This window comes from Parasphingorhabdus halotolerans (assembly GCF_012516475.1).
GTDB lineage: Bacteria > Pseudomonadota > Alphaproteobacteria > Sphingomonadales > Sphingomonadaceae > Parasphingorhabdus > Parasphingorhabdus halotolerans.
This window is the reverse complement of sequence record NZ_CP051217.1, coordinates 2,572,310-2,686,790: the sequence shown is the minus strand read 5'-3', so window position 1 is coordinate 2,686,790 and position 114,481 is coordinate 2,572,310. Positions and strand designations below refer to the sequence as shown.

114 protein-coding genes, 1 tRNA gene and 1 pseudogene (1 of these 116 only partly in view) are annotated in these 114,481 nt (G+C 53.4%); 63 read left to right on the top strand and 53 right to left on the bottom strand.

Annotated features, from left to right (window positions below):
• Positions 1-129 precede the first annotated feature (129 nt).
• On the top strand, positions 130-408 hold the full coding sequence (locus HF685_RS13235; protein ID WP_211051191.1) for a CC_3452 family protein: 279 nt from the start codon (positions 130-132) through the stop codon (positions 406-408).
• Between the two features lie 224 nt (positions 409-632).
• Positions 633-2,723: a RelA/SpoT family protein gene (locus HF685_RS13230; protein ID WP_168821524.1), complete on the top strand. Its 2,091-nt coding sequence runs from the start codon at positions 633-635 to the stop codon at positions 2,721-2,723.
• A 12-nt stretch (positions 2,724-2,735) separates the two neighbouring features.
• Here the strand turns inward: HF685_RS13230 and HF685_RS13225 are convergent, their stop codons facing one another.
• From HF685_RS13225 to rpsU, 3 genes are read right to left on the bottom strand one after another with little or no spacing between them, the layout of a single operon-like run.
• The gene (locus tag HF685_RS13225; protein WP_168820396.1) at positions 2,736-3,626 is read right to left on the bottom strand and encodes an FKBP-type peptidyl-prolyl cis-trans isomerase; all 891 of its coding nucleotides are present in this window, start codon (positions 3,624-3,626) and stop codon (positions 2,736-2,738) included.
• A 27-nt stretch (positions 3,627-3,653) separates the two neighbouring features.
• On the bottom strand, positions 3,654-4,256 hold the full coding sequence (locus HF685_RS13220; protein WP_168820395.1) for an FKBP-type peptidyl-prolyl cis-trans isomerase: 603 nt from the start codon (positions 4,254-4,256) through the stop codon (positions 3,654-3,656).
• A 41-nt stretch (positions 4,257-4,297) separates the two neighbouring features.
• On the bottom strand, positions 4,298-4,504 hold the full coding sequence (gene rpsU / locus HF685_RS13215; protein WP_066739729.1) for a 30S ribosomal protein S21: 207 nt from the start codon (positions 4,502-4,504) through the stop codon (positions 4,298-4,300).
• A 284-nt stretch (positions 4,505-4,788) separates the two neighbouring features.
• Here rpsU and HF685_RS13210 point away from each other — a divergent pair, with 284 nt between their 5' ends.
• Both HF685_RS13210 and HF685_RS13205 read left to right on the top strand, forming a co-directional pair.
• Positions 4,789-5,553 carry a class II aldolase/adducin family protein gene (locus tag HF685_RS13210; protein WP_168820394.1) on the top strand — a complete coding sequence of 255 codons (765 nt, stop codon included), beginning with the start codon at positions 4,789-4,791 and terminating at the stop codon, positions 5,551-5,553.
• 102 nt (positions 5,554-5,655) lie between these two features.
• Positions 5,656-6,195: a (2Fe-2S)-binding protein gene (locus HF685_RS13205; RefSeq protein WP_168820393.1), complete on the top strand. Its 540-nt coding sequence runs from the start codon at positions 5,656-5,658 to the stop codon at positions 6,193-6,195.
• A 29-nt stretch (positions 6,196-6,224) separates the two neighbouring features.
• On the opposite strand, the gene HF685_RS13200 is transcribed toward HF685_RS13205, so the two are convergent.
• Entirely contained in the window at positions 6,225-8,411 is a 2,187-nt protein-coding gene (locus HF685_RS13200) for a TonB-dependent receptor (RefSeq protein WP_168820392.1), read from the bottom strand.
• A 155-nt stretch (positions 8,412-8,566) separates the two neighbouring features.
• Between HF685_RS13200 and arsC the strand changes: the two genes are divergently transcribed.
• Complete coding sequence (gene arsC, locus HF685_RS13195; protein WP_168820391.1) at positions 8,567-8,917, top strand: arsenate reductase (glutaredoxin); 351 nt, start codon at positions 8,567-8,569, stop codon at positions 8,915-8,917.
• 52 nt (positions 8,918-8,969) lie between these two features.
• A complete protein-coding gene (locus tag HF685_RS13190) occupies positions 8,970-9,701 on the top strand; it encodes a ParA family protein (RefSeq protein ID WP_168820390.1) in 732 nt (243 codons plus the stop codon).
• A gap of 31 nt (positions 9,702-9,732) precedes the next feature.
• Here the strand turns inward: HF685_RS13190 and HF685_RS13185 are convergent, their stop codons facing one another.
• Both HF685_RS13185 and HF685_RS13180 read right to left on the bottom strand, forming a co-directional pair.
• Positions 9,733-12,099, bottom strand: coding sequence for a putative bifunctional diguanylate cyclase/phosphodiesterase (locus tag HF685_RS13185; protein WP_246218619.1), 2,367 nt, complete (start codon positions 12,097-12,099; stop codon positions 9,733-9,735).
• 86 nt (positions 12,100-12,185) lie between these two features.
• Entirely contained in the window at positions 12,186-13,916 is a 1,731-nt protein-coding gene (locus HF685_RS13180) for a fatty acyl-AMP ligase (protein ID WP_168820389.1), read from the bottom strand.
• Between the two features lie 179 nt (positions 13,917-14,095).
• On the opposite strand from HF685_RS13180, the gene HF685_RS13175 reads away from it, so the two are divergent.
• From HF685_RS13175 to HF685_RS16645, 5 genes and pseudogenes are all read left to right on the top strand, one after another.
• A complete protein-coding gene (locus HF685_RS13175; RefSeq protein ID WP_168820388.1) occupies positions 14,096-14,629 on the top strand; it encodes a regulatory protein RecX in 534 nt (177 codons plus the stop codon).
• A 120-nt stretch (positions 14,630-14,749) separates the two neighbouring features.
• Positions 14,750-15,379 (top strand): cold-shock protein, encoded by a 630-nt coding sequence (locus tag HF685_RS13170; protein WP_168820387.1) that lies wholly within the window; start codon positions 14,750-14,752, stop codon positions 15,377-15,379.
• An 8-nt stretch (positions 15,380-15,387) separates the two neighbouring features.
• Positions 15,388-15,894 (top strand): DUF192 domain-containing protein, encoded by a 507-nt coding sequence (locus HF685_RS13165; RefSeq protein WP_246218618.1) that lies wholly within the window; start codon positions 15,388-15,390, stop codon positions 15,892-15,894.
• A gap of 130 nt (positions 15,895-16,024) precedes the next feature.
• Positions 16,025-16,426 carry an NADH:ubiquinone oxidoreductase subunit NDUFA12 gene (locus HF685_RS13160; RefSeq protein ID WP_168820386.1) on the top strand — a complete coding sequence of 134 codons (402 nt, stop codon included), beginning with the start codon at positions 16,025-16,027 and terminating at the stop codon, positions 16,424-16,426.
• A pseudogene (locus HF685_RS16645) lies at positions 16,395-16,877 on the top strand (DUF2155 domain-containing protein); the annotation flags it as partial. The gene HF685_RS13160 and the pseudogene HF685_RS16645, both read left to right, overlap by 32 nt.
• A gap of 35 nt (positions 16,878-16,912) precedes the next feature.
• Here the strand turns inward: HF685_RS16645 and aat are convergent.
• Complete coding sequence (aat, locus tag HF685_RS13150) at positions 16,913-17,794, bottom strand: leucyl/phenylalanyl-tRNA--protein transferase (RefSeq protein WP_168821521.1); 882 nt, start codon at positions 17,792-17,794, stop codon at positions 16,913-16,915.
• Entirely contained in the window at positions 17,791-18,699 is a 909-nt protein-coding gene (locus tag HF685_RS13145) for a hydrogen peroxide-inducible genes activator (protein WP_168820385.1), read from the bottom strand. The genes aat and HF685_RS13145 overlap by 4 nt, the downstream gene beginning before the upstream one ends.
• 139 nt (positions 18,700-18,838) lie before the next feature.
• Here HF685_RS13145 and HF685_RS13140 point away from each other — a divergent pair, with 139 nt between their 5' ends.
• The 4 genes from HF685_RS13140 to HF685_RS13125 all read left to right on the top strand — a co-directional run bounded on the left by HF685_RS13140 (position 18,839) and on the right by HF685_RS13125 (position 22,015).
• Positions 18,839-19,006 carry a DUF465 domain-containing protein gene (locus tag HF685_RS13140; protein WP_168820384.1) on the top strand — a complete coding sequence of 56 codons (168 nt, stop codon included), beginning with the start codon at positions 18,839-18,841 and terminating at the stop codon, positions 19,004-19,006.
• A gap of 104 nt (positions 19,007-19,110) precedes the next feature.
• Positions 19,111-20,289 (top strand): Na+/H+ antiporter NhaA, encoded by a 1,179-nt coding sequence (nhaA, locus tag HF685_RS13135; protein WP_168820383.1) that lies wholly within the window; start codon positions 19,111-19,113, stop codon positions 20,287-20,289.
• A gap of 45 nt (positions 20,290-20,334) precedes the next feature.
• Complete coding sequence (locus HF685_RS13130) at positions 20,335-20,727, top strand: YbaN family protein (protein WP_168820382.1); 393 nt, start codon at positions 20,335-20,337, stop codon at positions 20,725-20,727.
• Between the two features lie 52 nt (positions 20,728-20,779).
• Positions 20,780-22,015, top strand: a complete 1,236-nt coding sequence (locus HF685_RS13125) for an aromatic ring-hydroxylating oxygenase subunit alpha (RefSeq protein ID WP_168820381.1) — start codon at positions 20,780-20,782, stop codon at positions 22,013-22,015.
• Positions 22,016-22,049: 34 nt separating this feature from the next.
• Here HF685_RS13125 and HF685_RS13120 read toward each other — a convergent pair whose 3' ends face one another.
• Both HF685_RS13120 and HF685_RS13115 read right to left on the bottom strand, forming a co-directional pair.
• The gene (locus HF685_RS13120; RefSeq protein WP_168820380.1) at positions 22,050-22,598 is read right to left on the bottom strand and encodes a cupin domain-containing protein; all 549 of its coding nucleotides are present in this window, start codon (positions 22,596-22,598) and stop codon (positions 22,050-22,052) included.
• 55 nt (positions 22,599-22,653) lie between these two features.
• Positions 22,654-23,031 carry a PilZ domain-containing protein gene (locus HF685_RS13115; RefSeq protein WP_168820379.1) on the bottom strand — a complete coding sequence of 126 codons (378 nt, stop codon included), beginning with the start codon at positions 23,029-23,031 and terminating at the stop codon, positions 22,654-22,656.
• A gap of 268 nt (positions 23,032-23,299) precedes the next feature.
• Here HF685_RS13115 and HF685_RS13110 point away from each other — a divergent pair.
• From HF685_RS13110 to nusG, 4 genes are all read left to right on the top strand, one after another.
• Positions 23,300-23,375 (top strand) — tRNA-Trp (locus HF685_RS13110).
• Positions 23,376-23,486: 111 nt separating this feature from the next.
• Positions 23,487-24,365 carry a phytanoyl-CoA dioxygenase family protein gene (locus HF685_RS13105; RefSeq protein ID WP_168820378.1) on the top strand — a complete coding sequence of 293 codons (879 nt, stop codon included), beginning with the start codon at positions 23,487-23,489 and terminating at the stop codon, positions 24,363-24,365.
• Between the two features lie 141 nt (positions 24,366-24,506).
• Positions 24,507-24,701: a preprotein translocase subunit SecE gene (gene secE, locus HF685_RS13100; RefSeq protein WP_168820377.1), complete on the top strand. Its 195-nt coding sequence runs from the start codon at positions 24,507-24,509 to the stop codon at positions 24,699-24,701.
• 43 nt (positions 24,702-24,744) lie between these two features.
• On the top strand, positions 24,745-25,281 hold the full coding sequence (gene nusG, locus HF685_RS13095) for a transcription termination/antitermination protein NusG (RefSeq protein WP_168820376.1): 537 nt from the start codon (positions 24,745-24,747) through the stop codon (positions 25,279-25,281).
• Between the two features lie 111 nt (positions 25,282-25,392).
• On the opposite strand, the gene HF685_RS13090 is transcribed toward nusG, so the two are convergent.
• Entirely contained in the window at positions 25,393-25,941 is a 549-nt protein-coding gene (locus tag HF685_RS13090; protein ID WP_168820375.1) for a DUF4402 domain-containing protein, read from the bottom strand.
• Positions 25,942-26,188: 247 nt separating this feature from the next.
• Between HF685_RS13090 and rplK the strand changes: the two genes are divergently transcribed.
• The 7 genes from rplK (at position 26,189) to rplL (ending at position 30,874) form a co-directional block, all read left to right on the top strand.
• Positions 26,189-26,620 (top strand): 50S ribosomal protein L11, encoded by a 432-nt coding sequence (rplK, locus tag HF685_RS13085; protein ID WP_168820374.1) that lies wholly within the window; start codon positions 26,189-26,191, stop codon positions 26,618-26,620.
• A 3-nt stretch (positions 26,621-26,623) separates the two neighbouring features.
• Entirely contained in the window at positions 26,624-27,325 is a 702-nt protein-coding gene (gene rplA / locus HF685_RS13080; RefSeq protein WP_168820373.1) for a 50S ribosomal protein L1, read from the top strand.
• Positions 27,326-27,430: 105 nt separating this feature from the next.
• Positions 27,431-27,826 carry a GFA family protein gene (locus HF685_RS13075; RefSeq protein ID WP_168820372.1) on the top strand — a complete coding sequence of 132 codons (396 nt, stop codon included), beginning with the start codon at positions 27,431-27,433 and terminating at the stop codon, positions 27,824-27,826.
• Positions 27,827-27,945: 119 nt separating this feature from the next.
• Positions 27,946-28,422 carry a hypothetical protein gene (locus HF685_RS13070; RefSeq protein ID WP_168820371.1) on the top strand — a complete coding sequence of 159 codons (477 nt, stop codon included), beginning with the start codon at positions 27,946-27,948 and terminating at the stop codon, positions 28,420-28,422.
• Between the two features lie 135 nt (positions 28,423-28,557).
• Positions 28,558-29,378, top strand: a protein-coding gene (locus HF685_RS13065) for an IS5 family transposase (protein ID WP_168819218.1) whose coding sequence is annotated in 2 segments (ribosomal slippage) — positions 28,558-28,918 and positions 28,918-29,378 — 822 coding nt in all. Because the reading frame shifts where the segments join, the coding sequence is not laid out codon by codon here.
• A 566-nt stretch (positions 29,379-29,944) separates the two neighbouring features.
• Entirely contained in the window at positions 29,945-30,457 is a 513-nt protein-coding gene (rplJ, locus tag HF685_RS13060) for a 50S ribosomal protein L10 (RefSeq protein WP_168820370.1), read from the top strand.
• Between the two features lie 42 nt (positions 30,458-30,499).
• Entirely contained in the window at positions 30,500-30,874 is a 375-nt protein-coding gene (gene rplL / locus HF685_RS13055; RefSeq protein ID WP_168820369.1) for a 50S ribosomal protein L7/L12, read from the top strand.
• A 58-nt stretch (positions 30,875-30,932) separates the two neighbouring features.
• Here rplL and HF685_RS13050 read toward each other — a convergent pair whose 3' ends face one another.
• Together HF685_RS13050 and HF685_RS13045 are read right to left on the bottom strand one after the other, a co-directional pair.
• Positions 30,933-31,436, bottom strand: a complete 504-nt coding sequence (locus tag HF685_RS13050) for an acyloxyacyl hydrolase (protein WP_168820368.1) — start codon at positions 31,434-31,436, stop codon at positions 30,933-30,935.
• A 124-nt stretch (positions 31,437-31,560) separates the two neighbouring features.
• The gene (locus HF685_RS13045; protein ID WP_168820367.1) at positions 31,561-32,796 is read right to left on the bottom strand and encodes a cytochrome P450; all 1,236 of its coding nucleotides are present in this window, start codon (positions 32,794-32,796) and stop codon (positions 31,561-31,563) included.
• A 99-nt stretch (positions 32,797-32,895) separates the two neighbouring features.
• Between HF685_RS13045 and HF685_RS13040 the strand changes: the two genes are divergently transcribed.
• The 4 genes from HF685_RS13040 (at position 32,896) to HF685_RS13025 (ending at position 35,263) form a co-directional block, all read left to right on the top strand.
• A complete protein-coding gene (locus HF685_RS13040) occupies positions 32,896-33,435 on the top strand; it encodes an adenine phosphoribosyltransferase (protein ID WP_168820366.1) in 540 nt (179 codons plus the stop codon).
• Complete coding sequence (locus HF685_RS13035) at positions 33,428-34,114, top strand: 5'-methylthioadenosine/S-adenosylhomocysteine nucleosidase family protein (RefSeq protein WP_168820365.1); 687 nt, start codon at positions 33,428-33,430, stop codon at positions 34,112-34,114. The genes HF685_RS13040 and HF685_RS13035 overlap by 8 nt, the downstream gene beginning before the upstream one ends.
• A gap of 70 nt (positions 34,115-34,184) precedes the next feature.
• Positions 34,185-34,400, top strand: a complete 216-nt coding sequence (locus HF685_RS13030; protein ID WP_168817426.1) for a hypothetical protein — start codon at positions 34,185-34,187, stop codon at positions 34,398-34,400.
• A complete protein-coding gene (locus HF685_RS13025) occupies positions 34,397-35,263 on the top strand; it encodes a fatty acid desaturase (RefSeq protein WP_168820364.1) in 867 nt (288 codons plus the stop codon). The genes HF685_RS13030 and HF685_RS13025 overlap by 4 nt, the downstream gene beginning before the upstream one ends.
• A 39-nt stretch (positions 35,264-35,302) precedes the next feature.
• On the opposite strand, the gene HF685_RS13020 is transcribed toward HF685_RS13025, so the two are convergent.
• Both HF685_RS13020 and HF685_RS13015 read right to left on the bottom strand, forming a co-directional pair.
• Positions 35,303-36,745 carry an 8'-apo-carotenoid 13,14-cleaving dioxygenase gene (locus HF685_RS13020; RefSeq protein WP_168820363.1) on the bottom strand — a complete coding sequence of 481 codons (1,443 nt, stop codon included), beginning with the start codon at positions 36,743-36,745 and terminating at the stop codon, positions 35,303-35,305.
• Positions 36,746-36,760: 15 nt separating this feature from the next.
• A complete protein-coding gene (locus tag HF685_RS13015; RefSeq protein WP_168820362.1) occupies positions 36,761-37,129 on the bottom strand; it encodes a hypothetical protein in 369 nt (122 codons plus the stop codon).
• A gap of 50 nt (positions 37,130-37,179) precedes the next feature.
• Between HF685_RS13015 and HF685_RS16575 the strand changes: the two genes are divergently transcribed.
• The gene (locus HF685_RS16575; RefSeq protein ID WP_168820361.1) at positions 37,180-37,806 is read left to right on the top strand and encodes a TetR/AcrR family transcriptional regulator; all 627 of its coding nucleotides are present in this window, start codon (positions 37,180-37,182) and stop codon (positions 37,804-37,806) included.
• Here HF685_RS16575 and HF685_RS13005 read toward each other — a convergent pair.
• From HF685_RS13005 to HF685_RS12985, 5 genes are all read right to left on the bottom strand, one after another.
• A complete protein-coding gene (locus HF685_RS13005; RefSeq protein ID WP_168820360.1) occupies positions 37,798-38,511 on the bottom strand; it encodes a DUF4386 domain-containing protein in 714 nt (237 codons plus the stop codon). The two genes, HF685_RS16575 and HF685_RS13005, sit on opposite strands and share 9 nt — an antisense overlap.
• Before the next feature lie 177 nt (positions 38,512-38,688).
• The gene (locus HF685_RS13000; protein ID WP_168820359.1) at positions 38,689-39,198 is read right to left on the bottom strand and encodes a GNAT family N-acetyltransferase; all 510 of its coding nucleotides are present in this window, start codon (positions 39,196-39,198) and stop codon (positions 38,689-38,691) included.
• Between the two features lie 102 nt (positions 39,199-39,300).
• Positions 39,301-39,717, bottom strand: coding sequence for a hypothetical protein (locus tag HF685_RS12995; RefSeq protein ID WP_168820358.1), 417 nt, complete (start codon positions 39,715-39,717; stop codon positions 39,301-39,303).
• Positions 39,714-39,932 carry a helix-turn-helix domain-containing protein gene (locus tag HF685_RS12990; protein ID WP_168820357.1) on the bottom strand — a complete coding sequence of 73 codons (219 nt, stop codon included), beginning with the start codon at positions 39,930-39,932 and terminating at the stop codon, positions 39,714-39,716. Before HF685_RS12990 ends, HF685_RS12995 begins: the two co-directional genes overlap by 4 nt.
• On the bottom strand, positions 39,932-40,492 hold the full coding sequence (locus tag HF685_RS12985) for a DUF2975 domain-containing protein (RefSeq protein ID WP_168820356.1): 561 nt from the start codon (positions 40,490-40,492) through the stop codon (positions 39,932-39,934). Before HF685_RS12985 ends, HF685_RS12990 begins: the two co-directional genes overlap by 1 nt.
• Before the next feature lie 424 nt (positions 40,493-40,916).
• Here HF685_RS12985 and rpoB point away from each other — a divergent pair, with 424 nt between their 5' ends.
• The 3 genes from rpoB to rpoC are packed head-to-tail and all read left to right on the top strand — an operon-like array spanning position 40,917 to position 50,156.
• Positions 40,917-45,320, top strand: a complete 4,404-nt coding sequence (gene rpoB / locus HF685_RS12980; RefSeq protein ID WP_168820355.1) for a DNA-directed RNA polymerase subunit beta — start codon at positions 40,917-40,919, stop codon at positions 45,318-45,320.
• Positions 45,321-45,324: 4 nt separating this feature from the next.
• Positions 45,325-45,840 carry a hypothetical protein gene (locus tag HF685_RS12975; RefSeq protein ID WP_168820354.1) on the top strand — a complete coding sequence of 172 codons (516 nt, stop codon included), beginning with the start codon at positions 45,325-45,327 and terminating at the stop codon, positions 45,838-45,840.
• A 2-nt stretch (positions 45,841-45,842) separates the two neighbouring features.
• Positions 45,843-50,156 (top strand): DNA-directed RNA polymerase subunit beta', encoded by a 4,314-nt coding sequence (gene rpoC, locus HF685_RS12970; RefSeq protein ID WP_168820353.1) that lies wholly within the window; start codon positions 45,843-45,845, stop codon positions 50,154-50,156.
• 118 nt (positions 50,157-50,274) lie between these two features.
• On the opposite strand, the gene HF685_RS12965 is transcribed toward rpoC, so the two are convergent.
• Positions 50,275-51,435: a GGDEF domain-containing protein gene (locus HF685_RS12965; RefSeq protein ID WP_168820352.1), complete on the bottom strand. Its 1,161-nt coding sequence runs from the start codon at positions 51,433-51,435 to the stop codon at positions 50,275-50,277.
• A gap of 374 nt (positions 51,436-51,809) precedes the next feature.
• On the opposite strand from HF685_RS12965, the gene HF685_RS12960 reads away from it, so the two are divergent.
• Entirely contained in the window at positions 51,810-53,582 is a 1,773-nt protein-coding gene (locus HF685_RS12960) for a lipoxygenase family protein (protein WP_246218617.1), read from the top strand.
• Between the two features lie 67 nt (positions 53,583-53,649).
• Here the strand turns inward: HF685_RS12960 and HF685_RS12955 are convergent, their stop codons facing one another.
• Together HF685_RS12955 and HF685_RS12950 are read right to left on the bottom strand one after the other, a co-directional pair.
• Entirely contained in the window at positions 53,650-54,231 is a 582-nt protein-coding gene (locus HF685_RS12955; RefSeq protein ID WP_168820351.1) for an FMN-dependent NADH-azoreductase, read from the bottom strand.
• Positions 54,232-54,341: 110 nt separating this feature from the next.
• Positions 54,342-55,058, bottom strand: coding sequence for a pirin family protein (locus HF685_RS12950; RefSeq protein ID WP_168820350.1), 717 nt, complete (start codon positions 55,056-55,058; stop codon positions 54,342-54,344).
• Between the two features lie 124 nt (positions 55,059-55,182).
• Between HF685_RS12950 and HF685_RS12945 the strand changes: the two genes are divergently transcribed.
• Genes HF685_RS12945 through HF685_RS12935 form a run of 3 tightly spaced genes read left to right on the top strand, consistent with a single transcriptional unit; the run spans position 55,183 to position 57,782 of the window.
• The gene (locus HF685_RS12945) at positions 55,183-56,073 is read left to right on the top strand and encodes a LysR family transcriptional regulator (protein WP_168820349.1); all 891 of its coding nucleotides are present in this window, start codon (positions 55,183-55,185) and stop codon (positions 56,071-56,073) included.
• On the top strand, positions 56,073-56,753 hold the full coding sequence (locus HF685_RS12940) for a LysE family translocator (RefSeq protein ID WP_168820348.1): 681 nt from the start codon (positions 56,073-56,075) through the stop codon (positions 56,751-56,753). Before HF685_RS12945 ends, HF685_RS12940 begins: the two co-directional genes overlap by 1 nt.
• Entirely contained in the window at positions 56,754-57,782 is a 1,029-nt protein-coding gene (locus HF685_RS12935) for a M48 family metallopeptidase (protein ID WP_168820347.1), read from the top strand.
• 48 nt (positions 57,783-57,830) lie between these two features.
• Here HF685_RS12935 and HF685_RS12930 read toward each other — a convergent pair whose 3' ends face one another.
• The 7 genes from HF685_RS12930 to HF685_RS12900 all read right to left on the bottom strand — a co-directional run bounded on the left by HF685_RS12930 (position 57,831) and on the right by HF685_RS12900 (position 65,754).
• On the bottom strand, positions 57,831-58,103 hold the full coding sequence (locus tag HF685_RS12930) for a DUF6726 family protein (protein WP_168820346.1): 273 nt from the start codon (positions 58,101-58,103) through the stop codon (positions 57,831-57,833).
• A 61-nt stretch (positions 58,104-58,164) separates the two neighbouring features.
• Complete coding sequence (locus tag HF685_RS12925) at positions 58,165-59,034, bottom strand: UTP--glucose-1-phosphate uridylyltransferase (RefSeq protein WP_168820345.1); 870 nt, start codon at positions 59,032-59,034, stop codon at positions 58,165-58,167.
• On the bottom strand, positions 59,031-59,570 hold the full coding sequence (msrA, locus tag HF685_RS12920; RefSeq protein ID WP_168821519.1) for a peptide-methionine (S)-S-oxide reductase MsrA: 540 nt from the start codon (positions 59,568-59,570) through the stop codon (positions 59,031-59,033). The genes HF685_RS12925 and msrA overlap by 4 nt, the downstream gene beginning before the upstream one ends.
• An 18-nt stretch (positions 59,571-59,588) precedes the next feature.
• On the bottom strand, positions 59,589-62,684 hold the full coding sequence (locus HF685_RS12915) for an efflux RND transporter permease subunit (protein ID WP_168820344.1): 3,096 nt from the start codon (positions 62,682-62,684) through the stop codon (positions 59,589-59,591).
• Positions 62,685-62,775: 91 nt separating this feature from the next.
• Entirely contained in the window at positions 62,776-63,828 is a 1,053-nt protein-coding gene (locus HF685_RS12910; protein WP_168820343.1) for an efflux RND transporter periplasmic adaptor subunit, read from the bottom strand.
• A gap of 143 nt (positions 63,829-63,971) precedes the next feature.
• Positions 63,972-64,688 carry an aquaporin Z gene (aqpZ, locus tag HF685_RS12905; RefSeq protein ID WP_168820342.1) on the bottom strand — a complete coding sequence of 239 codons (717 nt, stop codon included), beginning with the start codon at positions 64,686-64,688 and terminating at the stop codon, positions 63,972-63,974.
• A 112-nt stretch (positions 64,689-64,800) separates the two neighbouring features.
• Entirely contained in the window at positions 64,801-65,754 is a 954-nt protein-coding gene (locus HF685_RS12900) for an L-threonylcarbamoyladenylate synthase (RefSeq protein WP_168820341.1), read from the bottom strand.
• 66 nt (positions 65,755-65,820) lie between these two features.
• Between HF685_RS12900 and HF685_RS12895 the strand changes: the two genes are divergently transcribed.
• Together HF685_RS12895 and HF685_RS12890 are read left to right on the top strand one after the other, a co-directional pair.
• The gene (locus HF685_RS12895; RefSeq protein ID WP_168820340.1) at positions 65,821-67,572 is read left to right on the top strand and encodes an acyl-CoA dehydrogenase; all 1,752 of its coding nucleotides are present in this window, start codon (positions 65,821-65,823) and stop codon (positions 67,570-67,572) included.
• Between the two features lie 2 nt (positions 67,573-67,574).
• The gene (locus HF685_RS12890) at positions 67,575-68,405 is read left to right on the top strand and encodes an ATP-binding protein (RefSeq protein ID WP_246218616.1); all 831 of its coding nucleotides are present in this window, start codon (positions 67,575-67,577) and stop codon (positions 68,403-68,405) included.
• Here HF685_RS12890 and HF685_RS12885 read toward each other — a convergent pair whose 3' ends face one another.
• Together HF685_RS12885 and HF685_RS12880 are read right to left on the bottom strand one after the other, a co-directional pair.
• Positions 68,406-69,758, bottom strand: coding sequence for a PQQ-dependent sugar dehydrogenase (locus tag HF685_RS12885; protein WP_425500188.1), 1,353 nt, complete (start codon positions 69,756-69,758; stop codon positions 68,406-68,408). It abuts the gene before it with no gap.
• A gap of 60 nt (positions 69,759-69,818) precedes the next feature.
• On the bottom strand, positions 69,819-70,013 hold the full coding sequence (locus HF685_RS12880; RefSeq protein WP_168817424.1) for a hypothetical protein: 195 nt from the start codon (positions 70,011-70,013) through the stop codon (positions 69,819-69,821).
• Between the two features lie 181 nt (positions 70,014-70,194).
• Here HF685_RS12880 and HF685_RS12875 point away from each other — a divergent pair, with 181 nt between their 5' ends.
• Positions 70,195-70,404 carry a hypothetical protein gene (locus HF685_RS12875; protein WP_211051187.1) on the top strand — a complete coding sequence of 70 codons (210 nt, stop codon included), beginning with the start codon at positions 70,195-70,197 and terminating at the stop codon, positions 70,402-70,404.
• Here HF685_RS12875 and HF685_RS12870 read toward each other — a convergent pair.
• From HF685_RS12870 to HF685_RS12840, 7 genes are all read right to left on the bottom strand, one after another.
• Positions 70,401-71,102 (bottom strand): GIN domain-containing protein, encoded by a 702-nt coding sequence (locus HF685_RS12870; RefSeq protein ID WP_168820338.1) that lies wholly within the window; start codon positions 71,100-71,102, stop codon positions 70,401-70,403. The genes HF685_RS12875 and HF685_RS12870 overlap by 4 nt on opposite strands.
• Positions 71,099-71,722 carry a class I SAM-dependent methyltransferase gene (locus tag HF685_RS12865; protein ID WP_168820337.1) on the bottom strand — a complete coding sequence of 208 codons (624 nt, stop codon included), beginning with the start codon at positions 71,720-71,722 and terminating at the stop codon, positions 71,099-71,101. The genes HF685_RS12870 and HF685_RS12865 overlap by 4 nt, the downstream gene beginning before the upstream one ends.
• A gap of 83 nt (positions 71,723-71,805) precedes the next feature.
• Positions 71,806-72,543, bottom strand: coding sequence for a head GIN domain-containing protein (locus HF685_RS12860; RefSeq protein WP_168820336.1), 738 nt, complete (start codon positions 72,541-72,543; stop codon positions 71,806-71,808).
• 148 nt (positions 72,544-72,691) lie between these two features.
• Entirely contained in the window at positions 72,692-73,222 is a 531-nt protein-coding gene (locus tag HF685_RS12855; protein WP_168820335.1) for a CarD family transcriptional regulator, read from the bottom strand.
• 277 nt (positions 73,223-73,499) lie between these two features.
• On the bottom strand, positions 73,500-73,835 hold the full coding sequence (fdxA, locus tag HF685_RS12850) for a ferredoxin FdxA (RefSeq protein WP_168820334.1): 336 nt from the start codon (positions 73,833-73,835) through the stop codon (positions 73,500-73,502).
• 102 nt (positions 73,836-73,937) lie between these two features.
• Entirely contained in the window at positions 73,938-74,246 is a 309-nt protein-coding gene (locus HF685_RS12845) for an RNA-binding S4 domain-containing protein (RefSeq protein WP_425500161.1), read from the bottom strand.
• 39 nt (positions 74,247-74,285) lie between these two features.
• The gene (locus HF685_RS12840; RefSeq protein ID WP_168820333.1) at positions 74,286-77,105 is read right to left on the bottom strand and encodes a helicase-related protein; all 2,820 of its coding nucleotides are present in this window, start codon (positions 77,103-77,105) and stop codon (positions 74,286-74,288) included.
• A 228-nt stretch (positions 77,106-77,333) separates the two neighbouring features.
• On the opposite strand from HF685_RS12840, the gene HF685_RS12835 reads away from it, so the two are divergent.
• Complete coding sequence (locus HF685_RS12835) at positions 77,334-78,899, top strand: M23 family metallopeptidase (RefSeq protein WP_246218615.1); 1,566 nt, start codon at positions 77,334-77,336, stop codon at positions 78,897-78,899.
• A gap of 16 nt (positions 78,900-78,915) precedes the next feature.
• Here the strand turns inward: HF685_RS12835 and HF685_RS12830 are convergent, their stop codons facing one another.
• Entirely contained in the window at positions 78,916-80,505 is a 1,590-nt protein-coding gene (locus HF685_RS12830; protein WP_168820332.1) for a caspase family protein, read from the bottom strand.
• Between the two features lie 132 nt (positions 80,506-80,637).
• Between HF685_RS12830 and hemB the strand changes: the two genes are divergently transcribed.
• From hemB to HF685_RS12815, 3 genes are read left to right on the top strand one after another with little or no spacing between them, the layout of a single operon-like run.
• Positions 80,638-81,639 (top strand): porphobilinogen synthase, encoded by a 1,002-nt coding sequence (gene hemB / locus HF685_RS12825; RefSeq protein WP_168820331.1) that lies wholly within the window; start codon positions 80,638-80,640, stop codon positions 81,637-81,639.
• Positions 81,632-82,177, top strand: a complete 546-nt coding sequence (locus HF685_RS12820; RefSeq protein ID WP_168820330.1) for a GNAT family N-acetyltransferase — start codon at positions 81,632-81,634, stop codon at positions 82,175-82,177. Before hemB ends, HF685_RS12820 begins: the two co-directional genes overlap by 8 nt.
• Positions 82,174-82,740, top strand: coding sequence for a gamma carbonic anhydrase family protein (locus HF685_RS12815; protein ID WP_168820329.1), 567 nt, complete (start codon positions 82,174-82,176; stop codon positions 82,738-82,740). The genes HF685_RS12820 and HF685_RS12815 overlap by 4 nt, the downstream gene beginning before the upstream one ends.
• Here the strand turns inward: HF685_RS12815 and HF685_RS12810 are convergent.
• Positions 82,719-83,165 (bottom strand): SRPBCC domain-containing protein, encoded by a 447-nt coding sequence (locus HF685_RS12810; protein WP_168820328.1) that lies wholly within the window; start codon positions 83,163-83,165, stop codon positions 82,719-82,721. The two genes, HF685_RS12815 and HF685_RS12810, sit on opposite strands and share 22 nt — an antisense overlap.
• A 4-nt stretch (positions 83,166-83,169) precedes the next feature.
• Complete coding sequence (locus tag HF685_RS12805) at positions 83,170-83,691, bottom strand: hypothetical protein (protein ID WP_168820327.1); 522 nt, start codon at positions 83,689-83,691, stop codon at positions 83,170-83,172.
• A 206-nt stretch (positions 83,692-83,897) separates the two neighbouring features.
• Between HF685_RS12805 and rplU the strand changes: the two genes are divergently transcribed.
• From rplU to HF685_RS12790, 3 genes are all read left to right on the top strand, one after another.
• Complete coding sequence (rplU, locus tag HF685_RS12800; protein WP_168820326.1) at positions 83,898-84,428, top strand: 50S ribosomal protein L21; 531 nt, start codon at positions 83,898-83,900, stop codon at positions 84,426-84,428.
• 3 nt (positions 84,429-84,431) lie between these two features.
• A complete protein-coding gene (gene rpmA, locus HF685_RS12795; protein ID WP_168820325.1) occupies positions 84,432-84,701 on the top strand; it encodes a 50S ribosomal protein L27 in 270 nt (89 codons plus the stop codon).
• A 197-nt stretch (positions 84,702-84,898) separates the two neighbouring features.
• On the top strand, positions 84,899-85,477 hold the full coding sequence (locus HF685_RS12790; protein ID WP_168820324.1) for a GNAT family N-acetyltransferase: 579 nt from the start codon (positions 84,899-84,901) through the stop codon (positions 85,475-85,477).
• A 15-nt stretch (positions 85,478-85,492) separates the two neighbouring features.
• Here the strand turns inward: HF685_RS12790 and HF685_RS12785 are convergent, their stop codons facing one another.
• The 4 genes from HF685_RS12785 to lnt all read right to left on the bottom strand — a co-directional run bounded on the left by HF685_RS12785 (position 85,493) and on the right by lnt (position 90,412).
• Entirely contained in the window at positions 85,493-86,455 is a 963-nt protein-coding gene (locus tag HF685_RS12785) for a metal-dependent hydrolase (RefSeq protein ID WP_168820323.1), read from the bottom strand.
• Positions 86,456-86,632: 177 nt separating this feature from the next.
• Complete coding sequence (trmB, locus tag HF685_RS12780; protein ID WP_168820322.1) at positions 86,633-87,364, bottom strand: tRNA (guanine(46)-N(7))-methyltransferase TrmB; 732 nt, start codon at positions 87,362-87,364, stop codon at positions 86,633-86,635.
• A gap of 56 nt (positions 87,365-87,420) precedes the next feature.
• A complete protein-coding gene (metK, locus tag HF685_RS12775) occupies positions 87,421-88,638 on the bottom strand; it encodes a methionine adenosyltransferase (RefSeq protein ID WP_168820321.1) in 1,218 nt (405 codons plus the stop codon).
• Positions 88,639-88,705: 67 nt separating this feature from the next.
• Entirely contained in the window at positions 88,706-90,412 is a 1,707-nt protein-coding gene (gene lnt / locus HF685_RS12770) for an apolipoprotein N-acyltransferase (RefSeq protein ID WP_246218614.1), read from the bottom strand.
• On the opposite strand from lnt, the gene HF685_RS12765 reads away from it, so the two are divergent.
• Positions 90,399-91,100, top strand: coding sequence for a hypothetical protein (locus HF685_RS12765; RefSeq protein ID WP_168820320.1), 702 nt, complete (start codon positions 90,399-90,401; stop codon positions 91,098-91,100). The two genes, lnt and HF685_RS12765, sit on opposite strands and share 14 nt — an antisense overlap.
• A complete protein-coding gene (locus HF685_RS12760; protein ID WP_168820319.1) occupies positions 91,090-91,518 on the top strand; it encodes a VOC family protein in 429 nt (142 codons plus the stop codon). Before HF685_RS12765 ends, HF685_RS12760 begins: the two co-directional genes overlap by 11 nt.
• 122 nt (positions 91,519-91,640) lie before the next feature.
• On the opposite strand, the gene HF685_RS12755 is transcribed toward HF685_RS12760, so the two are convergent.
• From HF685_RS12755 to HF685_RS12745, 3 genes are all read right to left on the bottom strand, one after another.
• The gene (locus HF685_RS12755; RefSeq protein ID WP_246218613.1) at positions 91,641-92,705 is read right to left on the bottom strand and encodes a sigma-54 interaction domain-containing protein; all 1,065 of its coding nucleotides are present in this window, start codon (positions 92,703-92,705) and stop codon (positions 91,641-91,643) included.
• Between the two features lie 113 nt (positions 92,706-92,818).
• The gene (locus tag HF685_RS12750) at positions 92,819-96,184 is read right to left on the bottom strand and encodes a CHAT domain-containing tetratricopeptide repeat protein (protein ID WP_168820317.1); all 3,366 of its coding nucleotides are present in this window, start codon (positions 96,182-96,184) and stop codon (positions 92,819-92,821) included.
• Positions 96,171-96,770: a TetR family transcriptional regulator gene (locus HF685_RS12745; protein WP_168820316.1), complete on the bottom strand. Its 600-nt coding sequence runs from the start codon at positions 96,768-96,770 to the stop codon at positions 96,171-96,173. The genes HF685_RS12750 and HF685_RS12745 overlap by 14 nt, the downstream gene beginning before the upstream one ends.
• 66 nt (positions 96,771-96,836) lie before the next feature.
• Between HF685_RS12745 and HF685_RS12740 the strand changes: the two genes are divergently transcribed.
• Complete coding sequence (locus HF685_RS12740) at positions 96,837-97,751, top strand: metal-dependent hydrolase (protein ID WP_343040052.1); 915 nt, start codon at positions 96,837-96,839, stop codon at positions 97,749-97,751.
• Between the two features lie 15 nt (positions 97,752-97,766).
• Here HF685_RS12740 and HF685_RS12735 read toward each other — a convergent pair whose 3' ends face one another.
• Complete coding sequence (locus HF685_RS12735; RefSeq protein WP_168820315.1) at positions 97,767-98,318, bottom strand: hypothetical protein; 552 nt, start codon at positions 98,316-98,318, stop codon at positions 97,767-97,769.
• Between the two features lie 170 nt (positions 98,319-98,488).
• Between HF685_RS12735 and HF685_RS12730 the strand changes: the two genes are divergently transcribed.
• Positions 98,489-99,619, top strand: coding sequence for a sensor histidine kinase (locus HF685_RS12730; RefSeq protein WP_168820314.1), 1,131 nt, complete (start codon positions 98,489-98,491; stop codon positions 99,617-99,619).
• On the top strand, positions 99,619-100,365 hold the full coding sequence (locus HF685_RS12725; protein ID WP_168820313.1) for a LytR/AlgR family response regulator transcription factor: 747 nt from the start codon (positions 99,619-99,621) through the stop codon (positions 100,363-100,365). The genes HF685_RS12730 and HF685_RS12725 overlap by 1 nt, the downstream gene beginning before the upstream one ends.
• 154 nt (positions 100,366-100,519) lie before the next feature.
• Here HF685_RS12725 and HF685_RS12720 read toward each other — a convergent pair whose 3' ends face one another.
• Together HF685_RS12720 and thiS are read right to left on the bottom strand one after the other, a co-directional pair.
• The gene (locus HF685_RS12720) at positions 100,520-100,873 is read right to left on the bottom strand and encodes a UrcA family protein (protein WP_168820312.1); all 354 of its coding nucleotides are present in this window, start codon (positions 100,871-100,873) and stop codon (positions 100,520-100,522) included.
• Positions 100,874-101,204: 331 nt separating this feature from the next.
• On the bottom strand, positions 101,205-102,188 hold the full coding sequence (gene thiS, locus HF685_RS12715; RefSeq protein WP_168820311.1) for a sulfur carrier protein ThiS: 984 nt from the start codon (positions 102,186-102,188) through the stop codon (positions 101,205-101,207).
• Between the two features lie 154 nt (positions 102,189-102,342).
• On the opposite strand from thiS, the gene HF685_RS12710 reads away from it, so the two are divergent.
• From HF685_RS12710 to HF685_RS12675, 8 genes are all read left to right on the top strand, one after another.
• Entirely contained in the window at positions 102,343-102,726 is a 384-nt protein-coding gene (locus HF685_RS12710; protein WP_246218834.1) for a type II 3-dehydroquinate dehydratase, read from the top strand.
• Positions 102,727-102,747: 21 nt separating this feature from the next.
• On the top strand, positions 102,748-103,233 hold the full coding sequence (accB, locus tag HF685_RS12705; RefSeq protein WP_168820309.1) for an acetyl-CoA carboxylase biotin carboxyl carrier protein: 486 nt from the start codon (positions 102,748-102,750) through the stop codon (positions 103,231-103,233).
• 10 nt (positions 103,234-103,243) lie between these two features.
• The gene (gene accC / locus HF685_RS12700; protein WP_168820308.1) at positions 103,244-104,596 is read left to right on the top strand and encodes an acetyl-CoA carboxylase biotin carboxylase subunit; all 1,353 of its coding nucleotides are present in this window, start codon (positions 103,244-103,246) and stop codon (positions 104,594-104,596) included.
• 184 nt (positions 104,597-104,780) lie between these two features.
• The gene (locus HF685_RS12695; RefSeq protein ID WP_168820307.1) at positions 104,781-105,749 is read left to right on the top strand and encodes an RcnB family protein; all 969 of its coding nucleotides are present in this window, start codon (positions 104,781-104,783) and stop codon (positions 105,747-105,749) included.
• A gap of 196 nt (positions 105,750-105,945) precedes the next feature.
• Positions 105,946-107,172 (top strand): metal-dependent hydrolase family protein, encoded by a 1,227-nt coding sequence (locus HF685_RS12690; RefSeq protein ID WP_168820306.1) that lies wholly within the window; start codon positions 105,946-105,948, stop codon positions 107,170-107,172.
• Between the two features lie 23 nt (positions 107,173-107,195).
• The gene (locus HF685_RS12685) at positions 107,196-107,903 is read left to right on the top strand and encodes a prolyl hydroxylase family protein (protein WP_168820305.1); all 708 of its coding nucleotides are present in this window, start codon (positions 107,196-107,198) and stop codon (positions 107,901-107,903) included.
• Positions 107,904-108,049: 146 nt separating this feature from the next.
• A complete protein-coding gene (locus tag HF685_RS12680) occupies positions 108,050-109,891 on the top strand; it encodes a DUF885 domain-containing protein (protein ID WP_168820304.1) in 1,842 nt (613 codons plus the stop codon).
• Positions 109,892-110,086: 195 nt separating this feature from the next.
• On the top strand, positions 110,087-111,049 hold the full coding sequence (locus tag HF685_RS12675) for a hypothetical protein (protein ID WP_168820303.1): 963 nt from the start codon (positions 110,087-110,089) through the stop codon (positions 111,047-111,049).
• Between the two features lie 138 nt (positions 111,050-111,187).
• On the opposite strand, the gene HF685_RS12670 is transcribed toward HF685_RS12675, so the two are convergent.
• Complete coding sequence (locus tag HF685_RS12670) at positions 111,188-112,810, bottom strand: DNA methyltransferase (protein ID WP_168820302.1); 1,623 nt, start codon at positions 112,808-112,810, stop codon at positions 111,188-111,190.
• Between the two features lie 386 nt (positions 112,811-113,196).
• Between HF685_RS12670 and argE the strand changes: the two genes are divergently transcribed.
• Together argE and HF685_RS12660 are read left to right on the top strand one after the other, a co-directional pair.
• The gene (gene argE / locus HF685_RS12665; protein ID WP_168820301.1) at positions 113,197-114,363 is read left to right on the top strand and encodes an acetylornithine deacetylase; all 1,167 of its coding nucleotides are present in this window, start codon (positions 113,197-113,199) and stop codon (positions 114,361-114,363) included.
• 73 nt (positions 114,364-114,436) lie between these two features.
• Positions 114,437-114,481 carry the start of a fatty acid desaturase family protein gene (locus HF685_RS12660; protein WP_168820300.1) on the top strand. The gene runs 1,023 nt beyond the window's last position, so only the first 45 of its 1,068 coding nucleotides appear in the window; the start codon lies at positions 114,437-114,439; its stop codon lies beyond the right edge, outside the window.

The window sequence follows — 114,481 nt, the reverse complement described above, 5'->3', positions numbered from 1 at the left end:
CTAAGTACTGATTCGCAACCTAAATTGCAAACGCTAAATCCCCTCCTCCCCAGGGAATGATTAAAAAAGGAAAATACGATGACTCTCTTCCAAAACCCTCTCCGGACCGCCTCTGCGCTTGCTACAGCAATGATGGTAACCACCGTCCTCTTTACTGCCAGTGCAGGGCAAGCCCGTGGCAATCCCGTTGTCTACACCGCTGAACTGATGGCACCCGTCGAAGCTGCTAACCACATAATTCGCGGAACCGTCGTCAAATGCGCCGGAACCGAATGCAGAGCCGGCGCAAGTAGCTCCTCTGTGAAAACGGTTTGTGCCAAGCTCGCAGACGAAGTCGGGCCCCTCGCTTCTTTCTCCTACAAAGGCGAGCCGATTGACGAAGCGGCACTAGCCAAATGCAACGACTGATACGCCCCCTCATCTAACTCTTTCCTGACCGGTCTCTCAATCCCCGTTGGGTCCGGATTTTCTACCCCGGACCACTGCCGGTCAGAACTTCCCAGTAAAATGGGGCGCCGATGCTGTCTGAATCCAGCATTTACTGGATCAACCGACTGGCATCGGCGCTATTTTTTTGTCCCAAATATTGGTTTTTTGTTGCTCCTGCGAACAAAGCGCGACACCTTGGCCCGGTGCTAAGACAATATGAACTTGTAGAGCGGGTGCGTGAATATGACCCGGAGGCGGATGAAGATCTGATCAACCGCGCCTATGTCTATTCGGTTAAAATGCACGGCAGCCAGAAGCGGGCGAGCGGCGATCCCTATTTCAGTCATCCGATTGAAGTGGCAGGCCTGATGACCGACCTGCGGCTGGATCAGGAAACGATTGTCACTGCCCTGCTCCACGACACTGTGGAAGATACACTCACCACGGTTGACGAGATCAAAAAACTCTTCGGTGAGAATATCGCGCGGCTGGTTGACGGCGTAACGAAACTCTCCAAAATTGAAGCGCAGACCGAGGACGAACGTGCGGCGGAGAACCTGCGCAAGTTCTTGCTTGCTCTATCAGATGATATTCGTGTGCTGCTGGTTAAGCTTGCCGATCGGCTGCACAATATGCGTACGTTACATTTTATCAAGAGTGAAGAGAAACGCCAGCGCATTGCCCGCGAAACCATGGATATTTATGCACCACTGGCGGAACGCATCGGCATGTATGAATATATGCGCGAGATGCAATTGCTTGCCTTTCGCCATCTCGAACCGGAAGCTTATGAAACGATCACCGGCAGATTAAAGCAGATTAAGGAAGGCGACGAAGGCCAAGTTGAGAAAATTGCTGGCTCAATCCAGAAAGCACTCGCCAATGCCGGACTAGCCGCCGAGGTCAGCGGTCGCGAAAAGCATCCCTACTCCATCTGGAGGAAAATGCAGGAGCGCCATGTCAGCTTTGAACAGCTGACCGACATTATGGCTTTTCGCGTGATTACTGACAACAGCGCGGAATGTTATCGGGCGCTCGGAATTCTGCACGAGAAATGGAAAATGGTACCCGGGCGGTTCAAGGATTATATCTCCACACCCAAGCGCAATGGTTATCGCTCTATCCACACGACAATCATGCACAGGAATAACATGCGAGTTGAAATCCAGATCCGCTCTAACCGGATGCATGAAGACAATGAATTCGGACTGGCTGCACACTGGGCCTATAAACAGGGCAAGCAGCCGGATGGTCAAGCAGGCTGGATTCGCGATCTTATCGAAATCCTCGATCATGCCGAAGATGCCGAAGAGCTGCTCGAGCATACCAAACTCGCCATGTATCAGGACCGGATTTTCGCGTTTACGCCCAAGGGCACTTTGCTCCAGCTTCCCAAGGGTGCGACCACCGTCGACTTTGCCTATGCCGTGCACACCGATTTGGGAAACCAGGCGGTTGGAGCCAAGGTAAACGGTCGCCATGTGCCGCTGCGCACCCAGCTTCTCAATGGCGATGTCGTCGAGGTGCTGAAATCAGACGGGCAGGAACCGCAGCCCGGTTGGTTGTCCTTTGTTATCACCGGCAAAGCGCGCGCGGCGATCCGGCGGTTTGTCAGGTTCAAGGAACGGGATGAAATTATTGAAATCGGCACCAAGCTCTATGACGAAATCGTCGAGCGATTGCCCGGGAAAATCGGCAGGAAGGCCGAAAAACTGGCGCTAAAGCGGCTGGAGTTGGAAGAAATGGACGATCTGATGATGGCGATCGGCACCCATCACATAAGCAACCGGGACGTGATGGAAGCTTTGATGCCGGGCAGCGTCAACGACAATGATGCTGACCGAAAATGGCCGGAACAGGATCGCGCCATATCTATCGAAGGCTTGACGCCGGGCGTTGCATTTGATCTCGCGGAATGCTGCCACCCGGTGCCAGGAGACCGGATTGTTGGCCTGCGTCGCAGCGGTCAAAATGTCGAAGTACACGCGATTGATTGCCTGCAACTAGCCGACGGCGTGGATGCTGACTGGGTCGATCTAAGCTGGGGCGCAGATAGCGACGGCGCGGCGGCAAGACTGGCTGTTGTCCTTCATGACAAACCGGGGACATTGGCCGAAATGGCCGGTATTTTTGGCTTTCACAACGCCAATATCTTGCGCCTTCGAATGACCAATCGCGACGCGCCGTTTCACACTTTTGAAGTCGATCTGGAAGTACATAATGTGCATCATCTGATGCGAATATTGTCGGCGCTCCGATCATCGGAAGCTATAGCGCAGGCCGAGCGGCTTTAACTTTCGCCCCGCCTAATTGCGCGAACCTGCGCCAGCTTGCAGCTTCTTGAGGTCTTCAGCGCTAATAAAATCAAGCAGCTTTACATCAAAAATCAACCATGCACCGGGAGGCACGGCCTCGCCGGCTCCCCGGTCGCCATATCCGAGTGCGGGCGGTATCCACACCCGGTAGCTGCCGCCTTTTTGCATGAGCTGTAACGCCTCACCAAATCCGGGCACCACGCCAGCGACCGGAAAACTGGCCTGCACATTGGAGTCGAAGACTTTGCCGTTGAGTAAGCGCCCCTCATAGCCAACCAATACTGTAGCGCTTTTGTCTGGCCGGTCACCTTCACCCGCAGCAAGCTGCTTATATTTAAGACCGCTTGGCTGGGTGACAACATCCGGCTGGTTCACCGCATATTTGATCACGTCCGGCGTTACTGCAGGCTCTGCAGTCTGGTCATCTCTTGCAGCGGAACCGATGATCGGTGCCACCTGCTGCTGCCTGAAGTCCAGCAGTTCCACATTGATATCAAGCACGCTATCGATCGGAATATGCGGAAACGGAGAAAATTCGCCGAAAGCCTGATCAGCGGTCAGGGTCACTCGGTAGCGTCCGCCCTTCTGCATTTTGAGAAGCGCGCTGCTGAGGCCTTTAAGTGTCTGATCGGCGGGGAAAGTTTCCCAAACGCCGTTAATCGGCTGATCTTCGCCTTTGATCGTGATCTGATAATTTGCCAGAATAGTATCGGTTGCCAGAGGCGGTGCACCTTGACCCTGCTTGATCGTCTTCAGCTTCGCACCCGCCGGAAGCGCATTGGCGCTTGATGCGGACTTCGCCAAAACAGGGGAAGATAATATTGTGGATGATGCGGAGCCGACCAGTCCAACGGCCGCAGCGAATATCAGAAATTTACGCAAAGTTAAGAAGAGCCTCGATTATCCGTTTCATTGCCCGGGAGGAGGTCCGCCCGGGGCCGCTGGAGAGCCTGGTCCACCCGGAATTTGACCCTGCTGCTGCATCTGCTGAATTTGCTGCATCTGCTCCTGCGTGATAAAATCAAGCAAGCTAACATCAAAGATCAAGAGCGAATTGGCAGGCAGTTCAGGACCGGGAGAGGCCTCACCATAAGCCAGCTCCGATGGAATCCAGATTTTATATTCGCCGCCTTTTTGCATCAACTGCAGTGCTTCGGAAAAGCCGGGGACGACGCCGCCAACCGGCATGGGTGTCTGCTCGTTGGCATCAAACACCGTGCCATCGCGCAACGTGCCTTCATATTTGACCAATGCCGTATCAGTTGCGGTGGGAGATGGCCCCTCACCCGGTTTGATGGTCTTGATTTGCAGACCGGATTTAGTCGTCACGACGCCATCTTCGGTCGCATTATCCGCCAGAAACTGTTCGTTGGTGGCACCGGTTACAACCGCGTTCTGCGTTCCGATATAAGCAAGCCCTGCCGCAATAAGCAAAACGACCGCCAGCCCAATCCAAAGCTTGGTCAGCGATCCTTTTTTGATTGGCTGGATGGGAACGGTTGTAACGGACATATCTAAAAACCAATCTGCTAATGTTAAGGAGCTAGGTTACCCTATATCGTGCCGTCGCGCTCCTGGCGCTTGCGATCCATTTTGCGGGCGCGACGAACAGCGGCGGCTTTTTCACGAGCGCGCTTTTCAGATGGTTTTTCGTAGTGCCGACGGAGTTTCATTTCGCGGTAAACGCCTTCACGCTGCAATTTTTTCTTCAGCGCCCGAAGGGCTTGATCAACATTATTGTCGCGAACCATGATTTGCATAAGACTGAGTAACTCCGTTCAAAACCTGTATATTGCCAGCAGAAACATCGGCTGGCTCAAAATTCAAAGTGCCGTAAAAAAGGGTTTGCGAATGAATCACTCATCGCAATCCCGTGCCGCCTACCAGCATGAAACGACGATTTCAAGCAATTTGGACAAAGAATCAGCATAGATTAAACCAGCGGAGAGCCATATATTTCCGGCAATTGCAAAGCTCTTGGCATTCGCATTTCGCCGATAGTTGCTATACAAGCTGTGATAATTGAGAAATCAGGAGATGAGATATGGCTACGGCAATCAACGTGCAATCGAGCTGCAGTGAAGCGGAATGGAAAGCGCGGCAACGGCTTGCAGCCTGTTACCGGATTTTCGCCTATCTCGGCTGGGACGAGATGATTTTCAACCATATCACCCTGAAAGTACCCGGCGAAGATGATGCATTTTTGATCAACCCATATGGCCTGCATTTCAGCGAAGTCACCGCCTCAACACTGGTCAAGATTGATATCGATGGCAACACGCTTGATGGCTCGACCTATCCGGTGAACAAGGCGGGCTTCACCCAGCACAGCCTGTTCCACCGCGAACTGCCCGATGTTCATGCGATCATCCACACCCACACTACCGCAACCATGGCGGTGTCATCGGTCGAGGGCGGATTACAGCCAATAAACTTTTACGCCGCTGCGATTGTTCCCCGCCTAGCCTATCACAAGTTTGAAGGCATTACGGTGCATGACGACGAAGGCCCGCGCTTCCTTGCCAGCCTCGGCAAAAAACGGATGATGTTGCTGGAAAATCATGGGCCGGTGGTTATGGGGCGGACGCTGGAGCAAGCATTCCTCAACCACTGGGTATTGCAACGCGCCTGTGAGATACAGATGCAAACGCTCGCGATGGGGAAACCGGTGATGATCGGTCAAGAGGTGATCGACAAGCATATGGCTAACCTGTCGCAGGCCTCAATTGATCCTGTCCAGCAAGGCGTGCCTGAATTTGATGCTATGGTTCGACTGGTGGACCGCGAAGACACGAGTTGGCGGGAGTAGATATCCAATTTTCGTCATCCTGAACTTGTTTCAGCATCTCCATAACGATAGGGCATCCCTTGAGAGATCCTGAAACAAGTTCAGGATGACGGATTTGTAGCTATGACGAAATTCACCGTCAATGATCGCCCGGTGCAATATCGGATGGACCCGCAAACGCCACTCCTATGGGCGCTGCGCGATGCGTCCAATCTGACCGGCACCAAATATGGCTGCGGCACAGGCGACTGCGGCGCCTGTGTGGTTGAGGTGGATGGCGAGGCGATCCGTAGTTGTCTGGTAACCATCGGCGAAATGGAAGGGCGGTTTGTAACCACAATCGAAGCCTTATCCCGCGACCGTAGCCATCCGGTGCAACAGGCCTGGGCAGCAGAAAATGTTCCGCAATGCGGCTTCTGTCAGTCCGGTATGATCATGGCAGCAGCGGTATTGCTCAAGAAAAACCCCAGTCCCTCCAACGATGATATTGATGAGGCGATTACCAATATCTGCCGCTGCGGCACCTATCCCCGCATTCGCGAAGCGATTCAGCGCGCGGGCCGGGTCGCGCGGGGCGCAGATGTGCTGAGCGCTGCGCCGCCGCCGGGGATTGATCCTGAAGATGCTGCCAAAGCCGTTCCAGCGCTTACGCCGAAAGAGTAACCGCTCCCCTGCGTTCGCTGGGGAACACGTTAAAAACCGACTTTCACCGTCAAACGCGCATTAATCGGCTCACCGGTCGAGATATTGTCGTTATTGTGCACGGACGGAAAATAAGTATCGTCAAACAGGTTTTCGATGTTGAGCTGTACTTGCACCTTCTCGCTGACATCATAATAGAGCGCGGCATCAACGCGGGTATAGGCCGGGATACGGACGGTATTGTCGTTGGTTGCAAACTGGCTCGACTGGTGGGTCACGCCCAAACCAGCAGCGAATTTCTCTGACACATCATATTTGGTCCAAAGCGACGCCATATGCCGGGGCACTTGAAACAGGCGCAAGTCTTGACCGGCAACGGTTGCTGCATTGCGCTGCTGCCCGTCAAGATAACTGTAGCCTGCATTGATTTGCCATTTGTCGGTCAGCTTGCCGACCAGTTGCACTTCAAAACCTTCGGTACGGGAACCGGACAACGTGGCATTGCCCTGATTATCCAGCAGCGTCGCCTGATTATCGCGATCCAGCCGGAACAATGAGGCGGTCAGGCTTAGCCCGTTAGCAAAATCCCATTTCGCGCCGATTTCATAATTCTCAAAGCTCTCCGGTTCCAGATCAACCGTGCCCAAAGTCGTGCCAACGGTCGGCGTCAATGTCAGAAACTGGTCGCCCGAGCGTGGCAAGAAACTCTTGGAGTAGCTCGCATATATCGAAATATTTTCTTGCGGTTTGTAGATCGCGCCAAAACGCGGAGAGAATTTTTCATCGGTCCGGCCGAGCAACCGACCGTTGCGGATATCATTTACATCCAGATCAAAGCGGTCAAAGCGCACGCCGCCAATAATTTCGAAATGCTCGCCGATGCGGATCTGGTCCTGCAAATAGAGCGACAGAAAATCGAGGTTCGATCTCGTATTCCGATTGATTACGGGAAAACTGGATGCGGTCACGATAACCGGATCAGCAAGCGGAACAGTGATAAGGTTGCTGTTACTGGCTGCGAACAAAATGTTCCTTCTCGCATTATCCGACTGCTGTTTGCCATATTCATAGCCGAGCAGCAATGTGTGCCCGAAAATCCCGGTGTTCCCGGTCCATAGCAAATTGCCCTGGGTGACAAAATTTTCGCGGGTCGTTGTATCGACATAGCCGTCCAGCGTCACCGAATCGGCAGCCGGAGTTAGACGTATGTCTGCAATCCGCGCATCTGTGGGATAGATATTACGGTATAGCTTGTCATAGTTACCATATTGCGTTGTCGAATTGAAACTCAGCTGATCGCTGAATTCATGCTCAAAGCGAAGTTTCAGAACGTGCGCCTGCAAGGTCGTAAGATTGGTTCCATCCTGACCAAATAAAGTATCGCGAAACCCCAATAATGGTCCGCAAGGATCAGCAAAAGAGCAGGGTCTGGCAGCGGTGCGCAGCTCTGCCGGATTGCCGCGATCAACACCGCGATCATCATCGACATATTCGTAGGAAAGCAATAACCGACTCTTCTCGCCAAGCTCCGCGCCGAAAGTCGGATTGATCGCAAAGCGCCGACCGTCAAAAAAATCACGATGGTTGTTAAATTCTTCGTAAAGCCCGTTTATCCGAAATGCAGCGCCCTCACTGACCGGCGCGTTGATGTCTCCACTCAAATAAAATGCGCCGAAACTATCTACGCTGCCGGATACGGACCCGGATAGTTGAGCGGCAATCGGTGATTTGGTCACGCGGTTGATGATCCCACCGCCGCCGCCCCGGCCAAAGATCATCGCATTCGGACCTTTGTGAATTTCTACGCGCTCGATATTATAGAGCGGCCGAAAATATTGCACATCGTCACGGATGCCATCGACGAAGAAATCCGCCGTCGTATTCTGGCCGCGGATCGTGATCTGGTCGCGGTTGCCTTCACCCTGCCCAATCGAAGCACCGGGCGTATACCGCAAAATATCACCAATATCTTGAAGCGCCTGATCGTCCAGCTGTTCGCGTGTAATCACCGACACTGTTTGCGGTGTATCGAGCAGTAGCGTGCCTGTTTTCAGTCCGGCACTGCTGATTGCGACATAACCGTCCTTTTCGCCCGTAACAATGATCTCGTTTTCATCATACGCGCCAGCGTCATCCAGGGTTTCTTCGGCGGCATGGGCCTGCCCAGCTTGCAGGGCGAGAACTGCAGCGCCGGACATTGCCATAACCCGAATTTTACGACCATGGGATAATATCATTTTCAACCTTTTCTGCGAATCGTTCTCAATATCAATAGTCAACTAATGCGAATAGTTCTCATAAGCAAACACATTTTTTGCGATTTCAATTTTTCTTTGAAACATGTCGCTAACTGGTGTTTATGGGCGATATAGGAGCAACGGAGACCCCCCTTATGAAAGCAACGATCTGGCACAATCCAAAATGCGGCACATCCCGTAAAACCCTGGCAATATTGGAGGAAGCACCTGACATTGATGTCACGGTGATAGAGTATCTTAAGAGCCCGCCGACCCGTGCCAAGCTGGAACAGCTCTACCAGGATGCTGGAATCACCCCTCAACAGGGCTTACGCGTAAGGGGTTCGCCCGCAGACGAATTGGGATTGACGAACGATGATGCCACGGCAGACCAGATACTGGATGCGATGGCCGGTGAGCCGAGTTTGATCGAACGCCCGCTGGTAGAGACCGACAAGGGTGTGCGACTTTGCCGTCCGCAAGACACGGTTTACCAAATCATCTGATGTCACCAAATTGTTCGCGACCTTATGATTTTGAAATTGCCGGAAGATTTCTATGGCCGTTATAGCAGTGTACAGCATGAAAGGTGGCGTCGGGAAAAGTTCGACCGCCGTCAATCTTGCCTGGAACAGTGCCACCAAATCCTCCCGTAGAACGTTGCTGTGGGATCTGGATCCACAGGGTGCAGCGTCATTTATTCTGGATGGCGAAAACCATAAAAGTGATCGTGCGCACGCGTTGATTACCGGTGACGTAAAGCCGAAGAAATTGATCAAAGCGACAGAAATGGAAAATCTCGATTTGCTCGCCGCCGATGTATCATTGCGCAGCCTTGACCGCTTGTTATACCAGATCAATAAACTAAAATATCTCGGTAAAATCCTGAAGACATTGGAGAAGGACTATGACCGGATAATTCTGGATTGTCCTCCCGGACTTACCGAAACCAGCGAGCAAATATTACGCAACGCCGACCTGGTAATCACTCCCGTTATCCCTTCACCGCTGTCGGAGCGCGCGCTAAAAGACGTGCAAGATTATCTGGATGCAAAACGCCGCAAGCACGCGCCGATTTTGCCGGTATATACAATGGTAGACAGGCGGCGAACGATCCATCTTCAAACGCTGGCGAGGCACAAGAAATGGCCGGTCATTCCAATGTCCAGTGCAGTCGAACGCATGACGACACTCAAAAAACCGGGAGGTGAATTTGCGCCGCGCGACCCTGCGACCAAAGCCTATGCAAAAATCTGGCGCGGAATTGAGAAGCGACTGGCCAAATCGTAGCAGCCGAATTTCCGCCCGGCCAGAGAGCCGCTTAAGCTGCGTATCCGCCGCGAATCTGGCTCATGTCATAGCCTGCAAATAGTTCCAGCGCATCGCTCGCAATCATCGGGCGCCCAAAATAATAGCCTTGGATTTTGCGGCAGCCCAGCTTCTGGATCATTTTGACCTCGTCTTCGGTTTCCGCACCCTCTGCCGTGGTCGACATGCCTAGGCTGTCGGCCATAGCCACCACAGCGCGTATAATCGCGAGGCTCTCGGGAACCTTCTTGGCCGCACCTTGAACAAAGCTGCGGTCCACCTTGATCGTGGTAAACCGAGTCTTGCGGAGATAGCCCAAGGAAGAATAGCCGGTGCCAAAATCATCGAGCGACAGGTTTATGCCCATCGCAATAATTTGATCGAGCACTTCAGCCGCGCCGGTGCCTTCCCGCATGAAGATACTCTCGGTTACCTCGATTTCGAGACGATGCGCCGGAAGCCCGCTTTCCTGGAGTGCGGATACAACCATATCCAGAAAATCTGGATCGCTGAGTTGATCGGCAGAAGCATTTACGGCTATTTTTATGGTCGATGGCCATTTCATCGCCTCTTTGCACGCCGTCCGCATCACCCATTCGCCAATCGGCACAATCAGCCGCGCGTCTTCGGCCAAGGGTATGAATTTCGCAGGTGAAACAACACCAAATTCCGGATTGGTCCAGCGTAGCAAGGCTTCAAAACCAAGCACCCCACCAGTGTCGGCGCTGACCACCGGCTGATAGTTGAGCGAGAACTCATCATTGTCGAGTGCCTTGCGAAGAGCCATTTCCATGACCCGCCGCTCTTCGGCATGAACATGCAGTTTTGGCTCATATTGGTTATGCGCACCGCCGCCCTGGTCTTTCGAACGGTAGAGTGCCAAGTCGGCGCTACGCATCAGCATTTCGACAGTACGGCCATCACGCGGACCGATCGCCGTTCCGACACTGGCGCCGATATAAAGCGTATGTTGATCGACTTCGTAAGGCTTTGAAAGGGTATCAATGATCTTCTTGCCAAGAGATTCCATGTAATGGCTATCATTGGCATCCTTGATAACGATAGCAAACTCGTCACCGCCAAGCCGACCGCAAAGCTCGTTCTTGCTCATAATCGAACGCAATCGCTCGGAAACGCGCGCTAACAAACGATCACCAACAGGATGCCCCAGGGTATCGTTCACCGCCTTGAACCGATCCAGATCGATCATCATGAAACCGCAACGGCCATTCCATTGATCGGAATTTTGCATGGCCTTGCCGAGTGCTTCCATAAGCTGCAATCGATTGGGCAATCCAGTCAAAGTATCATAGCGCGCCATGTGCGAGATTTTATCGGCGGACTCGCGCTGTTCGGTGACATCCGATCCCACACCGCGAAAACCATGAAAGACATTGCTTTCATCCATCTTGGGTGAAGCAGATAGTTCCCACCAGCGTAGCTCGCCTTGTATCTCAACCGGTACGATCAGATTGCTGAAACTTTCCCGGCGCTTCAATCGCTCTGCTAGGTCATGCAGTTCACTGGAAAACTTGCCCGAATCCCAGGATTGCCCAGCAACCAGTTGCAGGAAAGGCTTGCCATCAATGTCTCCCGGGGAGAGGCCAACGGCATGCGCAAAACGTGGAGAAGCATGGGTAATGCGCCGCGATGTATCGGTTTGCCACAACCAGTCTGCGCCGGTATCTTCAAATTCGCGCAACAACAGGCTGACAGTTTCATTTTTTTCGTGAAGATTGGCCTCGGCTATTTTGCGCTCCACAAAAGCACGGCCAGTCATCAAACAGGATGAGACAAGGAGAACGGTCGTCGCAAAAGCGGTCAAAGTAAGCTGAAGATCACCGATCAGATACCAGCCGAAACAGGAGGCTGTTCCCGAAATCAGAATGAAAATCAGGCTACTGGATGGAATAGCAGAGAGCAGCATGGCTGATCCCACCATCAGGCACAAGACGATGGACCAGAGGCCCAGCATCGCTGGTGGATCCGCAGTCAGACCGAAAACAACAAGAGCAATCGCCCACAAGGAAGCACCGGCAGCCGCACTCACGTGCGTCATAATGGTGTCGCTTCTGGATATAGTCTTGCGCTGCCAGAGATTGTCGCGCCGCACTTTAAAATGGAGGTGGAGATAAAGCCCGCAAAGACTCGCAAACCAGACAAACAGAAATACCGGATTGACGCTGCTCATGCCAAATTGCACAGCCAATAGTCCGCACACAATCGACGCGATTACTTTAGTCCAGCCGTTCTTCTGCATCCCTTCATACTGAAGCGCACGAATGCGTCCCAAATCCAATCCTTCCGGATCGGATAGGCCAATGAGTACACGAAACGGGATTTCCCGAGGCAAACCAGATTGAGACGTTTTTTCTTCCACGTCTCGTCCCTACGCGCAATTCCTTATCGAAAAGTAACGACAAGCAGGGTTTTTTGGCTTTTCTTGGTTAACCAACATTAAGGAAATTATGCAGCGATTGCATAGGGCTGGATATCACCGGACAAATATAGGTTTCTCGCCTTTGCCCGGCTCAACTTACCTGAGCTTGTGCGTGGCAAAGTTCTCGGCGGAACCAGCTCGATGACGCAGTTCATTCCGGTTATCGAGCGCACTTTTTCGCGAATCTCATTCCGGAGCCGCAATCGCTCGATTTCATCGGATGTGCGGCATTGCACCAGCACAGCGGGTGTTTCATCGCCGCCAGGCGTCGTAATTGAGAATGCCGCAATATCACCGGCTTTAAAGCCCGGAATTTGTTCCACTGCCCACTCAATATCCTGAGGCCAATGGTTCTTCCCGTTAATGATGATCATGTCTTTGGCACGGCCAACGATGTAAATATACCCTTCTGACAAATAGCCCATATCTCCGGTATCGAGCCAGCCATCAACCAGACAAGCGTCAGTGGCTTCCTTGTTACCATAGTAGCCTTCCATGACCGCCGGACCGTTCATCCAGACTTTGCCAACTGTCTTTTCTCCCAAAAGGGATCCATCTTCTTCGCGAATTTGGATCACGGTATCACGAACCGGCTTCCCGCAATTTACAATAGCGCGGAAGCGTTTCGGGCGGTTTCCATCAGCGAGCTTTTCGCCGGAGAGTTCGGTTTCTTCAACCAGTTCGACTTCCATACCTTCGCCAGGCGGCATAATCGTTACCGCCAGCGTTGCCTCAGCGAGACCATAGCTTGGGAGGAATGCTTTGGCGTCAAACCCGGCGGGGGCAAAAGCATCGGTGAATCGCTGCATGACATCGGGTCGTATCATATCTGCTCCATTGCCCGCTATCCGCCAGCGCGACAGGTCAAAACGCTCTTTCACATTGGACTGGCTACCGATCCGACGCGCACAGATTTCATAGCCGAAGGTAGGCGAAAAACTGCAAGATGTTCCCGGATTGCGGGAAATCAAGTCAAGCCAGGATAGCGGCCGACGCGCGAAATCTGCGGTTTTCAAGTAATCAGTAGACACCTGATTGGCGACCATCGAAAGGAAGCAACCGACAAGCCCCATATCATGATAAAACGGCAACCAAGATATGCACCGGTCTGACTCACCGACCAGCATCCCATGGGAATGTGAGCCAAGATTATGCAACAGAGCTTTGTGGGTAACTGCAACCCCATGCGGAAAGCGTGTAGAACCGCTCGAATATTGCAAATAAGCCAGATCGCCGCCGGTTGCTTGCGGGAATTCACATGGCGGAGCAGCATTTTCCGCATATTTGTCCCAACCAAATGACGGGATATTTCGGGATTGGCCCGCTGCCGCTGCCATTTCCTCGATTTCATCCGGATACAGCAATATCGCTGGATCACAGCTATCCAGTTGTACGCCTATTTGTTCAATATAGCTTTCCTTGCCGCCAAAGGAAGTTGGCAACGGCAGTGGCACCGGCAGTGCGCCGGCATAGACCGCCCCGAAAAACAGCGCGCAAAATTGCGGTTCTGTATCGGCAATCAGCGCAACGCGCTGGCCCGGCTTTATTCCCGTAGCAATTAACCGCCGGGCGGCTTCTTTCGCATCTGCACAAAGCTCGGAAAATGGATAGACGCGCGATAGCGTCGCGCGCGCATCATAGAAATTGAACCCGCGATCGCCGGCAGCGGCATAGTCCAGTGCCTCGCCAAGAGTTTCAAAATCGGCAAATATGCGGGGATGAGTGTCAGCGGTCGGCGTCGGGATCAACTCGGTCATTCAATATCAACTTTCCAGAAGGTCCAGCCTTCTCAAAATTTTCATTACCACCTAAACGAGGTCAAACCCTTCACAATATTAGCAAAAACCGACCCGATTGCGCTATTGTCGTAACCAATGGTCGCTACTGACGTTTAAATTTCGGCTCGACTGTGGCACAAAAAGGGCAATCATCAAAATTGAAGGTCAAAGCGTTGAAAAATAGCGGTAAAGCGTTGGACCAGAACAGTCTCCAGGAGCTGGCTCTTCGTTATGTAAGCAAATATGCCACGACGCGGTATAAACTGACGGCTTATCTACAGCGTAAACTTCGTGAACGGGAATGGAATGGAGATACGCCCCCGGACATTCAACCTATGGTCGAGCGCTTTGTCGAACTTGGATATATTGATGACGCACTATTTGCCAAAAATAGAGCCGCTTCGCTGGCTAATCGAGGCTATGGCAAACAGCGGGTTTCCCAAGCATTATATCAGGCCGGAATTGACGAAGATGACGGCCGCGATGCCTTGGCACTGAGCGACGAAAACCAATGGGAAGCAGCGCGAATTTTTGCCCGCAAAAAATCGATCGGGCCCTTTGCCCGGGAACAACATGACCGGGAAAAACAACAAAAGCAGCTTCAGGCTTTTCTTCGCGCAGGACACTCCTACGATATTGCCGCCAAATTCGTTTTCGCCTCGCCGGGCGATGAAGTAACAGATACGCATTGATTGCGACAGTCATTTGAACTGCCAAGAATCGCCAGTTTACAATTAATATGATATAGTTGCATCTCTCGAGTCTCTGGCATAAGCATTGCCCGGGTCGAGACTAGTATGCGGAGATGCTTTGTGGCCAGTTTATACGCAGAACCTTCACTCGACCTGGGCGCTTCGCACGATGCGCCGGACGAGGTCAGCACGTCCGAAAATGCCCGAATTCTAGTGGCTAAAGGCCATATAAAATGGTTTGATAGCCATCGCGGATTCGGATTCATCGTACCAAATGAAGATTATGATTCTGGCCGAAACGGCGATATATTAGTCCATTGGTCGATTTTGGAGCCGATAGGCCGTCGGGATTTGCCGGAAAACGCCAAGGTAGAATGCGAGTATGTTGTTGCCGCAAAAGGACTGCAAGCAACCAAAATTGTTTCTTTCGACGTTTCCGGCTGCGAATTGGCAGAGACCAATTCCTCTTCTACCAGAGCGCAGCGGCCTATTCACATTGTCGACGATGCTTCGAGTTTTACGGATGCGGAAGTAAAATGGTTTAACCGCGTTAAAGGCTATGGCTTTCTGATTGTTGACGGCGTGAACGAAGATGTTTTTCTGCATATGGAAACACTACGTGATGCCGGTGTTGCTGAAGTCTTGCCAGGACAGCATTTGCTTGCGCGCACTTCGACCGGCGAGCGCGGGTATATGGCCGTGCAAATATGCCTGCCGCAAGATCGCGACCGACAATCGGCATTCGAATAGGGCAAATTATGAAACTGTTTTTTAGAGCCGCGATGCTCTCTTCGCTGCTGTTGCCTGTTCTGTCCTTACCTGCCTGCTATGCCCAGAGCGGGGAAGCGGTCGGAAATAACAAGGCATCCAGCTCACAGCTTTCAGACGCTGGGTTACAACTGGTTCCGCTTACCATTAGTTCAGCCGGAAAAACGCACAAATTCACGGTAGAAGTTGCCGGGACGGTTGAAGAACAGGCTCAAGGCCTGATGTTCCGGCAGAAGCTTGCGCCCGACGAAGGCATGATCTTCCCGTTTCCCGAGCCCCGCCCGGCAAGTTTCTGGATGAAGAATACCGTCATACCGCTGGACATTATTTTCGTTCGCAGTGACGGAACGGTTGAATCCATCGCTGCCAATACAACGCCTTATTCGCTAGAACCGGTGAGATCAGGAGAGGCTGTCGCAGCTGTGCTTGAATTGGCTGGCGGACGGGCGGCGGAGCTGTCCATTGATGCCGGTGACAAGGTGGAATGGCCCCGCTAGACTAAAGACCGCGGGAACTCTTGGCTGGTCGTGCCATTTCTAGACCCGGCTTTGCTGGAAGCCATCAAACCATCTGTTTTCGGCATTTTTTAATTGCGAACTCCCTGCCCTTGTCGCTAAGCGAAAATATATGGGACTATTAGGCAAAATTTTCACATGGTGGGACGGTGCAACTATTGGCACATCCCTGTTCAGTGCGCTTAACGGCACAAGCGTTGGCGAAGATATTTTCGGCAATAGATATTTCGAAATGAAAAATCCTCGCAAGGGCACCAACCGACGCTGGGTGATTTATGATGGCGCCAATGATGCCAGCCGCGTGCCGCCGGAATGGCATGGCTGGTTGCACAATAGCTATGACGAAGTACCCGAAAGCTATTTACCGCAGCCCCGCATCTGGGAGAAAGAACCAACCGGTAATTTGACTGGAACGGCGGCGGCCTATCGTCCAGCCGGTGCTTTGGAATCAGGTGGCAAGCGCGCAGCGGCCACTGGCGATTATGAACCGTGGAACCCGGCTGAAGCAGAATGACTGGCTCAAAATGACCAGCAAGTCCAAAACATTCAAAACTGCAGCTGTCATTCTGCCTGCCCTGCTGCTCGGCAGTTGCAGTTGGTTCAGCAGCGATGATGTTGAAGAACATGCCACCGGCAAAGCGGCTGAAAAAGCAGCTGCCGCTGCTACCAACGATGAGCTGGTCCAGCCGGTTACCGAACAGATCGGAACTCCAATGGCTGAGCGGGTGGCGACCCTGGGCTTCCTGAACAAACGCAACGGGCTCACTCGCGATCTAGAATTGAAACCGGGTCAATCCATCCGTATCGGGCGGGCAATCGTCCGTCTGCGCGCTTGTGAACGCACCGCGCCGTGGGAATTGACACCGGAACAAGGCGCATTTGTGCAGTTGCTGGTGAATGATCGACCAGCGACCCGTTCCGGGGCTGACAAATGGCGCAGGGTATTTTCCGGTTGGCTTTTTCGCGAGTCTCCATCACTCAACGTGGTTGAGCATCCGATTTATGACGTCTGGGTCAAAAAATGCGAAATGAGCTTCCCCGGCGAAGAAGATGCGCCCGACGATGCCGTCGATCCAACCGCGCCACGCTCGTCCGACTCTAATGCCGCTAACAGATCATCAAGTGCTCCAAACGCGACCGCTCCGGAAGAATCTGAAACCGTCGCCCCTGCGCCTACTGCAGCACCAAGACCAGCAACGCCGCGGTCACGGCCAACACCGGCTCCCTCCGCAGAACCAGAAGATTTGATCGGCAATCTGATTGAGGATAATACCGGCGAATGATGTGTTGAATGGACCTGTGCAGCAAAAAGCGCTTCAACATATTCTTCCTGACTGATTTCAATAGCGCCCAGTGAAGCCAGATGGTCGGTCATAAACTGACAATCGAGTAACGAGAAACCTCCGACCTTGAGCCGTGCTACCAGCCAGGCCAAAGCCACTTTGGACGCATCCCGCTCGCGCGAAAACATGCTTTCGCCGCAAAAAGCTCCCCCTACAACAAGGCCGTAGAGGCCGCCCACCAGCTTTTCTTTTCCGCTGTCATCAGCTAGCCAGCATTCCACGCTATGGGTCATGCCCTGCTCGTGAAGATCACAAAAGGCTTGTTCAATATCGGCGTTAATCCAGGTTTCACGTCGATCATCCGAGGCTTGCGCGCAAATCGTGATGACTTCGCCAAAAGCCTGATCAGCAGTAACCCGAAACTTGTCGCTCCGGATGGTTTTGCGCAAAGAACGCGACATTTTAAACCCATTTAGCGGAATGACCGCACGGGTTTTTGGTTCTACCCAGAAGGTTTCCGGATCATCGCGGCTATCGGCCATCGGGAATATGCCCGAAGCATAGGCTTTGAGGAGTAAGTCGAGATCGATAGACATTATCGCTTGTCGAGCAGCTTTCTCGCTTCGAGCCCAATTTTTTCGGCAACTGCAAGATATTGATCAGCAAAACCTGCACCTTTGCGCCACGCAGCGCCAATGCTGCGGGTTACATCCCAACCTTCGACTTGCAGCAACGCCACATCGCCACCACGCGGAAGTTCTGAACGAACATAGAGGGCCGGCAGGATCGCCAGACCGAGGCCTGATGCCACCATCTGGCGGACGCTATCGAGACTGGTGCCCTCATAATCATGCAGGAGATTCATATCATGTTTCTGGCATTGCAAAGCGACATCCCGGTGTAAATGGTGACGCCGGTCCAGACTCAAAACCGGCGCATCCTTCAAGTCGGATTTTTGCAGGCCGGACTTGTTTGCCAACGGATGATCAGGCGGTGCAACCAATAGTAGCGGCTCGCGAAAGAGCGGCTCAATCTGGAGATTTTCGCCCTCAATCGGAAGCGGGCCGAGCAGCATATCGATGCTGCCTTTGACCAGTTCCATCGCCTGCATATCGGGAATGCCCTCCCGCATATAAAAGCGCAAATCCGGTTCGCTTCTATGAAGATCAGCGATCACTGGTGGCAGCAGATAGGGACCCAATGTCGGCGAGACGCCGAACCGCAAAGTCCCGGCCAGCCGATCACTGGCGCGCTGGGCGAGATCACGAATATCTTTCACCTGCACCAGGACTTTGCGCGCCCGTTCGGCTATTTCTCGCCCTGCAGGAGTCAACTCAGCTCCATGTGTGCGGCGCTCGACCAATGTCACGCCCAACCGGTTTTCCAAGGTCCGCAGCTGGTGACTCAACGTCGGCTGGGACGCTGCTGCAGCCTGCGCTGCCCGTCCGAAATGGCGATGATCCGCCACGGCAACCAGATATTCAAACTGACGTAATGTCGGCATTAGGTCCCCCAAAGTATATAGACAGGTTCTATCGATATTATCATTTTCATTCGATTAGCATTATCGATTGTTTCCTGCAATATCAAGATTAACAGAACACAGCTTCTGAACGAGGACGTATTTAGAAAGGATGATGCAGATGAAAAACTATTTGAATAGCCTTATTCGCAAACATCGGACACTCGACAAGAAAATTGCGACCGCCAAACCGGGCTCCAGCCAGATTGCGGAATTGAAAAAACTGAAATTGCGGCTGAAAGATCGCATACAAAGGATCCAGCGCGGGCCGCAGAGGCAAACCGCCTGATCCTCAACTTCCTTCCCAGGTCCCTACCCTAATCCTCGGGGACGGCAGCACTCCCTCCACAGGCTGCCGTCCCTTTTTTTGATCTTCTCGAGAGACTTTTAACTATGCAATCAGCTCCAAAAACTGCGCTCCAGGAGTTTCTAGCCCGCGAGACCAGCGCTGGAATTGTGCTGTTCATTGCCGCCGTTCTTGCAATGATTGCTGTCAACAGCGCGTTTAGTCCGCTTTATCTGGCCTTTCTGAACATCCCTGTAGCCATTCAATTTGGCGCGCTTGATATCGCCAAACCACTGTCATTGTGGATAAACGACGGGTTGATGGCGATATTCTTTTTTCTCGTTGGCCTGGAGGTGAAACGCGAGATTGTCGAAGGTCAGCTATCGACGATGGAACAGGCTTCGTTACCTGCTGTTGCTGCGGTCGGCGGCATGGCGGTTCCGGCGTTAGTATTTCTTTATTTCAACTGGCAGATGCCGGAGAATGTAAATGGTTGGGCGATCCCTGCTGCCACCGATATTGCCTTCGCTTTGGGCGTATTGGCGCTGCTTGGTAAACATGCGCCGGTTTCGTTGAAAGTTTTGCTACTGGCGATCGCGATCATTGATGATATCGGCGCGATAATTATTATCGCGCTATTTTACACTGCCGAAGTGTCGAATCTTGCACTGCTGCTGGCTGGCGGAGGAACCCTCATTCTCATCGGCATGAACCGCCTTGGTGTGGTCCGCGTCGCGCCTTATATTCTGGTAGGCACCTTCCTCTGGATATGCGTACTAAAGTCGGGCGTCCACGCGACACTGGCCGGTGTTATTGCAGCGCTGGCAATTCCTCTCAATGCAAAGGACGGAAGTTCACCACTCAAGCATCTTGAACATATTCTACACCCGTGGACGGCATTTTTAATTCTACCGATATTCGCCTTTGCCAATGCCGGAGTGTCTCTGGCCGGATTGCAGATTAGCGATTTAATGGCACCATTAGCTTTGGGCATTGCCGCTGGTCTGGTCGTTGGCAAACAGGTTGGGGTATTCTGTTCGATGTGGCTGGCCACGAAAGCCGGGATTGTGAAACGCCCTCCAAATATATCGTGGACACAATTATACGGACTTTCTTGTCTCACCGGTATCGGGTTCACCATGAGCCTGTTTATCGGCAACCTCGCCTTCGATGATGCAGAACAGATCGAAACCGTAAAGCTTGGCGTGATCAGCGGATCATTGATCTCTGGTGTTCTCGGCTTTTGTATTCTGCGTTTCACCAAGTCTGCCGGAATAACGCGATAGAAAATTTGGCTCATGTTATTTGAACAACCATGCTATCTCCGTAGTGTGAAACGACAGCTTTATCTTCTCGCTGGACTGACCGCTCTGGGGCTTGGAGCCATCGGCGTGGTTTTACCGCTCTTGCCGACCGTTCCCTTTGTGATCCTTGCTGCTTTCTGCTTTGCCCGAAGTTCGCCGAGGCTTGAGGCATGGTTGCTGGATCACAAAATATTCGGCCCGCATATCCTGAATTGGCGCAACAACCGGGCTATCACCAAGAAAGGGAAGCGTGCGGCGCTGGTCGCCTTTCTGGCAAGCATAATCATCGCGTTGATTTTCGTGAAAATGCCCTGGAATCTGATACCCATCGCCGCAGCGCTGATCGGTGGCACATGGATCTGGACACGTAATGAACCTGTCTCCATGCGGGAAGCAGAATCGCCTACGCATAAAGAATAGTTTTTTGCGGCCGCCTTTCTGATATTCTCTGCCCAAAATTCAGGAGAGAATAATGTCGCGTCAGAAATTGATGGAAATGACTCAATCACTAATCGATCATGCCGAGGCTGGCACGATGGAGCTCACCGACGATGTCGTGGCCGTTCCAGCATCTGATTATACCGACGAGGCGCGCTTTGCGCTGGAAACGGAAAAAATCTTCAAGCGCCTGCCCTTAATGCTGGCGCCTTCATGCGAACTCCCAGAACCTGGCTGCTATAAGGCGATAGACATGGCCGGCATTCCGGTATTGGTCACACGCCAGAAAGATGGTACCGCGCAAGCGTTTCTCAACAGCTGCACCCATCGCGGCAATCCGGTGGCGCAAGGCAGCGGCAATGCAACCCGCTTCACCTGCGGTTATCATGGCTGGACGTTTAAAAACGATGGTGACTTGCTCGCAATTGCTTCCCCGAAAGATTTCGGCACAGTCGACAAAGCGCAATTCTGCCTCCAGAAATTCCCCACGCTGGAGCGGGCCGGTTTGATCTGGGCCACGCTCGATCCCGAAAGCGCGTTGGATATTGAGACTTATCTTTGCGGCTACGACGAAATGCTGTCTCATTTCGGTTTTGACAACTGGCATTTGTTTGACCAGCGGACGATTCCGGGCCCGAACTGGAAGACCGCTTATGATGGCTATCTGGATTTCTATCATCTGCCCGTGCTTCACAAAGATACTTTCGGAGCCGATTTTTTTAATCAAGCCAACTATTTTGCCTGGGGTCCGCATCAACGATTGTCGGCACCATCGAAATTTGTTCAAAAAACTGGCAGCGACGAACAGATTGATTTGACGGAAATTTCTCCGCAAGACTGGCCGATTGATGCACTGTTGCAGGGTGTCTGGACGATCTTTCCCCATATATCGATTGCCAGCTTTTACGGCGGCGGCGGACGTGGCGCGATGATTTCCCAGCTTTTCCCCGGCAAGACGGTTGGTGAGAGTTTCACCACGCAATTTTACGTGATGGAACATGAACCCACCGACGATGCTGTCCGCCAGGGCGCAAACGACCAGTTTGCCTTTTTGAAAACCGTGGTGGCGGATGAGGATTATACCACCGGCAAACGCCAGCATGAATCGCTGCAATCCGGATTGATCGAAAAAGTCTGGTTCGGCCGCAACGAAGGTGGCGGGCAAGTTTTCCACCAATGGGTTGATCGGTTGATCGATGCCGACGATGCCGAACTGGACCGGATTTTTGCTTCACAAAAGCTTGACGATCAATTGGAAGCAGCGGAGTGATCTAGCTGCGCGACCTGTGTTGCGCGTGCAAACATCAGGCGTTCTGAACATCAGAAGTAGGCGATAAACTGGGCGGTAGAGCGTCCGACCAGCCGGGTCTCTGTGTGCGTAGCTTCTCCAGCATCTGCTCCCAATAGGCTTCGGTTTTGCCCTTGAACTGGATGTTGAAATCTTCCTGCGTACGGAATTCCAGTATTTCCACACCGTTCTCGCCAATGGTATAGGTATAAGGCGTTTCGGCCGGCAGGAAAAAGCCATCGCCTGCTTTCATCTCTTCAGTCCCCATGCGGATATCACCGGCGATTACGTAATATAGACAATCACTATCGTGGCTATGCAGCGGCAGCGGATAGCCGGGTTTGAACCAGAAATGATGAAGCGAAAAACCAAAACCGCTGAACAGGCACTTGCCGGAATAGCCTTCCGCCACCCCGGCTTCGCCCATTTTGGTCAGGCCGTCGAGAATGACCGGCGCATCATCGACATAGGACATATGCCCCGCTTCGTTAAATTCCTGTGCATCCTCAGATCTGAAAATGCGCAGAACTTTTAGCGGTTCCGGCCTTGTGCGGATATCAGACATGTCTTTCTCCAGAATTTACGAAAGGAGCATAAACAAAGAAGTTCGCGAGGTAAAACTAAGTCTGGTTTTTCAAAGTTTCCGGCACGGGATAGAGCGCAATAAACCGGTCTACCACGGCCGGACTCAGCAAGTTTTGGAACGCGCAACCGAGACTGTCGCGGTTGCAGTGCACTGTCTCGGCTTCCAACGCGGCAAGCGTGGGCAATTTGAGCCAGCATCGCGTGCCGGGATGGGTTTGCAAAAGGGCATCACAGGCGAAGCCGGCAAGCGACAAATCTGTCACCTGAACCGCAAAACTGGTCGATCCAGAGAACCGCAATCGCGCGGGGATAAGTAATTTATGGCGCGGAGCGCAGCGATCTACCTCTGAAGCAAAGACATAACGGCTGAGCGGCGGAATCCTTAAAATTTTTCGGGTCGGGGAATCTATCATATCGCATATCCTTGGGTTGGAGTTTGATTTCAGTGCAGATGCCGGATTTCACCGAATTACGCCCGGAAAATAACCAGAAAGCCAGTATCGCAAGGACACACTCTCATAAGCGAGTAAACTGGTTCTTGTCCCGCGCGGTAAACAGTGACTCTCATTATCTTAACCATTTTTTCATATTTGAAATACGCTAATATGGCGCTTGCTCTTACCCGCGCATGGCGCTAATGCGCCGTTCAGTTGATTTCCATTACAACGGATCGGCTGATGTAGGGGTGTAGCTCAGATGGTAGAGCGTCGGTCTCCAAAACCGAAGGCCCACGGTTCGATCCCGTGCGCCCCTGCCATTTTCTCTCGCAATGAACTCGCAATGAGATTGCTGTCAGATATCGGCTTTTCGGCCATGCCGTAGCGTCTTGTGTTGCATTGCCAGAAGCCCCGTTTTCTGCCATATTCATATGATGCTTGAACAGACGATAGATATGGCGCTTGCCGCATTGGAACCCTGGCTCGGCGGTCGGACGTTTGACCAATGCTGGGATGAATATGAAACCAATGGCTATGTAATTTTCCCGGCGATCATGACGTCGGAGGAAGTCGCGCGGCAACGCGCAGCGCTTCAGCCATGGATTGACGCGGACGTAAGAGGCCGCAATGTTTTTGAGGGCACAGAGTCCAACCGCATATACGCCATGCTAAGCAAAGATCCGATCTTCGCAGACCTAATTACCCACCCCCTCCAACTCGCCTTTGCCGAAAAAGAACTAGGCAAATCCTGCCTGCTTTCTGCTTGTCTGGCGATAAACCTGCATCCGGGCGAAACTGTGCAGCCATGGCATATGGATGACGAACACTGCCGCCAGAAAATGCCGCGCAAGGCTTTGGGTGTGAGTACGTTCTGGACGATTGATGCGATGACCGAAGACAATGGCGCAACGGAAATATTGCCGGGCAGTCATGCGTGGGGCGATGAAAAACCCGTCGGAGCAAACGCTCTTTCCGATTTTTTCAATGCTGATGATTACGCCCATAAGGACGACCCCGGCTATCACCCGGACGCTATCAAAGCGGTCATGCCTGCCGGCTCCCTGATGATCGCCAAGGGAAACCTATGGCATCGCGGCGGGGCGAACAAATCAGGCCAATCGCGGCTGATCGTAACCCCGCAATATTGCCCCGGCTGGATGCGACCACTGGAAACCATGTTGCTGGCTGTACCGCCGGAAAAGGCGGCAAAATTACCATCGCGAGTGCAGGAGCTACTCGGCTATTCTATCCATGAACCGTTTATGGGTTACGTCGATGGCATGCATCCGCGGCGGGCACTGCACAGTTAAGCCACACTCTCCCCTTGCGAATCTGTGAATCAGCAGTTAAGGGGCTGGTTCTTTCCGAAATCATGCATATATCCGATCACAGTCCAGCGACTGACACCCGGAGTTTATGTTGAAACCGGGAACTAAAACGGAAACGAAGCAATGGCAAAAGTAAATCCAGGCGAGTTCATGCGGCAGGTCCGCACCGAAACCAGTAAGGTTGTGTGGCCAACATGGCCAGAGACCGTGCGTACGGCGATTTTGGTGCTGATCATGACGACGATCCTCGGACTTTTCTTCCTTGGCGTTGATGCGGTATTTAACGGGACTGTCGGCTGGCTACTCACGCTGGCTTGATCGTCCCACACAGTAATTTGAGAATTTAGGATAAGGTCCACCCATGGCAGCACGCTGGTATATTATTCACGCTTATTCTGGCTTTGAGCATAAGGTCAAAGAAGCGATTGAGGCGGATGCCAAGCGTTTGGGACTCACCCAGCTGGTTGAAGAGATCGAAGTTCCGACCGAAACCATCACCGAGGTTCGCCGCGGCAAGAAGGTACAATCGGAACGGAAATTCTTTCCCGGCTATGTGCTTGCCAAGCTCACAATGACCGATGATGTCTATCACCTGGTCAAAGACCAGCCAAAGGTTACCGGCTTTCTCGGCACCACCAAGCCGCAAGCAATCAGCGAAGCGGAAGCTGCGCGCATTCTCAACACCAAAGAGGAAGCCGCCAACGCACCGAAAACGCGGATCACCGTCAATTACGAAATTGGCGACCAGATCAAGGTTCTCGATGGTCCGTTTGCCAGCTTTAACGGTATTGTAGAGGAACTGGATTTCGAGAAAAACCGCGTGAAAGTGTCTGTGTCGATCTTTGGCCGGGCTACACCGGTTGAACTCGATTTTGAACAGGTTGAAGTCGCGAAGTAGATTGTTCCGCATCGCCCGGCGAGTGCGATGCCTTTAATGACTTGACGTTACTGGACATCGGCCCTTTTCTGAAGCGCGCGTATCAAGTCGAAACGCGCCGAAAAATACCACTTAAAGATAATCAACGTTGAGCGTCATCGAGCCGCTGCAATTGCCGTCGGGCTGGCCCGGGTTAGCATGCAGCACGCCCGCGCAACCGATCGCTGTGCCCGTTGTTACCAGCGGTAGAACATGGCCTTCGGGAACGATAAGCGGCCCACTTGAATTACTGGCCTGGCAGGTCAGGTCTATTCGCATGTCCGGTCCGGCAGATCCGGTGAACGGGATTGAACGCTGGTAGGAAATATTGGCATCCGTCGAACCATAAACGGTAAAACGAGCCGCCGTTGCACTGCCGAAACACACGGTATCGTTGGCGCAAAACCGGTTTCCGGTCCACACATCCATCGCTACCCAAGGATTGGCACCCGGGCCGACAACAACCGAGCCGTAATTCAGGTCCTGTGTCTTAATGATGGAAATCGGCGTTGCGATAGTCGCGGAACTGGTCGCCGTATCTGCCTCTGCATGTGCGGCGCTGGCCGTCGTTGCGGCTAATAAAGCCCCCAATACGCGCGCTGCAGTAGCCACACCAACCTTCTTCATATTTTGTTGCCCCATTTTAATCGATCCCTTGGTTCGTTATGTGCCTTAAAAACTTGAACATCTTTCCAAATTTATTGGTAAATTATTGATTGACGAGTGTTTATCCGGACAGGCTTGCTTTGCCCGCCGATCTCGACTAATGGCTCCGTTCCTGCGGGAGGCGAGTCTCCGGACAAGCCGCCAGTACCGCTTAATTTGACCCACCCTAGACTCGCTCATCCTGAGCTTGTCGAAGGCGGGAATAGAAAGAAAGGACAGCCAAATGGCTAAAAAAATTGATGGCTATATCAATTTGCAAGTACCTGCCGGTATTGCAAATCCATCCCCGCCAATCGGACCAGCACTCGGTCAGCGCGGTGTTAACATCATGGAATTCTGTAAGGCGTTTAATGCCGCCACAGATAAAATGGAAAAAGGCGCGCCGATCCCGACCAAGATCACGGTCTATGCGGATCGCAGCTTCACCTTTGAAACCAAAACACCACCGGCGAGCTTTTTGATCAAAAAAATCGCCAAACTGAAGAAGGGCTCGAGCGAGCCCGGCAAAGTTTCCGGCGGCACAATTAAATCATCACAGATTAAAGAAATCGCGGAAACGAAAATGGTTGACCTCAATGCGAACAGCATCGAGCAAGCCATGAAAATCATCGCCGGCAGCGCCCGTTCGATGGGCATCGACGTGGTGGAGGGATAGGACATGGCTAAACTCTCTAAAAAAATGCAAGCGATCAACGCCAAAGTTGATCGCACGAAAATATACAGCATCGATGAAGCCATCAAAACGCTGAAAGACCTCGCGTCTTCCAGCAAGTTTGACGAAACATTGGATGTTGCAATCAACTTGGGTGTTGACCCGCGCCATGCTGACCAGATGGTCCGCGGCGTTATCAGCCTTCCTGCTGGCACCGGTAAAGAAACCCGTGTTGCTGTATTTGCAAAGGACGCGAAAGCGGACGAAGCGAAAGAAGCTGGCGCGGATGTAGTTGGCGCGGAAGACCTGATGGAAGCCATGCAAAACGGCGACCTCAACTATGACCGCATCATTGCCACTCCGGATATGATGGGCGTTGTTGGCCGTCTCGGTAAGGTTTTGGGTCCAAAAGGCCTTATGCCCAACCCGAAACTCGGCACCGTGACTCCAAATGTCGGACAAGCTGTCAAAGACGCCAAAGGCGGACAGGTTGAATATCGCGTTGAAAAAGCCGGTATCATCCATAACGGCATCGGCAAGATGAGCTTCAAGGAATCGGATCTGCGCAAAAACTTTGATGCGCTGGTAAATGCAGTGGTTCGCGCAAAACCAGCCGGCGCGAAGGGCAAATATGTCCGCAAGGTTGGATTGAGCACGACCATGGGTCCGGGCTTGAAAATCGATCTCAGCGAGATTGAAGGCGCTTAAGAACCGCTTTTTCCCTTATGCTGAAAGAAGTTCAGTACGAGGATATTTTTGATATAAAAGAGGCCGGGCTAACCCCCCGGCCTTTTTCTTTGCAGGAGTCCCCACATGACCGAGACCAACAACCATAAAGGCTCCTGCCTCTGCGGCGCGGTGCAGATTGAAGTCGCCGGCGACCTGCCAGAAGCCGATGCATGCCATTGCACAAATTGCCGCAAACAATCTGGCCATTACTGGGCTTCCACCGACATCCCCGCCGGTGCGCTGACCGTGCGCGGCGAGGAGAATGTCTCGTGGTATCAATCCTCAGAAAAAGTGCGGCGTGGGTTTTGCAAAACCTGCGGTTCCTTCCTGTTCTGGGATGCGAACACCGTGGATAAAACCGCTGTGGCGATGGGCTGTTTTGATACGCCGACAAGGACGAAGCTGTGGAGCCATATCTTTGTCGCAGACAAGGGAGATTATTATCAGATTGACGATGGGGTTTTGCAGCGGGATCAATAAACCCTCGCCCTCAAGGGAGAGGGCAGTCCTATGAACTGCATTGTCATTTCGAACTTGATCCGGAATCCCGATTCACAAAGGTTGACTGCTGCCGCTCTGGATACTGAATCAAGTTCAGCATGACAAAACACCGTTTAGAAAAATTCGAACAATATCGCGGATATTTGTATGATTTATTGAATAATCGCCTTTTGGAATCCAATGCGGGATTTGATGATACCGACAAACATACAGCTTTTTGCGTTGCTCAGGACGCGCTGCAAGATACAAATACTGGAATATTTGCTATTCTTGAACAGGACAATACAGGCAGGAAAGACCTTGCATATGTTGAGTTTTGGGGAGTGCTGCAAACAATTTTCATTCAACAAGATGCACTGAATGAGATGTACTGGTCACTGACCGGTATCGAAATTTCAGAAAAAACGCCATTGACCGGAGTAACTGACCATACGGACTGGACAACAATTCGGAACCAACGGAACAGGTACTGTGGCCATCTTGTGAAATCAGAATTCAAAAAAAAAGGTCCGAACTTCAATTGCAAGACCCGGATTGAGTCCATTGTCGGCACTCGTGACAACCTATTTTGGTGATGGAAGAGAAACCGAAGTAAAGGCCGTTGACCTTAGTGTCTGACCGAAAACTAAGTTGAGTGGTATCAGCGGTTTAGCTTGACGCATTCCCAGGTCATTGATTCAACGCAAGTGACAAAACTTCGCAAAGGACCGATGATGTGGACTGATACCACCCGCATGCAACATGCCCGCAAAGAGCAGCGTTTGCCAAGTGATTTAACCGATGGGGAATGGGCTTTGCTTGAACCGTTTCTGCCCCGCCCTTGTCATGTTGGCCGCCCGCGCAAATGGCCGATGCGGCGGATCGTTGAGGCAATGCTGTATATGCTGCGCGGCGGCCTGCCTTGGCGGATGATGCCACCGGGCTTTCCCCCAGCAACCACGGTGCAGCACTATTTTTACCTCTGGCGCGACGATGGCACATGGGCGCGGATCAACCATTACCTGATCCAGGATGCGCGAATAGCGCAAGGCAGTGAAGCCTCGCCCAGCGCTGGTGTCATCGATAGCCAGCGGTCAAAACGACAGAAAGCGGCGGGATACGCGGCTATGACGCGGGCAAGAAGACCAAAGGCAGAAAGCGCCATATCATTACCGATACCAATGGCTTTCTGGTTCATGCCGTCATCCACAGCGCCGACATACAAGACCGCGATGGCGCGCCGCTTGTGCTCGCCAACATCCGTTCCACCTTCCCGTGGCTGCGTCATGTCTTCGCCGATGGCGGCTATGCAGGCGACAAGCTCAGAAAGGCACTGACAAAAATCGGCGACTGGACCATCGAGATTATCAAACGGTCAGATCGCGCAAAAGGCTTCATCGTTCTCCCCCGCCGATGGGTCGTCGAACGCACTTTCGCATGGTTGAACCGCAACCGCCGCCTTGCCAAGGACTTCGAGCAATCTATCGCTTCGGCAACGGCATGGATCTTCATGGCCTCCGTCCAACTCCTCACGAGACGTATCGCAAGATAATGATATTAAATAGAATAATTATCGGTCAGACTCTAAGAAGTGGTATTGATCGCTACTATCGGGTTGCGGTTGTCTTCATATATTTTATCTTCCGGGCAATGAGAGAACGTTGGGGACCTTTGAAACGATTCAATTCACAAGACTTTTCAGATGCAATCACGCTCGAATTTCCACCAGAGTATCTTAAATGCGTGCATCCTGTCCAATAATATGACTGGGCAACAGTCACCAACCCTTGACATTCCCACCCACCCCGCTAATGCCCATCTCACAAATTGTGACTCCCTAACAGGATCCACAATTTCCGTCCGAGACAGCGGGTGAGGGTAATTTGACCCTCTTAATTTCCAGCCTAGACGGGGATCAGTTTTTTCGTGCTTTGGCTTTGCCAAACGCGGGTCTGGTGAAGCGCTCTATTTATTGAGCGCGTCCAGCGACCAAAACCCCCCTTCGGATTATACAGAAATGGTTTCGACCGTTTCTTTCGCTCGCCACCCCCTCACCGGGATGACGAATTTTGTAATTGGGCATCGCTCTTGGGCGGCGCCCACGTGAAGGAGCAAAATATGGATCGTGGTCAAAAGACCGAAGCCGTTGCGCAACTGAACGCTGTTTTCAAGGAAGCCGGCGTTGTCGTGGTAACACGCAATCTTGGCCTTACCGTTGCTCAGTCTACCGAGCTGCGGACGAAAATGCGGGATGAAGGTGCAAGCTTCAAAGTCTCAAAAAACCGCCTTGCCAAGCTGGCTCTGGAAGGAACCGACTATGCACCGCTAGCAGAAATGCTGACGGGGCCGGTCGCTCTTGCCACATCGGATGATCCGGTGGCGGCTGCGAAAATCGCAGTTGAATTTGCAAAAACCAATGATCGTCTTGAGATTGTTGGCGGCGCAATGGGTGATACCCTTCTCGACGAAGCAGGCATAAAATCCCTGGCTTCCATGCCTTCTCTTGATGAACTGCGCGGAACGATTGTTGGATTGCTTGTTGCACCACAAACGAAAATCGCTCGTGTTCTTGTTGAGCCGGCCAGTAGCCTTGCACGTGTAGTCGGCGCTTATGCCGCTACGGGTGAATAACTTAAACTATTATAATATTTAGAAAAATCGGAGCATATTAAAATGGCTGACATAGCAAAATTAGTTGAAGAACTTTCAAAATTGACCGTGATGGAAGCGGCTGAACTGTCCAAAGCGCTTGAAGAAGAGTGGGGCGTATCTGCCGCTGCTGCTGTAGCAGTTGCTGGACCAGCAGCTGCTGCTGGCGGCGCGGCTGCTGAAGAGCAGAGCGAATTTGACGTCATTCTTACCGGCGACGGCGGCAAGAAAATCCAGGTGATTAAAGAAGTCCGTTCGATCACCCAGCTTGGTTTGACCGAAGCAAAAGCTCTGGTTGAAGGCGCACCGAAAGCGATTAAAGAAGGCGTCAACAAAGCCGAAGCTGAAGAAATCAAAGGCAAGATCGAAGCTGCTGGCGGTACCGTAGAATTGAAATAAGCCCTTCCGGTTTATTGATAAGAACAAAGGCGGTCTCCCCTGCGGAGGCCGCTTTTTTCTATGGGAGTTTTACGACCAGTCGCATGCCGATACTGTCAAGGCCCGGGTTTTGAACGCTGCTGAATATCCGCGCGTGACTGAGATGCACCCAGCTGGCTTCCAGATCAACCCGCTGGGACAGGCGCACACCGAGCGCCAGTTCCGGTGCAAACAAAACGCGGGATCCCAGCTGCGTCTGCGAACCGTCAGGTGCGAATTCGAGTTCTGGGCCGTCGTGGATAGCAATGCCAATAGCGGGACGGGCGTAAATTTTATCGCCGATCTTCCAGCTTAACCCAGCCGCAGCAAAGCTGGTGCTACCGGCACTATTGATCGATCCCAAAATATAAGGCGATGGTTTGCCAATGAAGGACAGACCGTCAATCCGGTTGCCGCGATAGCCAAATTGAAAATCAACACCTTCAGCGCCTGTATCCTGCGCGACTGGCGTAGCAATTTCCTGTGATGCAATCCCATCGAAAATCTCGTTAGCTTTCGTCGGCGAGGCAATTGCCAGGCCCATTAGGTTAGCTACGAAAAATGAGTGCAATCTGATCATATAAGATTGCTATCCGAAAACCCGAAACTGGGGAAGCGGCATTGCCCTCAAGTCTTGATCTGGGTCAGACACGCTAGAATGTCTTAACTTAGCCGATTGGCAGCATTTTCACCGGCATATTGTCAATTTCATGCAGGAAACAGCTGCCCGAATAAGTCAATGGTCCATCCTGCTCTATCCGGACATTGCGGCCCAAAATTTCTTCAAACAGTATCGCCAATTGCATTTCCGCCAGCCGTGCGCCGACACATCGGTGGACGCCGTGGCCAAAGCCGATATGGCGCCGGGCATTGTCGCGGGTGAAATCCACGACGTCAGGATTGGAAAAGACATTCTCATCACGATTGGCCGAGATATACCACATAATCACCTTGTCGCCTTTGGACAGAAGCTGCCCACCAAGTTCGGTATCCTGCGTGCAGGTCCGCCGCATATGGGTGACAGGCGACTGCCAGCGGATAATTTCCTGCGCTGCATTAGGTACCAGTGAGGGGTCTTTGCGTAGCAATTCAAACTGGTCGGGGAAGAGGTTGCACGCATGGACAAATCCGCTCATCGAATTGCGAGTGGTGTCATTTCCTCCGACAATCAAAAGCGCTATATTCGCCAGCCGTTCGAGCTGTGGCATATTGCCCATCGCTTCGCTGTGAATGATCCGGTTGAGGATTTTGTCATTGGGTTCCTGCTGGCGTTCCCGCTCAAAAAGCTCATCGAATTTTTGCAGCATCTGGAACATTTCGGCGTAAAATTTCTGACGCCGCTCCTCGCTAAAATCGGGATTCACATCGCTCGCGGTATCGGACCAGCGTTTCATGTCGCGCCATTGCTCCCAGGGGAAATCGAACAAGGTGCAGAGCATGCCGATGGTCAGTTTGACCGATACTTCTTCCACCCAGTCAAATGTTTCGCCAACTGGCAGCGCATCGAATAGCTCTTTCGTCCGCTGCCGGATTTCCGGTTCGCGGACCAGCATCTCGCTGGGGTTGAAGGATGGCTGCACCACCTTGCGCTGCGCGGTGTGCTTGGGCGCGTCCATGGCGATGAAATTTGGAAATTCATCCTCCACCAGGCCAGTAGTAATTGTTATTCCACCATGGACGTAGGATGACGAATAGGTCTGTGCGTCCAGCTCCACCTGCTGCACCAGATCATGGGTCACGACGGACCAATAGGGACCATAAGGACTATCGGGCAGAAAGCTCACCGGCATATCGCGGCGCAATTGCGCGAACGGTTCCTGCCATCGATTTTCGCTGTACAGCGCGCCTTCACTCACATCAAAAGGGGTGATCGCCCGCTTTTCAAGAACATCAGAATCGGCCATGTCATTCCTCTCTTTTGCCCGCAGCCTATCGTATGGTTGCAGAAAGGCAAGCCGCTGCTTTAGAGTTAAGGTGCATAGCGGCAGGGGATTCGGAAAGCGATGAGAGAAAATGACGACCTGAGAGTCCTGGTCCGGACCATCCGCGATTATCCCAAACCGGGCATCCAGTTTCGCGATGTTTCGACTTTGCTGCTTGATGGCCCCGCCTTTCGCAAAACCATCGACCGGATGATCGCGCTGGTTGATCCGGATAGCTTTGATTTTATCGCGGGTATTGAGGCACGCGGCTTTATTGTTTCTGCGGCTATGTCCTACGCGCTGGAAAAGGGCAAAGTGATGCTCCGCAAACCGGGCAAGCTGCCGGGGCAATCGGTCAGCATCGACTACGCACTGGAATATGGCACCGACCAGATTGAAATGCACACTGATGCGATCCGGCCGGGACAGCGAGTGCTGCTGGTCGATGATCTGCTCGCGACGGGCGGAACGGCGATGGCGGGTGTGGAATTGCTACGTGGGCAAGGGGCAGTGGTGGATACGGCCTTGTTCATCGTCGATCTGCCCGACCTGGGCGGCAGTGCAAAATTGACAGCCGTTCAAGTCGAACCAATGGCGCTGATGGCCTTTGCCGGTGATTGAGCGGATTGCCATCATTGCTGGCGTTCAGGATGAGGCGGAAGCTTTCTTGAAAGATCATGGTGCGCGGATTGATATCAGCCCAATGGGGCAAGTACGCAGGATGGACTTTGCAGACAGGGAAGTGATCATTTCATGTTCCGGTATTGGCAAGGTTCATGCAGGCGCGGCGGCCATGTATTTGCATCAAAACTACCAACCGGATCTTTTTCTGGTCATCGGCACAGCCGGTCAAGTGAGCGATGTAGGGGGCGGCTGCTTCTATCTGCATGAAGCCCTGCAGGCAGATTATGGCACGTTGGAAAAGTTCGGCGATCATGAAGGCTTTACCCATTATGATGCTGGGACCTGGCCAATTGGACCAGCCGACTGGTCACCGTTCGCAGCATTGCCGCAACCGAATGGCCTGAACCTGCCCAACGCGCGCATCGCGACCGCCGATTGCTTTGTGAAATGCCCCGAACGCTCAGGTTATCTGCGTGATGAGCTAAAGGCCGATCTGGTGGATACGGAAACCGCTGCCGTGGCGCAGATTGCGAACCTACTCGGCATTCCATGGGCGAGCATCAAGGCTGTAACTGACGGAGCTAATAGCGACAGTTCCGGAGACTTCCATGCAAATCTCGAACAGGCTGCCAACCGCGCAGCCGATGAGGCGGCTCGCTTTATCGAGTTGCTCTGATTGCAATTGACATCTGTTTGAAAACTTGGTCACAAACATTTGGTCGCTCAGTATTTAGGAGCAAAACCGCGTGCCGGTCATTGAATTTATAGTAAAAAACATCCTGCATTTCATGCCGATCATATTCGGATTTGCGTTTTTCGGACCGCTATTTGCGCAGATCATGGACGGGTTAGGTTGGGTTTCGCCGCTAGGCCTATCCACCCTAACATTGGGCCTGATTATCGGCGGCGCATGGGGCATATTCGCGTTCTTTAGAGGCAGCTGGATATGGGCGCGCCCATGAGCGATACCATGACCGACGCAGAACTGCGAAAACAGGAACGCTTGATTGCCCGCAAATATGCCGACCGCTTCCCTTGGGAAGTGCCGACCTGGGGCCTGGGCAATATGTTGATCTGGGTGTCGCTCTGGCCACTGGTGTTCATGGATATCTTGCCGCTTTGGATCGCTTTTCCGATTGCCTGCGTCAATGTTATGGCCTGTTTCCTGCCGGCGCATGAGGCTGTGCACGGCATGATCGCGCGACCCGGCGAGAAGCTGCGCTGGCTCAACGAACTGGTTGGCCATTTAAGCCTGTTACCCATGGCGATGCCATACCGGCTCCAGAAGGTGACGCACATGGAGCATCACAAGCATGTAAATCATCCCGAAAATGATCCTGACATCACCACCCAATCCAAAGGGCCACTGGATGCGATCTGGCAGAGCTTTGTCCAGCGTCAGCGCGGTAAAGGCGGCGCGATGCGCGGCTATGGCTATATTCTCGAAAAAGTCGGGCGCAATGACGTGCTGGTCGACGGCGCATTGTACCAACTCAGTTTTTTCGGGATATTATTTGCGCTGGCATGGAATGACTATGCGATTGAGGCCGCACTGCTCTGGTGGGCACCGCGTCATATCGGCATTGCCTATATCCAGTTTTTCTTCAGCTGGGCGCCGCATCATCCGGCGCATGAACGGGGACGTTACACAAACGCCAAATTCTGGACCAGCCGCGTCGGTAATATCGCCTCGATGGGGATGCAATATCATCTGATCCATCACTTGCATCCGTTTATTCCGCTGACCGACACGCCCAAGGCTTATCGCGAGTTGAAGCCGATATTAGAGGCAAGGGGGTGCCGGTTTGAGGGGGATTTGCGGTAGCCCACTTCACTCTCGCCCTTCAGGGGAGATGGATTTATGTTATGAAGCCACCCAATTCCCGTGAAACCCTGGCGGAATCCGGTGCGGAACGTGGATAACCGCTTGCGGCTCGCCCAGAAAATCATCGGCTTTCAAAATAGTCAGCTCGCTGGTTTCGTTCTTGGAATCAATCACCAATCCGATCAACCAGCCTTCATCTTCGTCAGCAGCATCGCTGCTCGGAACAAAGACAAATTCCCCCGGATGGCGACTATCACCAAAATCGCGGGTCAGCGTTTCGCCGCTCTCCAGATCATGTTTGTACAGCTCTGTCCCCGCGACATCAAAATCACCATGCTCGCCGCCCAGTGAAACCGCATAAGCATAGCGATAGGGCTGGCTGGTCAGTCGCTCATCGTAGCGCGGGAATTCCTGCGGGCGATCATGTAATATCTTGCGGTCGACCTTCTTTGAAACCGGATCAATCGTCCAGCGCTCGAACCGCGACCAGCTGCCGCCAGGGCCAAATGTGGTCTGCGCATAAGTACTTTCATGCACCACTACATCAACGACAGTCTTGCCATCAGCCGTCTCAAACGCATTGGCGGGGTGATAAACATAACAAGGCTCGTCCAGCTCGCACCAGATAATGTCAGCATTGCTTCCGGTCTTGGGCAGCAACCCAACCCGCGCGCCATGATCGGGGTTCCAGTCGTAGGGGAAGGCATAGCCAGCCAGCATGCGCTTCATCGAGAAGGTTGCGGGCAGATCAAAAACCAGCACATTATTTTTGGTGATCTGGCAATCGTGGATTGACGGACCGTCCTTTACCGCAATCGGTTCTTCGCGGGTCACATTGCCATCGGGACTGACTACCACATGCCAGACTTTATCGCCAATCGGCGCATCATAGCAAATCGCGTGCATTTCACCAGTTTCCGGGTCCTCGTGCGGATGCGCGGAAAAGGCATGGGTCAGCGTGCCGTCGAAGGGATTATGTTTGATTGTATTTAGCTCATCATCAAGCTCGACCGGAAAACCGCCCGCCTCGACAATCGCAAAGGTCCGGCCGTTGATGCCAACTATATTCGTGTTGGCCGTATCGGTTCGCGGCTTGCGGGTTCCGGGTTTGCGTTCTTCGCCAAGCGCATCGCTCACGGCATTACTGCGGATCCAGCGATTGCGATACCAAACCGCCTCGCCGTCCTTGATCCGGATGCCATGCGCCATGCCGTCGCCGACAAACCAGTGATAGCTGCCTGCTTGCGGCGGGGTCACCGGATTGGGACCGATTCGCATGTAACGGCCGTCAAGTCCGGACGGGATGGTGCCGGTCACCTGCATCGCCGAAATGGTTTCCTCGCTCTGCATCGGGGCGTGCACTCCGGTCAAATAAGGATGACCCTCTTCCGGATCGGGAAGTCTCTTGCGGTTATAATTGGCAACGGCACCCATGACAGGCGTGACGGCAGCGCGGATGGTTTTTTCGATAACAGAGGTCATTGAAGAATTTCCTTTTCAGTTAATCCAGATATCGGCGATGGTCGCTATGGCCATGGCCAGTAAAACAAGTCCGCCGGGATGCGGTCGGCGCAGGGCCGCAAGATTGCCAATCCCTGACAGCATAAAAATTATCGCAGCGATGATCGGAAGCAGATCGCTGCCATCCTGCATGCGGTTGAGCATAACCGCGATACCAAGGCCCGCCCAGGCAATAGACGGCATATGAAACACCGCCCGAATGATATCCCGCATCGGTTTGGCGGCCAGCATACCGTCAGTGCGTTCGCGATACAACGGCTCCAGCAAAATCCGCTCGCTGAGCGTGGAATGGGCCACTGCAACTATGACGCCCAAAGTGGCCACAATGATTGCGTAGATTTGCATGAGTTACCTTCTTGCTTGGCATTTCGACTCTGAATGTTTATGCTGTTAACATGGCGAAAAAAGGTAACAGTGTCAACATTAAAGAAAGTGCCAAGGAAACCGGCACATATCACCACGGCGATTTGCGCAGCGCAGCGCTGTCGCTCGGTATGGAGCAAATCGAGAATCTGGATCATCCGGATATAGGGCTACGTGCTCTCGCTCGCGATCTAGGTGTATCGGCTACTGCGCTTTATCGCCATTTTCCGAATAAGGATGCGCTGTTGGATGCTCTGGCGATGGAAGCGCTCAACCGGCTCGGCGCGAATCAGGCCAAAGCGGCGATGGCGGCGGGCGGTGGCCGCGAGGGATTTGTCGAGGTTGGTATTACCTATGTTGAATGGGCGGTGAAAAACCCGGCGCAAATGCGGCTCATCTATTCCCGCGTCGGAGAAGTTGATTTGACCATTGAGGATGCCAGCCAGATGGGAGAAGCGTTTCGCCAGCTCCGCACCGGGATCGCGGCGATGATGCCCAAAAGCATGAATGTCGAAGAGCGCGCTGTAGCCGCACTGCACACCTGGTCACTGGTCCACGGGCTGGCGATGCTTATTTTGGATGGTCAGGTGGAATATGATCCGGCGATGATCCGCAAGGTGGTGACCATGACGGATTTTCGCCTGAAACAATCAGACTGAACGCACGCCCTTGATGGCAAGATATGATCCCATCGCAACCAGGGCAATCAGATTGGATATCATGAACGACGCCGTCACCGTACTGTGACCAATGATCGGAATGAAGTCGCGAGCTACAACAGCCGCAGCCATGAAAGAAAAGGCAAATATACCCCATCCGGCGATCAGCTTCGGGATCATTCCGGACCGCAGGAACAAATAAGCAAAGCCGACCATCGAAATACTCGACAAGATCAGACCGAGATGGAAAGAAGTATAGTCCGATGTTGCCTGTAATCCAGTTAAAAGCAGTCTCAGTTCCTCATCCGCCAATTCGGCATAAGCTATGTCACCCGCCAGTTCGGCGGCGTTGAGATTAAATACAGCACTCATGAGCACGAGCAGCGCCGCACCCAGACTGACGATCAGACTCCACGCGGCAAGCAATTGACCGATTGACCGCAAGAGCATGAATAGACCGGCACTAATCACAACCTGCAGCGCGAAAACCAGCAGTGCGATATAGGCCTTGGCCCGCAATTGGGTTTCCGCCTCCAGCATATTCTGCGCCGTAACAATGACATCGGCGGAGAGATTAATGTCAATGCCCTGCCCCACCGTCAGCGCACCGAGAACGCCGACAAGGATAGTCCCCAGCAACGACCAGCCGACAATATGAGCGATTGTTTCAAGCTTCAGCGGAACTGCAGTCGATACATCTTTCATTCAATGTGTATTATTAGAGCAATACAGTAAAGTCAATCATTGGCGTGTCTTCACGCTAAAGCGGAAAGATGGTGCGACCGCCGTCGATGACAATGCTTTGTCCCGGCATGAAATCGCTTTCTTTTGAAGCCAGAAACACCGCGATAGCTTCGAGTCTGGTCCGGTTTGACCTCCGAGTCATTCTTCAGAGCGCAACATCATATCCCGATGCTCGAGATCCTTGACTTGGGCGAGCGCAAAACGCGATGAACGCCCCGTTTCGACAAAGCCCAGTTTTTCGAGTATCTTGTATGATGCATCATTCCCGATGAAACAGCCGGAGACAATTCTGGAGTCTGGCAAAACCGTCTGCGCCCATTGCAGCACAGCGCGTGCAGCCTCGGTGACATAACCTTTGCCCCAATAGGGTCGACCAATCCAATAGCCAAGCTCCAGCGAGCTGTCGTGATGGCGGACCAGCCCGATAGTGCCGATAAATTTATCATCCAGAATGAGCGCCCATGTCATTTCCTTTTCAACAACTTCGGTGAAAAAGAAATCGGCATCTTCCAAACCATAGGGATGGGGCAAACGGGCAAGATATTTCGCAACCTCCCAGTCATTGGCCAGCAGTATCAATTGCTCGCTGTCGGACAATTGCGGTTTGCGAAGGACCAGCCGGTCGGTTGTTATGGACGATATTTGCATGTTGTGATCTATTCCAGTTTTGATGCTCCTGCATCTAACTGTTGCTTCTAAAAATCCAGCATTTTTGAACACGCCGTTGCCTTGGCAGGGTGAGAATAGTCCTCACAAGTCGTTTCGTGCTGCAACCGGATCACGGCGAACATATCTATTCCACACATAATCCCACGGAATCAGCAGCGCGACGGGAATGACCAACAGACATTCAAACACGGTCATCATGGTGTCCTCGTCCATACGGTCACCCAGCCAAAGCGGCAGAGCCATTCGGAGCAACCATATCGTTTTCCACATAACCTCGAAGATCAGTATTGGCAGCATCATTAATGGTCGCCAGAGACCCAACAAGGCAAGCAGAGACATCGCACCGAGCATCGAAGCCACAACGCCGGATTTAAGCGGCCAGTCCTGCACCGGCTCGATTAATTGCGGCCATAGCGTCAGCGCCAGACCGAAACCTATAATGGCATAAGCAACGCGGAGCAGATTAAGCCGTAGCGGCGAGATAGACGGTGCTGTCACTGGTCAGGTTCCTTATCTTCAAACGCCAGCAAATCCCCCGGCTGGCATTTCAATTCCCGGCAAATCGCTTCCAGCGTCGTAAACCGCATCGCCTTGGCCTTGCCGGTTTTCAGGATCGACAGATTGGCCAGCGTGATGTCGACACGCTCGGCCAATTCGGTCAGGGTCATGCGGTTATCGTGCAGCAGATCGTCGAGTTTGACGGAAATTGCCATTAGACCGTCCCTTCCAACTCTTCCTGCATCTCGGCACCGCGGTCAAATACCCTTGCAAGGATGATCAGAAGCAGGACCAGCAGCACGCCGGACACTGAAATGCTGGCATCTGCTGGCATTTCAAAATCAACGCCGGGTTTCGGGTCGCCGAGCATCGTGACAACACCAATAGCCAGCAGGCTAGCGCAAAATGTAACAATCTGGATTGCAAATGCCGCGATACCGATCCCGCGCAGCCGGGTGCCGTTGATATGTGTAAATGGATTGCCCTCGCCAACCGAGTTCACGATGCGTCGCAGGCGATCGACCGCAAAAAGCGTCAGCAGCAACATGACAATCGCCAGTATCATGATCAATGCGATCATCCCGAACATTTCAGGCTCAGGCGGGTTCACAAAAGCCTTTGACATTTCCGCCAGCAAAAATTGATATGTGAACGGTATGGCCAGTAAGCAAAGCACGACCACGCTTATCCCAACAAGCAAAGCCCACTTGCTAAAAGTCAATATTCCCCGCGCCGATTTCAGCACGATATCATTTGATTCTTTGGTCTGAGTCATTGTTGAATTCCATTCTCGATTCGCGTTGCTTATCGTTTATCAATATCACCATATTGATAAACATCAAGTAATTTATTGTTTATCAATAATTACCGGGGTTTCCAGGCCTGAAACAAGCCTCCATCCATTCCATTGCAAAGCATTCCAGACGAACATCCGCCCCTTGACCCAAATCCAACATCTCCCTATATCGTTCGCTCACCGCAGATTTCGAGACAGGGCGTGCAGTTGCGCAGTGCGCCATAAGAAATGATTTCTGACCGGTTTTCAGGACGCTAAGAAGCTGCAATTTCCAGACCCAGAAAAGGGCATCGGAGATATGCGGCTTTTATTGTTCTGAAGCGCCTCATAAATTTTGAATTTCCACCGGCAGTGCGTTGCAATCGCAGCGCAAATCCGGTGATGGCGAGAAGGCAAAACACATATGGCTACCCAAGCAGCGTCTGTTAAAACGACGGCTCCGACCCCAACCCGCAAGAAGCGTATTCGCAAAATCTTTGGCGACATTCATGAAGTCATCGAAATGCCGAATCTCATCGAGGTGCAGCGCGAGTCGTATGAGCAATTCCTACGCTCTGATCCTTCCGTTGGTTATGTTTCCGGTCTGGAAAAAACACTGCGCAGCGTATTCCCGATCCGCGATTTTGCCGGCACTGCCGAAATGGACTTCGTCAACTATGTGCTCGAAGATCCTAAATATAATGTCGAAGAATGTCGCCAGCGCGGCATCACCTATGCTGCTCCGATGAAAGTAACGCTGCGCCTGATCGTATTTGAAGTTGATCCGGAAACAGAAGCGCGTTCGGTTCTCGATATTAAAGAACAAGACGTTTATATGGGCGACATGCCTTTGATGACCAAGAACGGCACCTTCGTCATCAACGGCACAGAGCGCGTTATTGTCAGCCAGATGCACCGTTCGCCCGGCGTTTTGTTTGACCATGACCGCGGCAAAACCCATTCGTCCGGCAAATTCCTGTTCGCCGCCCGCGTTATTCCTTACCGTGGTAGCTGGCTGGACTTTGAATTTGACGCGAAAGACATCGTCAACGTCCGTATCGACCGGAAACGTAAATTGCCCGTGACCGCATTGCTGCGTTCGCTTGGTGATGCCATTCTTGAAGTCAAAGAAAAGAAGCCGCCGTTCAAGGTTGGCGAAATGGTTCGCGTTGGCGGTATGAAGCAGCCTGCTGAAATCACTGAGGTCGAAGGCAATCGCATCACCATCAAAGAACCTATGGGTGCGATTGAAATCGGTGGCAAGATTGAAGATGAAGGCCGCACCAAATCGGCTGAAATCACTGGCATCCTGAAGCAGGGTTATTCCGAGGAAGACATCCTCAACCTGTTTTATGATCGCATTACTTACAAGCGCGCTTCCAAAAAGAACGGCGGCGGCTGGACTATCCCGTTTGTTTCGGAGCAATGGCGCGGCCAGAAGCCGACCTTTGATATTGTCGATGCAGAAAGTGGCGAAGTCGTTTTTGCGGCAGGCACCAAGATTACACCACGCGGCGCTGCCAAGGCCCAATCTGACGGCATGACAAATGTCGTTATTCCAACAGAAGAAATTTTCGGTCGCTACAGCGCGTTTGATCTGATTAACGAGAAAACCGGCGAAATTTACATCGAAGCTGGTGACGAAGTGACGGTTGAAAATCTCGAGAAGCTGGATGGTGCCGGTATCGATCATCTGGAACTGCTGGATATCGACCATGTCACCACCGGTCCGTGGATCCGCAACACGCTGAAAGTCGACAAAGCGGATGACCGTGATGGTGCGCTGTCCGATATTTATCGCGTCATGCGCCCCGGCGAACCACCAACCCGCGAAACAGCAGAAGCGCTGTTCGAAGGCCTGTTCTTTGACCCTGATCGCTATGACCTCAGCGCAGTGGGCCGTGTAAAATTGAACATGCGTCTCGAACTGGATGCTCCGGATGATTACACAATTTTGCGCAAGGAAGACATTCTTGCCGTTGTCAAAACCCTCGTCGATCTGAAAGATGGCAAGGGCGAAGTCGATGATATTGACAACCTTGGCAACCGCCGTGTTCGTTCTGTTGGTGAACTGCTGGAAAACCAGTATCGGGTTGGCCTCCTGCGCATGGAGCGCGCTGTTAAAGAGCGCATGTCCAGCGTCGATGTATCCACTGTGATGCCAAACGATCTAATCAATGCGAAACCTGCGGTTGCAACCGTTCGCGAATTCTTCGGCTCCTCGCAACTTTCGCAATTTATGGATCAGACCAACCCGCTTTCGGAAGTTACCCATAAACGCCGCGTTTCAGCATTGGGCCCCGGTGGTCTGACGCGTGAACGCGCTGGCTTTGAAGTCCGCGACGTTCACCCTACCCACTATGGCCGTATCTGCCCGATTGAAACGCCGGAAGGCCCGAACATCGGTCTGATCAACTCGCTGGCATCATTTAGCCGCGTGAATAAATACGGCTTTATCGAAACGCCATACCGGAAAGTCGTCGACAATAAAGTGACTGACGATGTGGTCTATCTCTCCGCCATGGAAGAGCAGAAGCATACGGTTGCGCAGGCAAACGCTGACCTTAATGAGGACGGCAGCTTCGTGGAAGAAATCGTCTCTTCACGTCAGGCCGGTGAATTCCTTATGGCGCTGCGCGACACCATTACCCTGATGGACGTTTCGCCGAAACAGCTCGTATCGGTCGCAGCTTCGCTCATTCCTTTCCTGGAAAACGATGACGCCAACCGCGCACTCATGGGATCGAACATGCAACGTCAGGCTGTGCCTTTGGTGAAAGCCGAAGCGCCGTTTGTCGGAACCGGCATGGAAGAAACCGTCGCCCGCGATTCCGGCGCTGCCATCTCGGCGCGCCGCGGCGGTATCGTCGACCAAGTCGATGCAACCCGTATCGTTATCCGCGCGCAAGGCGATGTCGAAGCTGGCAAATCCGGCGTGGATATTTACACGCTGCAAAAATTCCAGCGTTCCAACCAAAACACCTGCATCAACCAGCGACCGCTGGTGAAGGTGGGCGAAATGGTTCAGGAAGGCGACACAATCGCTGATGGTCCTTCGACAGATATGGGTGAACTGGCGCTGGGCAAGAACAGCCTCGTCGCGTTCATGCCCTGGAATGGCTATAACTACGAGGATAGCATCCTCATCAGCGAACGTATCGTGAAAGACGATGTCTTCACTTCGATCCATATCGAGGAATTTGAAGTCATGGCGCGCGATACCAAGCTTGGCCCCGAAGATATCACGCGTGATATTCCCAATGTCGGTGAGGAAGCGCTGCGCAACCTTGATGAAGCCGGCATTGTTTACATTGGCGCTGAGATCGAGCCGGGCGATATTCTCGTCGGCAAAATTACCCCAAAAGGCGAAAGCCCGATGACGCCGGAAGAAAAACTTCTGCGCGCGATCTTTGGTGAAAAAGCATCCGATGTTCGCGATACCTCGTTGCGCCTGCCTCCCGGTGTTGCCGGTACTGTCGTTGAAGTGCGCGTATTTAACCGCCACGGCATCGACAAAGACGAACGCGCTCTGGCGATTGAACGCGAAGAAATTTCGCGCTTCACGAAAGATAGAGATGACGAGCGCGCCATCCTCAACCGTGCAACCTTCAATGCATTGAAAGACATGCTGATCGGTCAAACCGCAACCTCTGCGCCAAAACCGATGAAGAAAGGCGCGACGATTACCGAGGAAAGCCTTGCCGAACTCGAGCAGGTTGATTGGTGGAAAATCGCGGTCAAGGACGACAAGTTCCAGTCCGATTTTGAAGCGACCCGCGGCCAATATGACGAAGCGATCAAAGAGATTAACGAACGCTTTGAAGATCGCCGTGAGAAGCTGGAGCGTGGTGATGAATTGTCGCCAGGCGTATTGAAAATGGTCAAAGTCTTCGTCGCGGTTAAGCGCAAGCTGCAACCGGGCGATAAAATGGCTGGCCGTCACGGAAACAAGGGGGTCATCTCCCGCATTCTTCCGCAGGAAGATATGCCCTTCCTCGAAGATGGTACGCCGGTAGACATCGTGCTCAATCCGTTGGGCGTGCCTTCGCGTATGAATGTCGGGCAGATTTTTGAAACCCACCTTGGCTGGGCCGCACGCGGCTTGGGTGAGCAGGTAACGAAAGCGCTGGAAGAGTGGAAGCTGGCTAACCCGGATCCGCAAGCAGCATCTCCGCCTGACGCAGTGAGAGATCGCCTGAAAGCGATTTACGGTGAGCAATATCATGAAGATATTGACAGCCGCGATACCGATGAGATTGTCGAAATGGTTGGCCATCTGCGGCATGGTATCCCGATGGGAACGCCAGTGTTTGACGGTGCGCATGAAAGCGATGTTTCCGATATGCTCGAGCTGGCAGGTCTGGATCGTAGCGGTCAGGTAAACCTCTATGACGGACGTACCGGCGACAAGTTCGATCGCAAAGTGACAGTGGGCTATATCTATATGCTCAAACTGCATCACTTGGTTGACGACAAGATCCACGCACGTTCCATCGGGCCTTACAGCCTTGTCACGCAGCAGCCGCTGGGCGGTAAAGCGCAGTTTGGCGGACAGCGGTTCGGGGAAATGGAAGTCTGGGCACTGCAAGCTTACGGCGCGGCTTACACGCTGCAGGAAATGCTGACAGTCAAATCCGATGACGTCATCGGACGGACCAAGGTTTACGAAGCAATCGTCAAAGGCGACGATACTTTTGAAGCCGGCGTGCCTGAAAGCTTCAACGTTCTGGTCAAGGAAATGCGGTCACTCGGCCTCAACGTCCAACTCTCCAGCTTCGGCGACGAAGATGAAGAAGGCGGCGACGGCATTGCGATAGCGGCGGAGTAAGGCGATGGTAGCCGAAGGTCTTGCTGCTGACCGTGTGCAGGAATTCGGAATTTTGATGGAAGAAGGTGGTTGGAATGATGAAGGTTGCCGTTCCGGATTCGGGCATTGTGAAGCCTCAATTTCCGGCCATGGCGTCCGATTTACATGGATACGCGACCGATCGGACCAGCAATTCCTCGTCCGATTACTCGAAGATCCATGTTGGACACGCGACGAACCCGCCGATGGCATCAAACCGCCTTTCCCTGATTTACCTGAAATTCTCAGATCTCTTGGGCTTCTGGCAAAAAGTACCTGTGAGGACTTCCCAACAGCCTACAATCACTTGGCCGAAGTTAAATCGTACCTGTCCGATCCAGAAATTACGAGGAAAAGGTATAAGAAAGAGTTAGGTAGGGTTAAATTGCAGCATTCCAGATTGAAATTATCGAAGATACAGACCGATGTCCCTGACTGGCTTGATTTTGGGGATCGAATTAAGTCTTTAGAAAAAGCAATCCTAGCATTGTCGAGGAAATAATTATGAACCAAGTAACAAATTTCGCAAATCCGATCGCAAAGCCGGAAACATTTGACCAGATACAAATCGGTCTTGCCTCACCTGAGCGCATCCGCAGCTGGTCATTCGGTGAAATTAAAAAGCCGGAAACCATCAACTACCGTACGTTCAAACCAGAGCGGGACGGTCTGTTCTGCGCCCGTATCTTTGGTCCGGTAAAGGACTACGAATGCCTGTGCGGCAAGTACAAGCGCATGAAATACAAAGGCATCGTCTGCGAGAAATGCGGCGTTGAAGTCACAGTAACCAAGGTCCGCCGTGAGCGCATGGGTCATATCGACCTTGCCGCTCCTGTTGCGCATATCTGGTTCCTGAAATCGCTGCCATCGCGCATCGGTTTGCTTCTCGACATGCAGCTCAAGCAGCTTGAGCGTGTGCTCTATTTCGAAAGCTATGTCGTTATCGAGCCTGGTTTGACAGCATTGGAAAAATTCCAGCTGCTGACCGAAGACGAAATGCTCGAAGCGCAGGATGAATATGGCGAAGACGCTTTCTCTGCCGGTATCGGTGCGGAAGCAGTCAAGATCATGCTGCAGGATCTCGATCTGAAGCAGGAACGCGACGATCTGATGGAAGAACTGCGGGTTACCAAATCCACATTGAAACCAAAGAAGATCATCAAGCGCCTGAAAGTTGTCGAAAGTTTTATCGATTCTGGTAACAAGCCGGAATGGATGATCCTTGAGATTATTCCGGTTATTCCGCCTGAGTTGCGTCCTCTTGTTCCTTTGGATGGTGGCCGATTCGCAACCTCCGATCTGAACGATCTCTATCGCCGCGTGATCAACCGGAACAACCGCCTGAAACGCCTGATGGAACTGCGCGCGCCGGACATCATCGTCCGTAACGAGAAGCGTATGCTTCAGGAATCCGTTGATGCGCTGTTTGACAACGGTCGTCGTGGTCGCACGATTACCGGCGCAAACAAACGTCCTCTGAAATCTCTCAGCGACATGCTGAAAGGCAAGCAGGGCCGTTTCCGGCAGAACCTTCTTGGCAAACGCGTCGACTATTCCGGTCGTTCCGTCATTGTGACCGGTCCTGAGCTGAAACTGCATCAGTGCGGTCTGCCCAAAAAGATGGCACTTGAACTGTTCAAGCCGTTTATCTACGCGCGCCTCGACGCCAAGGGTCTTTCGATGACGCTCAAACAGGCTAAGAAATGGGTCGAGAAAGAGCGCAAGGAAGTCTGGGATATCCTCGAGGAAGTGATCCGCGAGCATCCCGTAATGCTGAACCGCGCGCCTACGCTGCACCGTTTGGGCATCCAGGCATTTGAGCCGGTACTGATCGAAGGCAAGGCTATCCAGCTTCACCCGCTGGTTTGTTCCGCCTTTAACGCCGACTTTGACGGTGACCAAATGGCCGTTCACGTTCCGCTTTCACTGGAAGCGCAGCTGGAAGCCCGTGTCTTGATGATGTCCACCAACAACATCCTTTCACCAGCAAACGGCAAACCAATTATCGTTCCTTCACAGGATATGGTTTTGGGCATCTATTATCTGACAATGGATCGCAAAGGCGAACCCGGCGAAGGCATGATGCTCACCGACATGGCCGAAGTGCATCAGGCATTGGAAGTTGGCGCGGTTACGCTCCACTCCAAGATCATCGCGCGTGTTCCTCAGACCGATGAAGACGGCAATGAAATCATGAAGCGGTTTGAAACAACCCCGGGCCGGATGCTGATTGCGGAATGTTTGCCGCAATCGCACAAGGTACCGTTTGACATTGTAAACCGCTTGCTGACGAAGAAAGAAGTCGGTGATGTGATCGATCAGGTTTACCGTCACACTGGACAGAAAGACACAGTGCTGTTTGCCGATGCGATCATGGGCCTTGGCTTCCGCCATGCCTGCAAGGCCGGCATCTCCTTTGGTAAGGATGATATGATCATCCCGGACTCCAAAGACAAAACAGTGGACGAAACCCGCGCTTTGGTGGCTGACTACGAGCAGCAGTATCAAGACGGCCTGATCACCCAGCAGGAAAAATATAACAAGGTTATTGACGCCTGGTCGCGCTGTGGTGACACGGTTGCGAATGCGATGATGGACGAACTGGCGGCAACCCCGCTCGACGAGAATGGCCGCGAAAAAGAGATCAACGCGATTTACATGATGAGCCACTCCGGTGCGCGTGGTTCGCCAGCGCAGATGAAGCAGCTTGGCGGTATGCGCGGCTTGATGGCGAAACCTTCTGGCGAGATTATTGAAACACCAATTATCTCGAACTTTAAGGAAGGCCTGACGGTTCTTGAGTATTTCAACTCCACCCACGGTGCGCGTAAAGGTCTCGCGGATACGGCGTTGAAAACCGCTAACTCGGGCTATCTGACCCGCCGTCTCGTTGATGTTTCGCAGGATTGTACGATCGTTGAAGACGATTGTAAGACTGAAAACGCGCTGGAGATGAAAGCGATTGTTCAGGGCGGTTCGGTTATCGCATCCTTGGGCGAACGTATTTTGGGCCGGACTATGGCTGAAGATATTGTAGACAGCAAAGACGACAGCGTTGTGATCAAATCGGGCACATTGCTTGACGAAGCAGCCATCAAGGTGATCGAAGAACTCGGAATTCAGTCGGCTCGCATTCGCTCTCCTCTGGTTTGCGAATCCAAAATGGGTGTCTGTGGCACTTGTTACGGACGTGATCTTGCTCGCGGTACACCGGTTAATATCGGCGAAGCGGTTGGTGTTATCGCTGCCCAGTCTATCGGTGAGCCTGGTACACAGCTAACGATGCGGACCTTCCACATCGGCGGCGCAGCACAGCTGAACGAGCAATCCAATCTGGAATCCGTTGCTGAGGGTACGGTTGAATATCGCGACATGCCGGTGATCGAGGACAAGAACGGACGGTTCCTGTCACTCGCTCGCTCCGGTGTTATTGCCGTGATCGACAATGATGGCCGCGAACGGTCTGCTGATAAAGTGCCTTATGGTACCAGCGTGCTGATCAAAGATGGCGCGAAGGTTAAATTGGGCGATCGTCTGGCTGAATGGGATCCGTTCACGATGCCAATGATTACCGAGAAACCGGGTGTCATTAAATATCAGGACGTGATCGAAGGCAAAACGATGACCGAGATTACCGACGAGGCGACCGGTATCGCCCAGCGCGTAATCATGGAATATCGGGCTTCCGGCCGCGGAGCCAACAAGGAAGATCTGCGTCCGCGGATGACTTTGCTGGACGAGAATAGCGGCGAAGCAGGTCGCTACATGCTGGCCAACGGAGCGACGTTGTCAGCTGCCGATGGTCAGACTGTTGAAGCTGGCGACGTTATTGCCCGTGTCTCTCGCGAAGCAGCGAAAACGCGTGATATTACCGGTGGTTTGCCACGCGTTGCTGAATTGTTCGAAGCACGTATTCCAAAGGACAACTCGATCATCGCCAAAATTGATGGCCGGATCGAATATGTTCGCGATTATAAAGCAAAACGTAAAATCGCGATTATTCCGGAAGAGGGCGATCCGGTTGAGTATCTCGTGCCGAAGACAAAAGTCATCGACGTGCAAGAGGGCGACTTTGTGAAGAAGGGCGATAATCTGGTTTCCGGTTCGCCTGATCCGCATGACATTTTGGAAGTCATGGGCGTTGAAGCTCTGGCCGAATATCTGGTTGCGGAAATTCAGGAAGTGTACCGTCTGCAGGGCGTGAAAATCAACGATAAGCACATTGAAACGATTGTTCGTCAGATGCTGCAAAAAGTTGAGATCACCAATGGTGGCGATACAACCCTTCTTCCTGGCGAGCAAATCGACAAGGAAGAGATGCTGGAATATAACGCCAAGCTAACCAAAAAGCAGACCCCTGCTGAAGGTAAGCCAGTATTGCTCGGCATCACCAAAGCATCGCTGCAAACGCGTTCATTTATCTCTGCTGCTTCTTTCCAGGAAACCACCCGGGTACTTACCCAGGCGGCGGTTGAAGGGAAGAAGGATCAGCTAATCGGCCTCAAGGAAAACGTGATCGTTGGACGCTTGATCCCGGCTGGTACAGGTGCAGGCATGAACCGTGCGCGCATCGCAGCAACCAGCCGCGATGCGGCTCTTCGGGCGCAACAGCAAAAAATGGTCGATGCCATGCAGGCTGCCGAAGATCTGAAGGCGGAAGAAGTTGCCAAGGCTGCGGCTCCAGTTACAGCAGAACCGACCGCTGAGGATGTTTTTGCAGCGCCGGCCGCAGAAGCGGACGTGGCAGTGGCGGAAGCGCCAGTCGATGAAGCCGAAGCGCCCGCAGACGCAGCAGAAGCGACTGGCAAGGAAGACTAAACTCTTCCTTCAACAGCAAACAAAGAGCCCCGCCGGAGATAATCCTGCGGGGTTTTTTGTTTCGTAAAACGCTGTGGCTGGAAATTCAGGAGGTGCGCACAAGAACGTTGCTATTTGTTCAAGTCGCTTTTTTAGGATCGCTGCGATTCTTGCGCCGGACGGTATCATGTTGACCGGACACCTCTGCTTTTGCAGCGTAAAGCGCCCGATCGGCAGTTTCAAACAAGGCTTCCTGGGTATTTCCATCATTTGGCCATTCCGCGACACCGACGCTTGCCCCCACCCGAATGACATGGCCATCAATATGACATGGCGGCGCAAGAGCAGCCAGCGCGTAGTCGGCTATGGTTGCGCTTTCCAGCGACGACCCATGGCGCACCAAAATCGCAAATTCATCACCGCCCATGCGCGCTACAATGGCCTCATCGCCGCAAGCTGAGCGCAGGCGACCCGCTATTTCAATAAGCAGCTTGTCGCCAATCGCGTGCCCATATTGATCGTTTACCGGTTTAAAACCATCGAGATCCATCAGCGCGATGGCAAACCCGCCCTCACTCTTATTAGTCGCAATTTCTTGTTCCAGAAATTCAGATAGAGCGCGCCGGTTGTGCAGACCGGTCAATGGATCGGTATTTGCCAAGTCTTGCATCTCGCGGCGCAGCAGCAACAGTTTGATAAATTGATTATTCTGCTGAGTGATCATGCGAAAGAGGAATATCGTCACCATGGTGAGGCTTGCAGCAGCCGACATATAAACGCGATCGGCTGTCAAAAGCAGCAGTGCCGTTATTGGGATTATCCCGATCACAATATTCAATATTGCTGCCCAGCGCACCGTGGAGAGGCAATAGATGGTTGTCAGCGAACCCATGGCCAATGTGAAAGGATAGAATAGCTTCATTTCCGGCGGCGCGTTAAACCAGCTATTGAGGCACCATATGCTGACCAAGACGCAGATTGTGGCGGAGAATACCGCTGATTCTGTGATGAACTTTCTGGCTAATTCGGCGCTTCCGGATGCATTGCGATCCTTAATCAACGCAAGAAAGCAAATCAGGCAGGACGAGCCGACGGCAATCGGAACACCAAAGCGGATCATCGGCGACGTGCCCGGCATCGAGGCATAGAGCACCATGGGAATAGTTAGAAACATGGCAAGCGAAAGCCAGCGCGACTGAATTTGCAGCCGGGTCGCGCTTAGCACGGCAAATTCGTCGCTGATTGATTCGGGCACCGGTGGGAACGTCTGCCGCCAAAGGTTATCTAGTATCGCTCTCATTCATCTGCGCTATCAATATTTGGTAAACGACCTGTTAACCACGATGCGCATTTGAGCAAAAAATCCTGCGATGTAAGATGATTACGAATTTTACATTGTGATAGATTTACCATTTTTTAACCATAAACTCGATATTTCGGTGCTTCTGTTCCACACACTCCGGGAAACGCCATGTCATTCGAGAACGCCAAATCTATAGTCCCCCAAGCAGCGCCGCCACGACAGTAAAACGTGGTGCATCCCACCCCAGCTTGCCGCAAAATGACAGCCCCGAACAAAAAACGGAACGCGAGCAGCAAATTTCCAACACATGCGAGCAATATCAATGGACTACCGAAGTGGAGGCTTTGCCTGGAGTGCCATTGGCAAAAGCCATGCCGTCCGACGATGATCCTTCTATTGCGTGGTGGCTTGATGTTCTGCACGTCGGCCTGGATATCATCAAGAATATCGCCGCCGTTTATACCCAGCCCATTTTCTCCGGTCTGAGCGCTGCAGAGAAAGAGATTATCGATCAGGCCTTACATGTGGCGCAGGAAGTTTCAAACGCGGTGGATGCGATCCGGTTAAAACACACACTGTCGAAAGATATCACTGATCTCGAAGCCGAAGTGCATCAAGCAGAGCAGCAATCCGATATCGATCAACTGAAACAACATGACAACGAAATTCGTGATATTATCGACATCATCATGGACATTTTGAAAGCTGTGGAGACCGCCGATACCCGCTCAATCGAAGCGTATCGCAATCTCTATCAAACCACGCCCGTACCGGCGATCGCCTATAACTTTCAGGACGATGATCTGTTTGCCCGCCTTCGCATCGCCGGGCCTAACCCCATGCTGATCAAAGGTATTGATGCGGTACCCGACAATTTCCCGGTTAGCGCCGAGCAATATGCCGCAGCCATTGCGGGTGATGATCTCACGACCGCCCTAGCTGATGGTCGGGTGTACTTGCTTGACTATGCGGAGTTGGAGATTTTGGCGGCCGGAGTTTGGAAAGGCCAGGCCAAATATGTTTATCAGCCAATGGCTTTGTTCGCCGTGCCTCCGGGCGGATCATCTTTGAAACCGGTTGCCATCCAATGCGGTCAGGACAACAATCAGTATCCGGTCGTGACACCGACCACTGCATCCTCTGGAAAATGGGGTTGGGAACTAGCCAAATTCGTCGTTCAGGTGGCCGACTGTAATTACCATGAGCTGTTTGTGCATCTTGCCGACACGCATCTGGTGAGCGAGGCCATTGCGGTTGCCACCCGGCGAAACCTTGCCAATAAACACCCTCTCTGGTCGCTGCTTGTGCCGCATTTTGAAGGCACTTTGTTTATCAACAATCTTGCAACACAGACATTGATCAATAAAGGCGGTCCGATAGACGCCTTCTTTGGCGGGACGATCACATCCAGCCAGATGGCTGCGGTCAAAGCACGCCTGTCTTTCGATTTTTATGACAAGATGTTGCACAACGACATGGCAAAACGCGCTGTCGGCGATTCTACCAAGCTGCCCGACTTTCCTTACCGCGATGATGCGCGGCTGGTGTGGGATGCTATCCACGACTGGGCACAGCAATATATCAATGTCTATTATGCAGATGATGACGCCATCACCGGCGACACCGAGCTCGCTGACTGGGCTAAATCGATTGCATGCGAAGGCCATGTTGCGGGTTTTACAGCAATCACATCGCGCGAGCAGTTGGTCGATGTGTGCACGATGATCATATTCACCGCCAGCGCCCAACATGCGGCGGTTAATTTTCCGCAAAAATCTCTTATGGCCTTTGCCCCAGCAATAACCGGCGGTGGCTGGACAGCGGCCCCGACAGAGCAACAAGGTCATGATAAACAGGAGTGGCTCAACTATATGCCGCCGATGTCTCTGGCTCTAGTGCAGCAAAGCTCATTAATTCTGTTAGGTTCGGTTTACTATCGGCCGCTTGGCGAATATCAAACCAATCGCTTCCCCTATCAGCAATGGTTCCGGGATGCGGTGATTACGGAAAGTGAAGGGCCTCTGGCACGCTTTCAAGCTGGCCTGCGGGCCGTTGAAGCGCGGATTATTGCCCGCAACAAGCAGCGAATGCATCCCTATACATATCTGCAACCCAGCCTGATCCCGACCAGCACGAACATATAGGGAGTATTGGATAACAAAAAACCTCGCCAGAGACGATCCGGCGAGGTCTTTTTCATCAGTCCAATATTTAAAGTGTCGACACCTGATCCATGGCCGTGTCCAGCGCGGCGTCGCCTTTCACCATTTGCTGGTCCGCCGCAATAAAAGTTACATCGGTTATGCCGACGAAACCAAGAACATGGCGAAGGTAGCCGGACGCAAAATCAATTGCGCTGCCCATCTCCGTGCCACCAGATGCGACAAGCACATAAGCTTTTTTGCCTGTCAGCAAGCCTTCCGGGCCATTGGCGGTGTAGTGAAATGTCTTGCGCGCCCGGGCGATCATGTCGATCCATGCTTTGAGCGCCGCGGGAACACCGAAATTATATATTGGCGTTCCGATTACCAGCGTATCGGCAGCAACAAGTTCTTCGACCAGCGCATCAGAATAAGCCAGTTCGGCCTTCTGGGCATGGGTGCGATCTGCCTCATCGGTGAAATTGGCGTTCACCCAATCTTCGGTCACAAATGAAACACCATCAGTTAAATCGCGGATAGTGACCGTTTCGGGTGCAAGCTTTTCGATCACCGAGTCAGTGAGCCTTCTCGAAGATGAACCGCTTTTGCGGGCGCTGGCGTCTATGCGGAGGATGCTATTGGACTGCGTCATGATTGTTTTTCCTTTGAATTGTTTGGAATAGAGCGACATTGTTTGGAATAGAGCGACGTTGAAGGGGCGCCTATATTTAGGGGAAGTAAGCGCCCCCTCCTTCGCGGGTGTCAGTGTTTGGTTTCGAACGCCTCGACAAAGACCAGCTCGCTGTCGCTGAGCGCTTCAATGTCCAGCGATGCAATATCCCGAATAGCCAGTGCATCGCGGGCATTCACTTCTTCGCCGTTGATTCGCAGCTTGCCAGCGGAACCGACAAGATAGACATGCGCACCATCGGCAATTTTGTGGATTATGGCTGTGCCTTTGCTGAGCGTTGCGCCATAAAGCCTTGCATCAGCCCGGATCATCAGCGCGCCGCTTTCGATATCTGCATCGAAACCGCTGGCGAGAATCTCCAATTGCCCGGACCGTTGGCCTTTCGGAAAGGCTTTCGCATTCCAGTGGGCATCGCCGCCGGGCGCACGCGGTTCGATCCAGATTTGAAAGAGCTTTGTCTGCTCACCTTCCAGATTATATTCGCTGTGCATCACGCCGCTGCCCGCACTCATCACCTGAACATCACCGGCCTCGGTACGGCCCTCATTGCCCATATTGTCGCGATGGGTGATCGCCCCCTCGCGGACATAGGTGATGATTTCCATGTCCTTGTGTCCGTGCATCGGGAAACCGGTGTGCGGATTGATCTCGTCATCATTCCACACGCGGATCGGGCCAAACCCCATGCGAGCGGGATCCCAATATTTGCCAAAGGAAAAATGGTGGCGGGCCTGTAACCATTCATGGTCCACATGAGCCAGGTCTTTAAATGCGCGTTTCTCGATCATTGTCATTCTCCTGTTGGAGCGGATCATTTCCGCTCGACTTGAGATTGAGATAGGCACATCTTTTAGTTTCTAAAATAGACAAGATAGAAATTGATTGTTTCTATTTTTTATCTAATGTAACCCGATGGCATTACCCGATTATGAAGCATGGGCGATATTTGCAGCGGTAGCGCGGCTCGGTAGCTTCACCGCTGCGGCAGCGGAACTTAGTCTTTCAAAACCAACCATATCCAAGGCGATAACCCGGTTGGAACAGTCGCTTGGTACAGTATTATTCCATCGAACATCGCGGAAAATATCACTTTCCACAGCAGGCTGTTCCTTGCTGCCGCACGCCCAGCAAATTGCGCAGGACGGCGAAGCGGCGATGGATGCCGCAAGAGATACCGCTCATCTGCTACGTGGTCAGGTCCGCATGGCTGCACCGCTCAGCTACGGTCTGTCCCATCTCGCTTCGGTGATCGCAAGCTTCATGACAAAATACCCGGAAATCGCTGTGGATGTGCAATTGAGCGACGCCAAAATTGATCTGGTTGATGAGGGTTTCGACGTCGCTGTCCGGATTGCCGCTCTGCCCGATAGCAGCCTGCGCGCCATCAGACTGCGCCGCATCGAAAGGCATTTTGTCACGTCACCTGCCTATATTGCGCGCAATGGCGAACCCAAGCATCCGGATCAACTTAGCGACCATGATTGTTTCATCTATTCCAACATACCCACGCCCGAAATCTGGCATCTGTCCGGTCCGGGGGGCAAGAAGGTCAGCGTCCAGCCGCGCTGCCGCCTGCGCTCCAACAACGGCTCGCTGGAGCTGGAATCCCTGATCGCCGGGCATGGCATCAGCAACCTTCCAGACTTTCTGATTGACGAGCATTTGCAATCAGGCAAACTCAAAAAAATCCTGAAAGACTGGCAGTTTGAACCCATTGATCTCAACATCGTCATGCCCCCTTCCCCACTGCGTCCCGCACGCGTAAATGCGCTGATCGACCATTTGAAAGAAAATTTGAACTAGTGCCTCTGGAAACCATCCTGCTATTTCTGATCGCCGATCTGATGTTCTGCCTGACGCCGGGGCCGGCAACTATGGTGACCGTCAGTCACGCGTTGCCACAGGGGCCTGCTGGCGGGATGCGGGGTGCATTGGGCCCCATTCTTGGAGTCAATTTTGGCAACTTTGTCTGGTACGGGCTGACCGCTTTCGGCCTGATCGCCTTGATTCAGGCGGTGCCAGTCGCTTATTCTGCACTGCGATGGATTGGTGTGGCCTATCTTGCCGGGATGGGCTTGCAAATGCTGCGCGGTGGCAATAGTCGCCTTGCCAGCCAGTCGGCGAGATCTGCCAATTTCAAGCGCGGCTTTCTAAATGGTCTGGCGGTCCACATGTCCAACCCGAAAGCACTGATGTTCTACGTCGCATTCATCCCGCCATTTATTGATCCGTCGGGCAATGTGCTACTGCAATTTGCAATTTTGGCGGGCCTGACCGTGATAACCGAGACAACCGGCCTGACATTTTATGCCGCGCTAGCTTCCAAAGCGCGCAACCTGGGCAATGCCGATTCCGCTCAGCCGTTTTTCCAGAAAATTGCAGCTGCAGTATTGGTTGGCGCGGCGCTTATATTGTCATGGTGGAATTTGACTGATGACTCTATGCAAACTGCGTTCAACTTGCCGAAAGTCTTGGTAGGATAAATGCCCAACATGTTTCGTTTCTGGCCCGTGATATGTATATTGGCAATATCTGCACCCTTGTCGGCGCAAGAGACCACCGAACCGGCATTCAACGCCAAAACCATATTGGCGCTTAAAAACCTGCAACTGCTGGATCAGCGCCTGTACACCGTTGGCTACCGGTTGGTGTCCGCAAACGAGCCGTTTTGCAGAACCAAGGTAGCAGGTGCCGGACTATTGCTACACGATATCAATCAATATGGTGATCAGGCCGCAGCCCGTTTCGCGCTGGGTTTTGATGGTCCGGTAGCGATTAATGCGGTTGCCCAGGACAGCCCGGCTGCAAATACAGGCTTGGCTCCGGGCAATGATTTGTTCGTGATTAACAATCTTGCCATAGCCGATATTGCGGTCAGCAATCAGGAGCTGGATTCTGAAGTGCCCGCATATCGCCGGCTCGCTGCGGTTAATGCGGCATTGGAAAATGCATTAAATAAGGGACAAACCCAATTGACCGTTAGTGTCGGCGGGATCAGGCAGATTGTTACCGTCGATCCGGTCCAAACCTGCCCAAGCCGATTCCAGATTCGTGTTAGCGATGATCGCAGCGCGTCGGCCGATGGAAGGATGGTCAGCATATCCTCCGCGCTCGCCGAATATTTTCAGAGCGATGATGAATTTGCTGCCGTGGCAGCGCATGAACTGGCTCATAATTTACTCCATCACAAAGACCGGTTAAACGAACAAAATGTCAATCGCGGGTTTTTCGGCCAGTTCGGTAAAAGCGCCGGGCGGATCAGGGAAACCGAAATAGAGGCGGACCGGCTGTCGGTCTGGCTGATGGCCAATGCAGGCTATGATCCGCAGGCCGCGATCCGGTTCTGGACGCGCTATGGCAAGGAGCATGGCAAAGGCATTTTCTCTGCTTCCACCCATTATAAATGGAAGAAAAGGGTGATGCTTTTTGAGGACGAGATAGCAAAAATGGCAGCGATGGGGCCGACAAGCGGGAAATATGCTCCGCCATTGTTGACCGCTGACAAACCCTGATCTTACCTTTGGTGCTGAGCCTGTCGAAGCAGGAACGGACCGGGCGCGTTAATAATCATCGCTATAGCGTTCCTTGCAATCCTTGCGTTCCTGCTTGTTGCGCGCATCATCAAGGCATAATTTGCGTTGGGCTTTGCGTTCGGCCAGCACCTTCCGGCCCACGTCCTCTTCTTTTTCGGATTGCGATTGAGTGGTTGCATCGACGGCGGTTTCAACCACCGTGCCTGCGGCCTTGAAAGGAGCCGAGATGATCTTGCTGGCGACACAGCCAGATAGCATGACGGGAATGGATGAAATCAAAACCAGTGTGATAATGCGCATGATATTCTCCTACTCGACATGTTCATGCGCGTCTTTGGCTGAAACTGGCATGAATGTCATTTTAGCCCTCGGCCAGCAACTTGGTCGCAATCTCCCGAATATCACTACCAATTTCGGGATGCGCCAATGCGAGCGCCAGATTGGCCTCGACATAGCCTTGCTTCGACCCGCAATCGTAACGCTTGCCATCAAAGGTCATCCCGTGAAACGGCTGCTGCCCGATCATCTGCGCCATTGCGTCGGTCAACTGAATCTCACCACCAGCGCCTGCTTCCTGCGTTTCCAATATGCGCATAACTTCGGGCTGCAAGATATAGCGACCAGGAACGATCAGGTTGGACGGCGCTGTTCCGGCTGCGGGTTTCTCAACTAAGCCTTTGACTTCGGTAATCGCGCCATCACGATAGCCAGGGTCGATCACCCCGTAAGATGGCGTATCTTCCATTGGAATTTCCAGCGCGCAAACCAGATTTCCGCCAAGCTTATCATAGGCATCGGCCATCTGTTTCATACAGCCAGGGCTGCCAACCATAAATTCGTCCGGCAGAAATATTGCAAAGGGTTCATCACCGACAATATCCCGTGCGCACCAGATTGCATGCCCAAGCCCCAGCGGCTCCTGTTGGCGCACAAATACACAGTCGCCCGGCTTGAGCCTTGTACCGTCCAGTGCTGAACCATCCTTGTCGCGATCCGCCATCGTCCGTTCGAGCTCATAGGCCATGTCGAAATGATCCTCGATCATCCCCTTGCCACGGCCATTGACGAAGATCATCTGTTCGATTCCGGCTTCCAGCGCCTCATCCACCGCATATTGCAACAGCGGGCGGTCCACGATCGGAAAAAGCTCTTTGGGCATCACCTTGGTCGCCGGAAGGAAACGGGTTCCCATGCCTGCAACTGGAAAAACGGCTTTTTTAATCGGCTTCATGCCTTTGCATTGTCCTTTAGCTTGTCAGCAAAACTGGTCCGCAGCTTTTGTAGCTTTGGTGGAATAGTGGCAACGCAATAAGGATTACCGCGCCCCTCATCAGCCCAATATTGCTGGTGATAGTCCTCGGCCACATACCAGGTGGCAGGCCCTTCAATCGTCGTCACGATCGGTTCATTACGGCCTTCAGCAGCGCGGGACATGCCCGCTTCGGCCTCGGTCCGCTGTCCATCATTTAACGGAAAAATTGCCGAGCGATATTGTGTGCCTACATCATTGCCCTGCCGGTTTAACTGGGTCGGGTCATGGGTCGCAAAGAAAATATCCAGTAAATCGGAATAGCTGACCACCGCGTCGTCGAAACCAATTTTTATCGCTTCGGCGTGTCCGGTCGTTCCGGAGCAAACCTCCCGATAGCTAGGGTCGGGATTATTACCGCCAATATATCCGCTTTCGACCGATTTAACGCCGGCGATATCGTTGAACACCGCCTCCGTGCACCAAAAACATCCGCCTGCGAAAATTGCTTCCTGCATTGCCATGTGAAACTCCTATCAGACAGGGGCCGGTTTATCACCAGTACCGCCATTTCCATTCTTGGCAACGCGCCGTTCTTCATCACGACGCGCTACCAGCCAATACATAGCTGGGGTTACAACGCGGGAAAGCAAGGTCGAACTGATCAAACCGCCGATAATTATGATCGCAACCGGCGCGTAGAGCGACCCGCCCAATATCGCCAGCGGCAAAAGCCCGCCAATGGCCGTGACCGACGTCAACAAAACGGGCAGGAAGCGAACTTCGCCGGCCTTCTCGATTGCATCACGAAGCCCCATTCCCTGATCCCTGAGCTGGGTCGTAAAATCGACCAGCAATATCGAATTTTTAATCTCGATGCCGATCAGCGCAATAAACCCGATGACCGCCATGAAACTCAGCGAATTACCGGTGATAAACAGCGCGATCAATCCGCCGAACGTTCCCAAGGGGATGACGCCGGCAACCACAATAGTCTCCTTAAACCGCCGGAACTCGGCAACCAGAATGCCGAATATCACCAGTAGCGATGTAATAACAATAGGTCCAAGATCACCAAATGTCTCGCCAATCGCCTCGCTTTCGCCGCCCACTTCGAATGAGTAACCTTCAGGAAAGTCGATCTGTTTAATCTTCCTAACCGCCCTGTCAGTCACCGTTGCACTTACCGCGCCAAGCTCTACCTGCGCTGTTACCGAAATCGATCGTTCGAGCTGGTAACGCTGAATTTGTGGCGGTGCATTGGTAAGTTTGGGGTTGCTGATTTGAGACAAGGCGATCGGATCCCCGCTCCGGGTAGCCAGATAAACATCATCAAGCGCAGACACCGGCTGGGTATCTCTGAGCGGCAATCTCACGGTCACCGGATAATTATCGCCTTCTTCATCCCGGAATGTCGCTGCGCGCTCACCGCTTAGCGCCAGTCTGATAGCGCGGCGCGGTTCGCCTGCGGGAATATTGAGCAATGCGGCCTTTTGCTCGTCCAGCCCTATGTCCAGGTCAATTTTATCAGTCGCCACGGGGTTGTTAATATCCCGAGCACCGGGAGTATCTCGCAATATGTCTGCCACTTGCCCGGCAAGAGTTTTCAGTTCATCCAGCTTGGGTCCGGCAATGCGGATAGCAACAGGCGCTTCAATTGGTGGTCCGTTGTTAAACAACTCCAGCTTGATTCGTGCACCGGGAATCGTATCAAATTTCTTGCGCAGGCGTTCGACCATTTCAGGGCTGTCGGTCTTGTCCCACTCATCCATGACCGCCAATATCTCACCGTAGTTGGTCCGTTCTGCTCCTGGCCCGACATTGTAGAAAACTTGCGGGTTGCCCCGACCAATGTTCTCGGCGCGCACCACCACCGACGGTTCATTTTCCAATATTTCAGCGACATCCTTGATGACAATATCAGTCTGGTCGAGACTGCTGCCCTGCTCTGTTTCAACGGAAACCCGGAAATAGGGCGCGTCGGCGACAGGGAAGAGCGAGAACCCCATCGAGGGCACCAGTGCAAATGCAGAGGTGCACAGGACCAGCGCGATTACCACGGTTTTCCAAGGCGCACCCAATGCGACATGAAGAAACGGCCGGTAGAAGCGCTGGATTTTTTCACTGACCCAACGAAACGCAAAATTGCCTTCCGGATTCTCATCCCGCTTGAGCATCTTGCTGGCAAAGAATGGAATCAGCGAAAGCGAAATTACCAGCGAAGCGAGCACGGTCAACATGATCGCGAGGAAGAATGAATTGGTATAGGAACCCGCACCGCCCGGCAAAAAAAGCAACGGCGCAAAGGCAAACACCAGCACGAACGTAGAACCGATCACAGCGCCCCGAATTTCCAGAGAGGCATCTATGGCCGCCTGTTTGCGGGTTTTGCCCATCCGCAGATGCCGGGCGATATTTTCGGTCACGACAATGCTGTCATCAACCAGTAACCCCAGCGAAACAATGAAGCCCGCAATGGAGAGCTGACTGAGGTTATATCCGAACGCCTGTAGTGCGACCAACCCGGAAGCCAAAGAGAGCGGAATGGAAATCATCACGATCCCCGATGCGCGAAAGCCGAGCGGCAACAGTGTGATGATCACCAGCCCGATAGCAATCAGAAAATCTCGGCTCAACTCGCCCAAACGCCGCTCCACGTCGCGGCTCTGATCCATCTGCATCTCAAGCTTGATGTCCGGCGGCAAAATATCGCGCTGCCCGTCCAGTTCTGTGTCCAGCTGTTTGATAAGCCGCGAAACATCAATGCCATCTTTTTGCGTCGCGGCCAAAAACACCGCCCGCTTGCCGTTGTGGCGGGTGCGGTAGATTTGTTCGGCAGCGCCCCATTTTATGTCCGCCACATCACCGACAGTCAGCAAAGTTCCGCCTGATGCCCGCAGCGGCAATTCGCGGATTTTATCCAGATCACGGAAAACGCCGCCAGCATCGACATTCAATCGCCGGCCGCCACTTTGCACCGCCCCGCCCGGAAAATCCAGACCACCCTGCCGCACCGCATCCGCCAATGCACTGGGCGCCACTTTAAGTTCCGACATTCGCGCCGCATTGATTTCAATACTGACTTCCGGTTGCGGCAGGCCGAAGATTTGTACTTCCCTGACATCGTCATAACGGGTCAATTTATCGACCAGATCATCAGCATATTTTTCCATCCGCCGCCAGGACGCAGTTTCGCTTACCAGCGCGACCTGAACGACGGCCGCTTCGGTCGTCCGGTACCGGCGAAATTCGAGACGCTGCAAATTCGCCGGCAAGTCACTGCGAATGGCAGAGATTTCCCGTATGACATCATCGAAATAACCCTCGACCTTGGCCCCGCGCCATTCCGTGAATGTCACCCGGATAGTCGTACCGCCATCGGTACTCGTTGAGACAATCTCGTCGATATCATCCAGCGATTGCACTGCATCTTCAATGGGCTTGGCAACCGTCTCCTCCATATCCTGCGCATCAGCGCCGGGCAGCACGGCAATGATGTTGACCGAAGGAATAGGAAAATGCGGATCAACCGCTCGGGGAATCGTAAAAAGCGCGTTGAGGCCAAGCAGCACCAGCAACAGGAAGAGTACCATGGTGAGCTGCCAGCGCTCAATAACAAATCTTGCCAGCATTTCAGTTAATGACCCGGAGCGCTGGTCGATCCATTTTCAGGAAGCCGCAGCTTGAAAGTTTGCTCTGCTCGGTCATCAATACCATCAACCGCTATTTCGCGGCCCGAATGGGTTTGATGATATCACCATCGCGAAGTTTTTCGACGCCACGGGTTACAATGGTGTCGCCCTCATTCAGGCCTGAGGCGATCTCGAGAGTCTTGTCGTTTAGCGCGCCAATGATCACGCCGCGCTGTTTGACCCGGTTTTTCTTGTCGACGACAAAAACCAGGCCTTCACCGGTACGCAGTCCAAAAATTGCGGTTGCCGGAACAGCTATTGACCCGTCATTGTTGCGAGACACTTCAATATCCACGGTGCCCAATTGACCGGACCGCAAACGACCACTGGCAGGCAGCAGGAAACTGACTTCAAACGTGCCGGTGCTAGAATCAGCGCGACCATCTTTTTCGCTGACAACCGCCTCAAACGGTTCGTCGCTCACCGCTGATATAGTAACATTTGCCCGCATACCCACCCGCACCCGGGAGGCATCGGCATCGGTCAAAGGCACTCGCAACACAAAACCCTTACCAGTTTCACCGAGCACGAGAGCGGTTTGCCCCGCCGCCACGATCTGGCCCGCATCAATGTTGCGTGCCAAAATAATACCACCGCTCGGAGCGGTTATCCGCGCCGTGCGGCTAGCAAATCCGCTCGCATTCACGCGCGCCAAGGCCGCTTTTGAAGCCGCCTCTGATTGTTCTAGACGCGCTTTGGTAACCCAGCCATCCTTGTAGAGTGACTCTATCCGGCTGAGTTCAGCGTCGGCCCGTTCACGCTCGGCCTGCGCGGCGTCCAAATCGGCAGAAACCGTGCTGTTATCCAAAGCGGCCAGCACAGCACCCTGTTTTACCTGATCGCCTTCATCATAGCGGACCGAAGCGACTTTGCCAGAAGTGGTGAACCCAAGTTCCGTTTCGCGCCGCAGACGCACAGTACCAGCACTAGTGATAATCTCGGTTCCGCTGGCAGGCAAGACTGTTTGAACAGCGGCTGGGATAGGATCACGGTTCTTCGGTTTTTCCTCTGCTTCAGTTTCGCTGCAACCGAGCAACAATGCTGGCAAAACCAGAAGTAGGTATCTGTGCAGTAACCGCGCCATAACTCGGATATCTATCCCCCTAAGAATGCCCCTTCTTAAGTGGCGAAATCGACTTGGACCAACAAAAAATTGCGTTTTGCAACCAAAAAGGTCCGGTTTTGTCAACCGGACCTTGTTTACAGTGCTTGAGAATGGGCTTTGGCTTACTCGCCAACGACATCCTGTCCGGAACCATCAAAAAATTTATAGACAAAACCAGCGAGAATGGCGCCGATAATCGGGGCTACCCAGAAGAGCCAAAGTTGGCCCATGGCCGCGCCACCTTCGATAAGCGCCGGGCCGGTACTGCGCGCAGGATTGACCGACGTGTTAGTAACCGGGATGCTGATCAAATGAATCAGCGTCAGGCCCAGTCCAATCGCCAAAGGCGCAAAACCTGCTGGCGCACGGCCGTCGGTTGCACCCAAAATTATCATCAGGAAAAAGAAGGTCAGCAATATTTCAATAGCCAGCGCAGCGCCCATGGCATAGCCGCCCGGCGACCTATCACCATATCCATTAGATGCCAGACCGTTTTCCACGATATTATAATCGGCATGGCCGGTCGCAATAAGATATAGCGCCGCTGCTGCTGCAACCGCGCCAACAACCTGCGCAATGATATAGACCGGAATTTCATTGGCCGGAAACCGTCCGCCGGCCCAAAGTCCTATGGTCACCGCAGGGTTGAGATGGCAGCCGCTGATATGGCCGATTGCATAAGCCATAGTCACCACAGTCAAACCAAATGCCAGTGATACGCCGAGCAGGCCAATGCCTACCTCCGGAAACGCTGCTGATATAACAGCACTACCGCAACCGCCGAAAACAAGCCAGAATGTACCTATAGCTTCTGCCAGAGCCTTTTGAATTGCAGTCATAACACCCTCCCACTTATAGTTTTAGTCGAACCAGATCAGAGGCAATTTAACGCAAAACTGCTATTATCACAAACTTTATGCTGTCAATTGTTGTAACGCGAGACCTCTACCATCAGTGCGCCGCACGCTGCAGACGATCATTGATGGCGGCACCAATGCCCTGATGTGGTATCGGCGCTACGGCGATACTGGTGCGGTCACTGGCGTCAGCTTCATGCAGAACGGCGAATAAGTTGCTGGCGGCTTCGGCAAGGTCTCCGTCAACTGACAGACAGCGATCACCATGAATATCGCCAAAACCGATATAAAACTCCCGTTGTTCCGACTGCTCTGCATTGAGCCGCAAAGACTTGATTGGCGCATAATGGCTAGCAAGTTGACCGGGTGCTTCAATATCACTTGATTGTTGGATCATCGCAGCCACACCAGCGACCTCAAAAAGCTGCTCAGCGGTAACCGGCCCGTGGCGCAAAATCTCATAACCATTGCCGCGAATGGCAACAATGGTCGATTCCAAACCGCTTTCACAGGGGCCGCCATCCAATATTATCGGTGCAGCATCACCAAGGCTTTCGCTGACATGGTCCCTGCGAGTCGGGCTAATGCCGCCGCTTCTATTAGCCGAGGGTGCCGCCAAAAAGAGACCGCTCGCTTCCAAAAGTGCGCGCATGACAGGGTGGGCCGGACACCGGATTGCGATGGTTTCCAGCCCAGCTGTGACAGCCGGAGCAGCAGGGCAGTCGCCAGTTTTGGGAACCACCAAAGTGAGCGGACCCGGCCAGAATGTTTCCGCCAGCTCTCTCGCAAGATCATTAAACTGCCCAAGCGTCAGCGCCGCTTCAAGATTGCTAACATGCACAATGAGCGGGTTGAAATCCGGACGGCCTTTGGTCCGGTAAATTTCGGCCACAGCGGTTCCATTGGTCGAATCAGCAGCGAGACCGTAGACCGTTTCCGTTGGGACAGCGACAAGACCGCCTTCCTGCAAACGCTGCGCGGCTTCGGCAATCGTCACTGTGCCGTAACGTCGCTCGGCGCTGCCAATATGATCATTTGAGCCAGACATGATAGGGCGCTATAGCGAAGCCGAATTTCAAGCAACAGCAGATATACATATCCAGGAATTGATACGATGAGTTTTACCGCCCCCAGCCGCGAACAGAATTTCGTTCTCAAACATATCGCCAATATCGGCGCGCTTGCCGAGCATGAGCGTTTTGCTGACGCGAGCGAGGATATGGTTGAGGCGATCGTCGAGGGGATCGGGCAATTTGCAGCGGGCGAGTTTGCGCCGATTAACCGGACTGGTGATACTGTCGGCGCAAAATGGGATAGCGGCAAGGTTACTACGCCCCCGGGCTTTAGAGAAGCTTATCAGCAGTTCGTCGACGGCGGCTGGGCTTCGATTGACGGGCCGGAAGAATTTGGCGGTCAGGGCCTGCCCTATTCGCTTTCTGCGCTCATACTGGAAACCTGCGGCGCGGCGAATTTTGCCTTCACCTTATGCCCGATGCTGAGTTTTGGCGCCGTCGAGGCCATTCACGCCCACGGTAGCAATGACCAAAAAGCTGCTTTTTTGCCGAAAATGATCTCCGGCGAATGGACTGGAACGATGAACCTCACCGAACCGCAAGCGGGCAGCGACGTTGGTGCATTGCGCGCGACGGCCGATCCGATCAGCGAGGGCGAGCATGCGGGGAAATATAAGATCAAAGGGCAGAAGATTTATATCACCTTCGGCGAGCATGATCTGACGGACAATATCATCCATCTGGTTTTGGCCCGGACACCCGGCGCACCAGAAGGCACGCGCGGTATATCGCTGTTCATTGTTCCCAAATTTCATCTTGATGCCGATGGGAATCCCGGCGCGCCCAATGATGTGACCTGCGTTTCCATCGAACATAAGATCGGCATTCATGGGTCGCCCACGTGCGTGATGGCTTATGGCGAGAATGACGATTGTATCGGCGAGATGATAGGCGACGAATTTGGCGGGATGAAAGCGATGTTCACGATGATGAACAACGCGCGCATCAATGTTGGTTCACAAGGTGTGCAAATCGGCGAGCGGGCAACCCAGCAGGCGATCATGTTTGCGATGGATCGGGTACAATCGGCGCGGGCTGGCAGCGGTTCGAAAGACCCGGTAGCGATTATCGAACATCCCGATGTGCGGCGGATGCTGCTGCGATCCAAAGCGCTGACCCAGGCGGCTCGGGCTTTGCTCTATTATGCGACGTCGCATGTCGATCAGGCGACGCTCGACATCGAAGGTGCGAAATCCCGCGCGGAAATCCTGACGCCGCTCATCAAGGGTTATGGCACGGATGTTGGCAACGAAGTCGCATCCATTGGCGTGCAAGTGCATGGCGGTATGGGCTTTATTGAAGAAACCGGTGCGGGGCAGCATTTTCGCGATGCGCGGATTGCCCCGATTTATGAAGGTACCAACGGCATTCAAGCGGCGGATCTAGTCGGGCGCAAACTCGGCCTTGATGGCGGTGATGCAATGATGGCGTTAATCACTGACATTAAAGCAGAAGCGCAAGATGAAGACGCGCTGATGCTATTGGCTGGTGCCTGTGAAGATATCGCAAACTGGATGGCGAGTGGCGATGCGTCAATCGATGACCGGCTAGCGGGCAGCTACCCTTTCATGACCATGCTGGCGACAGCGACCTGCGGGATGTTGATGAAAAAGCAGCACCGGATCGCCAAAGCAGAACTTGCTGACGGCAACGATCCATTCCTCAAAGCCAAGCTGGTGACCACGCGTTATTATCTCGACCATCTGGTGCCCGAAGTCATGGGCCTCAAAGCAGCGGCAATGGGTGGCGCAGATATCCTTTACACATTGAGCAGCGACGAACTGGCAGCCTGACAGTGGCGGACGAGGAGAATCAAACCAGCCTGAAGCGCATTGCCGATGCGCTGGAGCGCCTGTCTCCTTCTCCGCCCCCACGGCCTGATCTCACAAGCAATCCCGCTTATTTCTGGGATGGCGCAAGCATCCGAGCCATTGCGAACTTCAAACCCATCGCGCTGGATATGCTCACAGGCATTGATGACCAGAAAGACCGCCTGCTCGAAAACACCATGCGGCTAGCAGATGGCTTTGCCGCGCATGATGTGTTGCTGTGGGGCGCGCGGGGTATGGGCAAATCAGCGATGGCGAAATCGGCGGTGGGCGAACTTATGAGTTCCGGCAAAGATATCGCGCTTGTCGAAACCGCTGCGGATCATCTCGAAAGCTTGCCGATGTTATTTGCGTTACTGGGGAAAGATTCGCGCGCTTACATTCTCTTCATCGACGATATAGGTTTTGACGAGGACAGCAAGGCGCCGCGACTATTGCGTTCCCTGCTCGAAGGCGGAGCGGCCCAACGCCCCAACAATGTCCGGCTCTATGTCACATCAAACCGTCGCCATATCCTGCCTCGGCAGATGTCGGAACAGGATGATCCGGTGAACCCGCGCGACGCACTCGATGACAAACTGGCCTTATCAGACCGGTTTGGATTGCGGCTCGGTTTCCATGCTGCATCTCAGGATGACTATCTCGCAATGATCACGCGCTACGCTGCGGTTCATGCGCTGGATTTTGAAGAAAGCGATGCGTTGCTCTGGGCGAAACAGCGTGGAAGCCGCTCTGGCCGGGTTGCATGGCAATATATCGTTGAACTGGCTGGGCGCGCTGGAAAATCGCTCGATTGATTATTCTGCCGCTGCTTCTGGCTTAGCCGCGCCCTTCCTGGAAATCCTCCAGATTATTCCGCCAACATCATCGCTCACCAGCAATGCGCCAGTTTGGTCGAACGCCACCATGGTCGGACGACCCCGCGCTTTTTCGTTCTCGTCAACAAATCCGCTCAGCAGGGTTTTCGGCTTTCCTGTTGGCTCGCCTTTATCGTCAAAGTTTACATAGACCACATCATAACCCGCGAGCGGTTTGCGATTCCATGAGCCATGCCGCGCAACAACCGCGCCACGATCATATGGTGCGCCAAGGCCTTGGTCATGCGAAAAAGCAATCCCGAGCGGTGCGACATGCGCGCCAAGACCATAGTCCGGGCGTCGCTCATATTGGCGATGATCCAGATTTTTTTCAACGCGCGGATCAATATTGCCGCCCCAAAAATGCCATGGCCAGCCATAGTGGGAGGCAAAACGCACTTCTGTTAGATAGTCCGGGACCATATCACTACCCAGCATATCGCGTTCGTTCACCACCGTGTAGAATTTGTCGGTCCCGGGCAGATAGGCCATGCCGACCGGGTTGCGCATGCCATCCGCGAATATGATCTTTTTGTTGGTTGCGAGTTCAATCCGCAAAACGGCAGCGCGTTCCTTTTCAAGTTCCATACCGTTCTCGCCGATATTGCTGTTCGAACCGACCGAGACATACAGATATTTGCCGTCTTTGCTGGCCAGCAAATCCCGGGTCCAATGATTATTGGGCGCCTTGGCGTTGAGATTGGCCACTTTGCGGCCCTTGGCTGTAATCTTGGTGTCACCCTGCTTATAAGGGAAAGCGAGGATTTCGTTGGTATTGGCAACGTAGAGCAGGTCGTCAATCAGCGCCATTCCGAAGGGAGAATTGAGGCCTTCCATAAACGCAAATTGCTCGTCAATTTTGCCATCTTTGTCGCTATCTCGTAGCAAGGTGATGCGATTGGCGGAAGGCGTTCCTGCACCCGCCTTGCTCATCAAATTGCGCATGATCCAGCCTTCGATACCGCCCATAGTGCGCGGCGGGCTATTGGTTTCAGCAACCAAAATATCGCCATTGGGCAGGCGGAACATTGAGCGCGGATGATCAAGGCCTTCAGCAAACCGTTCGACCACGTAGCCATCGGCAGCAACCGGCCCTTCGCCTTCATTCCAGGGCTCCGCCTCTGCAACGTTGATCGTCGGAAAATTCTCTTTTCGCACATTGGTGAGATTGGGCTCAACCCCCGTCGTCGCTTCAAGAGGCAGACGTGCCGTGTCGCCTCGCATAAGATAAAAACCCGCACCGATTGCAATTACCAGCGCCAGAATGAGCAGATTTCGGAAATGTTTCATAATATACCAATAATAGAAAGTGGAACCCGCTGTGACAAGCGCAGTTTGATACGGAAAATCGGCTTAGCGCTCGCGGAGCCAGATGATGAGAGCGACGATACTGCCGAGCGCCAGTCCACTGAGAAACCCTAGAGAAGGCTGGCCAAGCATGCCACCAACCAGCACGCCTGCAATGGCACCAAAGGCAATAAAAATACCGCCAGCGCTTTTTTCCGAAGCAGGCGATGTGGAACGATTGGAATCATGTTTGTTGTTCATTTTTTCTCAATGCCATGATCGTTGCTGCTTAGCCAGAAAACTATCATTTTCTCGCTCGAATATTGCTTGGTAAACTTTTATTCACCATTGCTTTTGACACTATCTCCACGCCTCGCGGCTAGATGCAAACAGATGTAAAGGGTTGCCCGATTGGCAGGCCCCGAATACGCAGGAGCCTGTTTTGCAACTACCGGTATTTATAGACTCCACCAACTATTCTGATGCCCAGCAGCTCAGAGCCAATTTTGGCGATGAAGCCGGGCTGGAAGCGGCCAATCGCGCCGACAAAAGCCGCGCCTTGGGCAATCATCTACATTATGTGAAGTGGCGTCAAGTAGAACGGCTGTGTGTTTTGCTCTCGATCGAGCAGACAATCGGGACCGTGCATTAGCCTTTTGGATTACAGGTTATCTGGGCCGAACCAGATGACCGAACAAGACAATTGGGGCGTCCGTCGATCAGGATAGAGCCGGTCCCGCTATTGTTCAAATCGGCTTGCTCCAAGACTTTAACATGGCTGCTGGCCGGGCCGCGATGGAGCAGATCGAGTTTGTCGACGGTGAGGGCGGCGCCATCGAATACGCTTGATCCCAGCAACTCGATTTTTGCGCTATCTGCCTTGCCCGATACACGCACCTGACCACCCCCGTTCATCGAAAGATTGAGCACGTCACTATCCAGGGCGTCCACGGACAAGCTGCCAAAACCACTCAAACGAATATTGGACGTTCGAGCCGCCATTTTATCGACAACGACCCTGCCCGCCCCGGAGTGGGTGATAGTTTTTAGCTGGTTTGTGCTCAGCCGGAGGGTGACCTCGCCATCGGGAGCAAAGGATTTACCATTGCCCGGTTTCGCATCGATCGCCACCATCAGGATATTGCCGCTTTTCCTCAACGTGACCCGATCCAGTATTTCCCGGGTCTCAGCCTCGGCCTTGGCCGATGGCCCCCTGCCAGTTTCGATGATAACATTAATGCCGCTGCGCACGCGAATTTCGTCAAATCCGAAAATCGAATAGCTGCGTTCTACGGCCAAAGCAGGACCGGCGGCGCATAGCGCAATGATTGCAAGTAGAAATCTCATCATAGCGGCCGTGCCTCTCCCATTTCCATCCAGCCCAGCCAACGCGGAGTCTTGGGCGCATAATGCCCCGAATTACCTGTCAATGCAAAGCCGTTGCTCTCAAATAATTTGGATACCGGTCGCTGTAAATGGCATCCGCCGGCGATGTGCTTCCATGCCGGTTCAATGCGTTGCTGCCATTTTTCAGGACCTTTGTCCGGCGCGCGGCCATGCTCGAGAAATAATATTTTGCCGCCTGGTTTCAGCACCCGGCGCATTTCTGAAAGAACCTGCTCGCCGTCCTGCACGGAGCAAAGCGTGAATGTCGTCAACACCGTGTCAAAGCTGGCGTCAGCAAATGGCATCGCCTCGCCTATACCGTCCAGAATATCCATATCGATACCGCGCGATTTGGCCTCGCTTCGCGTATAATCCAGAAGCTCGGCAGACGGATCAAGCCCGGTCAGGCTCTCAATCTTTGACGGATCATAAAATTGCAGGTTGATCCCGCCCCCACAGCCCAGTTCGAGCACTTTGCCGCTGGCTTTGGGGACAATCTTGCTGCGGTCTTTCATCACCGCTGGCATGGAACAGGCGAATTTTATGAAACGCGGAACCGCATATTTTTCCCATAAATTCGGCATGACTGATCTCCCGTCATTAACTGACCGGTTGAAGCTGCCACAGCGAAGCCACTTCGCCAAGAGAATTCAATGCAAAAGGACGCTTATTGCCCGCAGGTAATTTCGCCCGATCCCGTTGTTTTGGTGGTGCATTTAGCTTTGCCGTGGACGCGGATGTCTCCGGAACCCGTAACCTTGGCATCAACTGTTCCATCCGCAGTGAGCGTGAGATCGCCGCTACCAGTGACCTTCAAGACTGCATCATTGGTTTTCAATGCCTTGCCTTTCATCACGCCTGATCCCGTCACATTGGCGCTGACATTTTTCGCCTGCCCCGCGAGGTTCATGTCGCCTGAGCCCGATATCCGCGCAGTCAAATCATCGGCTTCAACAGCATCGACATTTACGTTGCCAGAACCGGCGACACTGACTGCGACTTCCGACCCACTCAGTTTGTCCGCCCGAAGGTTGCCTGATCCAGCCAGTTTCGCTTTTTTCAAAGATGGCGCGCTTACATATACGGTGGCGGAGCTATAGCCTCCGCTCCAGCCTGTTTTTTTCTCACGGCCGATTTTCAAGTTTCCATCCTGCAATTCGTAACGCAAGCGCTCAACAACGTCAGCATCACCTTCTGCGCGGATGGAATAGTTATCGGATGTTGTAAAAACGACATTGTCCGGCCCCGCCAGAGAAATGCCTTCGAAATTCCCGGGATTGGTATCAGACGTCGTTATGCGTTCTCCATCCGACATGCTTCCATTGCTGCCACCAACGGCATTGGCAATTGAACCTTCACAGGCTGCCAGTGCCAAAAGTGGTATTGCGAATACTATCTTTTTCATAAAACCTCCATTGCTGTAATAATACAGTAACACGGTGATATCGGATATTCAACTATTGTTTGTCGATACAAAAAAGCTGCCGCATTTCTGCGGCAGCTTTTTGGATATTTCGATGAAGCAGCGAGGAGCTTCGATCAAAAGAAATGTATCAGTCTTCCTTCACCTCATAATATTGCGGTGCGGCAATGTTGAGGATTTCCAGAATTTTCTCCAGCGCGGTTGGCTCGTCGGTTTCTTCCATCGCTGCCAGTTCACGGGCGAGACGGCTGGACGCTGCTTCAAAAATCTGCCGCTCGGAATAGCTCTGCTCTGGCTGATCGTCAGCGCGGAACAAATCGCGGGTCACTTCGGCAATCGAAACCAGATCACCGGAGTTGATCTTCGCTTCATACTCCTGCGCCCGGCGGGACCACATGGAGCGCTTGACCTTTGGCTTGTCTTTAAGCGTTTCAAGCGCTTCCTTGAGCGTTTTGTCGGAAGACAATTTACGCATCCCGACGCCTTCTGCCTTGTTGGTTGGAACACGCAATGTCATGCGTTCCTTTTCGAAGCGCAGCACGTAAAGTTCGAGTTGCATCCCTGCAATTTCTTCATTTTGCAGTTCAATCACCCGGCCTACACCGTGTTTCGGATATACAACATAATCGCCCACATCAAAGAGCAGCACATTCGCAGCCATAAAAAGCCTTTCTGATTCTTGAAAAATTATGGATAGTTTCGTTCAAACTATTCAAACCCCGACGAAAAAATCCTTTCGACCATATACAAGAGCGACCGAACTTCCCCCGTTCAGCCGCTTTCTGATATTGGTTTTAACAGATTCGTAACAAAAAAGCAATTTTTCGTTGCAGCGCACAACTTATCTTGCCTCAAACGCCGTGTCTCGCGGCAGTTCGCTAAGCGAAAGCCTCCGGCAGGGCGAAATAAGCGTCCGGCGCGCAATGCCAAACTAAAGTCTAATCACCTTCGCCAGGCTTTTCGGAAAACAACTCCATCTTGCCATCTTTGCCTTTATAGTCATCGGCATCGGCTGGCGGATCGCGGCTTACCGTAATATTCGGCCATTCCTCGGAGTATTTGGTGTTGATCTCCAGCATTGCTTCAAGACCATCTTCGGTGTCCGGCAGAATCGCTTCAGCCGGGCATTCCGGTTCGCAGACGCCGCAATCAATACATTCGGAAGGATTGATGACAAGCATATTCTCGCCTTCATAAAAACAGTCGACGGGGCAGACTTCCACACAGTCCATATATTTGCATTTAATGCAGGCTTCAGTCACTACATAAGTCATCTGGCGCGAAACTCCCCTTAACCAGACCGCGAAAACCACGGCTATTCTCGCCTTGCTATTGTGCAAATTTGATGGCGTCAACCGCCCATTTAGCAGACTATTTTAATCACCAGTTTTCAGTTCTTCATAACAGGTTTGCGCTCCGGCCGCGCTTTCCCTGCGCTCTGGAAGCCGGAAAACTCTGATAACGTGCACTTCGCGGCCTCGAGGGATTGTCAAAATATCATTTTCCCTGACCATCAAATGCGCCCGGTCCACGCGACGGCCATTGAGGCGCACATGCCCTTTGGCAGACATTTTCTGGGCCATTGTCCGCGTGTGGGCGAAGCGAAGGTACCAAAGCAGTTTGTCGATGCGCAAGGCCGGAGCCGAAGCGCCAAGTATGAGAGATACCGCACGTTTACCGCTCAAAACTGTATCCTATTCCTGCATATTCTATTTCTGCATCTTCTATTTCTTTAGGGAATCCCTGAGCGCCGCCAATTCGGCAAATGCGCCGCCAGCCGTTGCAAGGACAGGCTCTGGTTTGCGCGCAGCTTTCTTATGGCCCAAATTCTGGCCCGACTTTGATTCGCCTTTCCCTGTGCCGCGCGGTTTTTGCCCGACATGTCGGCGTTGATTGTTAGCTTTCGCGTAATTGTTCTTGGCGCGCCCCATGCCTTTCCATTGCCAATAGACAAGCGGCAAAGCAGCGGACGTGTCTGGTGCTTTTTCTGCTTCGGCGACCTCGTCTGATTTCTTATCATTGGCCACTTGTGCTTGGGCAGCAGGAGCGGCGACTGTTTGGTTCTCACCAACCCCGTCTACCGGCTTGTCAACAACTGGATTATCAACAGAGGCTTCCTCTGGTTTTTTATCGGTCTTTGCAAATCCAGCCACTTCGAGCAGCGCTTCATGCACCTCGGTTGCAAGGCCTAGCGACGTTGCAAGCGCGGGATCTACCGCAAACACATCGCCCTGCTGGCGGGCTTCATGCGCCTGTTTGATCAAACGCTCGGCCATATCGACGCGGACAAATTCTTGACCGACCTTGCGAAAACCCAGCCGGCTAGCTTCCTGCATGTTTCCGAATTTCCATTCTTTGAGATGCACCGCATTGTCCGGTGGCAAGTCAGTCATCGGCTGCTCATTGAGCGCAGCAAACAAGCCAGCGCGCCACGAGACCGCGCCTGGTTTCATCAATGCATGGTGAAACACGTCCAGAGCGCCAAAGACCAGTCCGGCACGTCGCGCGTGGCCGCGCATATCATTGTCGAGCGCACGCACCGCATCATTCACATCCCGCCGGTCAACAATGCCGCCAGCTTCTAAAATCTGAGCAAATAGAGCGCGGACAGACGGGGGGGTCGCTTCTTCGCTCGCCAGCGCGTCAATTTTGACCAGACCTTCCAGATGTTTGGCCTTCATCGCCTCGACCCAGGCACGCACGCGGTCTTCAACCTTTTTCATATTATCCGGTGTCATATCCTTTAGCGACCGGTCAAACTTGATCTCGGGATTGAGCAGACTTTTCCCTTTGGCGAGCACAGCCAGCCTGGCATCACCCCACATGATCGCGGGCTGACCAGCAGCATCGGCAACAAGAGCCAATACGCTGTCCGGAGCCTTGGCCAAAGCGTCTGCGTTTTCCGTCATAATCGTTCCCAAATATCTTTCCGCTGCTGCCAGCAGCATTTTGCGGTCTTCCCTCCGGCTATCCGAAGGCACGGTAAATTGGAAGCCCTTGAGTGTTCCAATTTCCAAACCTTCAACCAGCACGCTGCCCCTAGAATCTATCTCAATATCTTGCGGCAGCGCATCCTTTAGTAGCCCGCGCATCAAAACGCGGGTGCGTTTATCGACGAAGCGTTGCGTTAACTGGCTATGCATGGCATCGCTCAGTTTGCGTTCCAGATCGCGGGTGCGGTCGATCATTACATCGGCCTGTTCCACCCAGTGCGACTTTTGCGCAATATAACTCCAGCTTCGCGCTGCGGCGATACGCGCGGCCAGAGTGGCAATATCACCTTGCACATTTTCCAGCCGCGAAATTTCCTGTGCCATTCTGGCATGTGGTATCCGGCCAGCCCCTTGTGCCAGATAGGGCCATAGAGATGCGACAAAACGCGCCTGATGGTCAGCCCCCACTTTGCGAAAATCCGGGATTGATGAAGCCTCCCACAACAAACGCACGTGATCAGGATGGCTTACCAAATTTGTAATGACCGGATCTTGCGCAAGGCGTTTTAAGACAGCAAGATCGGGGGCTTCGGGCGCGGGGCGCAATAGCCGGTCCAAGGGTTTTTCTTCGAGTGATTGGATCAGGGCCTCGACGCTACCAATATCAGGCTCAGCGTTGCGCCAGTAAAGCCAGTTCAGGCGGGGGAAACTATGGTCTTCGAGCTTTTCAATCTCTTCGGGTTGCAATTCATCAGACGACGCAAGCCCAGACAGCACGCCAAAGCTGCCATCCTTCTGGTGTCGCCCTGCCCGGCCCGCAATTTGCCCGATTTCCGCCAGCGTCAATTTGCGCCGACGTCGACCGTCAAACTTCTTCAGCGCAGCAAAAGCGACATGGGAGACATCGAGATTTAGCCCCATGCCAATGGCATCCGTGGCAACAATATAATCAACCTCGCCGTCCTGATACATTTTGACCTGCGCGTTGCGGGTTTGCGGTGAGAGCGAGCCCATCACGATAGCGGCACCGCCATGTTGCCGCCTGAGCATTTCGGCAATCGCGTACACATCCTCCACAGAGAAAGCGACAATCGCAGACCGACGCGGCAGCCGTGAGAGTTTGCGCGGGCCGGCATAACTCAAAGTCGAAAACCGGGGGCGCGTGATTATGTCCGCTTCGGGGAGCAACTGCTGGATCAACGGTCGCAGGCTTTCGGACCCGAGGATCATCGTCTCATCCCGGCCCCGTGCATATAGCATACGGTCGGTAAAAATATGTCCGCGCTCCGGGTCGATCCCCAGTTGCGCCTCGTCAATCGCAACAAACGCGAAATCGCTGCCATCTTGTTTGACCGACGGCATGGATTCAGCAGTACAAAGATACCATTGTGCATCGGGCGCAATGATTTTTTCTTCGCCCGTCACCAGCGCCACGCGGTTTGAACCTTTAAGCTTCACCACCCGGTCATAAACCTCGCGCGCCAGCAATCGCAGCGGAAAACCGATCATCCCGCTGGAATGGGCGCACATCCGTTCAATCGCGAGATGCGTTTTGCCGGTGTTGGTCGGGCCAAGAACTGCAATGAGGGAACTATGCTGACGCTGGGACATTTGATATCATCACAGCTTATCTCGAGCGCTCAGGCAAGCGCTATTAGTAAAAACTACAACCGTAGATACAGGCACAGACTGCGTATCCGCCATTTTACACGCTTCACCGCATGTAAAGCCTCATGGCCCGCGTCTTAATTTGACATTAACCCTATTCCTGCACAGAGACAGTCAACTATTGCGGTGCAAGCTCGGCCTGTTTTTAGGGCATATTTGCATCATCAAGGGGTGCGTTTGTTCAAGAGTATCGACATGCTTGCCGAAGACGGTTTTGGAGCAGCTGCTATCGCTGCGCCTGCGCCCGTGTCATTTCGCGAGAGTTTTAGCGAAACATTGGGCGATTGGCAGGACAAGTTTGCCGATACCGAATGGGTCCCTGACCTTGGCCGCGACATCGGCAGCTTCACCTGGTTTCGCGGACTGGCCACGCTGGTTCTGCTATGCGGTGTCGCGATTTCCTGTCTCCCTGATTTCGGTCCGATTTCCGGACATCAAAAAGAGGCTCTCACAGGTTCCCGGGCAGACCAGATGCGCTCGCAAGTCATTGCACCTTTAGCCTACGGTTCTGACACCGGCATTAGCATGGCCGCAACCGACGCCGTGCGGCCACTCGCGCAAAGCCCGGAACGTCCATCCATCGAACTGGTCGCCACACTCGGCCGCGGCGATAGCCTTCGCCGCGTCTTGCAGCGCGCCGGTGTGGCCAGCAACGAAGCGCAGCAAGCGACCGACCTGGTTGCAAGCGCCGTCGCTCTGGGAGAGCTTAAGCCCGGCACCAAAATTGATGTGTTACTGGGCCGTCGTCCGGCCAAAAACCAGGCCAGACCGCTCGATCAAATTGCATTCCGCGCGCGTTTTGACCTCAATCTGGAAGTGCTGCGCGACGGTGCCCGACTGAAACTCAATCGCAAACCGATAATCGTTGACGACACGCCGTTGCGGATCAAAGGCGTTGTCGGCTCGAGCCTGTATCGCTCGGCCCGCGCGGCTGGCGCACCAACCGAAGCGGTGCAGAAATATCTTCGTGTTCTGGGAACCAAAATGTCAGTTTCCCGGGACATTCGCGCCACCGATGAGTTTGACCTCATCATCAATTATCGCCGCGCCGAAACCGGCGAGGTTGAGGTGGGTGAGCTGATGTATGCGGGCGTTGAGCGCGATGGTAAACCCCAAGCACAAATGCTGAAATGGACCAGCGACGGGCGCACCAACTGGTTTGAAGCTTCCGGCGTAGGTCAATCACAGGGTGAGCTTGTTCGCCCGACAAATGGTCGCACAACATCCGGCTATGGCATGCGGCGACACCCGATATTGCGGTACTTGAGGATGCATAGCGGCCTTGATTTTGGTGGTGGCTATGGCGCTCCTATTTACGCGGTAACCGATGGCACCATTATTATGGCAGGCCGCAATGGCGGCTATGGCAATTTCGTCAAGATCCGCCACGGCGGCGGGCTGGCCTCAGGCTATGGCCATATGAGCCGGATCGCCGTGCGCAACGGCAGTCGTGTCCGAAGGGGTCAGATTATCGGTTATATCGGCTCTACTGGCCTATCGACCGGACCGCATCTCCATTACGAGCTGTATCGCAACGGCCGGGCTATCAACCCCAATAGCGTAAAATTTGTGCAGCGGTCAGAACTCAGTGGGAGCGAATTACGCAAGTTTAAAGGCGAGTTGCAGCGACTAAAGCGTGTCGAACCGGGAGCGGCTTTGCGAAGCTTGAAAAGCGTATCGACCAAGCCAAAAATGGAACGCGAAATTAATCGTCTGATGAAGACGAGCGTGAGCTGAAACGTAAAATTGCTGGCTATTGATTTTTGATTATATAACCCTGGTCAGTAAGTTCCAACGCTCTCAAGTCCAGCCCCATTTCCTTCTTTGCAAGAGTGGCTACACCATCTGAAAACTCATTCAAGGCGGCCGGATTGGAAGCACTTGCCTCGAGACCCATCGACATGACCAGAGAGTTGAGCAGCAGCATATCGCTCAGTTGCTGTTTTCCGCTGTCGGTTGGCGGAATATCTTGCGGTTTGAGCAACAGCAATGCGGCCATCTGGTTTCTCAAACCCTGTGCTTGAGCGCGTGTTCCCTCTGTAATCTTCCCGTTTGCAGCATCACGCAAAGTATCGATGAAGATCGAGAAACTATCTGCAAGGTTATTGGTACTCATGCCATATTTGGAGGACGCCTCTTGCTGCATGAGTGCAAAAACATCCTGCGAGGAGAACAATAGCTCGAACAGGCTGGCCGAATTGGCGTCGCTGGCTTTTAGCTGAGCCAGAAACGTTTTTATTGCTTGCTGTCGAACAGAATTTGACGGCTTGAATTCAAATTGCCTGATATTTGAAACCGGGGCGACAGCGACAGCACCCGGACTATTGCCAATGACATTGCTGAAACTTGGCACCGTGAAACCCTGAACGCCGGGCAGTTTGGCCGGAGGAGCATTTATCCTTGCTATGTTTTCGGACGCTAGACCGGCAAACCGTCCGTTGGGATATTGCTTCAAATAGGATCGGTACGCCGTTTCACTATTTGCGCTCACCGTTCCTTGCCAAAAAAGAGATTCGTTGGTTTCTGCGCTTACCGTGGGCGCGCCTGCTACAGTTGCTTGGACCGAATTTGCAATATTTTGACCCGGTACAAAATAAAACGCATTTCCGGATAGCGAACCATAGGTAAATGGTTCCTGTTGACGACCGGTTTTGCGCAATACATCGTCGCGCACCGAGCGGAACAGCAAACTAATCTCCAGCCCCGGTTGCACCAGGCGCTGAGCAAGTGCTTCGGCAAACGGACTGTTGGAACCTTCCCCGTCGGCAGCGGTCGCTCCTGCCTTCGCGGCATAAACTATCAGCGTTTCCCCTTCTGGCTCAACCGGGGCAAGTCCTCGCCCGATCGACCGGTTGCGCATCGTGCGCTGCATGCTGGCGGTAAAAGGATTATTGCGGCATGCATCGAGCACAATGATCTTCAACCGCCCACCCTCGACCATCAGCAATGCCGTCTCTAGCCGCGTAGCCTCAATTTCCAGATCGCGGTCCCGGACCAGACGAGCATCGGTCGGAATGAGATAATTCTGCCCACCGGCTTCGATACCGTGCCCGGCATAATAGACCAGACTGACATCCGCCCCATCCGAACGACGGCCAAAATCACGCAATGCGATTTCCATCTCGGTTTTGCCCAGATCATATTTTACATCGACACTATCAAATCCGGCATTTTTGAGCGACGCTGAGATTAAGCGTGCATCTGCCGCAGGGTTGGCAAGCGCGGAGGCGTTGGCATATTTGGAATTGGCGATGACAAGCGCAACACGTTTGGCCTCGGCGGTGCCAGGAGACAGGTTAAACGCCAGCAGCGCAATAATGAGCAGGCGGATCAAACTTGTCATATTCACGTCAGCCCTTTTCGCCCCACTGCCAATATTCCATAACCATTACTATGATATGTTGGTTTGCACCGCAAGCTGATGAAAATGCTATTTCAATTGCCCTCTGATACTGCATCCCTATATTGCGCCTGCATGACCAATAGCAGTTTCTTCCCGCGCACTCGCCTGCGCCGCACTCGCAGCACTGTCTGGAGCCGGGCAATGGTCCGCGAGAATATCCTGACGCCCGCTGATCTGATCTGGCCGCTTTTCATCGTGGAGGGAGAGCAGGTTGAAGAACCGATCGCCAGCCTACCCGGCGTCTCGCGTTGGTCGGTGGATGGCATCGTTGAGCGCGCCACGGAAGCCCGCGATCTTGGCATCCCTTGTATCGCCCTGTTTCCCAATACACCTGCCGACAAGCGCAGCGACGATGGAAGCGAGGCGCTCAATCCGGATAATTTAATGTGTCGGGCGACCAAGGCGATCAAAGACGCACTGGGTGACGATATCGGCGTACTGACCGATGTTGCGCTTGACCCTTATACCTCTCACGGTCAGGACGGATTGCTCGACGATACGGGCTATGTCATGAATGACCGTACGCTCGATATACTGACCAAACAGGCTTTAAATCAGGCAGCGGCTGGCGCTGATATCATTGCACCGTCTGATATGATGGATGGCCGGGTTGGCGCGATTCGCGACGTTCTGGAACTCGCCAACCATCACAATGTCCAGATCATGGCTTACTCCGCCAAATATGCCAGCGCTTTTTATGGTCCGTTTCGTGATGCGGTCGGGTCTGGTGGCCTGCTGAAAGGTGACAAGAAAACCTATCAGATGGACCCGGCCAATGGCGACGAAGCCTTGCGCGAAATCGCGATGGATATCGCCGAGGGCGCAGACAGCGTAATGATCAAGCCCGGTCTCGCATATCTCGACATTATCTACCGCGCGAAAACAGAATTTAACGTGCCGGTTTTTGCCTATCAGGTGTCGGGTGAATATGCGTTGGTCAAAGCTGGCGCAGCGGCAGGTGTTGGCGATCATGATGCGCTGATGATGGAAAAACTGGTCGCGTTCAAACGCGCTGGTTGCAGTGGTATTTTGACCTATTTTGCTGCCGATGCAGCGCGCTTCATCAATGGCTGAGTTTCGACTTGAAACCGAGCGCTTGGTGATGCGCGAATGGCATGAAGATGATCTGGATGCCTTCCATGCTATCAACAGCGATCCAAGGGTTATGGAAACACTGGGGCCGTTAAAGGACCGCGAGGAGATTATAAACCTCATTTCCCGGTTGCAGGCGCTTCAGGAAAAAGACGGATGCTGTTTCTGGGCCCTCGAAACCAAATCGGACGGTGCTTTAATAGGCTGGTGCGGAATGATTAGGGGAGCGCATGACGTTCCGGTAAAGGACAAGCTGGAAATCGGCTGGCGGCTGGAATTTGATAGCTGGGGCAAGGGCTATGTTACCGAAGCGGCCAAGAAATGCATCGAGTGGGCCGCTGATCAATTTCCCGATGAAGAGGTGTGGGCCATAACCAGCGTAGACAACCATCGCAGCCGGGCGGTAATGCAACGGCTGGGGATGTCACATCTGCCTGATCTGGACTTTGATCATCCACTAGTGGAACCTGGCAGCCATTTGCTGCGCCACGTCACCTATTGTACGAAAGCCAATCCATGACCGACCCACTCATTCTGCCATTCAACGGCAAAACACCTAAAATCCATGAAAGCGCCTTCATTGCGCCCGGTTGCAAAGTTATCGGCGATGTCACTATCGGAGCGGAAGTCTCAATCTGGTATAATTGCGTCATCCGCGCCGATGCCAATCGCATTGAGATTGGCGCGCGGAGCAATGTGCAGGACGGCAGCGTTGTCCATTGCGACAGCCCGATGCCCGGCGCGCCCGATGGCTTTCCAACCATTATCGGTGAAGATGTGCTAATCGGTCATATGGCGATGATCCACGGCTGCACAATTAAGGATCGCGGCTTTGTTGGCCTCTCGGCCACGGTGATGAACGGTTGCATTATTGAAAGCGACGCCATGCTCGGTGCGGGCGCATTGCTGCCCGAAGGCAAGCATATGCTGGAGAAAGAACTATGGGTCGGCAGTCCTGCGAAAAAAATCCGCGAACTGCCCGAAGTGGCGCTGGCGGGGATGCGCATGGGCGTTGCCCATTATGTCGAGAACGGTAAGGCGCATAAGACGGCGATCCGAGATTATTCTGGAACCGGTAACTGATCTCTCCGTTCGGAGCGGTCCTTCAAGCCAGCAGCTTCCATGTCCATATATCGGCAAATCGTAGCCTTAAGCAGGATCGCGGTCGGTCGTCCGAGAAATCCACTTATGTTCATGCTCTGATGGAACGTACAGACGTCGCGGTCAGTTTCAATCCAGTGATTGGCAAAGGATGTCACACCTCCACCTTTCGATATCCAGGAAAAGCTATTATCCGGATTCCATTCGGTTATTGTCCAATTGCGCGGAAACAAACGCGGCTGCTTGATTCTGATTCTCGATCCCAAGCCCACTGGACCATCGTCTAAACGCTGCAAGGCGGAGAAGCTGTCTGACCATTGAGGCCATTTTTCAAAGTCGATCAATATGCTCCAGATTTGCGATGGGCTTGCCGCTATTTCGATCTTGTTGCGAAATTCAGGCATCATATATTTACCGCAACCGGTCCTTCATTGAATCGATTTCATCCTGTTGAAGGCGGACCTGATTATCTATCAACTCACGTTTTTCCGCAATTATCGCCGCGCCGCCAAGGTTGCCCCTCTCGAACTCGTCATCCAGACGCTGGATATAGAGAGAATCAATTTCCGCCAGCGCTTCCACAGACGGGCTGCGATCCATTTCCAGCGATGCCAAGTCCATCTGGGCAACGACCCACGCTTCACTCGAAACGGCAGCTCCGCGTGCGGCGTTTACCCGGCTTTTTACTGCAGGCAAATTGCGCAGGAATTTGCTATGTGCTGAGGAGCTTTGCTGTGCCGCATTGTCAACCGCAGCCTGCACATCACTTGGAAGCGAAGACACCGTTGGAAGACCGGACGCTGGCACAGGATCCGCATTGGCTGGAACATCCTCATAAGGCCGCTTCGCTAACGATGGAAAATCGCCTTGCTGCATCGCGCAGGCAGATAGCAGGAGGCTGGAAATCGAGAGCGAGAGAAGTGCTGTTTTCATGATGCCATCATTAGAGCGCGCCCGTTTGCGCTGCAATGAACAAATTGCCAGCCGGGATAGAGGTTGAAAATTGGCCAAAAAACGCCTTAAGCCGGTTGACAGCTTTCGCTCCATCTAGTAGCTGCGCACTCTTTCCGGCGTGAGCTAAGAGACTCGCGTTTAATAGCTTGTGCGCTGGAACCATATATTTGAAACGGAAAAATGCCATGTTCGCTATAGTGCGCACCGGCGGCAAGCAATATCGTGTTGCCGCAGGAGATATTATCGCAGTCGAGAAACTTGCTGGTGAAGCGGGTGATTCGGTAACTTTTGACGATGTTTTGCTTGCCGGAGACGGTGACAAGATTGCTGATACAAAAGGTCTGAAAGTAACCGGCGAGATTGTTGCGCAGGAAAAAGGCGAGAAGGTCATCATCTTCAAAAAGCGCCGCCGTCACAATTATCGTCGCAAAAACGGCCATCGCCAGCAACATACGGTAATTTCGATTACCGCTGTCGGCGATTCGAAAGCGCCTAAGAAGGAAGCAAAGAAAGCTGCTCCTAAGAAGGATGCTGAAAAGCCGGCAGAAGCTAAAAAGACCGAAGATAAGCCAGCTACCGAGAAAAAGGCAGCTCCGGCGAAAAAGGCTCCAGCCAAAAAAGCGGCAGCGAAGTCTGAAGATAAACCTGCTGCAGCTAAAAAGGCCCCAGCAAAGAAACCAGCGGCCAAAAAGCCTGCTGCAAAAAAGAAGGACTAAACCATGGCACATAAAAAAGCAGGTGGTTCATCCCGTAACGGCCGCGATTCAGCGGGGCGCCGCCTCGGCGTGAAAAAATTCGGCAGCGAAGCTGTTATCGCTGGTAATATTATCATTCGCCAACGCGGAACACAGACCCATCCGGGACGCAATGTCGGTATTGGTAAAGACCATACATTATTTGCGCTCATTGACGGTAAAGTCGCATTCCACAAAGGCAAGCTCGGACGCAAATATGTGTCTGTGGATGTCATGGCGGAAGCAGCCGAATAGCGGACAATCGATAACGGGTTGTCCTTTGAGGGATGACCCGGATGGTTCAAAGAGCCACCAAATTACAGGGAGAGGGTCACCCCTCTCCCTTTTTTTATCTCTCCCTGTCTCATTCGTCACCGATTTGTAATCCGCCCCAGCTATGGGTCGGCCGACAAAACGGGGACGGAATTAAATTATGACTGTGGAGAGTCCCGATGTTTGCAAGAACACCAAGATTATTGTTGAGACCAGGCTGGCCTGAAGATGTGCCTGCTGTCCATGAGGCAATCAACGACGAGGCCATCGTCCGCATGCTTGCCCGCGCACCATGGCCCTACGAACCAGAAGATGCGGCAAATTGGCTCGCAAGCGAAACAGATCCTCTACGACCTGCCTTTCTGATTTTCGAACGGACAATGGGTGAACCACGGCTGATCGGGAGTGCCGGGCTGGGTCAAACCGATGACGGCCAAACCGAAATCGGTTACTGGCTGCGCCATTCTCACTGGGACCGCGGATTTGCGACCGAGGCTGGTCAGGCCGTGATGGATATTGCCAGATCTCTGGGTCACAAGCATCTGTCGTCCGGACATTTCGAGGACAATCCAGCGTCAGGGCATGTCTTGCGAAAGCTCGGGTTTCGCCCAACTGGACGGGTCGAGCAACGCCACAGCAGAGGCCGCGGCGTCACTGTGCCTTGCGTCCTCTATAGCTGCAACCTCGCCGGTGTTGATCCGGCAGGTGATCCGGCGGGCGACACAGAATGCGACGTCATGCGATCATTGGCGGCCTGAGTTGAAAATAGGCTGCTATGCTACTTTACGGAGGCGATCACTTTTTCTGCGTTCGTCGAACACCGTCACATTGTCGTTCTCTTCCGGCTGATCCAATATAGCGGCCTCATACTCGCTTTCTGCAAGCTGTATGAGATAGCGATCATCTATGTCCCACGGATGGAACCCAGGCTTGAAAAACTGCAGCCATGGCAGCAATGTTCGGCGAAAGGGTGCCGGGCCGATCAGAGCATAGTGCAACACCCCGGTCCATGCGCGCAGCCCAGTTATGCCATCCTGCCTCAGCAGCTCGAGCATTCCCTTAATGCGGTTTTTCGTGAAACCCTTAGAAATCTTCAGCATGAAAAGAGTCTTCTTTTTCCATCGCTGCCAACGGCTCCAGTCGCGGGTCGCATGCAACCAGGTGTCATAGGCAACGCCTTTATGCTCAATTTCTTCCGAAGCGTGCCAAAGCCACATTTTCCGTTGCTCATCGTCCGCATGATCCAGATGCGCGGGATTTGCGATTAGCTCTTTCGCGATAATGGCGGTGATATGCTCGAGACAAGTTGTCGCTGCCAATTGATCAATCTCTGGCATATCAGCAATGCGATCCATGACACTGTTCATGGTCTGCTCAAGCTTTGAAAGATCATAATCAGAATCAGTGAGTTGCTGGTTAAAGCAGGCATGCTCGCGGCTATGAACCGCTTCCTGATGGATGAACGCAGTGATTTCTCGGCGCAATTTTTCAGGTGTGCGATTGCGGAAACCGCGCAGAACATCCATGAAAAAACGCTCCCCTCTTGGGAAAGTGACCGACAAAGCATTGTAAAATGCCGTTCCAATCGGATCGCCGCCCACCCAGTGACGGTTTTCGATTTCGGCTCCAGAAAAATGGCGATTGCGTGACTGAATCAACAGGTCGAGCGGTGTTGCGCTCCCGGAAATTTCATTGGGGAGATCGGTTCTGCTCTGGTTGACAGTTAGATTTTTCATCACGCTTGTTCGTCTTCCTTCAACTAGCTTCCGCCATTACGGTACGACCCGTTGAAGAAATCTATAGGAACAGTGCGTTAAGAAGACGCTCAAAAGACGTGCTTAAAAAAATGTTTACATCGTTGAAAAAGCGCGGAAATGCGTTGTTACAACGCTTAACAATTTCGGCCACATGGCTTATTTTCGTTGGTAGCGGAAATACCAGACTTCGTGACCTTGCCTGCGAGCTTTGGCCTCGTAGCGCGTCTCAGGCCAGCCGCCTGGACGGATCATCCAGTCTTTCGGGCTGTCACAAAGCCAGTCAAATTCATCCCGTTGCCCCATGATCATCATCGCCCATTCGAGATAGACCGGGTGATCGGTACCGAACCGAAACTCGCCACCGGACTTGAGTTTGGCGGCAATCAGATCAACTGGGCCGTGATTCATGAACCGCCTTTTGGCATGGCGCCATTTTGGCCAGGGATCTGGATGCAGCAAATAGACAAAACTCAGACTACCGTCAGGAACACGCTCGAGCACATCCAGCGCATTGCCCATATGCAGGCGAACATTGGCGAGCACCCCGTCGCGAATATGCTGTAGAGCGCCAACAACCCCGTTGAGATAGGGCTCGCAACCAATAAAACCGTGCGCTGGCAGCATGTCCGCACGCTGAGCCAGATGCTCCCCGGCACCAAAACCTATTTCAAGATGCAGCGGGCGGTCATCGCCAAATAATAATCTTGAAGATACCGGTCCTTCGGTTGGCACGGCAATCTGCGGCAAAAGCTTTTCAACAAGCTCTACCTGTTGGCCGCGCAAGGCGTGGCCTTGCCTTCGACCATAGAGCTGACGGACGGTGGTCGGATCGCCAAAATTGCTCGCCGACTGATCTTGGCCTCGATCTTTGTCTTCGTCGCTAATCATCGATAGACCCTAAGCAGGTTTTTTCATTTTCTGCCACACTAGCAACAAGATGCAGACTAAGCGCCTACAGCTTCTTTCAGCGCATCAACCAGATCGATTTTTTCCCATGTGAAGAAATCACCATCAGCTTCGCGACCGAAATGACCGTATGCAGCGGTTGGGCCGTAAATCGCTTTATTGAGACCCAAATGCGTGCGGATACCCTTTGGCGTCAGGCGCACCAACTGTGGCAAAATCTCTTCCAGCTTCTCTTCGCTCACCGTGCCGGTGCCGTACAGATCAACATTGATCGACAAGGGCTCAGCCACGCCGATAGCATAGGAAAGCTGGATAGCGCAGCGTTTGGCGAGGCCAGCCGCGACGATATTTTTCGCCAGATAGCGGGTGATATAGGCAGCCGAGCGATCCACTTTGGTAGGATCTTTGCCAGAAAATGCGCCACCGCCGTGCGGGCTTGCGCCGCCATAGGTGTCAACAATGATCTTGCGACCGGTCAGTCCTGCATCACCTTCAGGTCCGCCAATTTCAAAGCGGCCGGTTGGGTTTACGTGGATCACGGTACTGTCGGTGATGAAACCATTTGGCAACACGTCCTGAAATACGCCCATGACATATGCGCGCAGCTCTTCATAAAGAGCAGGGTTATCACTGTCCTTGAAATATCCTGGCGCATGCTGGGTTGATACCACTAGTGCAGTTGCCTCAACCGGTACTTCATTGACATAGCGCAAAGTAACCTGGCTCTTGCTATCCGGCTCAAGAAACGGCGCTTTGCCGCTGTGGCGGTCATCCGCCATTTGCTTTAAAATTTGGTGTGAATAATGCAGCGTCGCTGGCATCAGATCTGGCGTTTCGTCGCTGGCATAACCGAACATAATGCCTTGGTCGCCAGCGCCTTCGTCTTTATTGCCGCTCTCGTCCACGCCTTGCGCAATATGCGCAGATTGCGGGTGGAGATGGTTTTCAAACGTCAAATTCTGCCAATGGAAACCGTCCTGTTCATAACCGATTTTCTTGACCGTTTCGCGAACCGTTTTCTGGATTTCTTCCTGCGCACCATCGGCCCAGTTGCCATCAGTATCAATCATGCCATTGCCGCGAACTTCGCCCGCCAGAATGACGCGGTTTGTTGTCGTCATGGTTTCACAGGCAACGCGCGCTTCCGGATCTTTTGACAAAAACAGATCGACAATCGCGTCGGAAATCTGGTCGGAGACTTTATCCGGATGGCCTTCGGACACTGATTCGGACGTAAAAATAAATTCTGAGCGCATGGTATTTCCTGATTTTCTGCCAATTTCACGGCATTTGAGTTGATATAAGGAATAGTTTATATGTGCTTTAGCGAGCGCGTTGCCGTATGGCAATGGCGCAAATCAGCAAAAGCAAGGCGAAGCCGAGTGGCATGATATTGCCGTAGCGTGCAAATAGAGTTGGTGCATGTGCGGGCGGCAACATCGTATCAATTCTGCCTGCCTGCCCCATCGGGATATTGTTTCTGACATAGCCGTCAGCATCGATCACCGCAGAAATTCCGGTTGGGGTTGATCGAATTATCGGCAGCCCTTCTTCAATCGCTCTTAACCGTGCTTGTGCGAGATGCTGCGGCGGACCCCATGCGCCAAACCAGGCGTCATTCGAGGGATTAAAGATGAAATCAGGCCGGTTTTCGCGATCAACCACCTGGCCAGAGAAAATAATCTCGTAACAGACCTGAATACCCATTTTACCGAACGATCCAATATCCATCGATTGCGCGCCTGGTCCCGGCCAGAAATCAAAGTCTCCCGGCGCGAGGCGAGATAAGCCAATAGCCGAAAGCAAGGGTCGCATCGGCAGATATTCGCCATAAGGCACCAGATGGCTCTTGTCGTAGCGACCCAGCAGCTCGCGTTGCGCGTCCATTGCGAAGACGCTGTTTCTGGCCCCGACAGCGCGTGGTCCCACACCGTCGTTCTTATCCGCAAATTCCAGCTTAAGTCCTCCGAGCACAAGCACGTCGCCGGGCTTCATCAGGCTGGTGAGCTGTTGACGGACAAATTCCGGCGGTCGGCTATAATAGTAGCGCCGCGGATAACCGGTTTCCAGATAATCGGGGATCGCCGCTTCCGGCCAGAAAAGGATGCGCGGCTTATCGTCCTTGCGCAGCGTGAGATCAGCAAGCTTTTGCAGGTTTTGCTCTTCATAACCCGCCTGCCATTTATCCTGTTGGCCTATGTTTGGTTGGACGACAGTGATCTGATGCTGCTCACAGCCTTTAGATTTGGGAGGACCGCATAGCTTTACTTCAGACGTGAAAATTCCAATCAATGCAAAAATCGCCACGGGCACCAACATGAGCACGCCAATCCGCCATTGCTGCTTGAATAAAAACAACAATGCACCTGATAATAGGAAGACCACCGATGAAATCCCGTATGTTCCAAAGACGCGCGAGGACAGCGCAAGGACTTGAAGCGGTCCGGAAGTTAAAACCGATCCCAACGGATTCCAGATAAACCCACTAAACACCCAGCTTCTCATCCATTCGGTGATAATCCAGAAACCAGCAAGCGCGATGATAAATCCCAGTCTCCGAAATCCGTTCGCGTCGAGCGCAATTTTGCGGCTCAGCAACCAAGCCCCGAGGGCCGCCAGCGCCGGATATACCGCGAGATAAAGCGAGAGCAGCACCACTGCGACATAGCCAAGCCACCCCGGCATGGCAGCTTGGAAAGTGAACGCCTTGGCGATCCAGTTCAGCCCGACAACGAAATGGCCCAGCCCAAAGAGCCAGCCCACGATAAATACGGCCTTCTTTCCGGGCGATTGTTGCAACACGCTCATCCACAGCGCCAGCGCCAACAACGTCAGCGGCCACAGATGAAGCGGCGCGAAACCTGTCGCCGACACCGCGCCTCCAAAAAGCGAGACCCAATAGGGGTGTGTACGAACTAATTGGCTGATTTTATCCACGCCCGGCTTTTGCCGTGTTCGGGCATCCCGTTCAATTGCTAATTGCAGGACGGTAGCATTCATCTCTATAAGCCCGTCCATGAAAACACTCATGATAATGGCTCTGGCTGCGATCCAGGCCCCTGCTGCAACGGCACCCACGGCGGTGCAACCACTTAGCGATATTCATCAGCGAGACCTGTTGTGCGTTGCTGCCTTGGCTATTGTCGCCTCGGAGCAGGAACGAGGAATTGAGAGCGCGCTGGACTATCCGCTTCTCGCTGAACGCGGCAAAACTTATGCTGGCCTGATCGGCGAACGCATTATGACGGAAACAGGTCGCACCCGCGAACAGGTTCGTGCCGATATTCTCTCTGCCGTTGCTATGCAGCAGGCCAAGGTCATGGATGTCGCGGAACCCGGAGAAGTGGTGGACGCCGAAATGGCCAAATGCCTGCCGCTGCTGGATCAGGAAGTGCCGCCAAAGCCGCAACCGTCGCTCAACCAGTGCGCCGCGCTGCTGGAGCTCGCCTATGAGGAAGTCTACGGACGCGAAGGCCTGTCCAAGACCGCGCAGGACTTGAAAACACTTGCCTATGTGCTCGACAGCCGGGCACGCGAGAAAATGAAAGCAGAAGGTTATAGCGGGACCGAGAGCGACATCGTATTGACGCAGCTGCGAGAAGAGATGCATGCCGATGCAAAACGCAAGGAGGCAAAAGGACAAAGTTCCGATCTTGATTTTGAGCATTGCTTCGCCCTCGCCGCGCCTGAATCAAAGCAGCAAAAATATGAGCACTAATCTACGCCCTTTCCACCTTGCCTTTCCGGTCCATGATCTTGATGCTGCGCGCATATTCTACGGCGGCCTCATGGGCTGCGAAGAAGGCCGGAGCAGTTCACACTGGATAGATTTCAATCTCTATGGCCACCAGATTGTGACCCATCTGGATGAAAGCAGGGCCAGCGCGAAAATGACCAACCCGGTCGATGGAGGGGATGTTCCGGTGCCGCATTTTGGCGTGGTGCTGACGATCGGCGAATGGGACAAACTGGCAGAGCGGCTCAATACAGCCGGGATTGATTTCGTGATTCCGCCAACCATCCGCTTCAAAGGCCAGACAGGCGAGCAGGCTACAATGTTCTTTACCGATCCCAGCGGTAATGCACTGGAATTCAAAGCATTTGCCGATGACAGTCAGATCTTTGCCAAAGACTGACGCGCGTGTCCGTTCAGGCGAAATAATATTTCCGTTCGTGGTGAGCTTGTCGAACCACAGCTCCCGGCAAACAAATCCTTCGACAGGCTCGGGACGAACGGTGAGCCTGAACCGGTAACATCTCAGGCTGCATCGCCATGCTCCAACGCCATCCGCCGTTTGATTTTGTGACGCTTCATTTTCTCTACAAAGGTCGTCCGGCGCAAGCTGACAAGATGCGCCGCTTCTGCAACAACACCTTCTGCCATTTTCAGGGCGGATAATAGATAGCGCCTCTCTTCCTCCATCAGATGCTGCTTGAGATCAAAGCCATCACTGACAACTTTACTTGCGTTTTGGCCATAAGCCGGGCGTTTCAGCGACCGGTTTCCTGCAAAGCTTGAAGGCAGCGCATCCGCTTCATTGCTGGGCGCGGTCGAAGCCCGTCGGCGAAATAGCGACGATATCTGCGTGCTGGAAATCATCATGCCTGGGAAGAGTAACGCCGCGCGCTCGACGATGTTGCGCAATTCCCGCGCATTGCCCGGCCAGTCATAATCTTCCAGCGCCAACATTGCATCGGGCGCAAAATTTATGCCTTCGCAATCCATACCCACTTCTCTTGAGAAATGCGCGATCAGCGGTTTTATATCTTCCCGCCGAAATTTCAGTGCCGGAATATCAATCGGAGACACCGAGAGCCGGTAGAACAGATCTTCGCGAAACCGCTTTTCGGTGATCGCCGTATCCAGATTCTGGTGCGTGGCCGAAATAATCCGCGTATCAATGTTGATCGTCTTGGTGCTGCCAATCCGTTCAATCTGCTTTTCTTCCAGTACGCGCAGCAATTTCACCTGCATATCAAATGGCATATCACCAATCTCGTCGAGAAACAGACTACCGTTGCTGGCATCCTCAAAGCGACCGGTGCGTTGCGCAATCGCTCCGGTAAAGCTGCCTTTCTCATGGCCGAACAGTTCTGATTCCAGAAGATCCCTCGGGATCGCGCCGCAGTTCACCGCGACGAATTTCTCGCGAGAGCGCACGGAAAATTTGTGCAACGCTTTTGCCACCACTTCTTTCCCGCAGCCTGATGGACCGGTGATCATCACCGGTATCTGCGTGGCAGCCGCATAGCGTATCAGACTGCGCACCTCGGCCATCGCGGCGCTCTCACCGACCAGCATACGTGCCAAATCCTCATTCATGATTTTACCGATATTGCCCATTTTCCACCTCACCGCCAAATTTATGACGTTGATAAGCTAATGGACACGAAACAAGCGCCCCAAACCCACTCCGATCTGGTGGAAAACTCTCCCTAGCGGCTATTGGAGATGTGAATAAACGGTGCCCATGACGCCGGATGTGCCCATTCTGGCCGCCAGTCTGCAATCGGGCTGCCATCGCCGCGTTTGCCAGTTCGCACCGCATGCATTGCCTGTTGCAACGCCAACGCACGACCAGCATCGGGTGCGGCGCGGTCCGCCTTGATTGTCTCAACTGTCAACAACGCGGTTTCCTCGTCACCCACTCGCCAGTTGCTGGCGAGCAGAGATTTTGCCCCGGCAAACAGAAACGCCCGGGACAGCCCGGAAAGGCTGTCACCACCGCCCTGCCCTTCGGCAGAGGCGGTGTTGCAAGCGGAGAGGATAACCCAGCGCGCGTTTAGTTTGAGCTCGGTTGCTTCGGACGCGGATAGCACCCCGTCATCTTCAATTGTCGCTGTTTCCGGCGGGGTAAAGACCAAGGCGGGTTCATCCAGCCCATCCAGTTCCCCGGGCAATAATCCGTGGGTTGCAAATATGATGACCTCTGATCCGGCCATCTTTTGATCGGTTCGCACTGCTGTTTCGGTGGCGTTATCGCCGGTAACCACCGAAAGATCTCCTGCGTTTAGGGCGGCAGCCATAGCGTCAAGTTCCCGTCTGGTGCCGGGCAAGGGCACAAGTTGTTTCAAGCTTTGCGGATCGGCGAGAGACAGGCCCTGGCTGTTGGCAGCGCGAAAAAAGCCCGAGGAACCCGCTCCACGCTTCGTGCTGGCGGTCTGTGCAGGGCCATCCAGAGTTGGCGCACCAAATCCGATAAAGCCCCAATCCGTGCTTGCGGGTTTCCCTCCACTCTGGAGCAAAGACTTGTCCTGCAATTTAAGCGCCGACACCGCAGGCAATTGGGTGAAGGCATATTTTTCGCCCAGCCAGCTACTAGCGCTCAAAACATCAGGGTTGGCATTGTCACCTTCCTGCGGTTGCTCATTAATGAGCGCGGCAAGCGGGAGGCTGGCAAAGGCACCGCTGCTGACAACGAAAATATGCTTTTTGTCCAAGAAGATATCTTCCACCGGCGCGAATATATCTTGATACAGCGAATAAGCGCGCGTCCGGTCATAAGCGCGATAGCCCTCCAGTTGCGCATCGCTCACTTGTTCATCCGCAAAAAAGTCTTCCGGGCAGCCCAAGGGATCTAGCTGGCAGCGGAGATATCTAATGCTTGTTTCCGCAGATTCCTGTTTCCGCGACTGACGTTTCCAAGAGACGCTATCTTTGGTCACGCCGAGCAAAAAAATATCACCGATCGACGGAAATACCAAAAGCAGACCATCGCTATCACCCAGCCGCTGCTGGACATCAGAGATGTCTAGAGCGCCCGGCCTGACAAGCTCCGCATATTGCGGAAATTCAGTGCCCAGCTTGGCGTTTATAACGGTCAGTTCGCTGGTGACCTGATCGATTTCATTTTGATAACGCGTCGTATCATTCTGTTTTCCGGTTACGAGAGCGGTTTCAAATTGCCTGTCCAGTTGCACCTGCTGGCGTTTCAAATCCTGTTGGCGACGCACAAGTTTAGCAAGCGCGCTATCTCCCGATGCCGTTCTTGCCGCCGTTTGTGACATTGCTTTGGCCGATGCCGAAAGGCTGGCATTCTGGGCCGTGATAAACATCTCACGCATTAGAGTGTCTTCTTCCACCGGGATGGCGGCCGCCCGGGTCGCGAGTATTTTCATATGAAAACCGAAACTCGCCTCATCCAGTTCGCCGGGCCTGAAATCCTCGTTGATCGGTAGACTGCCGGTAGCGCCATTGCTTGTCGTTCGCTGCAAGCTGCGGTTCGTTTCGATTATTCGCAGCGCTTCGCGGCTGAGCGCGAGCGCTTCATTGCTGCGGGGGTTGTCTGGCGCAATGACCAGCGTCAACCCGTTGAGAGCCAGGAGCAAGGGATAACCGGCGCGTCCGGGCAGCGCCCGCGCCTTTTTCAACGCTGTACGCATGGATTGCTCGGCGAGTTTCGCCTCCCCGCCCAATAATTGCAAAAGCCCCAGATTACCATATGCCTGAACCATCCGGGGATGATCCGGCCCAATCGCCTTTTCGGTGATCGCAATCGCTTTGCGGGCAGCAACAATGGCCTCGGGGAATTCTTTCAGATTGGAAAGCGTCGTAGCCAGATTGCTATAATATAGTCCGAGATCCGCGTGATCTTCACCCAGAGCGGCACCGGCCCAGGCAACTGCATTCCGCATATCAGGGGCGGCCGAGAGATATTTTCCTTGCCGGGTTTTGGCAATGGCCAGGTTGGAAGAATGGCGCGCACTCCAGATATGAGCGTCGCCAAACTGGGCGCGATTGCGATCGAGCACGCGGACAAAATATTGTTCAGCTTCTTCGGCGCGGTTCTGTGCCAGCAATATGGTCGCAAGGTTGGCGACGGCAAGGTTAGTTTCCGGATGATCCGAACCTTTCGCTGCATTCCACGTGGCAATGGATTGGCGCGCCAAAGGTTCCGCCTCTTGCGGTCGGCCCTGATCGTTAATGGTGACAGCAAGCCCACCAAGTGCCGAAGCGATATATTCATGGTTTTCCGGAAGAGAGCCATTGGTCAGCACGCTCAGCGCTTTGCGAAACAATTTCTCAGCCTCGGGATATTGGCCTAGCGAGTAGTGATTGAGAGCCCAATTGTTGTACGCAAGGCCCGTAAACGGGTGCTGCGGCCCCGCAATTGCCTCATACAATGGAACCGCTTTGCTGAAATATTGCGCGGCCTCTTCATAGCGACCCATGCGTTCCAAGATGAGTGCAACATTCGCAATCGCCGTGGCGTTGTCGATCGTTTGCTCCCCAAATACGACTTCGCCAAGGCGCTGGCTTTCGACGAAATAGGTGTAAGCTCGCTCATTTTGGCCCAACTCGCGCAGCACCAATGCCAGCCGCCCAAGCGCGGAAATATAAGATGCGCTTTGTTTGGTTTGCCCTTGTTCATAAGCGGCCACGGCAGTTTCATAGGCCGGTACTGCCTTAGCAAACTGGCCGGTTTCCCGATAACCGTCGCCGCGCCAAACGGCTAGATTGCCTGCAAAATTGGCTTTAAATGCGGCATCCCGATCTTGCAGAAGATTTCGCGTTTGAGCCATTTCTTCCATCAATTGGGTTAGCTTGATGAGCCGGATCCAATCCCGGTTTCTTATGGCAATTTCGATGTCAGGAAACCACCGATCGACATCTTCAACAGATGACTGGGACGTATCGTCAGGCAGTACCGGAGCATTATAGGGCAGTATGGCGTTGGCCGTTTGGTCGGTGGCTTGAGCAGATGCCGTTGTGAGGGCTTGGCCGACGAGCAAGCCCATTAAAACCGGCTTCCAAACAGCACGCCGGAAACTGGTGCAGAAGCGCTCCCTAATCCGTTTCATGCTCCGTCTTCCAGCGATCCAGAGCCTGTTCGAGATGTCTCTCCGCCATGTCGCGTGCCGCATCGCGCTTCAGTCCCAATGAATCAGCCAGTCGTTCGCCGATCAGCGCATCGCCCAATGCCATCAGCACCAGCGTCAGCGTGTCCTCATGCATTTCCCGGTCCTCGTGACCGCCAACGGCAATATCATCAACCAGCTGGTGAATAGTATCAACAATCGGATCGAGCGCATCTTCATTGCCGGTCAGCAGCATCCATGACGACAGCGCGCCAGCGCCTTCCTTGTCAAACGCATCAAAAGTGAGGTCAACAATATCGCGCACCGATCCTTCACCGGTCCGCGACTTGATAACCGCTTGGGCAATCGTGCCGCACACCGAATCACTGAGATATTGCGCCAGCGCTTTTTGCAGGCCAGAGGCCGAACCGAAATGGTGGAGCAAATTGGCGTGTGTCCGGCCAATACGTCCCGCGACAGCTTTCAATGTTACAGCCTGAGGACCAGCTTCAATCAACAGATCGCGCGCGGCCACCAGCGCCATGCTGCGGCTTTCTTGCGGGGAGAGGCGTCGCTTCGCTATTGACATTTATGTAAGTAACCCTATTGTCATCTTTGTAAGTTATTCAGACCTAGTTTTATTTGGATCCAGTCAATGAATATGCCAACCCCCGTAAAAGTCCAGCCTGAAACAATATCAACGCCGACGCCGCAAGGGCACGAAATCACACCGCGTGATCGCCGGTTCGGCAGAGATGCTGACCATGCGCGCGACAAATACTGGCTAAACGGCGACCCGATTGGCACTGCTTTCTACGATGCCCTATCACTCACATTTCCGCGCGGCGAGGCCTATTTTATAGAAAGCGTAAAGGAATTTCGCGACTGCGCGCCGCCAAAATTGCAACGGGAAATTCGGGCATTCGTCAAACAGGAGGTCATCCACAGCCGCGAGCATCTTGCACTGAACCGGCGGCTTGAAGAGCGCGGTTTTGATATAAGCAGGATCGAAGAGCGCATCACAGAATCGCTAAACATGACCCAGGGGCGACCAAAAATCGCCAATCTGGCTTCCACGATGACGCTGGAACATTATACTGCGATTCTGGCCAAGGAATTGCTCGCCAATCCGCGTCACATGGCGGGCGCCGAACAGGAAACCGCAGATCTTTGGCGTTGGCATGCTCTGGAAGAGATCGAGCACAAAGGCGTCGCCTATGACACCTGGCTCTATGCAACCAAGGATTGGACCCGCTGGCAGCGCTGGAAAGTGAAAGCGCTCATTCTTTATGCGGTTACCGTAAATTTCTGGCGTAATCGCTTCACCGACACACTGGATTTGCTGGCACAGGATGGCATCAAAGGCTGGCGCGTGAAGCTGAAGTTCCTATCTTTTTTGCTCGCCCGTCCGGGCATGGGCCGAAAGATGATAATCCCTTGTGTGAAATTCCTGTTACCCGGGTTTCATCCGTGGAACGAAGACGACCGGCATTTGATTGATCTTGCAGACAGCGAATATGAAGCGGCGTTATTAGATCGCGACGCAACGGATAGCCTGAAAGCAGCCTAAGTTAGCAGTAAGCTGTTAATGCGCCGTCTTGCTGACATCGACTTTTTCAACCCATTCCGGGAAGAAACTCGGCTCGCGTGTGGACCAGCCAGGAGCGGTTGCAGCCGCTTCGCTGATCGATTGTAGCAAGCCTTTGCGCGTTTTCGGGTGGAGATGCGGAAGCGATGCGGCAGCGCAAAATGCACCGGGCAACCATGGCCGGGAATCCGGACCCAGCAGGCGCTCGTATAAAAAGCGAAATGCGGGGAATGAGCTGATGCGGCCCTGACCCAAATCATAAGCCGCAAGAGATATGAGCGCAGGCATAAAAGCCTCGATGCTCTCGATCGCACAATCTTTCGGGATCGCTTTGCGGATATCGGGAAACCGCTTGTACAGGGATATCTGCGCTTTGATGCTGGCTGCTTCGACAACGTCACGCGACCATGTTTCCACTGCATCGGCCCGTTCCAGACCAACGTCGAGCGAACGCCGGATATAGCGCTGGGTTGCCGAACCGAAGCTGGCAAATTCTTTCATCTCCGCCAGCGTCATTGCACCTGGCACGGGTTGTATCTCTTTTGTCATCGCCGGGACTCCCTGTTCTGTTCCCACAATGCGACATTGACAAAACATGGTTAGCAATTGGTTAAAAACGGAAAGTTTCGACCAACCACCAGTTTGCTTCGACCAAGCCGGGCCACACACCGATTCCGATAGAGACAAATGATACCATCTTGCCCTAAACTGTTTTTACAATGAAGAAATTTGATATTGGCAATCCGACACCGTCTGTCGGTCATCAGGTCGCGATCCTTTCGATCCTCGGCTTCTGGTTTTTTTATGTAACCGTGCTGACGCTCAAGGTCGCAGTCGGTGATTGGCCGGCCCCGGCCGAAATGGCGGCGCGACGTGTGGTCGTGACGATACTCGGCATCGGCGTTACCTATATATTATATCTGCTGCTCCGGCAGTTTGAAGGACGGCCGCTGTCCACCCGGATCATTACTGCTTTTACAGCTGCAATCCCTTTCGCCATCGTTATTGCCGGGATCAATCACCTCGTGTTCAATGTCTATGATCCTGAAAGTCTGTTTGATGGAAAAAGTACCGAAGAAATGCGCAAATATATGGCGCAGGACTATTTTGCGCTAAAATCCATTGCCGAAGATGCAATCTCCCGTTTCTGGCTGTTAAGTAGCTGGGCATCCTTATATCTCGCTCTCAGTTATGCCTCTGAAGTACGACAGATGGAGCGCCGCGCGTCGCGCTTCGCCCAGGCCGCGCAAGACGCTGAACTGCGATCTCTGCGTTATCAGGTCAACCCGCATTTTCTGTTTAACACGCTCAACAGCCTGAGCACTCTGGTCATGCGCAGCCAGCCTGCTGATGCGGAAGAGATGATCCTCAACCTATCTAAATTCTATCGGACCAGCCTGTCGGGAGATCCTCTGGAAGACGTTGCATTGAGCGAAGAAGTGCATTTGCAACAGCTGTATCTGGACATTGAAAAGGTCCGCTTTCCTGATCGCCTGAAGACGAAAATTGAAATCCCCAATGTGCTTTCCGATGTTCTGGTGCCGGGTCTTATTTTACAACCCTTGGTCGAAAATGCGATCAAGCACGGTGTCGCGCACAGCAAAAGGCCGGTGACAATATCCATCAGTGCCGCAGCGGAATACGACCGGCTCAAACTCATCGTCGCAGACGATGGCGAAGCAAAACCGTCTGGCGGCAGCACAGATCAAAGCAATGGCATAGGCCTTGCCAATGTCCGGGACCGCCTGGAAACCCGTTTTGGATCCGAGGCAAGCCTCACCATCACCAGACCGGATGACGGCGGCTTTGTTGTAGAACTGACCATGCCACTATTAGCGGACGTAAAATAATGGATGATATCGACTTCCCGCCATTGACCACTTTGATTGTCGATGATGAACCGCTGGCGATTGAGCGACTGCAACTTTTATGCGCGCGGCAAAATGATATTAACCTCGTCGGCACCGCCAGCGACGGTGAGGCGGCGATCCGCCTTGCACAGCAGCTGAAACCCGATCTGATGCTGCTTGATATTGCGATGCCCGGAATGACCGGCCTCGAAGTCGCAAAAGCACTCTCGGACATGGAAGGTTCACCAGCAATTATATTTGTTACGGCGTTTGACCGGTTTGCCGTTGAAGCCTTTGGGGTCGCGGCGATTGATTATGTTTTGAAGCCGGTGGAGAGTGATCGGCTCTCCTTGGCAGTATCGCGTGTGCGGGGTCGCCGGGGGAACATGCCCGCAACCCAAAAACAAGAATCGCCCTGGGCTGAAGAATTCTGGGTGCCCTATAAATCCGAACTGCGCCGCATTGCTGCATCCGAGATAGACCGGGTGGAGGCTGAACGCGATTACATGCGCTTGCACGTCGGCAGCGTAAGTTATTTATTGCATCAAACAATTACCGGGCTTGAGGAGAGGCTCAATCCGCAAGAATTTATCCGGCTTCACCGTTCGCATCTCGTCCGGCGCGACTGGATTGGCGGATTGCGGCACGATGGCGGTGGAATCTGGATTGCCTGTCTGAAATGCGGCACGGAAATCCGTATTGGCCGCACCCATCTGGCCGAAGCCAAAAAGCTGGCCGGTCGTTAGTTTGGCGCGGCTCGAACGCGCCGTCCCCATCAAAATTTCGCAAAGCAAAATGGAGAATAAAAAAGCCCCGGTGTAAGGGCACCGGGGTTGGTAGGTCGTTTGGCCAAATTGAGCCGCCTACATTGGGGTTTCGCGGCTTTCTAATGGGTTGTGTTCAGTTTTTAACCAGAAGCGCCGTTTTGATAGGCTTGCCCGCAGCTGCGGCCGCCATGATCGTGACCGTAGCACGCTGGGCCGAGTTGCTGGCTTGTTCCATGCAGTTGCCGTGATCTGCCATGTCTCTAAGGCTTTTGGAATCATATGAACCACAGACCTGACGCACCGCGCCCTTGATCCGGCCTTGCAGCGTTGCTTTTCCAGCGGCGCTGACCAGGTCGAGATCACTATAGTCTACCGCTACCGATCTGACCGTACGGTTCTGGGCACTCGCACTTGCGGCAAACCCGGTGGTGGTTATGGCAACCGCAGCAGCGGCCATCAGGGCTTTATTCAATAGTGTCTTCGTCATAATTTATCTCCTCGCATATAGTTTGCGGGCGTTGCCGGAAAATTGGGGGCCGACATTGCCCGCTTGGGGGTTTCGGGGCGGAAGCGGAGTTTTTGTCCGGGGAACGGACCGTCAGACTGTTGGTTCTAACTTGGGGTCACTCCCGCCTTGATTTTTAGATACCCAAGGCACGCGTCAGGATCACTTCAAGTTCGATAAACTACGATTGTAGTCTGCCAACCGCGCAAAGCTTCGACCAACGACAATTTGCCGTCGATCAAAGCAACTTTACGTAACTTTTGTTACTATTCAGATAGTTACAGATGACATCGAATCATGCTGTATTATGATACTAAATCAGCCCTGAAAGCGGACTCGATGGGTCGGCATACATCCGTCGGCCCATGCGACCTGATAAATAAGCCTGACGCCCTGCCTCGACAGCGAGCTTCATCGCATGCGCCATGCGGACCGGTTCTTTCGCTTCGGCAATCGCGGTATTCATCAACACGCCATCACAACCAAGCTCCATAGCAACAGCGGCATCGCTCGCCGTGCCAACACCGGCATCAACCAGCACCGGTACATTCGCGCCCTCCACGATCAGCCGGATGGTCACCCGGTTCTGGATACCCAGACCGGAACCAATGGGTGCGCCCAACGGCATGATCGCCACCGCACCGGCATCTTCCAGCTGTTTCGCAGCAATCGGATCATCGACGCAATAGACCATTGGCTTGAAGCCTTCTTTGGCCAGCACCTCGGTCGCCTCCAATGTTTCACGCATATTGGGATAAAGCGTCTTTGCTTCGCCGAGCACTTCCAGCTTCACCAAATCCCAGCCGCCCGCTTCCCGCGCCAGTCGCAGCGTACGAATGGCATCATCGGCGTTAAAGCAGCCAGCGGTGTTAGGCAGATAGGTGATTTTCTTGGGATCAACATAATCCATCAACATCGGCTGGTTCCGGTCCATGACATTGACCCGCCGCACAGCGACCGTCACAATCTCGGCCCCGGCAGCTTCCACCGCCGCCGCATTTTCTTCAAAGTTCTTATATTTTCCGGTGCCGACAATCAGCCGGGAGTGGAAGGTCTTGCCTGCGACAGTCCAGCTATCGTCATTATGGTCGCCGCCGCCAACAAAGTGGACAATCTCAAGCGCGTCACCATTTTCGACCTTCACCTGCTCAAGTATGGAGCGCGTCACAATCTCGCGGTTACGCTCCACTGCGACTTTTTCCGGCTCCAAATCCAGCGTACGCACCAGATCAGCGATGGAAAGACCTGCGGCCAGCTTATGCGGATCGCCGTTTAGCGTTATGGTAATTTCGGTCATTTGGGCGGTTTCCATCTGTTTGATCTCGCTTTTCAAATTCGGGGCATATAAAGAGGTAGCCTAAGTCGCAACCAAAAGCGCCATTGGGGAGCAAAAATTGGCCAGCAAAAAAACCATTTATGTTTTGAACGGTCCCAATCTCAATTTGCTGGGCATGCGTGAACCGGAAATCTATGGCTCCGATACATTAGATGATATCGCCGGGCGGCTCGAAGACCAGGCACAGGTGCTCGGCTTTGATGTTGAAATCCGTCAAAGCAATCATGAAGGCCATCTGGTCGATTGGCTGCAGGAAGCGGGAACGGATGAGGCGCAGGCGGTGATATTAAACGCTGGCGCGCTGACCCATACTTCTGTCGCGCTGCATGACGCGATCAAAGCCATATCTGTTCCGGTTATCGAAGTGCATATCTCCAACCCGGCAGCGCGCGAGGAATTTCGTCACAGGAGCCTAATCTCTCCGGTTGCAAAAGGAACTATTTGCGGACTAGGCGCGATGGGCTATCAACTGGCACTGGATGCCGCCTCTAAATTTTAACTTCTGAACAAAGGACGCAATATGCCTCCCAAAAATGAAAGCAGTGATGGCATGAATGTCGATATTAAACTGGTGCGTGAGCTTGCAGCTGTACTGGAAAAAGCCGGTCTCACCGAGATTGAAGTCGAAGACGGTGACCGCAAGATTAAAGTGTCCCGCAGTGGCGGTGTTATGTCTGCGCCGGTGGCAGCTTATGCGCCACCAGCGCCAGCCCCTCCCCTGCCCGTAGCCGCAGCCGCGCCGGCAGCCGAAGCTGCACCAGCCGATGATCATGCAGGCGCGCAAAAATCCCCGATGGTCGGCACAGCCTATCTCGCACCCGAACCGGATGCCCCGAATTTTATCAGCGTGGGAGACAAGGTGTCGGTTGGCGATACGCTGCTGATCGTAGAAGCCATGAAAGTGATGAACCCGATTATTTCGGAAAGCGCCGGTACAGTTAAAGCAATATTGGTCGAGAACGGTCAGCCAATTGAATTTGACCAACCACTTGTGGTGATCGCTTGAGGGGTCCGGCGTGACAATTAACAAAATCCTGATCGCCAATCGCGGTGAAATTGCGCTCCGAATTTTGCGCGCCGCCAAGGAACTGGGCATAGAAACCGTGGCCGTGCACAGCACAGCAGATGCCGATGCCATGCATGTCCGACTCGCGGATCAGGCAGTGTGCATTGGCCCGCCACCGGCTGCCGATAGCTATCTTTCCATACCGGCGATCATATCAGCAGCCGAGATTAGCGGGGCAGACGCCATCCATCCCGGATACGGCTTTCTCTCCGAAAATGCACATTTTGCCGAAGTCGTTGAAGCGCATGATATCAAGTGGATCGGCCCCAAGCCCGAGCATATCAAGATCATGGGCGACAAAGTTGCCGCAAAGAAAACCGCTGGCGATCTTGGCATTCCCCTAGTGCCCGGTTCCGACGGTGCGGTGAGCGAAATTGGCGAGGCAAAACGCGTTGCCAAGGATGTTGGTTATCCTGTGATAATCAAGGCGGCTTCGGGCGGCGGTGGACGCGGCATGAAGGTGGTGAACAGCGAGACCGAGCTGGAAACCCAGATGCAACAGGCGGGCACGGAAGCGAAAGCGGCATTCGGCGATGCCACCGTCTATATCGAGAAATATCTCGGTGATCCGCGTCATATTGAATTTCAGGTTTTCGGTGATGGCCGCGGTAATGCCATTCATTTGGGCGAACGCGATTGTTCGCTGCAACGCCGCCACCAGAAAGTTCTGGAAGAAGCGCCTTCTCCGGTCGTCAGTGCAGAGCAACGCGAACGCATGGGCAAAGTCTGCGTCGATGCTATGAAGGGTATGGGATATCGCGGCGCGGGTACGATCGAGTTTCTGTATGAAAATGATGAATTCTACTTCATCGAGATGAACACGCGGCTTCAGGTTGAACATCCGGTCACGGAAATGATCACTGGTGTTGACCTTGTTCGTGAACAAATCCGGATTGCCGATGGCCGTGATCTGTCTGTGAAGCAGGAAGAAATCGTGTTTAGCGGCCATGCCATCGAATGCCGAATCAACGCCGAAAACCCGAAGACCTGGGCACCGTCTCCTGGCAAGGTAACGAGCTATCATGCGCCAGGCGGTATGCACGTCCGCGTTGATAGCGGACTCTACGCCGGATATTCGATTCCGCCCTATTATGACAGCATGATCGCCAAGCTGATTGTCTATGGCCGCACCCGCGACGGCTGTATGATGCGGCTGGCCCGCGCGCTCGATGAATTTGTTATTGAAGGCGTGCAAACCACCATTCCATTGCATCAAAAGCTGGTCTATGATGAAGAATTCCAGTCGGGCGAATATACCATCAAATGGCTGGAAGAATGGCTGGCGAAAGATAATCTGAAATAGGGTAGACGGCTCCCTTGATATGCTGAAGGATCAGTTCGAAGCAAAGAGTTGTTCAGATAACTCTTACCTTTCCTGAACATAACAAGTCAGTTCAGGACTCCGACAGGGTTAATAACCTATGACTTGTTTCACTGATGCGGCAAATGGAGTCGCGCCGGACCAAAGTGGAAACAAGGAATAAGCCATGCGTATATTTTATATTACGGGTCTGATGGCTGCCACGATGCTGACGCCCGCCGCCGCATCTGCCGCAGAAATCGTGCCTAACCTCAATTCATCACAAGCACTGGTCAACGTCGATCTTGCTGGAAGCGCGGCATTGCAACGCGACAACCGCGGCGAACGCCGCGCCAATCGAGGTAATGGTGCAAATCGTGGAGATCGCGGAAATCGCGGTCAGATGCGGGCCCAGCAAAGCAATAACCGCGGCGATGTTCGCGGTGACATGCGTGCTGCCCGACAGGAAGCGCGTCAACAGTCCAGGAGTCGCCAAGACGTGGGCCGCAACTTCGATCAGGCACGCGAAAATCGTCAAGCGCGCCGCGCACAGGCTACCCAGAATGACATCCGTCAGGATCGCCGCGCATATCGGCAGGGACGGCAGGACCAGCGCCAGGTGGACCGCAGAATAGATCGCCGTCAGGATATCCGGCGCGGCGACCGCAACCGCGACGGTGTTGTCGACCGTCGCTTTGACCGCAACCGCAACGGCGTGATTGACCGTCGCTATGATCGCAACCGCAATGGCGTGGTTGATCGCCGGGTTGATCGCAATCGCGATGGTTATATTGACCGCAGTTACCGCCAGAATAACCGCAACAATTACAGCCGCCGTGACCAGCGCCGCTGGGATCGCAATTGGCGCAGCGACCGGCGCTATGACTGGCGCAGCTACCGCAACAGCAACCGCAACTATTATAGCGTAGGTCGTTATTATTCGCCATATCGGAGCCATAACTACCGCCGGTGGAACGTGGGTATCTATCTCGGCTCAGCCTTCTACGGCTCACGTTACTGGATCAACGATCCCTGGCGGTATCGCCTGCCAGCCGCCTATAGCGGCACCCGCTGGATCCGCTATTATGATGACGTCCTGCTGGTCGATACCTACAACGGCGAAGTCATCGACGTAATCTACGACTTTTTTTACTAAGGTCGACGAAATGAAATAACGGGGTGGCCCGGAACCATGATGTGGTTCCGGGCCATAATTTTTGCGCTGGTTATTTTCCGGTTGAATGCATTGCCATTTTCACACAGAGTTACCAAAATTCTGGAGATCGGCCTTGATCAGACATTTGCTCATTCTTTGCACTCCCTTCCTGGCGCTACCTGCCTTCGCGCAGGAAATGCCAAAACAAGACCCAATCACGGTCATTGTCGCCGGGCAACTCATCACTGACGCGCAAAGCAATGCTGGCGGACCAGCGGTCATTCGCGTTCAGAATGGGAAAATACTCTCAATATCGCGGGACGAAATGCTCGACCCTGCAAGTGATCCGGCGATTGTTGATCTAAGCAACAAAACCGTGATGCCCGGCCTGATTGATCTCCATGTTCACCTCACTGGCGATCCCGGCGGAGATTTCTGGAAAGAAGCCACCGAACCAGCCGAATGGGGCGTTGTGGTCGGCGCGAAAAATGCGCAGCTCACCGCTAAGGCTGGCTTCACTACAGTCCGCGAGGCAGGATCATCAAAATATAGCGCCTTTTCCTTGCGGCGCGGCACGGCAGAGGGTAAAATCTCCGGTCCCCGGATAATCGCTGCCGGTCCCGCACTGGCAATTGTTGGCGGTCACGGAGACACAACCGGCTTTACCGAAGATATAAACGACGCGCTTGCTAGCGGCTATAGCTGCACCGGGCCGGTCCAATGCGCCGAGAAAGTCCGCAAAGCATCCCGCGCCGGAGCCGACATTATCAAGATAACCGCGACCGGCGGTGTGCTCTCCCAGCAGGGACGCGGCCTGGAAGCGCATTTCTCCGATGCGGAAATGAAGTCCATTGCCGACACCGCCCATTCGCTCGGATTAAACGTCATGGCCCATGCGCACGGTGCACGCGGTATTGAAGCAGCAGCGAAAGCGGGAATCGACACAATCGAACACGGGACCTATCTTGATAAGCAAGCGGCCGATGCGATGAAGGCCAACGGCACAATCCTGGTGCCGACTTTAATGGCTTTCAAAGGTGTCACCGAGCGCCTGGGCAAAGGCATTTATACCCCGGTGGTTGAAGATAAGGTCCGTGCCGTTTCCGAGACCGCCAAAGTCTTTATGAGAAAGGCGCATGGCTGGGGCGTGCCGATTGCCTTTGGGACAGACGCCGGCGTCTTTGATCATGGTCGCAATGCCGGCGAGTTTGCGCTGATGGTCGAGCAGGGCTTGACGCCGCGAGAAGCGGTGGCAAGCGCGACAACGGTAGCGGCAAAGGTACTTGATATGGAGAACGAGATTGGCAAAATTGCGGTCGGTTTTTCAGCTGATCTTATCGCCGTTTCCGGCAACCCGCTTGATGATGTAACCGTACTGGAAAATGTCGATTGGGTGATGGTTCGCGGCCGGGTGATTGACTGACATCAGCGACGACAGCGATAATTATGCCAACGATCAAGCCGCTCTCGAAACAAGATACGCTAAAATACGCCAATCCCAAACGCATGGCGGAAATCGGGCGCGACGTAACCGATACGCTCAACGCGAACCCGCACGTGCAATGGCTCGAAAGCCCGCATGTTCAGCTCTATGTCTGCCAGAATTTTCTGTCCGACAAGGATTGCGACCTGCTGGTGAAAATGATTGATGCGGACTCGCAACCATCAACGCTGTACGAAGGTACGGAAAAGGAAGGCTATCGCACCAGCGACAGTTGCAATGTCGACCCGCATGACCCCGATATCAAACGCATCGACCAGATGATCTGCGACCTCATGGGCATCCCCGCGTCCCACAGCGAGATCTTGCAGGGGCAGCGCTACAAGGTTGGTCAGGAATTCAAGGACCATCACGATTTCTTTCATGAAAGCGAGCAATATTGGCCGACCGAAGCGCGCGCTGGCGGTCAGCGCACCTGGACGGCGATGGCCTATTTGAACGAGCCCGAAGAAGGTGGCGGCACTGCTTTTCCCCAACTCACCTATTCCGTCGCGCCGCGCAAGGGCATGCTGCTGATGTGGAATAATATGGGGATTGACGGCAAGCCCAATCTCAACACGCTGCATGCCGGCACGCCGGTGATCAGAGGCACGAAGTATATCATCACCAAATGGTTCCGTCTTAATGCCTGGCGCGGCGCACCTACCAATTAGCGTCGCACCAGAGCGCCCAAATGACTGACCGCCGATCAACCGGCGACAGTCTTCGACCAACGGCATTGGAAACATGGCGGAATCGTTGCAGCTGCAACCAACCTGTGTTAGCTCGACACAACAGTCTTTAGTATCAAGGAATTACCATGCTTCGGAAATCTCTCATCCTCCTCGCCAGCACCAGCCTTCTGGCCACTAGCGGCGTCGCTTTTGCCAACGCCGGCTCCGCAGCAACCGCTGCGGCTGATGCTGCCCAGGAACAGGCCAAGCCTGCAAAAATGACCGAAGGCGAAAAGATGAAAGCCTTGTTCGCCAGGAGCGATGAAGAAAATCTGAAACGCAATCCCATCGGCGCGCTGTTTCGCGGCGACCAGCGCTATGCCGACCAGCTTGGCGATTATATCAGCGACGCGTATTTCGCTGGCGAAAAAGCGGCCGAAGCGGCGGAACTCGCAGCATTGATGAAAATCGATCGCACGAAACTCAGCGCGTCGGACAAAATCGCCTATGATGTGTTCAAGCGCGACAAGGAGCAGGCGCTCAAAGGCTATTCGGACGAGATCATGGCGCTCACCGTCGTGCGTCCGCTCAACCATTTCAGCGGCTTCCACACCTTCTATCCCGATTTCGCTTCGGGCAAGGGCGCAGCGCCGTTCAAAACCGTGAAAAACTATGAGGATAATCTCAAGCGTCACAAACAGTTTGTGACGATATTTGATCGCTCGGTTGGCCGCTTTCGCGAGGGCATGGATAGCGGTGTTGTCGAGACGAAATTAACAATCACCAACGTGATCGAGCAGCTCGCCACCCAGATCGGGCTTGGCCTGGAAAAAAGCCCTTTCATGGGTCCTGTGCAGAATTTTCCGGAAGATTTCAGCGAGGCGGACAAGAAACGCCTGACCGCAGAATATGAAGTGGCAACCAAGGATATTTTCGCCAGCTTCCAGCGGATGCACGATTTCCTCAAAACCGAATATCTGCCGGTCGCGCGCGAGGAAGTTGGCTTATCAGCGATGAAGGGTGGCGAGGTTCTTTATGAAAACATGATCGAGAACACGACGACCCTGCCCTTGAAAGCCGATTATATCCATGATCTTGGCCTGAGCGAAGTCACGCGGATCAAAACCGAGATGGAAGAGATTAAAGACGAAGTGGGCTTTGAAGGCTCGCTGTCGGAATTTTTCACTTATCTTCGGACGGATGCAAAGTTCCACCCGAAAAGTCGCGAGAGCCTGACCCAGCGCTATTATGACATGGGCAAGACAGTGGATGCGAAAATTGGCACATTGTTCAAGGTGCTACCGAAATCTCCGCTGGAAATCCGTCCCTATGACGAGGCTGTTGAAAAATTCCAGGCGGGCGGCTCCTACCAGAGCGGCACGCCGGACGGCTCGCGGCCCGGCATATTCTATTTCAATGCCTATGACCTGCCCTCGCGCAACACCTCCGGCATAACCACGCTTTACCTGCACGAAGGCGCGCCCGGTCACCATTTCCAGATCAGCCTCGCGCAGGAAAATGAAGCCCTGCCCAATTTCATGCGGTTTGGCGGCAACACCGCATTCGTGGAAGGCTGGGCGCTCTATGCCGAGAAACTTGGCTATGATATGGAGCTTTACAACGATCCATACCAGCGCTTCGGTCATCTGGATGATGAGATGCTCCGTGCAATGCGGCTCGTCGTCGATACCGGCCTGCACAGCAAAAGCTGGACCCGCGAACAGGCGATCCAGTATATGCTCGACAATAGCAGCATGGGCAAAACCGATGCGACCGCCGAGGTTGAGCGCTATATCGCTATTCCATCGCAAGCATTGGCTTACAAGATCGGCGCACTGACCATCCAGCGGCTACGGGCAAAATCAGAAAAAGCGCTGGGTGATAGATTTGATCCCCGCGAGTTTCACGACCAGGTGCTCAACACCGGCGCATTGCCGATGACGGTGCTGGAGAAGAAAATCGACGATTGGATTGCCTCGCAATCCTGAGCACGGCCCTATTTGGGTTGAACCGTTCGTCCTGAGCCTGTCGAAGGATGCTCTGCGCTTTGGAGCCCTGCTTCGACCAGCTCAGCATGAGCGGTTTGTGGATCCCGCCGTGCCTGTTTCCAATAAACCGGCACTAACCGCATATTAAGCATTTCCCGGTAAGGCTATCCTCTGAAATTTTGGGGGATAGCCACCATGACAATAGAATTTTCAAGCCTGCTGAACGGCATCAAGGACCAGGGCGCGATCAACGCGGCCGATGTATTGGCGCTGCGCAAAATCGTGTGGCCTGACGGCGCAATCAATCAGGTCGAAGCCGAATTATTGTTCGAACTCAACGGCGCTGACGCCGAGCCATCGCAGGAATGGATCGACTTTTTCGTCCCCGCGATCACCGAATATTTGATCAACCAGCAAGCGCCCAAAGGCTATATCAGCGAAGACAATGCCGCGTGGCTGATGCGGCATATTGACCATGACGGACGTCTGGAATCAGAAATCGAGCTGGAACTGCTGGTCCGCACGCTGGAAAAAGCAACCGGCGCGCCTGCATCCTTGCAGGCTTATGCCATCCGCCAGATTGAAAATGCGGTGATGACCGGCAAAGGGCCAACCCGCTGCGGCGGTGAACTAAAACCCGGCTGCGTCACCGATGCAGAAGTCAAAATCCTCCGCCGCGTGCTCTATGCGGCCGCATCTGAAGGCGCGATCAGCATCACCCGCGAGGAGGCCGATATGCTGTTCCGCCTCAAGGACGCGACACTGGACGCGGAAAACAGCCCGCAGTGGAAGACATTATTCGTGCAGCTCGTCGGCAACCATGTGATGGCGCATAACGACTATAAAATGCTCGACCGCGCCGAGGCTGCCCGGCTCGAAAATTTCATGAACGACAACAAGCCCGGCATCGGCGGCTTTTTCAGCCGGATGAAATCTTCGGATATCGGCGGCGCGTTCAAAGATGTGTTCGGCGGCGATATTTTCGGTGACGGAGCGCAGGCGAAAAACCATGTCGCAGCGGTCGAAGAAGCCCGCGCGATTGATACCGACGAACAAAAATGGCTGCGCGAGCGGATCGAGGCAGACCAGACGACAGACCTGCTGGAAAAAGCATTGCTGGAGTTTATTGCCGAAGAGACCGGGCGGGCCGGGATTTAGGTTTTTCCAAAAAGAAATTCCGCGATTGGATAGCTTCGCAGGTTGATACTGACAATACGCCTTCTCCCTTGAGGGAGAAGGAGTTCTGGTATTCCGTTGCGTCATTGCGCGCGCAGCGCGGCAATGACGGGTTCTGGTCTAAATCAATTTGCCCTGCTCGCCTGACTTGTCATGACGCTGGGCTTTGCGGAAGGGCGAGACAACCCAAGGCAGGTCCGGTCGCCGGTCCTGAAACACTTCGGCCAGGGTGATGATTTGCAGGCGCGGATGTTTGCGGCCCGACACTTCGCTTTCAAACAGGCCGAGCTTGGCCGCTTCCTGCATCATCGGCTTGGATGGCAGCGCCTTGGTGATAAACACGCCGGCCAGTGCCTTCTCCCGCTCCATCACGCCGACCAAATCGCGGATCATGGCGACGCCGACATTGTCGCCGCCCTTGACCGATAATATGGCCTTTTGCGTTTTCTTGCCATCGGGTTTGAAATAAATGAAACCGTCAATGCCGCCATCGGCGCCCTTGCGGCCATCCTCGAACAGATGCCCGTCGAGCTTGGGCACGATCCATTTTTCAAATTCATGCTTGTCGCGCCGCGCCAGTTCCATTGCGGAGTCCAGCGACTCCGGACGGCCTTTGACGTCGAATTGCACACCGGGATGCGAATCTTTCATCCGCTGTTCGATCAGGTTGATCGCCAGATGGGTAACATCAATCCCGATCCATTTGCGCCCGAGTTTCTCGGCAGCGTCAACGGCGGTGCCACACCCGCAGAAGGGATCAAGCACGACATCGCCTTCGTTCGAAGAGGCGGATATGATGCGTTCGAGCAGGGCGAGTGGTTTTTGAGTGGGGTAGCCGAGACGTTCTTGGGCTTGAGAATTAAGTGGATTTATATCTGTCCAAACGGCGCTCATTATATTGCCATCCAATTCATTCAGAAATCTTTTAAGACGAGGCCGACGTTTGGTATCCAAGTAACCGTCGCTATCGGTTGGATACCATATTTTGTTTTCGTCATGGAGACGTTGCATGGTTTCAAGCTTGTATCGCCATCCTTTTGGAGGAAACGGGAAGCCTTTCCATTCATACATCATGTTTGGTCGAGGGTTCGGGCTGGTCATATCGCTCAGCGAATATGGCCCTCGTCCGTCGTTATCATCATTTTTGAATTTTGACGCTATATGGCTTTCGGAGTGCGGTTCCCGCGGTTCAGTCCAAGAAAAATTCTTGGACTTACTATAGAAAAAGATTGTGTCGGCAATCTTACTCCAAGTCTTACTGTCGTTGTGAATGTTCGTACGTTTCCAAACGATTTCATTTCTATAATTTTCCGCGCCAAAAACCCCATCCAGCAACAGCTTCAGATAATGGCTCGCGGTCGGGTCGCAGTGCAGATAGAGGCTACCGGTCGGTTTCAGGACGCGGTGCAGTTCGATCAGCCGTGCCGCCATCATGGCCAGATAGGCCATCATGTCATTCTTGCCGAGAAAGCCGAGCATCGCTTCCAGAAGATCATGGGTTTTATGGTTGCCGCTGGCGGTGACAAAATCGACTGATTCCTCGGCATCCGGCCCCCAGCTCCAGGTATCGTCAAACGCATTGATCTGCGCATCGCTGTCGCTGCCATCGGGGGATTTGAACAGGATATTATAGTTGGCGTTGGAATTGAACGGCGGGTCGAGATAGATCAGATCGACGCTCTCATCGGCAATATGCGACTGAAGCACTTTGAGATTATCGCCATAATAGAGCGTGTTGGTCATGGGGCATTGCTAAATGGTTTGCACGAAGCGCGCTAGGGTTAATCGTCTTCCTTCTCCCTTGAGGGAGAAGGGGTTCCCGTATTCCTGTCCGTCATTGCGCACGAAGCGCGGCAACCCAAAGCGTCTGCGCGCGCGGCTCCGGGTTGCCGCGTCGCTGCGCTCCTCGCAATGACGGCAGTTTTCGACGCGGCAGCGTGGAGCCACATCAAACTGGTCCCAGCCACAGAAATTCTGTCCTACACCCTCCGCAAATGCTAGGCAGGCCTTATGATGGTCCTATTATATTCTGCGTGCGCAGCTGCACCACCCGGTAAGATAATCTCCCGGGATTTTCAGGCAATCCGGCTTTCCCCTTCCTCCCCTTGTTCATTTCGAAAGCCACTATTGTGAACGAATCACTCCTCCCCGCCGCCCGCGAGATACTCGCCGCGCTGATCGCGTTTGACACCACCTCGCGCAACAGCAATCTGGAACTGATCGCCTGGGTCGAGGATTATCTTTTCGGGCACGGCGTCCCCTCGACCCGCGTCGTCAATGCGGATGCCAGCAAGGCCAATCTGTATGCCACGGTTGGTCCCGAAGTGGAGGGCGGGATTATTCTTTCCGGCCACAGCGATGTCGTGCCGGTGGACGGGCAGGATTGGGATAGCGACCCGTGGATGGTGACCGAGCGCGATGGCCTGATGCACGGGCGCGGGACTTGCGATATGAAAGGGTTTATCGCGCTGGCGTTGGCGGCGGTGCCTTTGTTCAAGGACGGCAAGCGCCCGGTCCATCTGGCCTTTAGCTATGACGAGGAAATCGGCTGCCTCGGCGCGCCCGCGATGATCGCGGAGATGGCGGTGAAACTGCCCAGTCCGGCACTCGCCATAATCGGTGAACCGACGATGATGAAACCGGTGACCGGTCATAAGGGCATCGCGGTGCACGAAGTGGAAGTGCTCGGCCATGAGGCACACTCCAGCCTCACCCATCTTGGCGTATCGGCCAATATGGTCGCGGTGGAACTGATGCATGATCTCGCCGAACTGGCGCGGGAATTGTGGGAGGGCGCTAATCCAGCCTCGCCTTTCGTGCCGCCCCATGCGACGCTGACCATCGGCAGGATGGAAGGCGGAACGGCGGCGAATATTCTCGCCCGCCGCGCGCATTTTGTCTTTGATCTGCGCTGCCCGCCGGGTGTTGACCCCGAGGCGGTGCTGGCACCGTTTAAAGCCAAGATCAGCGCGCTGGATACGCAGCTTAAAAAGGCGTTTCCTGAAACCGGAGTGACCATCACCCGGCAATCCAACGCGCCACCGATGACGCCGGAGGGCGGGGCAGAGGCAGAAGCCTTTGTCCGCAAGCTGACTGGCGACAATGCTCCGGCAGGGGTTGTGTCCTACGCCGCCGAGGCCGGGCAGTTTCAGCAGGCAGGCTTTCCCACGGTGATTTGCGGACCGGGTTCGATCGAGCAAGCGCATCAGCCGAATGAATATCTAGCGGTCGAGCAATTCGAGCGCGGAGTCGCTTTCATGCAGCGGCTTGCAGAAGAACTCAAGCGCACACCCTGAAGCCGTAGCGTCAGGCGAAAAATTTGTATAACGCGCAGAAAATAGCTATATTGGGAAGGATAAGGATTACGAAATGCCTGCTGTAAAAGCCGCCAGACCCAATGAAATATTTGCGCCG

What these genes read in the sequence shown, in the direction of transcription:
- HF685_RS12895 (WP_168820340.1), top strand. Translation starts at nt 65,821, where the DNA reads ATGAGTTTTACCGCCCCCAGCCGCGAACAGAATTTCGTTCTCAAACAT.
- HF685_RS12750 (WP_168820317.1), bottom strand. Translation starts at nt 96,184, where the DNA reads ATGAAACGGATTAGGGAGCGCTTCTGCACCAGTTTCCGGCGTGCTGTT.
- thiS (WP_168820311.1), bottom strand. Translation starts at nt 102,188, where the DNA reads ATGACCGAAATTACCATAACGCTAAACGGCGATCCGCATAAGCTGGCC.
- rplA (WP_168820373.1), top strand. Translation starts at nt 26,624, where the DNA reads ATGGCTAAACTCTCTAAAAAAATGCAAGCGATCAACGCCAAAGTTGAT.
- HF685_RS12900 (WP_168820341.1), bottom strand. Translation starts at nt 65,754, where the DNA reads ATGTCTGGCTCAAATGATCATATTGGCAGCGCCGAGCGACGTTACGGC.
- HF685_RS12745 (WP_168820316.1), bottom strand. Translation starts at nt 96,770, where the DNA reads ATGTCAATAGCGAAGCGACGCCTCTCCCCGCAAGAAAGCCGCAGCATG.
- HF685_RS13210 (WP_168820394.1), top strand. Translation starts at nt 4,789, where the DNA reads ATGGCTACGGCAATCAACGTGCAATCGAGCTGCAGTGAAGCGGAATGG.
- HF685_RS12935 (WP_168820347.1), top strand. Translation starts at nt 56,754, where the DNA reads ATGCCCAACATGTTTCGTTTCTGGCCCGTGATATGTATATTGGCAATA.
- HF685_RS12670 (WP_168820302.1), bottom strand. Translation starts at nt 112,810, where the DNA reads ATGACCAACACGCTCTATTATGGCGATAATCTCAAAGTGCTTCAGTCG.
- HF685_RS12690 (WP_168820306.1), top strand. Translation starts at nt 105,946, where the DNA reads ATGCCAAAACAAGACCCAATCACGGTCATTGTCGCCGGGCAACTCATC.
- rplK (WP_168820374.1), top strand. Translation starts at nt 26,189, where the DNA reads ATGGCTAAAAAAATTGATGGCTATATCAATTTGCAAGTACCTGCCGGT.
- HF685_RS12790 (WP_168820324.1), top strand. Translation starts at nt 84,899, where the DNA reads ATGTTTGCAAGAACACCAAGATTATTGTTGAGACCAGGCTGGCCTGAA.
- HF685_RS13165 (WP_246218618.1), top strand. Translation starts at nt 15,388, where the DNA reads ATGAAACTGTTTTTTAGAGCCGCGATGCTCTCTTCGCTGCTGTTGCCT.
- HF685_RS12820 (WP_168820330.1), top strand. Translation starts at nt 81,632, where the DNA reads ATGGCTGAGTTTCGACTTGAAACCGAGCGCTTGGTGATGCGCGAATGG.
- rplL (WP_168820369.1), top strand. Translation starts at nt 30,500, where the DNA reads ATGGCTGACATAGCAAAATTAGTTGAAGAACTTTCAAAATTGACCGTG.
- HF685_RS13045 (WP_168820367.1), bottom strand. Translation starts at nt 32,796, where the DNA reads ATGGCCGATTCTGATGTTCTTGAAAAGCGGGCGATCACCCCTTTTGAT.
- msrA (WP_168821519.1), bottom strand. Translation starts at nt 59,570, where the DNA reads ATGCAGGAAGCAATTTTCGCAGGCGGATGTTTTTGGTGCACGGAGGCG.
- HF685_RS12975 (WP_168820354.1), top strand. Translation starts at nt 45,325, where the DNA reads ATGGTAGCCGAAGGTCTTGCTGCTGACCGTGTGCAGGAATTCGGAATT.
- fdxA (WP_168820334.1), bottom strand. Translation starts at nt 73,835, where the DNA reads ATGACTTATGTAGTGACTGAAGCCTGCATTAAATGCAAATATATGGAC.
- HF685_RS12830 (WP_168820332.1), bottom strand. Translation starts at nt 80,505, where the DNA reads ATGACAAGTTTGATCCGCCTGCTCATTATTGCGCTGCTGGCGTTTAAC.
- HF685_RS13205 (WP_168820393.1), top strand. Translation starts at nt 5,656, where the DNA reads ATGACGAAATTCACCGTCAATGATCGCCCGGTGCAATATCGGATGGAC.
- HF685_RS12785 (WP_168820323.1), bottom strand. Translation starts at nt 86,455, where the DNA reads ATGAAAAATCTAACTGTCAACCAGAGCAGAACCGATCTCCCCAATGAA.
- HF685_RS12930 (WP_168820346.1), bottom strand. Translation starts at nt 58,103, where the DNA reads ATGCGCATTATCACACTGGTTTTGATTTCATCCATTCCCGTCATGCTA.
- HF685_RS13005 (WP_168820360.1), bottom strand. Translation starts at nt 38,511, where the DNA reads ATGAAAGATGTATCGACTGCAGTTCCGCTGAAGCTTGAAACAATCGCT.
- HF685_RS12915 (WP_168820344.1), bottom strand. Translation starts at nt 62,684, where the DNA reads ATGCTGGCAAGATTTGTTATTGAGCGCTGGCAGCTCACCATGGTACTC.
- HF685_RS13000 (WP_168820359.1), bottom strand. Translation starts at nt 39,198, where the DNA reads ATGCAAATATCGTCCATAACAACCGACCGGCTGGTCCTTCGCAAACCG.
- HF685_RS13075 (WP_168820372.1), top strand. Translation starts at nt 27,431, where the DNA reads ATGACCGAGACCAACAACCATAAAGGCTCCTGCCTCTGCGGCGCGGTG.
- HF685_RS13180 (WP_168820389.1), bottom strand. Translation starts at nt 13,916, where the DNA reads ATGACCGAGTTGATCCCGACGCCGACCGCTGACACTCATCCCCGCATA.
- HF685_RS12950 (WP_168820350.1), bottom strand. Translation starts at nt 55,058, where the DNA reads ATGATCGAGAAACGCGCATTTAAAGACCTGGCTCATGTGGACCATGAA.
- HF685_RS12810 (WP_168820328.1), bottom strand. Translation starts at nt 83,165, where the DNA reads ATGATGCCTGAATTTCGCAACAAGATCGAAATAGCGGCAAGCCCATCG.
- HF685_RS12680 (WP_168820304.1), top strand. Translation starts at nt 108,050, where the DNA reads ATGCTTCGGAAATCTCTCATCCTCCTCGCCAGCACCAGCCTTCTGGCC.
- rpoC (WP_168820353.1), top strand. Translation starts at nt 45,843, where the DNA reads ATGAACCAAGTAACAAATTTCGCAAATCCGATCGCAAAGCCGGAAACA.
- HF685_RS12925 (WP_168820345.1), bottom strand. Translation starts at nt 59,034, where the DNA reads ATGAAGCCGATTAAAAAAGCCGTTTTTCCAGTTGCAGGCATGGGAACC.
- HF685_RS12685 (WP_168820305.1), top strand. Translation starts at nt 107,196, where the DNA reads ATGCCAACGATCAAGCCGCTCTCGAAACAAGATACGCTAAAATACGCC.
- HF685_RS12870 (WP_168820338.1), bottom strand. Translation starts at nt 71,102, where the DNA reads ATGATGAGATTTCTACTTGCAATCATTGCGCTATGCGCCGCCGGTCCT.
- HF685_RS13200 (WP_168820392.1), bottom strand. Translation starts at nt 8,411, where the DNA reads ATGATATTATCCCATGGTCGTAAAATTCGGGTTATGGCAATGTCCGGC.
- accB (WP_168820309.1), top strand. Translation starts at nt 102,748, where the DNA reads ATGCCTCCCAAAAATGAAAGCAGTGATGGCATGAATGTCGATATTAAA.
- HF685_RS12695 (WP_168820307.1), top strand. Translation starts at nt 104,781, where the DNA reads ATGCGTATATTTTATATTACGGGTCTGATGGCTGCCACGATGCTGACG.
- HF685_RS12880 (WP_168817424.1), bottom strand. Translation starts at nt 70,013, where the DNA reads ATGAACAACAAACATGATTCCAATCGTTCCACATCGCCTGCTTCGGAA.
- HF685_RS13120 (WP_168820380.1), bottom strand. Translation starts at nt 22,598, where the DNA reads ATGTCTGATATCCGCACAAGGCCGGAACCGCTAAAAGTTCTGCGCATT.
- arsC (WP_168820391.1), top strand. Translation starts at nt 8,567, where the DNA reads ATGAAAGCAACGATCTGGCACAATCCAAAATGCGGCACATCCCGTAAA.
- HF685_RS13145 (WP_168820385.1), bottom strand. Translation starts at nt 18,699, where the DNA reads ATGCCGACATTACGTCAGTTTGAATATCTGGTTGCCGTGGCGGATCAT.
- HF685_RS12910 (WP_168820343.1), bottom strand. Translation starts at nt 63,828, where the DNA reads ATGGCGCGGTTACTGCACAGATACCTACTTCTGGTTTTGCCAGCATTG.
- HF685_RS12710 (WP_246218834.1), top strand. Translation starts at nt 102,343, where the DNA reads ATGCGTGAACCGGAAATCTATGGCTCCGATACATTAGATGATATCGCC.
- rplU (WP_168820326.1), top strand. Translation starts at nt 83,898, where the DNA reads ATGTTCGCTATAGTGCGCACCGGCGGCAAGCAATATCGTGTTGCCGCA.
- HF685_RS13160 (WP_168820386.1), top strand. Translation starts at nt 16,025, where the DNA reads ATGGGACTATTAGGCAAAATTTTCACATGGTGGGACGGTGCAACTATT.
- HF685_RS13125 (WP_168820381.1), top strand. Translation starts at nt 20,780, where the DNA reads ATGTCGCGTCAGAAATTGATGGAAATGACTCAATCACTAATCGATCAT.
- HF685_RS12755 (WP_246218613.1), bottom strand. Translation starts at nt 92,705, where the DNA reads ATGAATGAGGATTTGGCACGTATGCTGGTCGGTGAGAGCGCCGCGATG.
- HF685_RS12735 (WP_168820315.1), bottom strand. Translation starts at nt 98,318, where the DNA reads ATGACAAAAGAGATACAACCCGTGCCAGGTGCAATGACGCTGGCGGAG.
- HF685_RS12960 (WP_246218617.1), top strand. Translation starts at nt 51,810, where the DNA reads ATGCCGTCCGACGATGATCCTTCTATTGCGTGGTGGCTTGATGTTCTG.
- HF685_RS12990 (WP_168820357.1), bottom strand. Translation starts at nt 39,932, where the DNA reads ATGGCAATTTCCGTCAAACTCGACGATCTGCTGCACGATAACCGCATG.
- HF685_RS13220 (WP_168820395.1), bottom strand. Translation starts at nt 4,256, where the DNA reads ATGTCCGTTACAACCGTTCCCATCCAGCCAATCAAAAAAGGATCGCTG.
- HF685_RS12805 (WP_168820327.1), bottom strand. Translation starts at nt 83,691, where the DNA reads ATGAAAACAGCACTTCTCTCGCTCTCGATTTCCAGCCTCCTGCTATCT.
- HF685_RS12740 (WP_343040052.1), top strand. Translation starts at nt 96,837, where the DNA reads ATGAATATGCCAACCCCCGTAAAAGTCCAGCCTGAAACAATATCAACG.
- HF685_RS13115 (WP_168820379.1), bottom strand. Translation starts at nt 23,031, where the DNA reads ATGATAGATTCCCCGACCCGAAAAATTTTAAGGATTCCGCCGCTCAGC.
- HF685_RS13090 (WP_168820375.1), bottom strand. Translation starts at nt 25,941, where the DNA reads ATGGGGCAACAAAATATGAAGAAGGTTGGTGTGGCTACTGCAGCGCGC.
- nusG (WP_168820376.1), top strand. Translation starts at nt 24,745, where the DNA reads ATGGCAGCACGCTGGTATATTATTCACGCTTATTCTGGCTTTGAGCAT.
- HF685_RS12840 (WP_168820333.1), bottom strand. Translation starts at nt 77,105, where the DNA reads ATGTCCCAGCGTCAGCATAGTTCCCTCATTGCAGTTCTTGGCCCGACC.
- HF685_RS12985 (WP_168820356.1), bottom strand. Translation starts at nt 40,492, where the DNA reads ATGACTCAGACCAAAGAATCAAATGATATCGTGCTGAAATCGGCGCGG.
- aqpZ (WP_168820342.1), bottom strand. Translation starts at nt 64,688, where the DNA reads ATGACTGCAATTCAAAAGGCTCTGGCAGAAGCTATAGGTACATTCTGG.
- HF685_RS12730 (WP_168820314.1), top strand. Translation starts at nt 98,489, where the DNA reads ATGAAGAAATTTGATATTGGCAATCCGACACCGTCTGTCGGTCATCAG.
- nhaA (WP_168820383.1), top strand. Translation starts at nt 19,111, where the DNA reads ATGCAATCAGCTCCAAAAACTGCGCTCCAGGAGTTTCTAGCCCGCGAG.
- HF685_RS13040 (WP_168820366.1), top strand. Translation starts at nt 32,896, where the DNA reads ATGAGAGAAAATGACGACCTGAGAGTCCTGGTCCGGACCATCCGCGAT.
- HF685_RS12760 (WP_168820319.1), top strand. Translation starts at nt 91,090, where the DNA reads ATGAGCACTAATCTACGCCCTTTCCACCTTGCCTTTCCGGTCCATGAT.
- hemB (WP_168820331.1), top strand. Translation starts at nt 80,638, where the DNA reads ATGACCAATAGCAGTTTCTTCCCGCGCACTCGCCTGCGCCGCACTCGC.
- HF685_RS13015 (WP_168820362.1), bottom strand. Translation starts at nt 37,129, where the DNA reads ATGCAAATCTACGCAATCATTGTGGCCACTTTGGGCGTCATAGTTGCA.
- HF685_RS13050 (WP_168820368.1), bottom strand. Translation starts at nt 31,436, where the DNA reads ATGGGCCTGGCAATTGCCTCGCCGACGAAAGCTAACGAGATTTTCGAT.
- HF685_RS13020 (WP_168820363.1), bottom strand. Translation starts at nt 36,745, where the DNA reads ATGACCTCTGTTATCGAAAAAACCATCCGCGCTGCCGTCACGCCTGTC.
- HF685_RS12855 (WP_168820335.1), bottom strand. Translation starts at nt 73,222, where the DNA reads ATGGCTGCGAATGTGCTGCTCTTTGATGTGGGCGATTATGTTGTATAT.
- HF685_RS12675 (WP_168820303.1), top strand. Translation starts at nt 110,087, where the DNA reads ATGACAATAGAATTTTCAAGCCTGCTGAACGGCATCAAGGACCAGGGC.
- HF685_RS12765 (WP_168820320.1), top strand. Translation starts at nt 90,399, where the DNA reads ATGAAAACACTCATGATAATGGCTCTGGCTGCGATCCAGGCCCCTGCT.
- HF685_RS12945 (WP_168820349.1), top strand. Translation starts at nt 55,183, where the DNA reads ATGGCATTACCCGATTATGAAGCATGGGCGATATTTGCAGCGGTAGCG.
- rpoB (WP_168820355.1), top strand. Translation starts at nt 40,917, where the DNA reads ATGGCTACCCAAGCAGCGTCTGTTAAAACGACGGCTCCGACCCCAACC.
- metK (WP_168820321.1), bottom strand. Translation starts at nt 88,638, where the DNA reads ATGCGCTCAGAATTTATTTTTACGTCCGAATCAGTGTCCGAAGGCCAT.
- trmB (WP_168820322.1), bottom strand. Translation starts at nt 87,364, where the DNA reads ATGATTAGCGACGAAGACAAAGATCGAGGCCAAGATCAGTCGGCGAGC.
- lnt (WP_246218614.1), bottom strand. Translation starts at nt 90,412, where the DNA reads ATGAGTGTTTTCATGGACGGGCTTATAGAGATGAATGCTACCGTCCTG.
- rpmA (WP_168820325.1), top strand. Translation starts at nt 84,432, where the DNA reads ATGGCACATAAAAAAGCAGGTGGTTCATCCCGTAACGGCCGCGATTCA.
- secE (WP_168820377.1), top strand. Translation starts at nt 24,507, where the DNA reads ATGGCAAAAGTAAATCCAGGCGAGTTCATGCGGCAGGTCCGCACCGAA.
- HF685_RS12720 (WP_168820312.1), bottom strand. Translation starts at nt 100,873, where the DNA reads ATGACGAAGACACTATTGAATAAAGCCCTGATGGCCGCTGCTGCGGTT.
- HF685_RS12955 (WP_168820351.1), bottom strand. Translation starts at nt 54,231, where the DNA reads ATGACGCAGTCCAATAGCATCCTCCGCATAGACGCCAGCGCCCGCAAA.
- HF685_RS12965 (WP_168820352.1), bottom strand. Translation starts at nt 51,435, where the DNA reads ATGAGAGCGATACTAGATAACCTTTGGCGGCAGACGTTCCCACCGGTG.
- HF685_RS13235 (WP_211051191.1), top strand. Translation starts at nt 130, where the DNA reads ATGATGGTAACCACCGTCCTCTTTACTGCCAGTGCAGGGCAAGCCCGT.
- HF685_RS13140 (WP_168820384.1), top strand. Translation starts at nt 18,839, where the DNA reads ATGAAAAACTATTTGAATAGCCTTATTCGCAAACATCGGACACTCGAC.
- HF685_RS16575 (WP_168820361.1), top strand. Translation starts at nt 37,180, where the DNA reads ATGGCGAAAAAAGGTAACAGTGTCAACATTAAAGAAAGTGCCAAGGAA.
- HF685_RS13025 (WP_168820364.1), top strand. Translation starts at nt 34,397, where the DNA reads ATGAGCGATACCATGACCGACGCAGAACTGCGAAAACAGGAACGCTTG.
- HF685_RS13105 (WP_168820378.1), top strand. Translation starts at nt 23,487, where the DNA reads ATGATGCTTGAACAGACGATAGATATGGCGCTTGCCGCATTGGAACCC.
- rpsU (WP_066739729.1), bottom strand. Translation starts at nt 4,504, where the DNA reads ATGCAAATCATGGTTCGCGACAATAATGTTGATCAAGCCCTTCGGGCG.
- HF685_RS12725 (WP_168820313.1), top strand. Translation starts at nt 99,619, where the DNA reads ATGGATGATATCGACTTCCCGCCATTGACCACTTTGATTGTCGATGAT.
- rplJ (WP_168820370.1), top strand. Translation starts at nt 29,945, where the DNA reads ATGGATCGTGGTCAAAAGACCGAAGCCGTTGCGCAACTGAACGCTGTT.
- HF685_RS12815 (WP_168820329.1), top strand. Translation starts at nt 82,174, where the DNA reads ATGACCGACCCACTCATTCTGCCATTCAACGGCAAAACACCTAAAATC.
- HF685_RS13070 (WP_168820371.1), top strand. Translation starts at nt 27,946, where the DNA reads ATGACAAAACACCGTTTAGAAAAATTCGAACAATATCGCGGATATTTG.
- HF685_RS12860 (WP_168820336.1), bottom strand. Translation starts at nt 72,543, where the DNA reads ATGAAAAAGATAGTATTCGCAATACCACTTTTGGCACTGGCAGCCTGT.
- HF685_RS12865 (WP_168820337.1), bottom strand. Translation starts at nt 71,722, where the DNA reads ATGCCGAATTTATGGGAAAAATATGCGGTTCCGCGTTTCATAAAATTC.
- HF685_RS13190 (WP_168820390.1), top strand. Translation starts at nt 8,970, where the DNA reads ATGGCCGTTATAGCAGTGTACAGCATGAAAGGTGGCGTCGGGAAAAGT.